The following is a 112,111-nucleotide window of genomic DNA, read 5'->3' as shown; positions in this document are numbered from 1 at the left end:
GGAGAATTCCGGGCCCGGCTTGCTGGTGGTGAACGTCGGCAGCACCAGGGTGAGGCCCGCCAGCGTGGCCACCGTGGCGAGCGCCGCGCCGGCGCCTTCCGGATTGAAGGTGGCCGTGCCGTGACGCAGCGAGCCGACCAGCAGACTCAGGCCGAGGATGCCGTTACAGGTGATCATCACGGCCGCGAAAACGGTGTCCCTGGCCAGGGACGCGGTATCGGGCCCGCCGTCGATCATCAGGGTGACGATCAGCGCGACCTCGATGATCGTGACGGCGACCGCGAGGACCAGTGAGCCGAAGGGTTCACCGACCCGGTGGGCCACCACCTCCGCATGGTGCACCGCGGCCAGCACGGCTGCCGCCAGTACCACGACCGCCACGGCGATGAGCGCGCCGGACAGCTTGCTTCCCCAGGTCAGAGCCAGGAGAACCACCGCGAGCACGGGCACGAGGATCGTCCACCGCTCGCCGATCGTTCTGATCCAACCGATCATGCGCGGCTCTCAGACGGGAAGGAACCCTGGCCTTCGGTCACTCGACGCCCTGTGGACTCACTTGTCATACCGATCGCTTTCACATCCACGCCATCACCAGATACCAGTTCGTGCGAGCGGTCCCGCCGATGTCCGGCGACCCCGATTCCTTGCATGATCCTTGTCGTTCCGAGGTTGTCGTTGTCGCGCATGATCTCCTCTACTGGCTGGAGGGACGGTCCTCGACGGACGGCAGTGAGCGTGACCGACATCCCTTCCGCCGGTTGTTGTGTTGTGCTCCGGCACGAGACAGGCAGATGCCGGGAGCGGTGCGCGACTCCGCGTCGCGTCCGCTCCCGGGCATTGCCTGTCCGTTTCCGGACGGACGGGTCAGACGTCGGACGGGTCAGACGTCGATGCTGTCCTTGTCGGCGCCTTAGCCCCGGCCCGCCTCGGCCTGGTCCTTCAGCGCCTGCTTCTTGGAGGCCCTGAGGCTGGTGATCGTGGTGACGATGAGGACGCCGCAGATCACGCCCAGCGACACCGGGATGCTGATCTCCGGAACAGGAACGCCGGACTCGTGCAGTGCGTGCAGCACCAGCTTCACACCGATGAAGCCGAGAACGATCGACAGGCCGTAGGACAGGTGGACCAGCTTGCTGAGCAGGCCACCGATGAGGAAGTACAGCTGCCGCAGGCCCATCAGGGCGAACGCGTTCGCCGTGAACACGATGTACGGGTCCTGGGTCAGGCCGAAGATCGCGGGAATCGAGTCGAGTGCGAAGAGCACGTCCGTGGTGCCGATGGCGAGCATCACGACCAGCATCGGGGTCATGACCCGCTTGCCGTTCTGCTCGATCCACAGCTTGGTGCCGTGGTACCGGTCGGCCACACCGAACCTGCGCTCGGCGGCCTTGAGGAGCTTGTTCTCCTCGAACCCCTCTTCCTCCTCGTCGGACCGGGCCTCCTGGATGAGCTTCCAGGCCGTGTAGATCAGGAAGGCGCCGAAGATGTAGAAGACCCACGAGAAGTTGGCGATGATCGCGGCGCCCGCGGCGATGAAGACGGTCCGTAGCACCAGGGCGATGAGCACACCGACGAGGAGCACCCGCTGCTGGTACTGCGACGGCACCGCGAACTTCGTCATGATCAGGACGAAGACGAACAGGTTGTCGACGCTCAGCGATTTCTCGGTGATGTAGCCGGCGAAGAACTCACCTGCGGGTTGTCCCCCTCCGAAGACCAGCAGACCGAGTCCGAAGAGCACGGCCAGAACGACCCAGACGATGGTCCAGATCCCGGCTTCCTTGATGGAAACGTCGTGCGGCTTGCGCCCGATGAAGAAGTCGATGGAGATGAGGGCGACAAGGCCCAGGACAGTAAGGACCCATAGGGTCGAGGTAACTTCCACTGCGCCTCCGGCAGATACGTCTCACGGAAAATGTCAGCGTCATCGCTGCCGGAGGTCTCTTCCACCCCGGCCCCCCGGTGCTCGACAGCACCCGAGAAAGACCGATGGGCCGACGCCCCGGGATCAGGAATGATCCGTATTGACGAGGTCGCCGCACAGACAGGGAGTACTCCCCTCCGTGTGCAAAACTTTACCTCCATCACCAAGGTTTGGTAAAGAGCGAGGTAAAAGAAATCCCAAAGCGCCAGGTGGGAGGCGGTCGTACGAGGACATGGTCCAGGAGGTGGGACGCCACCGCGGCGTTTACGGACGCACGGTCACGGGTTCCGGGTCAGGGGCGCCATGCCCGGCGGGCCTCGGCGATCCGGGTGAGCACCTGCTGGAGGACCTGGCTGCCTGGGGGCACGAGTGGGGGCTCGTACGTCCAGGCGTGTCCGACCCACGGGTCGGCCAGATGGCTGTCGGCCACCGGGGTCAGCCGCAGCAGGGAACGCCACAGGGGGTCGAGCAGCGGACCGTATCCGGCGGACTCCTCGCGGTCGGCGACCATCATCAGGTGGACGCCGACGGACGGGCCCTCGTCGGCGAGGTAGCGCAGCTGGTTCACGGCACGGTCGTCGAAACCGTGCGGGAAGTCGTTGACGATCAGCAGTTGCTGGGAGGTGTCGAAGCCGGGCGGCAGCGCGTCGGCGGCTCCGCCGCTCAGCGCCATCTGCACCAGGTCGACCCGCTGGGTGAGCCGGCCCAGGACATCCGCGACGCCCGCGGCGCCCTGGGCGGGCGGGGCCGCCAGCACACCGCTCCGCGTCAGCGGTACCAGCGACTGCGCGCCCGATCCGGCCGGGTCGACGACGTGCACGGTGAACTCGCCCGCCGGGTAGACGGCGAGCAGGCGTGCCGCGTGTGTCACCGCCGTCTCCATCGCGAGGCGCCGCATGTCATGGGCATCGGTGAACGACTCGTCCAGGGCGTCGGTGCGGCCGCTGTCGATCCACAGGCCGCGCTCCAGCGGCAGCCGGAGCAGCATGGGGATGCGGATCCGGTCGGCCTCGGGCAGCCGGAGGTCACCCAGCCGCAGCGCCATGGGAATCTCCATCGGCACCCGGTAGGCGTGCCAGACGGGGTTGTCCCAGCGGGCGTACGCCGGGGGCAGGGCGGGTTCGACGACCTCGGCCTCGGCGACGAGCTGGGCGAGGTCACGGTCGAAGGCCTCCCTCGCCCGGTCGACGAGCTGGGCCTGCCGGGCCCTGGCCGCCTCGCGCGCGGCGTCGCTCTGGCCGCCGATCCGGCCGCGCGGGTCGGACAGGACCTGCTCCAGCTCCTTGTCCATGCGGGACTCGGCGAAGTCGACGGCACTGCGGTAGGCGGCGGTGGTGCGGGCCAGGTCCTCGAACATGCCCCAGACCTGGTTGTAGAGCCGCTCCTCCATGGACCAGCCGGTCGCGTCGCCCGCGACGGGCTGCGCGGGCTGTCCCGGCGGGGCCGGGGGCGCGGTCGGCGGGGGAGGCGGCGGGGCGGCATTCTGCCGGCGGGGGTGGCTGTAGTCGATCGGGCCGCCGGCCGCCGCCGCGGACGGATCCGCGACTCCCCCGGGGTGCGCCGGCTGCGGTCCGCCCTGGCCCGGCGATCCGGCCGGCTGACCGCCGTACGTGGGCGGCACGGGGCCGGGGGCACCCTGGGGTGCGGTGCCGGCGCTCTGGTCGGGGTGACGGGCCGGGGTGGCCGTCCGGCGAGAACGGTCGCTTTCGGAGGGGCGGGCCGGTGGCGCCTGCACGGAGCGGGCGAGGCCCCGGGTGACCGCTTCCTCGATGTGGCCCGCGAGCTGCTGCGCCTGGGGCAGTGCCTGGTCGGTGAACAGTTCGGCCAGGCCGCCGGCGTACCCCTGGCCGACCGCGCGCACCTTCCAGGCTCCCTGGCGCCGGTAGAGCTCCAGGGCGATGACGGCCGTTTCGGCTTCCAGACCGGTGATGGTGTAGCTGGCCACTTCGGTGCCGTCCAGCCCGGTGACCGCGACGAAGGGTGCGGCGACGGCGCCGAAGCGGGTGGGGCCCTGGCCGCCGGCGAGGGCCGGCAGGGCGAGCAGCACGCTGACGCGGTGGATCGCGTCGGCCAGGGCGTCCAGGTCGACCGCGAGCCGGTGGTCGGCCGAGGCCTGCCGCGACACCTCCAGGCCGGGCTGGATGGGCGCGCCCGGGTGGGCCACCCACTCCACCCCGTGGATCCTGCCGTCCTCGTCGCCGAGCGCGGCCACGGTCACGACCGGTGTGCCGGCCGAGACCCGGATCTCGAGACGGGACTGGGAGAGGGGGTGGTTCTGTCCCCGCACCAGCTCAGCCGTCATCGCCCTCGTCCCCCTGTGTCGCGTGCTTCGCGTGTGTCGCTCGTGTTCTGTCGTGTGTGACGCGCCGCTGGTGACGTGCCGCTCGCTGCGTCACATGTGAGGGTCCGGGCGCCGCTCACCGGCCCCGACGGGGCCGGCCGGCGCTTCGGGTACTGCGGGTGCTTCGGGTACTGCGGGTGCTCGACCGGGTGCCGCTGCGGATGCTCAGAGCACCGGCAGGATCGCCGGCATGAGGTCCTGGAAGGTGCGGCCGTTGGCCGGGTCGCCGAGGGCCGTCATCCTCCAGCCCGTGCCCGAGCGGTGCACCTTCGCCATGAGCTGGGCCGTGTAGGCACCGCCGCCGGCCAGCGTGTAGCGGGCGAGCTCCTGCCCGTTGGTCTCGTCGACGAGACGGCAGAACGCGTTCTGCACCTCCTGGAAGGTCTGGCCCGTGAAGGAGTTCACGGTGAAGACGATCTGGTCGATGTGGACCGGGACGCGGGACAGGTCGACGAGGATGGCCTCGTCGTCGCCGCCCTGGCCGACGCCGCCGACGAGGTTGTCGCCGGTGTGGCGCACGGAGCCGTCGTCGCTCACCAGGTGGCGGAAGAAGACGACGTCGACCGGCTGCTTGTCCGCGAACAGGACGGCGGAGGCGTCCAGGTCGATCTCCCGGGTACGCGAGCCGAACAGGCCGCGGCGGGGGGCCGCCTGCCAGCCGAGACCCATACGGACCGCGGTCAGGCTGCCGCCGTCGTTCTTCTGCAGACTGATGGCCTGACCCTTGGTCATGTTGACGGTCACGCGCTGATTCCCCTCTCGGACTTTCCCCTGTTGCCGCGAAACCGCGGATGCCCAGAACCCTACGCAGGAGCACCGACGGTGACGCACCCCGGTTCGCACTTTGTGTCGGTCTTGCAACACAGCCCGTGCCGGACGGGCGCCGGGCCGGAACACGGCGCCGTCAGGACAGACCCACCTCCCGCATCTGCCGCAACTCCTTCTTCATCTCGGAGACCTCGTCGCGCAGCCGGGCCGCGATCTCGAACTGGAGGTCCGCGGCGGCGACCCGCATCCGCGCGGTGAGTTCCTCGATCTGCTCGGCGAGCTCCGCCGCGGGCCGATCGGTGGGCACCGGCTCGGCGCCCTTGGCCCTGCCCTTCCCTCCCTTGGCCGCCTTGGTACCGAGTGCGGGCACGGGGGCCTTGGCCCCGCCGCCGTCCTTCTTGGCCTGGCGGTAGCCGGAGCTCAGCAGCTGCTCGGTGTCGATGTCCTCGCGAGCGATCCGGGAGACGATGTCGTTGATCTTCTTGCGGAGCGGCTGGGGGTCGATGCCCTTCGCCCGGTTGTAGGCGACCTGCTTCTCCCGGCGGCGGTTGGTCTCGTCGATGGCCTTCTCCATCGCCGGGGTGATCTTGTCCGCGTACATGTGGACCTGGCCGGAGACATTGCGCGCGGCACGGCCGATGGTCTGGATCAGGGAGGTGCCGGAGCGCAGGAAGCCCTCCTTGTCGGCGTCGAGGATCGCGACCAGGGACACCTCGGGCAGGTCGAGTCCCTCACGCAGCAGGTTGATGCCGACGAGGACGTCGTACTCGCCGCTGCGCAGCTCCCGGAGCAGTTCGACGCGGCGCAGGGTGTCGACGTCACTGTGGAGGTAGCGCACCTGGATGCCGAGTTCGAGGAAGTAGTCGGTGAGGTCCTCGGCCATCTTCTTGGTGAGCGTGGTCACCAGGACGCGCTCGTCCTTCTCGACGCGCGAGCGGATCTCGTGCACCAGGTCGTCGATCTGGCCCTCGGTGGGCTTGACGACGACCTCGGGGTCGACCAGGCCGGTGGGACGGATGATCTGCTCGACGACGCCGTCCGAGCGGGAGAGCTCGTACTGGCCGGGGGTGGCCGACAGATACACGGCCTGGTCGATGCGCTCCTGGAACTCCTCCCACTTCAGTGGGCGGTTGTCCAGGGCGGAGGGGAGCCGGAAGCCGTGGTCGACGAGGGTGCGCTTGCGGGAGGCGTCGCCCTCGTACATGGCGCCGATCTGCGGCACGGTGACGTGCGACTCGTCGATGACGAGGAGGAAGTCCTCCGGGAAGTAGTCCATCAGGGTGTTCGGCGGGGAGCCGGGCAGGCGGCCGTCGAAGTGCATCGAGTAGTTCTCGACGCCGGAGCAGCTGCCGATCTGGCGGAGCATCTCGAGGTCGTAGGTGGTGCGCATCCGCAAACGCTGGGCCTCCAGGAGCTTGCCCTGCTTCTCCAGTTCGGCGAGGCGCCCGGTGAGCTCCTTCTCGATGTCGTTGACCGCCCGCTCCATGCGTTCGGGGCCGGCGACGTAGTGGGAGGCCGGGAAGACGTACAGCTGCTGGTCGTCGCTGATGATCTCGCCGGTGACCGGGTGGAGCGTGGAGAGCGCCTCGATCTCGTCGCCGAACATCTCGATGCGGACGGCGAGCTCCTCGTAGACCGGGAAGATCTCGATGGTGTCGCCGCGGACGCGGAAGGTGCCCCGGGTGAAGGCCAGGTCGTTGCGCGTGTACTGGATGTCCACGAAGCGGCGCAGCAGCTCGTCCCGGTCGAATTCCTCGCCGACGCGCAGCGGCACCATGCGGTCCACGTACTCCTGCGGGGTACCGAGGCCGTAGATGCAGGAGACGGAGGCGACCACGACGACGTCGCGGCGGGTGAGCAGGGAGTTGGTCGCGGAGTGACGCAGCCGCTCGACCTCTTCGTTGACCGAGGAGTCCTTCTCGATGTAGGTGTCCGACTGCGGGACGTACGCCTCGGGCTGGTAGTAGTCGTAGTACGAGACGAAGTATTCGACCGCGTTGTTCGGCAGCAGCTCGCGGAACTCGTTGGCCAGCTGGGCGGCCAGAGTCTTGTTCGGCGCCATGACCAGGGTGGGGCGCTGGAGCTTCTCGATCATCCACGCGGTGGTGGCGGACTTGCCGGTGCCGGTCGCGCCCAGGAGGACGACGTCCTTCTCACCGGCTTCGATGCGCCGGGCAAGGTCGGCGATGGCCGCCGGCTGGTCGCCGCTGGGCTGGTAGGGGCTGACGACCTCGAAGGGCGCCACCGTGCGTTCGATCTGGGAAACGGGCCGCATGTCACCCACCGTACGACCCCCCACTGACAACGGGTCCCGGTCAGTGTTTCTGCGGGGTGCGGGTGCGGTGCTCGACGGGGCCACGGGCGCGCGGCCGCAGGCGTGTCGGGTGCGGCGGGGAGGAGCGGTGCCGGGGGTGGGCGGGGATGCCGGGCTTGTGCTCGACGGGTGCCGGGCCGGGCCGGCCCGTGACCATCAGCGGGTCGAAGATCACCACGATGCCGGCCAGGACCAGGAGGACGAGCGGGCCGAGCATCATGGGCGCGAGCAGGGCGGCCGCGGATTCTCCCGTGGTGGGGTCGGCCGTCCCGTGGACATGGACCTCCAGGGCGGCCATGCCGGTGTAGTGCATGCCGGTGACCGCGAGACCCATGACGACGCTCGCGCCCACGCTCCACAGGAAACCCTTGGCCTGCGCGGCCGCCCACAGGGCGGCGGTCGCGGCGGCCATGGCGATGGCGACGGACGCGGCGACAGTGAGGGTGTTGTACTCCAGCTGTCCGTCGAGGCTCATGCTGGCCATGCCCAGGTAGTGCATGGAGGCGATGCCGAGGCCGGTGATGGTGCCGCTGGTGAACAGGGCCGTTCCGGTGGCACCCCGGTAGCCGACGATGAAGATCCCGATACCCACCATGACTACGGCGACGGCCAGGCTGGCGAACGTCATCACGCGGTCGTAGTGGATCGGTGTGCTTTCGATCGTGAAGCCCATCATCGCGATGAAGTGCATCGTCCATATGCCGGATCCGATGGCCGCCGAGCCCAGGGCGAGCCAGCCGGGGCGCCACGACCCGGCCACGACGAGCGGCCGGGTGGCGCATCTCAGCCCCAGGGCGCCACCGAGGCAGGCCATGAGGAAGGCCACCATCGGTGTGACCAGACCGTAACCGAATCCGTCGACCGTGCTCTGCATGCGCGGCTGCCCTTCCCACCCTTTGCGTCCCGGAATTCCCGGTTGTAAACCCCCTCCCAGGACCGTGCCGGCGGTCAGGGTTGACGCAGAGAGTATGACCTCACCGGAATGGTCGAACGACCATCCGGCAAAAAAACACGTCCTCGCCCCACTTGTGCGGCACCAGTGTGCGCAGTTGGGACGGGCCTGTTCAAACCGTGGTCATCCTGCGCCCACCCCCCGTCAACTCTCTGCTGTCACAGTTGAACCGTCCGTGATGTTCCGACCGGACGATGATCCGACCGACGCCGACCGACCACCCGGCGATGATCCGCCTTCCCGCCGATGGCCCGACCCGCTCGACGCGAGGAGTACGCATGCACGCGCGCACCGTTGTCGCCTCGACCACCGCACTCCTGGGAACCGCCGCCCTCCTGCTGCCCCTCTCCCCCGCACGTGCCACCGGCGGTGACACGCTCCCCCTGGTCGTCGCCCACCGGGGTGCCTCCGGATACGCGCCCGAGAACACTCTCCCGGCCGCCGACAAAGCGGCGGAGCTCGGCGTCGACTGGGTGGAGAGCGACGTCCAGCGCACCAACGACGGCGAACTCGTCGTCCTGCACGACGACAGTCTGGCGCGCACCACTGACGTCGAGGAGGTCTTCCCCGGCCGGTCCCCCTGGAAGGTGAGGGACTTCACCGCCGCGGAGATCTCCCAGCTCGACGCGGGCAGCTGGTTCGGTCCCGCGTTCGCGGGCACGCGCGTGCCGACGCTGGAGCAGTTTGTCCAGCGGCTCGAGCGGCACGACCAGAAGCTGCTCCTGGAGATCAAGAGCCCTCAGCTGTACCCCGGCATCGAGGGCGAGACCCTGAAGGTCCTGAGCAACAAGGGGTGGCTCGACGGCGCGCATCTGAGGAACCGGCTGGTCGTGCAGAGCTTCAGCGCGGACAGCGTGCGGACGGTTCACGAGCTGAAGCCCGGGGTGAAGACCGGCTTCCTCGGTGCGCCTCCCGTGAAGGACCTGCCCGCGTACGCGGACTTCGTCGACCAGATCAACCCCTCGCACGCCTCTCTGTCCATCGGTTACGTCGCCGCCGTCCAGGGCTTCCGGGGACCTCACAGCAAGCCTCTGGAGGTCCTCACCTGGACGGTGGACGACGCGGCCGCGGCCCGGCGGGCCGCCGGGTTCGGGGTCGACGGGATCATCAGCAACAAGCCCGACGTGGTGCGGGACGCGGTGGGCGGCTGATCCCTCCTCGCCCCCTCATCCCCCTCGCCCCTTCATGTCCCTCGTACCTGATCGCCTCCGGCCCGTCGCTCTTCGCGTCCGGCGTTGTCAGTGGCGGGTCGTACGGTGGGGCGCATGGACAGCCATGGGCAGTACGAGCAGCGGGTCGTGTGGGCCGTCGTCAACACCGGCATCGGCCCGCTGCTGCTGGCCGCGACCCGTGAGGGCCTGGTCAACGTCGTGTTCCACGCCAGGGACGAGGTGCGCGACAGCGCATTGGAACGGCTGGCGTCCCGGCTCGGCACCGAGCCCGCCGAGGAGCCCGGCTCCCCGCTGCTCACCGAGGCGATACGCCAGGTCGAGGCGTACTTCGCGGGTGAGCGGCGCGATTTCGACCTGCCCCTGGACTGGTCGCTGATCTCCGGCTTCAACCGGGAGATCCTGAGCGAACTGGCCTCCGGCGTGCCGTACGGCACGGTCGTGGGGTACGGCGATCTGGCCGGCCGGGTCGGCCGGCCGGAAGGCGCCCAGGCCGTCGGCGCTGCGATGGGCGCGAATCCCCTGCCGGTGGTCGTGCCCTGTCACCGGGTCGTGGAGAGCGACGGCGGCCTCGGGGGGTTCGGGGGCGGGCTGGAGGCCAAGCGCCGGCTGCTCGCCCTGGAGGGCGTGCTGCCGGAGCCCTTGTTCTGACGCGTGGGTCAGTCGTAGTGCCGTGCCTCGAACACATTTCCGTCGGGGTCGCGGAAGTAGAAACTGCGCCTGGCGAGGCCGCGGGCGCCGAAGGAGTCGTGCGAGAGGTCCGTCATGGGTACGGACTGTTCCTCGAGGCGGCTGCGGAGAGCGGCGAAGTCGTCGGCGGGCAGCGACAGACAGACGTGGTTGACGGGGTGGCCGGAGGCTTCGGCGGCGCCGGGCAGCATCGTCATGCGTTCCGCCATGGCGAACGGCATGAGGTCGAGGATGGTCTCCTCGTTGACCCGTACCGAGGGGAAGGGCGCCTCGCCCGCGGAGAAGTCGGCGAGTCTGACCGGTTCCAGACCGACCGCCTTCTCGTAGAAGCCGGCGGCCGCGATCGGATCGCGTACCCAGAGGACGACGTGGTCGAGACGTGCTGTGTTCTCCGTCATGTGTCCCAGGCTCCGCGAGATCCGCGGCGGATCGCAAGGGCCTGTCCGGCGGATCGAGTCCGAGGAAACCGACGGTGCCTGGTCAACACGGGTGAGCCGGGTCTGGTGCGTGCAGTTGCAAGGCGGAGGAGGGAGTCGACGCGATGGGGGTCCCTCCCGCTCGAGCTCGGTCGAGCGGGAGGGACTCGGCGAGTGACGACAACGCGGCTGGGGGCACCCCCTGCTCGAAAAGCTGGGGGGAGTGCGTGCCGGACCCAGCGTCTCCGGCACGGTCCGCCGGACAGGCCCTGGGGGTTTGACCGGCCACCTGGCCCGCCAGGGATGAGGGAGGAACGACAGACGGGAGACGGCACGTGATCCTGACGGTGTCCGAAGAAGTACGGGAGGCGATCGCCGCCCGTCGGCCGGTGGTGGCCCTGGAGTCCACGATCATCGCGCACGGGCTGCCCCGGCCGCGCAATCTCCGGGTGGCGACGGAGCTGGAGGCGGTGGTGCGGCAGGAGGGCGCCGTTCCCGCCACGGTCGCCGTGCTGGACGGGCGGCCCCGGGTCGGCCTGGACAAGGAGCAGCTGGAGCGAGTGGCCCATGAGGACGGCGTCCGCAAGCTCGGCCATCGCGACCTGCCGCTCGCGGTGGCGTCCGGGGCGAGCGGTGCCACCACGGTGTCGGCCACCGCCCTGTTGGCCGCGCTCGCGGGCGTACGGGTGTTCGCGACCGGCGGACTCGGCGGGGTGCACCGCGAGTGGACGGTGACCCAGGACGAGTCGGCCGACCTCGGGCTGCTGGCGCGGACCAGGATCACGGTGGTGTGCGCGGGCGTGAAGTCGATCCTGGACGTGCCGGCAACGCTGCAGCGGCTGGAGACCCTGGGGGTCGCGGTCGCCGGGTACGGCACGGACCGCTTCCCCGGCTTCTATCTGTCGGACTCGGGGCACCCCGTGGACTGGCGGCTGGACGCGCCGGAGCAGGTGGCAGAGGTGATGCGGGCGCAGGACGCCCTCGGCGGGCCCGAGTCGGCGCTGATCGTGGCCAACCCCGTGCCCGCGAAGGAGCAGTTGGATCCCGGGCTGCACGCCCGTGTGCTCGACGAGGCGCTGCGGGCGTGCGAGGAGGAGGGCGTCACCGGTCAGGCGGTCACTCCGTTCCTGCTCGATCACCTGGTGCGGCACACCGACGGCGCCTCCCTCGCCGCCAACCTGGCGGCGGTCCGGGGCAACGTACGGCTGGCGGCCCGCATCGCGACGGCCTGGACCGGGGCGTGAGGTGGCGTGACGGCGGCAATCCCGGGTGACAGAGGCGGCAGCGCTGCCGGGGCGGGCCGTGCGGCGGGGGCGGCCGGCGCTCGCTCCGGCGGGGGTGCCCGTGCGCGGCCCGGTGCGCTGCTGGTCATCGGTGACGTCATCACCGATGTGGTCGCCCGGCATCGGGGGCCGCTCGCCCCGGGTACGGACACCGCGGCGGCGATCCGGACGGTGCCCGGCGGCGCGGGGGCCAATGTCGCCTGCTGGGCGGCATGCTGGGGCGACACGGAGGTGCGGCTGCTCGGGCGAGTGGGCGAGGACGCGGCGGCGTGGCACACCCGGGAGCTGGCCGCCTGCGGAGTACGTCCCCTGCTGGTGGTCGATCCACAGGCGCCGACCGGGACCGTGATCTGCCTGGTCGACGAGGGCGCGGCGGCCGAGCGGACCTTCCTCACCGACAGTGGCGCCTCACTGCGGCTCGAACCCGGTGACTGGTCGGACGCGCTGCTGGACGGGGTGGCCCGGCTGCATCTGTCGGGCTATCTGCTGTTCAGCGAACCGGGCCGGGCGTTCGTGGCGGTGGCTCTGAAGGCGGCACGAGTGCGTGGAGTGCCGGTGAGCCTGGATCCGGCGTCGGCCGGTTTCCTCACACAGCTGGGTGCCGACCGATTCCTGTCCCTCGTCGAGGACGTCGACATCCTGCTGCCCAGTCGTGACGAGGCATGCCTGCTCACGGGGTTGTCGGGGGCGGCCGACGCGGCGGCGCGGCTGAGCCGGCGGGTCCCGTTGGTCGTGGCCAAGCAGGGGGCCGAGGGCGCGCTGCTGGCCCGGTCCGGCCAGGTGTGCGCCCGCGTTCCCGCCGTAACGGCGACACCCCGGGACAGCACGGGCGCCGGCGACGCCTTCACGGGCGCTTTCCTCACCACCCTCATGGCGGGCGCCGATCCACGACACGCGGCGGCGGAGGGATGCAGGGCGGGTGCGCTGGCGGTGCGCCAGGCGGGAGGCCGCCCGCCACCACCGACCTGACGGCCTCGGCCGACGTCGCCGCCCGCCGCCGCCGCACGCCGCCGCACGCCGCCGCACGCCGCCGCACGGCACGGCGCGCGGCACGGCCCACGTTCAGCCGGACGGAACCCTGGCATAGACGCTCTCGGCCCAGGTGGCGAGCTGGTCGTCCGTCAGGTGCTGGGCGAGATCGGCCTCGCTGATCATGCCGACCAGGCGCTTGTCGTCGACGACGGGGAGTCGGCGGATGCGGTGTGTCTGCATCTCCTGGAGGACCTCGCCGACGTCGGCGTCCGCCGCGATCCAGCGCGGTGTGCCCTTGGCCATCTCGCCTGCGGTGACCCTGGCCGGATCGTGGCCCATGGCGACACAGTCGACGACGATGTCGCGGTCCGTGAGGATGCCGCAGAGGCGCTCGTTCTCGTCGCTGATGGGCAGCGCGCCGACGTTCAGCTCGCGCATCAGCTGGGCGGCGCGGTCGAGCGTCTCGTGAGCGGGGATCCACTGGGCGCCGCGGTGCATGATGTCTCCGGCGGTGGTCATGAGGTACCTCCCGGTGCCGGACGGCCGGCGCGGCGCGGGGCGCACCGCGAGTACCGGTGCTCTTCATTGTCGCCGTGCCACCAGGGCCCCGCACCTTCGCCCGGCCTCAGCCGTGCCACGCCGGGTGGCGGGGGTCGTCGGCGCGTACCAGGACGTCGGCGGTGCCGGCCGGGCCGGTCTCCCGCTCGTAGCGCTCGAAGGCGGGCAGGGTCCAGTGCCCGGACTCGGGGGTGCGGCGGCGCAGGGCGCCCGGGGAGAGCGAGACGTGGACGCTCAGGTCGAAGGGGAACCAGTGCCGCAGGAGGAGCGGGCCGTGCAGCAGCAGTACCCCGCCGGGTGGGAGCGGGACGTAGGGACTGCGGGTGGCTCGGTCGGTGACGGGGTCCCACAGGTCGGGCAGGACCCGTCCGTTCCCGCCCGGTTCGAGGGGGCCGAACACCTCGCGCCAGAGGGCGCCGGTGTCGTACCAGCCGTCGTAGTACGACTCCACGTCCTGGTGGCCGTACTCCAGCCGGACCGAGGCCGGGCGCAGGAAGCCCTCCGTGCTCACGACGAGGGAGGGGCGCCCGCGGACGCGCAGGGCCTCGGCGACCCGTTCGGCGAGGTCTTCGGGGCGGGCGGCCGGGGCACCGTCGAAGGCGACGCGCGGCCAGGGACCGCCGTCGGACGTCTCCAGTGTCGCCACACGCTCGGCGAGGAGGTCGCCGAGCCGGTCCCAGGTGATCGCTTCGCATCGCACACCGCCATGATGCGCGGGCCGGCTGGACGCCCGCGTATGGCCCCGCGACGCTCGGCCATGGGCGCCGGGCCCGGGTCCGGCTTCACTGGTGGCGACAGTGGCCGCCGGAAGGATTTCCGGCCGGGACGGGCGGGAGCCGACAACGTGATGGATGGACCGTACGTCGTGCTGACAGTGCTGGGCGTACTCGGGGCCGGGCTGGTGGCGGGAGCCTTCTGCGCCTTCTCGACATTCGTGATGAGAGGGCTCGCGGCGCTGCCGCCCGCGCAGGGGGTGGCGGCGATGCAGTCGGTCAACGTGGCCGCGGTGCGGGCGCCCTTCATGCTGGTGTTCCTCGGCTCGGCGCTGCTGTGCGCGGCGATCGCCGTGGTGACCCTGGTGACAGGGCCGGACGAGGGCGCGGCGTGGCTGCTGGCCGGCAGCACGCTGTACCTGTTCGGCGGATTCGGGGTCACCGTGGTCGCGAACGTGCCGCGCAACAACGCGCTGGCCGGGCTCGATCCCGGCACCGCAAAGGCCGCCGCATACTGGACCGCGTACGTGCGCGAGTGGACGCGGTGGAACCACATGCGCACGGTCGCCTCGGCGGGTGCCGCGGTGGCGTACGTACTGGCTCTCACCTGACGGCACGCGGAAGGCGCCGTCGGCGGCCTGCGGGTGGGCGTGAGCAGTCGTATCGTGGCCGGAGAACACCGGAGCCCAAAGAGAGCGCCAGGGTCGAAGAGACAGGTCCGGAAAGACAGGTCCGGAGAGACAAGAAACGCCGGTGGCGAAAGCCTCCCGGCCCCCGAGGAGTGCCGTCCGACCACGAACGGCCTGTCACTCGCGCACACAGGGAAGAACGCAAGGAAGACGGCCATGGCCGATCCCAAGGGGTTCCTGACCACGCCGCGCCAGGACTGGCCGCGCAGGCCCATCGGGGAACGGGTCCGGGACTGGGACGAGGTCTACGTCCCCGGCGCGCTGCTGCCCATCGTCGGTCCGCAGGCCGACCGCTGCATGGACTGCGGCGTCCCCTTCTGCCACGAGGCCTGCCCACTGGGCAATCTGATTCCCGAGTGGAACGACCTGGTCGCGCGCGACGACTGGTGGGCCGCGGCGGAGCGGCTGCACGCGACCAACAACTTCCCCGAGTTCACCGGCAGGCTGTGCCCGGCGCCCTGCGAGGCGGGATGTGTGCTCGCCATCAACCAGCCCGCCGTGACGATCAAGAACGTCGAGTGCGCCATAGCCGACCGGGCCTGGGAGGAGGGCTTCGCCGGGCCGGCCCCGCCGGACCGGCTCTCCGGCCGGACGGTCGCCGTGATCGGCTCGGGTCCCGCCGGACTGGCCGCGGCCCAGCAGCTGACCAGGGTGGGGCACACGGTCGCCGTGTACGAGCGGGACGACCGGATCGGCGGGCTGATGCGGTACGGCATCCCCGAGTTCAAGATGGAGAAGCGTCATCTGGAGCGGCGCATCGAGCAGATGCGGGCCGAGGGGACGAAGTTCCGTACGTCCACGACGGTCGGGCGCGATGTCGGCGCCGACGAGCTGCGAGCGCGTTACGACGCCGTGGTGATCGCCACCGGGGCGACCGCGTGGCGGGAACTGGACGTTCCTGGAAGGGAACTGATCGGTGTTCACCAGGCCATGGAGTATCTTCCGCTGGCCAACCGGGTGTGCGAGGGGGACCTGGAGACGTCCCCGCTGTCCGCCGCGGGCCGGGATGTCGTCATCGTCGGGGGTGGTGACACGGGCGCCGACTGTCTGGGCACGGCCGTGCGGGAGAGGGCCACGTCCGTGACGCAGCTGGACATCTACGACCGGCCGGGCGGCGAGCGCGACGAGGGCACCGAGCCCTGGCCGACGTACCCGAAGCTGTACCGGCTGTCCGGCGCGCACGAGGAGGCCGGCGCGCTGAGGATGGCACCGGAGGCGGCCGAGGAATCGGACGTACGGCTGTTCGCGGCGTCCACACTGCGCCTCACCGGCGGCACGGACGGGCGGGTCCGGGCGTTGCACCTGGTCGGGGTGGACGCGGAGCGCCGCGCTCGGCCCGGCACCGAGCGGGTCCTGCCCGCCGGTCTCGTCCTCCTCGCGCTCGGCTTCTCCGGACCCGACCAGGAGGACGGGCTCGTCGCCGGGCTCGGTCTGGAACTGGAGCCGCGCGGCACGATCGCGCGCGACGCCGGCTTCGCCACGAACGTGCCGGGTGTGTTCGCGGCCGGGGACGCCGCCCGCGGGCAGTCGCTGATCGTGTGGGCGATCGCCGAGGGCCGGGCGGTGGCGGCGGCCGTCGACCGTCACCTGACCGACGGCACCACCCGGCTCCCGGCCCCCATCGGCCCGTACGACCGCCCGATGACGGCGTGACGCACACCGACGGGCAACGCCCGCCCCTCGGACTGCCCGGGGCCTACGCCTTGCGCCCCACCGCCCCGTACCCCGGGATCACCCCGTCGTCCTGGCCGGGTACGGGCTCGCCCAGTTCGGGGTGCCACAGGTGGGGCACCTGGACACCGGGTTCGACCAGCTCGAGGCCGGCGAAGAGGCGGGTGAACTCCTCGCGGGAGCGCAGGGCCAGCGTGACGCCCGCGGCCTTGAGCTTCTCGGTGGCCGCCTTCGATTCCTCGGGGGTGAAGTCGGACGTCGCGTGGGAGACCACCAGGTAGCTGCCGGAGGGCAGATCGGCGAGCAGCCGGCCGACCAGCTCGTGGGCGCCGTCCTCGTCGGAGATGAAGTGCAGCAGCGCGATGAGGGAGAGCGCGACCGGTTGGTCGAAGTCGAGGATCTTCCGCGCACCCTCCAGGATGCTCTCCGGATCGCGCACATCGGCCTGGAGGTACTCGGTCACTCCCTCGTCGGTGCCGCGCAGCAGCGCGCCCGCGTGGGCCAGCACGATGGGGTCGTTGTCGCAGTAGACGACGCGCGCGTCGGGTGCGATCTCCTGGGCGACCTGATGGAGGTTCGGCTCGGTGGGGATGCCGGTGCCGATGTCGAGGAACTGACGTACGCCCTGGCCGGCGAGCCAGCGCGTGGCGCGCTGCATGAAGGCGCGGTTCACCCGCGCCATCACGGGCACCCTCGGGTCGAGGGTGAGCATCTGCCGGCCCATGGCCTCGTCGACGGGATAGTTGTCCTTGCCGCCGAGGTACCAGTCATACATCCGCGCGGTGTGCGGCTTGCTCGTGTCGATCTCGACGGGGTGCTGCTGCCCGGTCATGACGAACTCCGTAAGTGTCTGCAACTGTTAGTGATCAATTTCAGTGCCGAGCCAGTGTGGTGAGTGGAGCGGGCGGGGATACCCGGAACAGAGTGCTGCGCGGGGACGAGGGTGCGTACTCAGCGGGGAGAAGGGGGAAGGTAGGGGGAACAAGCAACATCGGGGGTATGGCGGGAAGAGCAACGGTAGGACGGTCGACAAGGGTCAGGACAGCAGGAAATCCGCCTCTCCCGCTTTGGCTCCTTCGATGAAGGCCGTCATCTCGGCCGAGGTGTAGATGAGCGCCGGTCCGTCCGGGTCGGTGGACTGCCGTACGGCGATCCGGCCGTCGTCGAGTTTCATCGCCTCCAGGCAGTTGCCACCGTTGCCACCGCTCCACGGCTTGTGCCAGCCCTCGCTGCCCAGCTCGTGCGCGGGCATGCCGTTGTAGATCCGCCTGGTGCGGACCCGCGGCGGGGGCACCGACAGGGGGGAGGACAAGGACAGGGACAGAGGTTTGATGTGGTTCATTCACAGCTCCTTGCGGAGATCCCTGAGGATCACCTTCGTGCGATGTGCTGTAGCGGCCTGCGCCGCCATGCGGTCCATGACCTCGAGGTGGGTCGCCACCTCGGCACGCGCGTCCAGGTAGACGGCGCCGGTCAGGTACTCGCTGTAGACCATGTCCGGCAGTTCGGGCATGGCAAATCGGAACAGCACGAACGGCCCGTACGTGCCGGGGTGCGGCCCGCTGGCGAACGGGGCGACCTGCAACGTCACGTTGGGCAGCTTCGTGGCCTCGAGGAGTCTGTCGACCTGGGTACGCATCACCTCCGGGCCGCCGACCGGGCGGCGCAGCGCCGTCTCGTCCATCACGACCCACAGCCGGGGCGCGTCGTCACGGGTGAGCAGATCCTGCCGTTGCATGCGCAGGGCGACGTGCCCCTCGATGTCCTCGGGCCGGGTCTGCCCGATGGCACCCGAGCGCAGCACGCCCCGTGCGTAGTCCTCGGTCTGCAGCAGACCGGGGACGAAGTGGGGCTCGTAGCTGCGGATGAGCGTAGCCGCGCCCTCGAGGCTGACGTACATCGAGAACCAGCCGGGCAGGATCTCGTGGAAGCGCTGCCACCAGCCGGGCCGGTTGGCGTCCTCCGCCAGCTGTACGAAGGCGTCGGCCTCGCTGTCGGAGACCCCGTAGGCCTTCAGCAGAAGCTGGAGGTACGGAATCTTGAGCGCGACCTCGGCCATCTCCATGCGCCGGACCGTGGCGGGGGCGACGTGCAGGACGCGTGCGGCCTCTTCACGCTTGAGGCCGGCGCTTTCCCGCAGATCCAGCAGGCGCCGGCCGAGGACGACCTGGCCGACCGTCGGCGCGGACCGCGGTTCACTCACGCTCCACCTCCACGAAAAGGATTTCCTGACGTTCCTGAAGCTGACAGCCCTGACAGCCCAGCGGCGCCAACCCGAGACCACTCGAACATCTCTTCGGTGATCTCAACTGGCGCCGCGCGGGGTGCTGTTGCGAGCAGTGTGCCACGGCCGTCCAGACCGTCACACGGCACTCTGGATTTTTCAGAGTGACACTTGCCAAGTGTGCACGGCGGGGCGATAGTGGCAAGCGTGATTCCGTCCGTGCCCTTAGGAACAGACGCCGCTGCGCGCCCCTTCGGTCTCGGCCCCGCCCCGGGAGCCGCCGACCCCGCAGGGGCTGTTGTCCAGCGCCGGTTCCGCTTCGAACTGGCCGCCCATCCGGGTTCTCCCGCGCAGGCCAGACGCCTGACGAGGGCCCGGCTGACCGGCTGGTCGGTGTGCGAGGACACCTGCGACACAGCGGCTCTGGTCGTCTCCGAACTCGTCACCAACGCCATCGTGCACACAGCGAGCAGCCACATAGTCTGCGAGCTGCACGACGGCGACGAACTGGTGCGCATCGCCGTGCGGGACGAGGGCTGCGCCCCCGGCCGGCCCCGTGCGAACACCCGGCAACAGCCGGAGGAGGAGCACGGGAGGGGACTGCTTCTCGTCGACGCCATGTGTCACGCCTGGGGCGCCCACGAGCAGGGTCCCGGGCTGCTGGTCTGGGCCGAACTGCCCCGCAAGGCCGACACACCGCGCCCGTCCGACGGGCCGCAGAACGACCTCGGCTGGGGCGAGCGCCCCAAGCCGGGCCCGGCCGGCGGCCAGGACGAGGGCGAGGAGCCCGAGCAGCGGCACCACCGCGGAGCGGCCCCCACCACTTCGCACACACCTCCTCATCAGCATCAGCACACGACCCCGCGCCAGCACCGCCGGGACGGGGGGCGGACGTGACGGGCGCTCGGACCCTGAGCATGAACACGCTGGTACGCCTCCAGCGCGGGCTGCACACTCCGGCCGCACCGCTCCTGCGCCTGCCCGTCCCCGAGGGGATGACGGCGCCGATGGGCTGCGACGCGGTGGCGGTACCGGCCCGTTTCGGACCGCTGCTCATGCCCCGGCTGCCACGGGTAGGGTGCGTGTACGCCGATGAGGCGCACTGGTGGTGGCTGGTTCCGTCCGATTCGGACTACGCCCTGGAGTGGCCCGCCCCCGCGCGGTACGACACGGGGGCCGTCGTGCCGGACGCCCCGGACCTCCCCGGTCTGATCCACCGCCCTGACGGCACGCTTCCCTACACTCCGCCGATACCGCTCTACCTGGCGGTGTGCCGCCTGACGGACACGACCCCGAGCTGGTCCCGCCCGGTCACCGCATAGGGCTCCCGGGCCTCACTCGGTGCGCTGCGCACCGCCCCGCCGTGCCCCGTGCGGGCTCACGCGGCCGCGTCGGCGCTGCCGTCGCCACCGCGGACGATCACCAGGAACGTGTCGGTCGCGAGGTCCATGACGACCTCGGCGGGCAGGCCCTCCATGCGCCGCGCCCGCGCGAACTCCTCTGCGGGCCAGGACCCCCGCGGTCCACCCGCGGGAAAGCGTTCAAGCACCGTTCGCCCGTTCACCCGCAGCCTCCCGTCCGGCGTTGTCCTCATAGAGTTGAACGCCGACGACGAGGTGAACGCCTCTCTCGGAGACCGTACTGAGACGTAGTTGACACGCGTTCACCGTCAGGTGTGAGCGGGCTCTCCGATCTTCCGGACATTCAGTCGCTTTCCGCGTCGAAACTCCTACGCGCCGCAATCCCCTACTCGTCGTATTCGTCGTGGTAGCGGACACGCTCGCTTCCCGCGGGGGCGCCGAAGGCCGACGCGCGTCCCGTGGGTTCCTCCCACTCCTCCTGCCTGCCGAGCGCCGTGAGGTCCAGCAGGGTGGTGGTCGAGCCAAGTCCGTCGAGGCCGCGTTCGTAGGTCGAGTACGTGTGGAAGACGCGGTCCCCGTCCCGCAGGAAGCAGCTGAGGCCCGGCCGCTCGACCAGCTCTCCGTCACGCTCGAGGGTGACCTCGAAGTCCTCGTTGAAATCGTCGGCGCAGGAGGAGTACCAGGGCAGCGTCCAGCCCATCCGCGCCTTGAACGGAAGGATCTTCGGGTACGGCGCCCGGGAGACGGCCGCGAAGGTGGTGTCGCGGGCCTTCAGGTGGGCGAGGTGTCCGATCTGGTCCAGGAACCCGGAGCAGCTGCGGCACCCGGTGTCCCACTCGGGCGCGAACATGAAGTGGTACACGACGAGCTGCCGCCGCCCCTCGAACAGATCGGACAGCGCGGCCTTGCCGTCGCCGCCCTCGAACACATACTCCCGGTCGATCCCGACCATGGGCAGCCGGCGCCGCTCGGCGTTGAGCGCGTCCTTCGCGCGGGTGACGACCTTTTCCTTGACCAGCAGTTCCGCACGCGCCGCGCGCCAGTCCCCGCGCGAGACGATCTCCGGAAGCGACATGGTTCCTCCTGTGCAACGGTCCCGTTGCAAGGAGTGACCGGCGCCGTCACCGGAACTCATCGCAACTCGCCCGCCCGGTTCCAAGATTTTTCGCACCGGTCGTGCGGGCGCGGGTGCGTCGGGGGTTACCGGCCGCTCACGGCCGCACGGACCGCGCCCCATCATCGGCTCGCCCGGCGACGGGCAGCTCCGGCAGCCGGACCCCGACGCGCTCGCGGCGCCGGTCGAGGGCGTCCCGGAGTTCGGCGAGCTGCTCGGCGTGACGGGCGTCGAGCCGTCCCGTGTCGTCGAGGTGGACAGCGCAGGCGGTGGTGGTGTCGACGAGCCGTTCGAGGAGGGCGGCGAACTCGTCCGCGCCGTCGGCGTGCCGGGCGAGCGCGGGGAGTTCGGCGGAGGCGAGCGCGATGGCGCCGCGGGCCTCGGCGAGGGCGCGGTAGGCCTCGCGGCGCAGGACCCAGCGGGCTGCGCGGTCGCCGGACCCGTCCAGCACATGGGCGAGGTACGCGTGCGCGGCGTCCCCCGCTTCCGTGAGCCGGACCCGGATGGCGCCGCCGCGCCGCACGGGCATCGGCAGGTGTCCGACGACGAGCACGATGGCGCAGGCCAGCAGTGTCTCGCCGATCCGTGCCACGGAGGCCTGCGGTTCACCGCCCACCATCACCAGGGCGAGCACGAGCACGGTGATGACGGTGGTCTGCGCGGCGAAGTGCCGGGCGGCGACCGGGATGAGCGCCCCGCTGACCGCCACCAGCGCGATGAGCCCTTCCGGCCGGGGCAGCACGGCGGCGAACCCGGCGAACAGGAGCGCCCCGAGCACGGTTCCGGCGGCCCGGTTCAGCACCCGCGAGGCGAGCGGTCCGAGGTCGGGCTTGACGAGGAAGACGGCGGTGACGGGCAGCCAGTACCAGTACTCGTGTTGCCCGTACCAGCGGGCGTGGTACAGGGCCTGGGCGACGGCGACGCTCGCTCCGAAGCAGAGGGCGACCCGCAGGCCGTACTCCTGTCCCCGGGTGCCGAGGAGGGTACGGGTGAGAGCGGCGCGGGACCGGCGGCGCGTGTGCAGGTCGCCACCGTCGGCCCGGTCGAAGGCCACGGCGGCGCGCAGGAGGGCGTCGTCGAGGGCGCGCAGCGCGGGGACGGACCGGGAGGGTGCGGGCAGCGGCCCGCTGGGGACGCCGCCGCGTACGGCGACGGCGAGCCGCCGGGGCCCTTCGGACGCGCGAGCCGGTACGGCCTCCCCTGCCCAGGCCAGCGCGGTCGCGGCCTCCGCCAGCGGCAGCGCGGCGGCGTACTGCGCGTGCAGTCGCCGTTCGGCCGCGGAACCGGCGTACCGCCGCAGCCGGGGTCCGGCGAGCACGTCCTGGGCGTGGTCGAGGGCGGCGGTGAGCGCGGCGCGCCGCGCGATGGCGGTGTCCGAGCCGGTGGCGTCGAGCAGTGCGGCGACGGCCTCGTACACGCGGGCGACGGCATGCCGCTCGCCGTCGAACCGGAAGTCCCCCGCGCGGGACCCCGGGGCGGGCAGCGCCAGCCGCAGCAGGAGCAGCCACGCGGCTCCGGCGAGGAAGGCGAGCACCCGCTGCCCTCCGGGTTCGGGCAGGGGCATCCCGGCGCCGACGGCGGCCCCGACGAGCAGCTGCGTCCCGGCGGAGGAGCCGACGGGGCCCAGGGCGCTGACCGCGCCGGCGACCAGCCCGCACCCGGTCAGCGTCAGCGTCAGCAGCACGGCCGGGAGGTGGTCCCCCGTGTACGTCCCGACGAGGAGCCCGGCCGCCCCGGCGAGCGCGGGCACTCCGATCCGGCTGACGGAGACGCGTCGGCTGCCCGGCCGGTCGTTGAGCCCGGCGAACATGGCGCCGATGGCGGCGACGACGCCGAGGGTGGGCCACCCGGCGAGCACGGCGGCGACCAGCAGGGGCCCGCCGCCCAGCACCCCCCGCGTGACCGCGCTCCACGGGACCGGTCCGCGCTGGGCCCGCAGGGCGTGGGCGAGCCACAGGGGTACGGCGGGCGCGGTGCGGGACACGGTGCTCCAGTCGTCTCGTCGGGGGCGGGGCGGGCTCGCGGGCGACGGTGACCGGGCTGGGGACGCGGTGTCCACCGTAGGCGGGGTTGCCGGAGGGAAGGGAACGGTCGCGTTTCCGGGGCGTGACGATGCGAGCAAAGGGTGCGTTCCTGAAGGAACGCGGTCCGTGATGCGCTTGTTCCGTGGGGTTCCCGCAGGACCGGGGTCGCTCGTCCCTCCCATGGGCCTGGTCCACCTCGAAAAGTCGCCGGACGGGAGGCCCGCGGCGGCGAAGGTCGTCAAGGCGTCGGTGGTCGACTCGGAGATCCGGCTGCGGTCGCCCGAGGCCGCGGTGCAGCGAGAAAAGGTGCGGCGGCCGCGCACGCTCGCTTCCAGGCCCGCCCGGACTCCGAGATCGCGGCCGGCTGCTGGTCGCCGTCGCAGTCCTCGTAGGCACGCCGGTGCCCCGTGACCCAGGTCGGCGGTCACGGGGCACTGCGACGCTCTTCGCTCTACGCGGTGTGCCCTGCGGCGAACCCGACGAACTCCGCCCACGCCTCCGGCGCGAGGCCGAGCATCGGGCCTGCCTTGTCCTTCGAGTCACGTACGCACAGGACACCGCTCCCGGCGGCTACCTCAACGCACTCTCCACCGTCCCCGGCGCTGTAACTGCTCTTGAACCACGTCAGGTTGTCGAAGTCTCGCCCGGTCGTTTCCCCGCTCATCCCTCTCCCAACAACTTCTCGATCAACGAGAGCGATTCAGCCGGTGTGAGCGCCTGCGCTCGGAGACTTCCGTACGCAGCCTCAAGCTCCCGGACCTTCCCGCGCTCGGTGTGGACGTGGCTGTCGCCTTGCACCTCTGTGTAGGCGATCCTCCGCTCATCCTTGGTCTCCATCAAGGTGAACGGGCCGGCCAGTCCTGCATGCTGCTTGCGGGAGAGGGGCATCGTCTGGATCTCGACGTTCCGCTGCTCCCCGGCCAGCATGAGATGTTCCATCTGGCCCCGCCAAACGGTCTCGCCGCCGAGTGGGCGGTGCAGCACCGCCTCATCGATCACGAAGGTCAGGTGCGGTGCCGGGCGTCGGGCGAAGATGTCCTTCCGCGCCATGCGGGCGGCCACGCGCTGCTCGATGATCACCTCGTCCAGCAAAGGGCGCCACATCGCGCACACGGCACGGGCGTACTCCTCGGTCTGCAACAGTCCAGGGACAGCCCTGGTGGCGTACACGTGGAGTTCGACCGCCTGTGCCTCCAACCGCGCCGCGTCCCGGAAGAACGCCGGATACTGCGCCCGAGCCACCTCCTCCTTCCCCGCCTTCAACAGCCCACCCGCGTCCAGCAGTTCATCCGCCTTGTCGATGAACCTCGGCGGCGGAATCCGCCTCCCCTGCTCAAAGCTGGCGATCGTCGACGCGGAGTACCCCGCCCTGCTCCCCAGCTCCGCGCGATCCAGCCCCGCCCGCTCCCTGCACAGCTTCAGTTGCCGTCCGAAGACGTGCAGGATGCCCGCACTGGCCTCCTGCTCCTGGCCGTCCACCTGCTGTCGCTGTTCCTCCACGCCCGGCACCTCCCGTACGTACTCACCGCCGAACACCCCGCACTGTCGTCACGCTCGCAACCAACCCGCCACGCGGAGGCCCGGTCACGCCCCACCCCGTGTACAGACCGGCGCCCGGAACCGGCCGCACCCACCCCGGGCCCGCCGCGGACGCGAGGTCCCGCCCCCACGCCCCGGCGGGACCCGGCCGGCCGGGAGGCGTGAAGAGGGCCGCGGGCCCCGGACGGAGCAGCTCGCCCGGCGGACCTCGGCGTGGTCCGGGGCCGTCGTGCGTGTGCGACCTCAGCGCCGTTCGTATCCCCGCAGGAACGCGCGCACCCCGGAGGCGATCAGCTCGTCCCGCTCCTCGTCCGGCATGGACAGGATCCCCTGGTAGGTGCGGTCACTGATCACGCCGACGGTCAACTGCAGGAAGTGGACCGCGGCACGATCCGGGTCCGGGGCGTCGAGCAGCCCGTCCTCGGCCAGCTCGCGGAAACGGGCAGCCACCTCCCCGAGGGCACGGTCGGGACCGGCGGCACGCCACGCGTCCAGGAACTCCCGCGGGACGTGGCCGACCTCGGCCCGCAGCTGCCGCACGACGGCGAAGTGGTCCTGGTACCGGTACATCGGCGACATCCAGGCGTGCGCGAAGCCGATGAGGTCGGCCTCCAGGTCCGTGACCTTGTGGAGCCGTCGGTCGACGGCGTCGATGTGGGCCCGTACGACCTCCTCCGAACCCTCCACGACCACGACGCGGAAGAGCTGCGCCTTCCCCTCCGGGAAGTGGTTGTAGATCGTGCGGGTGGAGACTCCGGCCTCCTTGGCGATGGAGTCCATGCCGGCGCGGGTGTAGCCGTCGCGCCCGAAGACGCGGCGCGCTCCCCGCACGATCGCCTGCCGCTTCTCCGCCAGCCCTTGTCTCACGCGTCCTGCCCCTTTCTGTCGACCGCCACGGTATCCGGCCGGAAAAGTACAACGACCGTTGCATTGATTGCCACGCTCGTTGTACTTTCTCGGCATGACGAACTCCTCGGCCTCCTCCCCCCGTTCGAACGCTTCCCCCACGACCGGTGCCCTCCCGGGCGATCCTCCGGCGAACGCCCCCCTGCGCGTCGTCGTTCTGACCGGCTCGACCCGCGAGGGCCGTTTCGCCCCTGTCGTCGCCGACTGGTTCCTGCGGTTCGCCGCCCAGCGCGGCGACCTCGAACTGGACCCCGTCGACCTGGCCGAGCACCCCCTGCCCGACGTCGTCTCCGCCGTGCCCCACCCGGAGGCCGCCGGGCTCACGGAGCGCCTGACGGCGGCCGACGCCTTCGTTGTGATCACCCCCGAGTACAACCACAGTTTCCCCGCGCCCCTGAAGAACGCCATCGACCTGCACTTCACGCAGTGGCAGGCCAAGCCTGTCGGCTTCGTGTCCTACGGAGGCCTGGCCGGCGGCCTGCGCGCGGTCGAGCAGCTGCGACTGGTCTTCGCCGAACTGCACGGCGTCACGATGCGGGACACGGTGAGCTTCCACAACGCGTGGGAGAACTTCGACGAGGACGGCTCACTGCTGCGGCCCGAGATCCCCGAGGGAGCGGGCAAGGCGATGCTGGACCAGCTGACCTGGTGGGGGCGGACGCTGCGAGCCGGGCGCGCCCACGCCGCGTACGGAGCGCGATGAGCACCGCCCTCCCGGCGCGGACCGGGGGGAGAGGCGGGAACGGGGGGCCGCCCCTGCCCGCCGTCCCCCGGCACGCCCTGGCCCTCGCGGGCGTCGTGGTGCTCGGCTCGTTCATGACGGTGCTCGACATGACCATCGTCAATGTCGCCCTGCGCCACCTCTCGCGCGCCTTCGACGCGCCCCTGTCCGTCGTCCAGTGGACGGTGACCGGCTACTCGCTGGCGCTGGCGACCGTCATCCCGGTCACCGCGTGGGCGGTGGGACGGTACGGCGCCAAGCGGGTCTTCCTCACCGCCGTCGCGCTCTTCACCCTCGGCTCGGGGCTCACCGGCCTCGCCTGGAACGTCGGTTCGCTGATCGCGTTCCGCGTGGTGCAGGGACTCGGCGGCGGCATGATCGTGCCCGTCGCCATGACGGTCGTCCTGCGCGCCGCCCCGCCGGAACGCAAGGGCACGATGATGGGCGTCCTCGGCATCCCCGTCCTCGTCGGCCCGATGGCGGGTCCGGTCCTCGGCGGCGTCCTCACCGACGCGCTGTCCTGGCGCTGGATCTTCTTCGTCAACGTCCCGGTCGGCGCCCTCGCCCTGCTGCTCGGAGCCCGGGTCATGCGCGACGACGGCGAGCGGACCGGCCGCCCGCTGGACCTGGCCGGACTGCTGACGCTCCCCCCGGGCCTGGCCCTCCTGCTGTACGGGCTGACCCTGGGCGGCGAGCGCGGCGGTTTCGGCACCCCCGGGGCCGTCGTCCCGGTCGTCGCCGGTGCGGTGCTGGTGACCGCCTTCGCGGTGCGGGCGCTGCGGGCGGCCCACCCCCTGCTCGACCTGCGGCTGCTGCGGAGGGCGTCGGTCGGCCGTGCGGTGGCGACCATGGTGCCGTTCTCGGCCGCGTACTTCGGTTCGATGATCCTCGTACCGCTGTACTGGCAGCAGGAACGCGGTCTGTCCGCCACGCAGGCCGGACTGCTGATGGTGCCCCAGTTCCTGTGCAGCGGCACGGTGATGCAGATCTCCAGCCGGATCTCGGACCGTGTGGCGCCGCGCGCGATCATCGTACCGGGCGTCCTGGTCGCCGTCACGGGCTTCCTTGCCTTCGCCGTCCAGGCCGGATCCGACGTCCCGTACTGGCGCCTGGTCGCCTCCCTCGCCGTCATGGGCACCGGGGTCGGCATGACGAACATGCCCGTCATGGCCTCCGCCACGCGCGGTCTCGCGGACACCGAGGTCGCCGCCGGCAGCACGGCACTGAACATCGTCTCCCAGGTGGCCGCGTCCATCGGCACGGCACTGACGGCTTCGCTGCTGACGGCGACGGACGGATTCCGTACGACGCTGCTGTGCGGGGCGGGCCTGATGGCGCTGGCGCTGCCGATGGCCGTGCGCCTGCCGAAGCACCGGCCGTGAACACGAACGCCGGGCCGTCGGGAAGACCGAGTCGTTCCTGGTTCCGGTGCTGGACCACTGCCGACGGGAGAAGGCGCGGGGTCAAGGCCGTGCTGTTGCATCCGGTGAACGCGCTCGCCACCGACCAGGCGGGGCGGAACGGCGAGTACCTCGCGGAGCCGGGCCTCGCCCAGGTCACGGCGAGGCTGTACATCGGCGACCGGCCGGACACCGACTTCCGGCGGGTGCTGACCCGGCGCGAGGAGATGCGCGTCTCGCCGCCGGACGTGCTGATCACCGGCTACAAGGTGCTCGCCCTGCTGCTCCGGCGCGGCGGGGACCGGCCGTTGTGGCAGGACGCGGGGCTCGCGTACGGGGTGCTGGACGAGTTCCACACCTACGACGGCGCGCAGGGCACGGCCCGGCGCAGCAGTGCTTCGGCGTCCGCGACCGTCCGGACGAGAGCGTCCGGGCTCCGCGTCAGGCCTTCCGCCAGCGCGTCCACGTCGGTCAGCCCCGCCCGCCCGACCAGCCCCTTCTCATTCGTCACCCACTCCCCGCGCGCCGCCATCACCGCGTGCGCGGTCTGGGTCGCGGCGACGGCGATGGCTCCCGCGACCTGGGTGACGGCGCCCTTGGGGGCGTGGCCGGCCTTGGCGTAGGCGAGGGTGGCGGCGGCCGTGCCGTACCAGCGGGGCGGGGCGGTCTTGCGCAGGGCCGGTGGGTAGGCAGCGGGGCGGGACAGTTCGCCGCGCAGGGTGCGGTTGATCGCCAGTTCGGCGACCAGGAGGTACGTCGGGATGCCCGCGAGGTGGAACATCAGCGGCTCGACGCGGAAGCGGCCCTGCTCCGCCTCGGCCAGTTCGTGTTCGACGACGTCGAGGTCGCGGTAGTGGACGTCGACCCGGCGGCCGTCGATGGTCAGCCAGGCGCCGCCGTTGAACACACCGCCGCCCCAGCCTCCGATGTCGGACATCTCGCCCTCCCAGCCGACGGCGCGCAGGTCGTCGGGGTCGAAGGCGTCCCGGTAGTACACGGCCAGGTCCCAGTCGCTGTCGGGCCGTTCGGTGCCCTGGGCGCGTGAGCCGCCGAGGGTGACGGCGCGGACGCCGGGGAGGGCGGCGAGCCGGTCGGCGGTCATCTCGAGGAAGGCCTGGTCCGGGAGGGAGGGCAGGGGCACGGGCACGGGCACTGCTGGGTCTCCTGACAGTCAGGGGTGCGCGGGTGGCCGGTGGGGACGGTACCGGTGCGGCTCGGCTCGGGCGAAGGGAAATTCGGGTGCGGCAGCGGGTTCGGCGCCTGCATGATCGGGAGTTCGCCCGCCGTGCCTCGATTCGGAGATCCCTCGTGATCCAGCGCGTCACCGTCCCCGGTCTCTTTCCGCCTCCCCTCTACTCACATGCCTCCGTCGTCGAGGCGGGCACCAAGCTGGCGTTTCTCGCCGGGTCGGTTCCGCTCGACGCCGACGGGAAGCTCGTCGGGGAGGGGGATCCGGTGCGGCAGGCCGAGCAGGTGCTGGCCAACCTCGAGGAGCAGTTGCGTGCGGTGGGAAGCGACCTGTCACAGGTCGTGTCGACGGACGTGTACGTCGTGAGCGGTGAGCCCGCCGCGCTCTCCGCCGTGTGGGACGTCGTCGAAGCGTCCGGGCTGAGTACCGGGCCGCACTCGTCGACCCTGCTCGGTGTGGCCTGCCTCGGTTACCCCGGGCAGCTCGTCGAGATCACCGCGACGGCCGTCGTGCCGGACGCGGCGGCGGAGTCGTGATCATCGAAGACCGGGCGGTGGACCTGCGCCGGGCCCTGCCCGCCGACTCCGCCCCCGCGGCCGGCGTCTGGCTGCGGTCGTTCGCCGCGGCCCTGCCGGGCGTGGTCCGGCCCCGGTCCGACGACGAGGTGCACGGCTACTTCCGTCATGTCCTCGTGCCGCTGCGCGAGACATGGGTGGCGGAGACGGAGGGCGGGGGCCTCGTCGGTGTGATGGTGCTGGAGGACGAGGAGCTGGCGCAGCTGTACCTCGCCCCCGAGTGGCGCGGGCGCGGACTGGGCGACCGGTTCGTCGCCCTGGCCAAGGAGCACCGCCCCGAGGGCCTTTTCCTGTGGACCTTCCAGGTCAACGGGCCCGCGCACCGCTTCTACGAGCGGCACGGTTTCGAGGCCGTCGAGTGGACCGACGGGAGCCGGAACGAGGAGCGGGAGCCGGACGTGCGGTTCGTGTGGCGGCCGTAGGGCAAGTACAGGTGCGGGCGGGCGTGCGGCAGGTGTGGGGCGGCTGACCGTGGGAGACCGCCGCCGCGCTTACTCGTCAAGCGTCGGCGCGCGCGTACGTGTCCGTCGCCGCCACCAGTACGTCGTCCCCGACGGCCCCGGCGTCGTGGCCGGCCTCGTCGACGACCGTCAGCTCGGCGTCCGGCCAGGCGAGCTGGAGCCGCCAGACGATGCCGAGCAGATTGCCGAGGTCGAGGCTGCCCTGGACCAGGGTGCCGGGGATGCCCTTCAGCAGATGCGCGTCGCGGAGGACCACGCCCTCGTCGTTGCCCTCTCCGAGGAAGTGGTCGTTGCCCCAGTAGTGGGTGACGGTGCGGGCGAAGCCCCTGCGGAACACCGGGTCCTGGAAGCGCGCGACCGAGCCCGGCGGCGCGGGGATGATCGCCGTCTCCCAGTCGGTCCAGGCCCGTGCGGCCCGTTCCCGGACCTCCGGATCGGGGGACTCCAGCAGCCTGTTGCAGGCGGCGGCGAGGTTGTCGTCACGTTCGTCGGCGGGAAGTTCGCCGACGAAGCGTTCGAAGGCCTCCGGGAAGATCTTCCCCAGCCCACGGGTCAAAAGGGCCACCTCGGGGTTGGAGCCGGTGGCCACCCCGGTCAGCACCAGCTCGGTCACCACCCCGGGGTGCGTCTGCGCGTACCGCAGTCCCAGCGCCGATCCCCAGGAGATGCCCCATACCAGCCACCGCTCGATGCCCAGGTGGGCGCGCAGCCGCTCCAGGTCGGCCATGAGATGGGCGGTCGTGTTCACGCTCATGTCGGTGGCGTGGTCGGCCGCGCTCGGTGTCGACCGTCCGGCGCCTCGCTGGTCGAGGAGCACGACGCGGTACGCGGCGGGATCGAAGAAGCGGCGGAGACCGGGGCTCGCGCGACTGCCCGGGCCGCCGTGCAGCACCACCGCGGGCTTGCCGTGCGGGTTCCCGCAGGTCTCCCAGTACACATGGTTGCCGTTGCCGACGTCGAGCATGCCGCGGTCGTACGGTTCGATGTGCGGATAGAGGCCCATCGGGGCACCGTAGTGCTCATGTCGCGAGGGCTCCTCTCATTTCCGGGTGGGTGCTCCCGCCGCTTCGGCCGCCGTGCGCAGCACCTCACGCAGCATGGCGGGGGTGAGCTTGCCGGTGAAGGTGTTGCGCTGGCTGACGTGGTAGCAGCCGAAGAGGTGCAGGTCATCATCCCCGTCCGGGGCGGGGAGCGTGACACGGGTGCCGTGGGCGAAGGCCGGGCGGGGGCGGGGCACGGTCCAGCCCGCCTCGGCGAACGCGGGCAGGGCGGCCTGCCATCCGAAGGCGCCGAGGACGAGCGCGGCCCGCACCGTCGGCCGCAGGAGCCGCAGCTCCTGGAGCAGCCAGGGCCGGCAGGTGTTCCGTTCGGCGGGGGTCGGTTTGTTGGCGGGCGGGGCGCAGTGCACGGGTGAGGTGACGCGTACGCCGTACAGTTCCAAGCCGTCCCCGGTGTGCGTGGAGGTGGGCTGCGAGGCGAGCCCGACGTCGTACAGCGCCTCGTACAGCACATCTCCGGAACGGTCTCCGGTGAACATCCGCCCGGTGCGGTTGCCGCCGTGCGCGGCGGGCGCCAGCCCGACGATCAGCAGCCGGGCGTCCGGCGGCCCGAATCCCGGCACCGGCCGTCCCCAGTACGTCCAGTCGGCGAACGCGGCGCGCTTGGTACGGGCGACCTCCTCCCGCCAGTCCACCAGTCGCGGGCAGGCACGGCAGCCGGCGACGCGCCGGTCGAGAGCGGAGAGGCTCGGCACGTCATGTACGCCGGAGGGGTCAGGGGGATCGGGGAGGCCGCTGGGGTCCATGGCTCCACGGTAGGACGGGCCGCCCGGCCGGCCCATGACTCATGGCACCAGGGAGCGCCCGCGGGTGTCAGCACCGGGCGACGTTGACGGCTCCCCGGCCCGCTCGGCCGGCTCACTGGCGGCGGGCCAAAATCCTTTCTCACCGGGCCGCCCCGGAGGGCTAAAGTCGGGACCATGGCTTCTGAGGGTGCGGAGTACGGCAGGACGCGTAGCGGCGGGGACACCGCGAAGAAGGCGGCCCCCGCAGGGGAAACCGCTTCCGCGCCGCCATCCGCGCGCGCTGCCGAGGCCTCCCCCGACTCGGGCGGGACAGCCGCCCCGGCCCCGGAGACCGCCGCCGCTGTGGCGGCCGCCGAGGCCGCCGGACCGAAGAGCGGCGAGACCGTCCGGACCGACAGCTGGATCTGGGCCGTACGTCTGGTCAAGACCCGTTCCCTCGGCGGTGCCGCCTGCCGGGGCGGTCATGTGCGCGTGAACGGCGAGCGGGTGAAGCCCGCGCACTCGCTGCGCGTCGGCGACGAGGTGCGCCTGCGGCACGAGGGCCGGGAACGGGTCGTCGTCGTCAAGCGCCTGATCCGCAAGCGGGTGGGCGCCCCGGTCGCGGTCCAGTGCTACATCGACAACTCCCCGCCGCCCCCGCCCCGCGACGCCGTCGCCCCGGCCGGCATCCGGGACCGCGGCACGGGCCGCCCGACCAAGCGCGACCGCCGCGAACTGGAACGCCTCCGCGGCTTGGGCGGCCTGAGCGGCCCTGACCTCCCCGGTGACCTCGAACGACCCGACGCACCGGCCGAGCCCGGTGGCCGCGGCCGGCAACCGGGCTCGAAGAAACGACGGCGGCCCTGAACGACCGGCGACGCACGGTACCGGGGACGGTCCCTGAGCCCAGGCCGAACCTGAGGGTGCCCCGGAGACCACCCCGGCGGGCACTCCCGCCATGCCGGGGCCCAGCCGCACCGCTCTCCCTCATCCCTCGCGGCGCAGCAGCCGCAGCAGCCGCAGCAGATCAGCGTTGTGCTCCCGTCGTGCCCAGGCGATGAGCACGAGCGGCACCATCAGAAGGAGCGGGGTCACCGCGTACTGACCGTCGAAGACGACGATCTGCACCACGCACGCCCCCACCATCAGCGCGCTCAGCCCGACCGCGGCCGCCGACTGCAGCACCGGGACCAGCAGGCCGATCGCACCTGCGAGTTCCAGCATGCCGATGGCGTACATTCCCGCGCTGCCCCAGCCCATGTCGTCGAAGGGCTCGACGGCCGACGCGTGCGCGATGAGCTTCGGCAGGGCACTCGCGAAGGCGAAGAAGAGCGCGAGCACCACCTGTACGACGCGCAGCGCGACACCGGCCCACCGCCCACCGGCGGACGCGGAGGGGGACGCGGGCGGGGTGGAAGCGGCGGATACGGCAGGGGTGGTGTGCTCGGACATGGTGTCTCCTGTGGGAAGCGGTCGGTGTCGCTGTCGTAGAGGTAGACCACCCCTCGCCCCCGAACTCATCGCCGCCCAGGCAAAATTCCGGGGTTTCCACTCAGTCCGCGGTCGCCGCCACCGCCCTCACCCACATCCCGTCCTGCGTCAGGTACCGGTCCACGCGCAGGCCCTCCTCCCCCAGTGCCTCCTCGAACTGCTCCTTCGTCAGCGGCCGTGACCGGAATGTCTGTGTCCACACCGCGTCCGGGAACACGTACTCCGCGTGCACCGCGTCGACCCCGTCGCCGACCGGCTCGGCCGACACGATCCGCGCGGTGAAGCCCGCCGGGTCCACCCGCTCGCGCGGCACGTTGGTGTGGTAGTCCTCGCCCTCCCGCTGGATCAGTACGCGCCCTCCCTTCGCCAGATGCCGCACGCAGGTGCGCAGCAGTCCCCGCCGCACCTCCGCGTCGCCCGCGTGCACCAGGAACGAGGCGAGCAGCACCACGTCGAACGTCTCGTCCAGCCGCAGCTTCTCTATGGGGCCGCATATGGTTCGCGCCCCGCGCACGCGCTCCAGCATCTCGGCGGACTCGTCCACGGCCGTGACCGTGAATCCGCGCTCCAGCAGTGCGTGGGTCATCCTGCCCACGCCGCTGCCCAGTTCCAGGATCCTCGCGCCCGCCGGCACGGCGTCGGCGATGATGTCCGGCTCGTCCCCGAGGGGCAGCCGCGAGTACAGCTCCACCGCGCAGCCGTCCGGGGTGATCGCCCCGGGGCCCGTCCCCTCGTACCCTTCACGCATTTTCAGCTTCATGCCCGTCCAACGGACCGGATCCGCAAGCCCGTTCCCACTGCCCCCCGGTTCACTCGACCGAGTGACGGCCGGCCTTCGGGGGACGCGCGGGCCGTCCCCGGCAGCCCGGAGTACCGTGAGGAGGGGAGTGGTGGTGATGCGATGCGTACGGGCAGTGAGCCGAGGACCGCGCGCAGTGCGCTGCGCATGCGGTTCTGGCTGAGCGTGTGGGGCGAGGTCTGGACGGTCTTCGGGACGGTGGCGTTCGCGCTCACCGGGTATCCGGGCTGGGCGCTCGTCTGCGCGCTGCTGTGGCTGGTCGTCACCATCGACCTGATCGTGATCGTCCGGCACCTCCGTCAGGGGGCTCACTACCAGCCGGGCCGCGACGTGCCCCCGTACGAACCGCCGAGGGACACGCTGTGACCGGCGGACCAGGACCTGTGACCCGGCAGACGCCGTGACCGGGACCGGGATCGTGATCGGGGAGCGGCGCGGACCCGCTCGGATGCCGTCCCTGCTGCCCGCCCGGCTGCCGTCCCGGCCGCCCGCTCAGCTGTCGTCGAAGCGCGCGGCCTTCAGGTACTCCGGGTTCGGGTCCAGGGCGGCGGCCAGTCGGAAGTGGCGCCTGGCGGGGTCGGGCCGGCTCTGCCGCTGGTAGGTGCGGGCGAGCGCGAAGTGCGCGAAGGCGTTGTCCGGTTCGCGCTCCAGGACGATGGAGAACTCGAGCTCCGCGGGGCGCAGCTGGGCCGCCGCGAAGAACGCACGCGCGCGCAGCAACCGCGCGGCCGTGTTCTCCGGATACGCGTCGATGACCCCGTCGAGCAGCTTCACCGCACCCCGCGGGTCCCGCGAGGCGAGCAGTTGCTCAGCGGCACGGAAGTCGATGACATGCGTCTCCGGCGTACGTCCGGTCGAACCACTGCTCTCGGGCACAGCTGCATCCTTCCCTTGCCGAACCGGTTCAACGCCCCGGGTGAGGGCCCCTATTCCTGCGCGGGCCGCCGGTCCGCCCCCGCCCGGCGCACGAGCTCGGCCCATACGTCCTTCACTCGCCGTGCCAGCTCGTCCAGGGGCACATCGTTGTCGATGACGATGTCCGCGATCTCCCGGCGCTGCTCGCGCGTCGCCTGGGCGGCCATCCGCGCGCGGGCGTCCTCCTCGCTCATGCCGCGCCGGCCGACGAGTCGCTCGAGCCGGGTCTCGGCGCTCGCGTCGACCACGATCACGAGGTCGTAGAGGGACGCGAGGCCGTTCTCCGTGAGGAGGGGTACGTCGTGGACGACGACGGCGTCCTCGGCGGCGGCTTCCTCCAGCTCTCGGGAGCGGGCGCCCACCAGGGGGTGGACGATCGAGTTGAGGAGGGCGAGCTTCCCCGCGTCGGCGAAGACGACCGCGCCGAGCCTCGGCCGGTCCAGGATGCCGTCCTCGGTGAGGATCTCCTCACCGAAGGCCGCCACAACCGCCGTGAGACCGGGTGTCCCCGGTGCGACGACCTCGCGCGCGATGCGATCCGCGTCGATCAGTACGGCGCCGCACTCGACGAGCAGCCGGGACACCTCGCTCTTGCCGGCACCGATCCCACCAGTCAGTCCCACCGTCAGCATGTCCGAAAGCTTAGGGCCTGGCGCCGGCAGCACGCCGGGCGGACCGGTACGTGGCGCCGGACCGACGGGGCCGGCGCCCCAGCCGCCTCAGATGTCGCCTTCGCGCTCCGCCAGGAACCGCTCGAACTCGAGCCCGATCTCGTCCGCCGACGGGATCTCCACCGGCTCGGCGAGCATGTTGCCCCGGGTTTCGGCACCCGCGGCGGCGTCGTACTGGTGCTCGAGGCCCTGGATGAGGGCCGTGAGTTCCTCGTCGCCCTCCTGCACCTGGCGGTCGATCTCGGTCTGGGTGCGGTGGGCGTCGGTCCGCAGGGAGTGCGCCACACCGGGCAGGACCAGGCCGGTGGCGGCCGTGATGGTCTCCAGGACGGTCAGCGCCGCGTCCGGGTACGTGGAGCGGGCGATGTAGTGCGGCACGTGCGCGGCGACTCCGAGCACGTCGTGTCCGGCCTGCATGAGCCGGTACTCGATGAGGGCCTCGACGCTGCCGGGCACCTGCGCCTCCTCGAAGGGGCTGCTGTGGGCCGGGACGAGGTCGGTGCGGTTTCCATGCGGGGTGATGCCCACGGGGCGGGTGTGCGGGACGCCCATGGGGATGCCGTGGAAGTTCACCGCCAGGCGGACGCCGAGCCGCTCCACGATCTGCCGCACCGCGGCGGCGAACCTCTCCCACTCCACATCCGGCTCCGGCCCGGACAGCAGGAGGAACGGCGCTCCGGTGGCGTCCTGGACCAGCCGCACCTCGAGCGTGGGCACCTCGTAGTCGGTCCAGCGGTCGCGGGTGAAGGTCAGCAGAGGGCGACGGGCCCGGTAGTCGACGAGCCGGTCGTGGTCGAACCGGGCGACGACCTGGTGGGGCAGCGAGTCGAGCAGCCGCTCGGCGATCTGGTCTCCGGTCTCGCCCGCGTCGATGTATCCGTCGAAGTGGTAGAGCATGACAAGACCGGCCGATTCCTGGGCGAGCGCCATGTCGACGACAGCCAGCCCCTTCGGCTCCCATGCGTACAAACCCTGCGGATCAAGCACAGTGACCGCCCCTCCTCGTGTTTCCTAGTGGACAACGTGACGCGCGGCACCGGCATTCCCGGAGTTCACCTTCGAACGCCCTTGTTCTCACGGGACTTCACGTGGAGCACCGCCCTCCGACGCCGGCCCGGGCACCGTCACCGGCCGGCTGAACAGCCGGAACCGGGTCGGGACGTGCCGAGGGCCCGCACCCCGGTGGGGTGCGGGCCCTCGGCCCAAGAGCTCGCGCTCAGTGGTTACCGCTCAGCATGCTGCGGTTCAGCTCTGGCCGCCGGCCAGCTTCTCGCGCAGCGCGGCCAGCGCCTCGTCCGAGGCCAGGGCGCCGGAGTTGTCGGCGCCCTCGGAGGAGTACGAACCGCCGCCACCACCGGACGCGGCCGGAGCCGCACCCGCGGTGTCGACACCCTCGGCAGCAGCCTTCTCGTCCGCCTCGCGGGACTTGATGACCTGCGCCTGGTGCTGCTCGAAGCGGGTCTGCGCCTCGGCGTACTGGGTCTCCCACACCTCGCGCTGGGTCTCGTAGCCCTCGAGCCAGTCGTTGGTCTCGGGGTCGAAGCCCTCGGGGTAGATGTAGTTGCCCTGGTCGTCGTAGGACGCGGCCATGCCGTACAGGGTCGGGTCGAACTCGACCGCCGACGGGTCGGCACCGAAGGCCTCGTTGGCCTGCTTCAGCGAGAGGCTGATGCGGCGGCGCTCGAGGTCGATGTCGATGACCTTGACGAAGATCTCGTCGTTGACCTGGACGACCTGCTCCGGGATCTCCACGTGGCGCTCGGCCAGCTCGGAGATGTGGACCAGACCCTCGATGCCCTCGTCCACGCGGACGAACGCACCGAACGGAACCAGCTTCGTGACCTTGCCGGGCACGACCTGGCCGATCTGGTGGGTGCGGGCGAACTGCTGCCACGGGTCTTCCTGGGTCGCCTTCAGCGACAGGGAGACACGCTCGCGGTCCATGTCGACGTCGAGGACCTCGACGGTGACTTCCTGACCGACCTCGACGACCTCGGAGGGGTGGTCGATGTGCTTCCAGGACAGCTCGGACACGTGCACCAGGCCGTCGACGCCACCCAGGTCCACGAAGGCACCGAAGTTGACGATCGAGGAGACGACGCCGGAACGCACCTGACCCTTCTGGAGGGTGGTGAGGAACGTCTGGCGGACCTCGGACTGGGTCTGCTCCAGCCAGGCACGGCGGGACAGGACCACGTTGTTGCGGTTCTTGTCCAGCTCGATGATCTTCGCCTCGAGCTCCTTGCCCACGTAGGGCTGAAGGTCGCGGACGCGGCGCATCTCGACCAGGGAGGCCGGGAGGAAGCCGCGGAGGCCGATGTCGAGGATGAGACCACCCTTGACGACCTCGATGACGGTACCGGTGACGATGCCGTCCTCTTCCTTGATCTTCTCGATGGTGCCCCAGGCGCGCTCGTACTGGGCGCGCTTCTTCGAGAGGATCAGGCGGCCTTCCTTGTCCTCCTTCTGGAGAACAAGGGCTTCGATCTCGTCACCGACGGCGACGACCTCGTTGGGGTCGACGTCGTGCTTGATCGAGAGCTCGCGGCTCGGGATGACACCTTCGGTCTTGTAACCGATGTCGAGCAGGACCTCGTCCCGGTCGACCTTCACGATGACGCCGTCGACGATGTCGCCGTCGTTGAAGTACTTGATCGTCTCGTCGATCGCGGCGAGGAAGGCTTCCTCGTTACCGATGTCGTTGACCGCAACCTGCGGGGTGGTGGCGGTGGTCTCGGTGCTGCTCGTCATGTGGGAAAGGGCTCCGGTACGGACAGTGAGTCGTAGATACTGCTACGCCGGAGCCCGTTTCGCTCTGCAGAAGCCGGACAGCCTAGGAAGCGCCGTTCCAGACACCGGGTGCCCGGTGGCGCCTCGACAACCGAGGGGACATACAACAGATGCGAGCGCAGCCTGCTACGTCTGAGGTGCGCAGGCTCGCAGCGCAACTTGTAGCATACGGGTGCAGCCGGGCAGGGTCAATGCGCGAAGCCCCCCACCCGGGGTGGATCGCCGCATAACCGGCACAATTCCCCCGTTCGGGGGTAGAGCCGCACGTCAGATGCCACCGTGAGGCCACGCGGAAACCCGCCATTGCAGGACACCGCGCCCCTGTGGCGACAGCCGGGGCGACTGGACGGAAGAGTACGACGATGGAGCCGATCATCCAAGAGCCCGAAGGTCCCGAACCCGAGGCGACCCGACGGGACGCCGGCATCACCGAGAGCGCCCGCGCCAACCGGGGCTGGTGGGACCGCAACGCGGACGAGTACCAGGTCGAGCACGGCACGTTCCTCGGCGACGACCGCTTCGTGTGGTGCCCCGAGGGCCTGGACGAGGTGGAGGCCGAGCTGCTCGGCCCGCCGGAGGAGCTGAAGGACCGCGCCGTCCTGGAGCTCGGCGCCGGCGCGGCCCAGTGCTCGCGCTGGCTGGCCGCGCAGGGCGCGCGCCCGGTGGCCCTGGACATCTCGCACCGGCAGCTGCAGCACGCGCTGCGCATCGGGGGCGCGTTCCCGCTGGTGTGCGCGGACGCGGGCGTGCTGCCGTTCGCGAACGGTTCCTTCGACCTGGCCTGCTCGGCGTACGGGGCGCTGCCCTTCGTCGCCGACCCGCGGCTCGTGCTGCGCGAGGTGCACCGGGTGCTGCGGCCCGGCGGCCGGTTCGTCTTCTCCGTTACGCATCCCATCCGTTGGGCGTTCCCGGACGAGCCCGGTCCGGAAGGGCTGAGCGTCTCCGGGTCGTACTTCGACCGCACGCCCTATGTGGAGGAGGACGAGCAGGGCCGCGCGGTGTACGTCGAGCACCACAGGACGCTGGGCGACCGGGTCCGCGACGTCGCCGCCTCGGGCTTCCGGCTGGTGGACCTGGTGGAGCCTCAGTGGCCGGAGTGGAACAGCTCCGAGTGGGGCGGCTGGTCCCCGCTGCGCGGCCGTCTGATCCCGGGAACGGCGATCTTCGTGTGCGTACGGGACTGAGTGCGTGATCCGTCACGACGCCCTGGACGCCCTCCCCGTACGCGAGGCGCTTCCCCCGCTGGCCGACGCCCTTCAGGAGCGTGGCACCGCCGTCCTCGTCGCGCCGCCCGGCACCGGAAAGACGACCCTGGTGCCGCTGGTGCTGGCGGGGCTGACCGGCGACGGCCCCGCGCGGCGGGTCGTGGTCGCCGAGCCGCGGCGGATCGCGGCGCGCGCGGCGGCCCGGCGGATGGCCTGGCTGCTGGGCGAGAAGCCCGGCGAGTCGGTCGGCTTCACGGTGCGCGGGGAGCGGGTGACCGGCCGGCACACGCGCGTGGAGGTCGTCACGACCGGCGTGCTCCTTCAGCGGCTGCAACGCGACCAGGAGCTGACCGGTGTGGACGTCGTGGTGCTCGACGAGTGCCACGAGCGGCATCTGGACGCGGACACGGCTGCGGCGTTCCTGTGGGACGTGCGCGAGACGTTGCGGCCGGAGCTGCGTCTGGTGGCCGCGTCGGCGACGACCGACGCGGCGGGCTGGGCACGGCTGCTGGGCGACGCGCCCGTCGTCGAGGCGCGCGGCACGGCGCACCCGGTGGAGGTGGTGTGGACGCCGCCCCCGCGTCCGGTGCGGCCGCCGCACGGTATGCGGGTCGACCCGGCGCTGCTGACGCATGTGGCGTCGGTGGTGCGGCGGGCGCTGGCCGAGCGGGACGGGGACGTCCTGGTGTTCCTGCCGGGCGTGGGCGAGATCGCCCGGGTCGCCGCGCAGCTGGGGACGCTCCCGGACGTCGAGGTGCTCCAGGTGCACGGGCGGGCGCCGGCCGCGGTGCAGGACGCGGTGCTGGCGCCCGGCCGGCGGCGCCGCGTGGTGCTGGCGACCTCGGTGGCGGAGTCGTCGCTGACGGTGCCGGGGGTGCGGGTGGTCGTGGACGCGGGCCTCGCGCGTGAGCCCCGCGTCGACCACGCGCGCGGGCTGAGCGCTCTGACGACGGTACGGGCCTCGCAGGCGGCGGGCCGGCAGCGGGCGGGTCGGGCCGGGCGTGAGGCGCCGGGTGCGGTGTACCGGTGCTGGGCGGAGGCGGAGGACGCCCGGCTGCCGCGGTTCCCCTCCCCCGAGATCAAGGTGGCCGACCTGACGGCGTTCGCGCTCCAGGCGGCCTGCTGGGGCGATCCGGACGCCTCCGGGCTCGCCCTGCTCGATCCGCCCCCGGCCGGGGCGATGGCGGCGGCCAGGGCCGTCCTGACCGCGATCGGGGCCGTCGGCGCCGACGGGCGGGCCACGGAGCGGGGCACACGGCTCGCCCGGCTGGGCCTGCATCCCCGGCTCGGGCGTGCCCTGCTGGACGCGGCGGCGGCCGTGGGCCCCGCGCTCGCCGCCGAGGTGGTCGCGCTGATCGGCGAGGAGGCGCCGCGGAGCTACGGGGACGATCTCGCCGGCGCGTTGCGCACCGCGCGGCGCGGGGACGACGCCTACGCACAGCGGTGGCGCACCGAGGTGCGCCGGCTGCGCGCGCTCGCCCAGGACGTCTCCGCACGGGGCTCCTCGCGGGGCTCCTCACAGACGGGCGGCGGCCTGCCGCGCGTGGACGAGGTGGACGCGCGGGTGGGGCTGGTGGCCGCGCTCGCGTTCCCCGAGCGGATCGCCCGCGCGGACGGCGGTTCGTATCTGATGGTGTCCGGGACGCGGGCCGAGGCCGGGGCGGGCACCGGGCTGCGCGGCGCGCCCTGGATCGCGGTCGCCGCGGCCGACCGGCCCGTGGGACGGGGGCACGCGCGTGTGCAGCTCGGCGCGGTCGTCGACGAGGGCACCGCGCGGTGGGCGGCCGGCGCCCTGCTGGAGACACGCGAGGAGGTCCACTGGGCCGACGGGGAAGTCATCGCCCGGCGGGTCGAGCGGCTGGGGGCCGTCGAACTGGCCGTACGGCCCCGTACCGACGCGGAGCCCGCGCTCGTACGGGCCGCGCTGCTGGACGGGCTGCGGCGGGAGGGGTTCGGGCTGCTGCGGTGGCCGGCCGGGGCGGCCGTGCTGCGGCAGCGACTCGCGTTCGTGCACCGACAGGCCGGCGAACCCTGGCCCGACGTGTCCGACGACGCGCTGCACGCGCGCGTGCAGGAGTGGCTGGAGCCTGAGCTGAGCCGCGCCCGGCGCCGGGCCGACCTGGCCCGGATCGACGCCGGGCAGGCCCTGGGCCGGTTGCTGCCGTGGGCGTCCGGGGAGGCTGCCCGCCTGGACGAACTCGCCCCCGAGCGGATCACCGTGCCCAGCGGGTCCGCGATCCGGATCGACTACTCCGACCCCGGACAGCCGGTGCTCGCGGTGAAACTCCAGGAGATGTTCGGGCTCCAGGAGTCGCCACGGGTGGCCGGGGTGCCCCTGCTGGTGCATCTGCTGTCCCCGGCCGGCCGGCCCGCCGCCGTCACCGCCGACCTCGCCTCCTTCTGGAAGGACGGCTACAAGGGCGTACGGGCCGAGCTGCGCGGCCGGTATCCCAAGCATCCGTGGCCCGAGGACCCCGCTGCGGCCGAGCCGACCCGGCACACCAACGCGCGGCTCGGGCGGTGACCTGCTCCCGCTCCGCCGCCGGGACGGGGCCGGACCTCGCGGAGCGGCGGCCACGGGCCTCCAGGTGCAGCGCCAGGCCCAGCAGGACGACGGCGTACACGGGCGGCGAGCCCCGCGACGGCGGCGACGAGGGCGCGCATACGGACCTCCGGCGGACGGCACAGCGGCGCGGGACGGTGGCGGGTTCGGTTCCGTGACCCCACTCGAACCGATGAGGCGTCGGATCGTGGGGGAGTCGGTGCCGTAGGAACGGGCGGGCGAGATGAGAACACGTCGCGCACACGGGAGGGCGCCCCCTCCGTCAGCGATGGAGGGGGCGCCCTGTTGTCCGCGCGGGGTGCGGGCGCGCGTGCGGCTACGCGCCGGCGGTGGGGCCGGGGGACGCGGTCCCGGCCTCGGCCTCGGCCTCGGCCACGGTGAGTTCGACCGTGAGAGTGGCGCCGCCCGCGGTGGTGATGCGGAGCAGGAAGGTGCCGGTGGTGTCGTCCGCGTACAGCCGGGGCAGCTTCAGCCGGCCGTCCGCGTCCGTCCGGAGGTCGCTCAGAGTGCGTACGGCCTTGTCGTCGGCGTCCTTGAAGTAGGGGCCCTTGTCGTTGACGGTGGGATCGTCGGCCGATGTGATCAGCGTGGCGGTGGCGGCGACCTTGCCGGCGGCGGAGCCGTCGTGAGTGGCCCGCACCTCGACGCGATGGGCGAACTCGCCGCCCGGCGTGCAGGTCAGCGCCTCGTCGTCGGTACGGACGACGGTGTCGGCGACGCGCTCGGTGACGGTGGCCCGGTAGTCGAGGCCCGGCACCACGCGGCCGACGACGGTGGCGCGGACGGTGACGTCGCCGGTCTTCTCACCTGCCTGGAGTGCGGGCGCGACGGCGACGCCGGAGCTGTTGGTGAGGACGGTGGCCACGCTCTCGCCGCCGGTGAAGGTGGTGTCGGTGTCGCCGACGACGGTGAAGCGGATCCGCACCTTCGCGACGCTCTTGCCCTCGTCCGTCTCCGCGCGGGTGCGGATCCGCTCGGTGAACGCCTCACCCGCCGTCGCGGTGAGCTTGCCGGTGCCGGCGTTCTCCAAGTGGTTCACCGTATCGGTGGGCGTGGAGGGCGTGGTGGGCGGCGGGGTGCTCGGCGGCGGAGTTGTCGATGGCGGCGGGGTCGTGGACGGCGGGGTGCTCGGTGTGCCGGGCGAGGACGGCGGCGTGGTGCTGCCGCTGCCCTGCTTGCCGGGCGCGGTGCCGGGCTTCGACGGCCGCGTGTCCGGGGCGGACGGGCTGGTGCCCGGCGTCGACGGGGTGGGGCTCGTGGCGCGGTCGTCGCTGCGGTTGTCGGGCACAGTGCCGGTGCCGTCCGGGATCTCGTGCGTGCCCTTGCGGTAGTACTCCAGCCACGACAGGACGGTGTTCAGGTACTCCGTCGAGTTGTTGTAGCTGAGGATCGCCCTGCCGAGGTCCGCCCGGTCGGACAGGTCCCAGCCGAAGCGGCACAGGTAGTGGCCGGCCGCCAGCGCGGCGTCGTAGATGTTGTTGGGGTCCTCGCGGCCGTCGTCGTTGCCGTCACGGCCGGCCCACGCCCAGGTGGACGGGATGAACTGCATGGGGCCGACGGCGTTGTCGTAGGCGCTGTTGCCGTCGTACTCGCCGTCGTCGGTGTCCTTGATGAGCGCGAAGCCGTTGCCGTCGAGCTGCGGGCCGATGATCGGGGAGGTCGTGGTGCCGTCGGCGTCGACGCGTCCGCCGCGGGCCTGGCCGGACTCCACCTTGCCGATGGCGGCGAGCAGTTGCCAGGGCAGGTTGCAGGCGGGCTTGGCCTCGCGCAGCGCGGCTTCGGCCTTCTTGTAGGCGTCGAGGACGGTCGCGGGTATGCCCGCCTCGGCGGCGCCCCGCGTGACCGGGTCGGAGCTCGCGGACGGCGAGGGGTTGGGGCTGTTCAGCGGCGGCAGGTCCGTGTAGTACGGCGAGTTGCCGGTCGCGCCGGGGTCGTCGGTGCTCTCCTCGGACTCCGAGGTTGCGCCCGAGGAGGTCCGGCCGTCCTGACCGCCGATCGTCACACCCGGAGCCTGGGACGCGGACAGGGCCGCCACCGCGGCCGCCGCCACGGCGGTGGTTGCCGCTCCCTTGCGCAGCCTCCTGCCGAAATGCGCCGCCATAGAGTGAACCCCTCCCCATGGACGCCAAAGCGTCCGTCAACGTCTGTCACGCTCGCCTGTTGTGACGATCAGCCGCAACCATCAGTTGTACTGATCTGTTGTAACGATGCGGCCCGCCCCGCCTGTTGCACCGGGCATGGCAACTCTCGCGACCCTACGGCACCATCCTTTGCTCGGACACCCGTTCATGCCCGGTATTCACCGGTTGGCCACAGCTTTTCCCTCACCGGTCGTGGACGGCCGCGTCGCGCATACTGGGGCCCACCGAGCACCCGGGCCGACCGATCGGGTCAACTACCCTCCCAAGGATCTGAGTTGCCTTTCACGCTGAGCCATGCGGTGGCGGTCCTGCCCGCCGTACGCACCGACGGGACCGGCCGGGGGCCGCTGGTGCCGGCCGTACTCGTGGCAGGCAGTCTCGCTCCGGACCTGACCTACTACGCGGCCGGTGTCCTGTCCGGGGCGATGGAGTTCGGGGACTTCACGCACTCCTTCCCGGGCGTTCTCACCATCGATGTGGGCATCGCCTGGGCGCTGGTGGGTCTCTGGCTCCTGGTCCGCGAACCGCTCGTCGCGCTGCTGCCTCGGTCCCGGCAGGGGCGGACGGCCGCCCTGCTGCGTTGCGGCACGCCCCGCGCGCGCGTGCGCGCCTCCTTGGTGGCGCGCTGGTACGTCTCGGCCGTGCTCGGTGCGCTGACGCACGTGGTCTGGGACGAGTTCACACACCTCGACCGGTGGGGGATGCGGGTCTTCCCCGTCCTGGGACAGGAGATCGCGGGCTCACCGCTGTACTGGTACCTGCAGTACGGCGGTTCGGCGGTGGCCGCGGTGGTGATCACCGTGTTCCTGGCGCGGGCGCTGCGCCGGGCGACGCCCCGCCCGGGGCCGGCGGGGGTCCCGGCGCTGTCCACGGCCGACCGGTGGGCGGCCGCCGCGCTGCTCGGCGGCTGCGCGCTGGCGGGGGCCGTGCAGCGGGCCTCACGCTGGTGGGACTACTGGGGTGCGACCGCGAAGCCCTGGGAGCTGATCCCCACGGTGTGTTTCGGGGCGGGCGCCGGGCTCGTCCTCGCGCTGCCGGTGTACGCCGTGGCGGTCAGGGCGTGGCGTCCGGCCCCGGCCACCGCGGGCCCCGGGGAGGCGGATACGCGGCGGCCGAGCCGTACGGCCGCACGCTGAGGGTCTCGCCGGCCGCCACGAACACGGTGACGGTACGGACCGGGTGGGGCCGGGGCAGCAGGGTGAGGGCGAGCGTCAGACAGCCGCGGGCCAGCTCGGCCCACAGCCGCCACGCAGGCGGCTCGCCGACGCCGGGGCCCGGGAGTCCGGGCCCTTCGCAAAGACCGGGGTGCCAGGGACCGTCGGCGATGCGGCGGCCGAGGTCCGCGGCGGCACGGCGCAGCGCGCCGGCGAGGGGGACGGGGGTACGGGCGGTACTCGCGCCGGCCGCGAAGACCGGAACCGGCGACAGCGCCTCGGGGGTGGGTCCGTCGGCGGCAGCCCTCGGGGATGTCGCTCTGCGGTGAAGCATGCGTATACCCATGCCCCGCATCCTGGCGCCGCGTCCACCCGGCGGCTTGCCCGCGCGGTCCACGCGAGTGAAGCGCCCTCCGGGGGCGGGCGCTTGCAAGGCGGACGGGCAGGGGCGGAAGGCGGATGGGCAGGCGCCTTCCGCCCCTGCCCGTCCGTCGCCCGTCGGTCTCGGCCGTGCCCGGCGCCGTCAGTGTGCCGCCGACTCCCAGTCCGGGCCCGCGCCGACCGAGACGCCCAGGGGGACGCGGAGCCGGACCGCGTCGGCCATCTCCCGGCGGATCAGTTCCTCCGCCGCCGGACGCTCGCCGGGGGCGATCTCCAGGACGATTTCGTCGTGGACCTGGAGGAGCATGCGGGACGTGAGGTCCGCCTCGCGCAGCGCGCGGTCCACATTCAGCATGGCGATCTTGACGATGTCCGCCGCCGTGCCCTGGATCGGCGCGTTCAGCGCCATGCGCTCGGCCGCCTCGCGGCGCTGACGGTTGTCGCTGTTGAGGTCGGGCAGGTAGCGCCGGCGGCCGAAGAGGGTCGCCGTGTACCCCGTCGCCCGGGCTTCGTCGACCACTCGGCGCAGATAGTCCCGTACCCCGCCGAACCGCTCGAAGTACGCGTCCATCAGGGCGCGGGCCTCGGCCGCCTCGATGTTCAGCTGCTGCGAGAGCCCGAAGGCGGACAGGCCGTACGCGAGGCCGTACGACATCGCCTTGATCTTACGGCGCATCTCCGCGTCCACCGCGGACTGCTCGACCGCGAACACCTGCGCGGCGGCCGTGGTGTGCAGGTCCTCACCGGAGGTGAACGCCTCGATGAGACCGGCGTCCTCGGAGAGGTGTGCCATCACCCGCAGTTCGATCTGGCTGTAGTCGGCGGTGAGGAGGGATTCGAAGCCCTCGCCGACGACGAAGCCCCGGCGGATCGCGCGTCCCTCGTCGGTACGGACCGGGATGTTCTGCAGGTTCGGGTCGGTCGACGACAGGCGGCCGGTGGCGGCGACCGTCTGGTTGAACGTGGTGTGGATACGGCCGTCAGCGGCGATCGTCTTGATCAGGCCCTCGACGGTGACGCGCAGCTTCGCCTGCTCACGGTGGCGCAGCATGATCACCGGCAGCTCGTTGTCGGTCCGGCCGGCCAGCCAGGCCAGGGCGTCGGCATCGGTCGTGTACCCGGTCTTGGTCTTCTTCGTCTTCGGCAGGCCGAGTTCGCCGAAGAGGACCTCCTGGAGCTGCTTGGGCGAGCCCAGGTTGAACTCGTGTCCCGCCGCCGCGTGCGCCTCCTTCACGGCCTGCTGCACGGCGCCCGCGAACATCTGCTCCATGGACTCCAGATGGGCCCGGTCCGCCGCGATGCCGTGCCGCTCCATGCGGGCCAGCAGGATGGACGTCGGCAGCTCCATGTCCCGCAGCAGATCCGCGGCACCCACCTCCTGGAGGCGGCCCTCGAAGGCCTCGCCCAGGTCGAGCACCGCACGGGCCTGCACCATCAGCGTCTCGGCCTCGGCGGCGTCGTCCGCACCGAAGGCCAGCTGGCCGTCGGCCGCGGCGGCGGGCGCCAGTTCGCGGTGCAGGTACTCCAGGGACAGCGCGTCCAGGGCGAAGGAGCGGCGGCCCGGCTTGACCAGATAGGCGGCGAGGGCCGTGTCCATCCAGACGCCCTCGACGCTCCAACCATGCTCGGCGAAGACCCGCATCGCGCCCTTGGCGTTGTGGAACACCTTGGGACGGTCCGCGTCCGAGAGCCAGGCGGCGAACGCCTGCTCGTCGCTCTCGTCCAGCTCGGCCGGGTCGAACCAGGCGGCCGGTCCGGCGGTCGCGGCCAGGGCGATCTCGGCGACCGAGCCGGCCCCCAGCGCCCAGGTGTCGACGGTGGCGACGCCGAGGGTCCCGATGGCGTGCTCGGCGAGCCAGCCGGCCAGCTCGCCCGCGCCCAGGACGGTCCCGTCCAGCTCCACGCCCTCCGCGACGACCGGGGCGGCCTCGGCCTCCTGCGCTCCGGGGTCGACGGCGAAGAGCCGCTCGCGCAGTGACGGGTTCCTGATCTCCAGGGTGTCCAGGATCATCGCGACGGCCTTGCGGTCGTAGGCGGTCCGCTCCAGGTCGGTGACGCCCTTGGCCAGCTCGACCTGCCGCTCCAGCTCGGTGAGGCGGCGGTTGAGCTTGACCGACTCCAGATGGTCGCGCAGATTCTGCCCGGCCTTGCCCTTGACCTCGTCGACCCGCTCGACGAGCTGCGCGAAGGAGCCGAACTGATTGATCCACTTCGCGGCCGTCTTCTCACCGACACCGGGAATGCCGGGCAGATTGTCGGACGGGTCGCCGCGCAGCGCCGCGAAGTCGGGGTACTGCGCGGGCGTCAGCCCGTACTTCTCGAGCACCTTCTCGGGGGTGAACCGGGTCAGCTCGGAGACGCCCTTGGTCGGATACAGCACCGTGGTGCGCTCGGAGACCAACTGGAAGGAGTCCCGGTCGCCGGTGACGATCAGCACGTCGAAGCCCTCGGCCTCGGCGCGGGTGGCGAGCGTGGCGATGACGTCGTCCGCCTCGAACCCGTCGACGGCGAAGCGCGGGGCGTGCATCGCGTCGAGCAGCTCACCGATCAGCTCGACCTGGCCCTTGAACTCGTCCGGGGTCTTGGAGCGGTTCGCCTTGTACTCGGCGAACTCCGCCGAGCGCCAGGTCTTGCGGGAGACGTCGAAGGCCACCGCGAAGTGCGTGGGCGCCTCGTCGCGCAGCGTGTTCGCCAGCATCGACGCGAAGCCGTAGATCGCGTTCGTCGGCTGGCCCGTCGCGGTGGTGAAGTTCTCCACGGGCAGCGCGAAGAACGCGCGGTAGGCCAGCGAATGCCCGTCCATGAGCATCAGTCGCGGTCGGGCCTCGCCGGAGGTCTGGTCGGTCTTCTTCGCTGCTGTCTCTGCCACGTCCCCGATCCTGCCACGCGCCACCGACACTCGGCCCCGCCCCCGCGTCACCGGACCCCATGACCGCCGCCCTGCACCGGACGATTCGCGGCCCCGACCCCCATCACTCGAAATTGCTCAAAGCAGCTCAAAGCTACTTACATCCGTTCGTAATCGCTCATCTCGAATATCCCCGCCCCCACCCCCGCCCGAGGCTCGCCCGGCCCCCCTCGTTGTCACCGCCACGTGCGAGGATCGGCGGCATACGTCACACGTGTACGCGAAGAGGAGTGCGCGATGGCCAGCAAGCCGCCCAAGGGTGACCCGGTCCAGGACGCGCCGAAGGTCGCCGCGCCGAAACACTCGGCAGCGGGCCTCACGGCGATCGGCCACAGTCTGCGCATGGCCCACCAGCAGATGGGCGTGAAACGCACGGCGCTGACCCTGCTCAGTGTCAACCAGAAGAACGGTTTCGACTGTCCGGGCTGCGCCTGGCCCGAGCCCGAGCACCGGCACACGGCGGAGTTCTGCGAGAACGGCGCGAAGGCCGTGGCCGAGGAGGCCACCCTGAGACGGGTCACCCCCGAGTTCTTCGCCGAGCACCCCGTCGCCGACCTGGCCGGCCGCAGCGGCTACTGGCTGGGCCAGCAGGGCCGCCTGACCCACCCCGTGTACCTCCCGGAGGGCGGCGACCGCTACGAGCCGGTCACCTGGGAGCGCGCCTTCGACATCGTCGCCGAGGAGATCAACGCCCTCGACTCCCCCGACGAGGCCCTCTTCTACACCTCCGGACGCACCAGCAACGAGGCCGCGTTCCTCTACCAGCTGTTCGCGCGCGAGCTCGGCACCAACAACCTGCCCGACTGCTCGAACATGTGCCACGAGTCCTCCGGCTCCGCCCTGTCCGAGACGATCGGTGTCGGCAAGGGCAGCGTCCTGCTGGAGGACCTCTACAAGTCCGACCTGATCATCGTCGCAGGCCAGAACCCGGGCACCAACCACCCGCGCATGCTGTCAGCCCTGGAGAAGGCCAAGGCGAACGGCGCGCGGATCATCAGCGTCAACCCGCTGCCCGAGGCCGGCCTGGAGCGCTTCAAGAACCCGCAGACCCCCAAGGGCCTCACCACCGGCACTGCCCTCACCGACCTGTTCCTGCAGATCCGCCTCGGCGGCGACCAGGCCCTCTTCCGCATCCTCAACAAGCTGATCCTCGACACGCCCGGCGCCGTCGACGAGGTCTTCGTCCGTGAACACACCCACGGCTACGAGAACTTCGCCGAGGCCGCCCGCGCCGCCGACTGGGACGCCACCCTCACCGCGACCGGCCTCACGCGCGAGGACATCGAGGAATGCCTGCGCATGGTCCTCGCATCGAAGCGCGTCATCGTGTGCTGGGCGATGGGCCTGACCCAGCACAAGCACTCCGTGCCCATGATCCGCGAGATCGTCAACTTCCTGCTGCTGCGCGGCAACATCGGCCGCCCCGGCGCGGGCGTCTGCCCGGTGCGCGGCCACTCCAACGTGCAGGGCGACCGCACCATGGGCATCTTCGAGCGGCCCGCACCGGAGTTCCTGGAAGCCCTGGAGAAGGAGTTCGGCTTCACCCCGCCGCGCGAACACGGCTACGACGTCGTACGGGCCATCCGCGCACTGCGCGACGGACAGGCGAAGGTCTTCTTCGCCATGGGCGGCAACTTCGTCTCCGCCTCCCCCGACACCGAGGTCACCGAGGCCGCGATGCGCCGGGCCCGGCTGACCGTGCACGTGTCGACCAAGCTGAACCGCTCGCACGCCGTCACGGGCGCGCGCGCCCTCATCCTGCCGACCCTGGGGCGCACCGAACGCGATCTGCAGGGCAGCGGCGAGCAGTTCGTGACGGTCGAGGACTCCATGGGCATGGTGCACGCCTCCCGCGGCCGCCTCGAACCGGCGAGCGGGCAGCTGCTGTCCGAACCGGCCATCGTCTGCCGGCTGGCCCGCCGCGTCCTCGGCTCCGACAGCAAGGTGCCGTGGGAGGAGTTCGAGAAGGACTACGCGACGATCCGAGACCGCATCGCACGCGTGATCCCCGGCTTCGAGGACTTCAACGCGCGCGTGGCGAACCCCTCGGGCTTCGCACTCCCCCACGCCCCGCGCGACGAGCGGCGCTTCCCCACGGCCACCGGCAAGGCCAACTTCACCGCCGCCCCGGTCGAGTACCCCGAACTGCCGGAGGGGCGGCTCCTGCTGCAGACACTGCGCTCGCACGACCAGTACAACACCACGATCTACGGCCTCGACGACCGCTACCGCGGCATCAAGAACGGCCGCCGCGTGGTGCTCGTCAACCCCGAGGACGCGCGCGAACTGCGGCTCGCGGACGGCTCGTACGTCGACCTGGTCAGCGAGTGGAAGGACGGCGTGCAGCGCAAGGCCCCCGGATTCCGCGTCGTGCACTACCCGACGGCCCGCGGCTGCGCCGCCGCGTACTACCCGGAGACCAACGTCCTGGTGCCGCTGGACGCTACCGCCGACACCAGCAACACCCCGGCCAGCAAGTCCGTCGTGGTCCGTCTGGAACAATCCGCGACCGACTGAGCGTTTGCTCAGTGATGTCGGCGGCACTGCCGTGGACGCGACGCAAAGCGTCCACGGCAGTGCCGTACCGCCGCAGTGATCACGACGGACGAAACACGACGCACGACGAACGGAGCCCGGCCCCATGGGAGAGCAGCAGCACGTGAAGTTCCCGCAAGAGGTCATCGACGAGTACGCCGCGCTCGGCGTGGACCTGCGGGCACTGTTCTCCGCCGGCCACCTCGGCACCCGCATGGGCGTGCAGATCCTGGATGCCTCGGCCGAGCGGGTCGTCGGAACGATGCCCGTGGAAGGCAACACCCAGCCCTACGGGCTGCTGCACGGCGGCGCCTCCGCCGTCCTGGCCGAAACCCTCGGGTCGGTGGGGTCGATGCTGCACGGCGGCGCCACCAAGATCGCCGTGGGCGTCGACCTCAACTGCACCCACCACCGCGGCGCACGCTCCGGCCTGGTCACCGGGGTCGCCACCCCGGTGCACCGGGGGCGGTCCACGGCCACCTACGAGATCGTCATCAGCGACGAGGCCGGCAAGCGGGTGTGCACCGCGCGTCTGACCTGCCTGCTGCGGGACGTCGGCCCGAAGGACGCGGAGCGGGCTTCCGGCGCCGTGACGCGCTGACCGACACGGGAGGGTGCGGGGCGCGCGACTGCCCCCGCACCCCCCATTGCCCGTCCCTTGCCCGGGAACCGTGGGCGCCCTACCGTTCGAGCATGGATCGGGGAGGCGCCATCCGGCCCGCCGCGCGGGGCCCCGGCCGCCCCCTGCGCACCACGATGCCACTCCCGGCACCCCTCCCGACGGTCTTCACGACAGCGTTCCCCGCCGCCCTCCCTGCCACCCTCGTGACCGTCCTCCTGGCAGCCGGATGCGGCCCGTCCGGACACACCGGCACCCCGGCACCATCCCTGTCGTCGCCGCCCCCGTCGCCCTCACCGTCAACAACCGCACCCGAGGACGTGTGCGCACGGATCGTCGCCCACTGGGCCCGCGAGGTGCTCGACGGCACCGCCTACGGCGACTACCAGTCAATGGGCCTGTCCAACGGCCAGTACGACATCCTGCGCGACGCCGTGCACGCCGCCCGCCCCGTCCGTGAGCGCCAAGGCACCGCGGCCGCCCACAACGTGATCGTCCGTCACGTCCGCGGGGCCTGCGCCGAACGGCACCGCACCGGCGGACCGGACGAAGGCGCCTGGCGATGAACGCCATCGGCCCCGTGGAACCCGGCGACGAAACCCTCCCCTTGGCCACCCCGCCGCTCTCCCACGGACCCCGCGGCCGGCGCGGCCCCCTCGGCTCTCGCCTCGAGCGCCTCACGCGGTTGTACGGGCGTCACCGCCGGACCGTACTCGCCACTCTCACCGCGGCGACCGTCCTCGCGGCCGGCGTCCTCCTGCACGCCACCCGCCCCCGGCAACCCCCTCCGCCCGCACCGCCGTTCCCGGCCCACGTGACGACCATCACCTACGTGAAACCGCAGGCCACAGGTCCAGAAACAGACAAACGGAATTTCAGCTTCATCGTCGAACTCACCGTGAGATCAGGCCCTCCGGTCACCGTCACCCGCATATCCCGGCCGTACCCGAGTCTCTCCATGACGTCCAGCCCGCACATCCCTTTCCGGACAAAATCAGGATCCCCCCGCAAGATCGCCATCACCCTGCGCACCACGAAATGCGGAGAATTGTCAGGGAGCATCGGAATCTCCTTCCTGGACGTAACTCTACGTAATAAGCGCGAAATACAGACACGCTCCTTCCACCTCGGACCGCGCTACGCACAGGACCTCTCCACAGCCCTACAGGTCGCCTGCGGCAACGATTTTCGGTAATCACCAAAACCGCCGACACACCTGAACGCACCCCGCCCGGTCCTGCGGTTTCTCACCATGCGGACAGGTCAAAACGGCTTGAATTCCTCCGTTCCCCCCACTCAGTACCGCTCTGCATTACCTCGTGTCATAACAAGAGAGTCACAGCATTGGCCAGACCCTCCTCCCCGTTCCCCCCACCCGCTTAGAGTCACGGCCAGTCACCGCGCCTCCCGATTCTTACTTCGGCCCAGCGCTCGACTCGGCCGTTTCCACCGGGAAACAGCCGTCAGGGGAAAGGACTGGATCGTGCGTCAACGTTCACTCATCGCCGTCACCGCTGCTTTGGCTGCGGGAGCACTCACCCTCACCGCCTGCGGTTCGCGCGACGAGGGCGGCAGCGGCGGCTCGGATTCCGGCAACGGCGGCACCACCGTCGTCATCGGCGTCGACGCACCACTGACCGGCGACCTGTCCGCCCTGGGCCTCGGCATCAAGAACTCCGTGGACCTCGCCGCCAAGATCGCCAACAAGCAGAAGACCGTCGAAGGCGTCACCTTCAAGGTCGAAGCCCTCGACGACCAGGGTCAGCCCTCCGTCGGCCAGCAGAACGCCACCAAGCTCGTCGCCAACGACGAAGTCCTCGGCGTCGTCGGCCCGCTGAACTCCTCCGTCGGCGAATCCATGCAGAAGGTCTTCGACGCCGCCCAGCTCGTCGAGGTCTCCCCCGCCAACACCAACCCCTCCCTCACCCAGGGCCTTGACTGGCAGAACAAGCAGGTCCGCACCTACAAGTCGTACTTCCGCACCTCGACCACGGACGCCATCCAGGGCCCGTTCGCCGCCGAGTACCTCTACAACGACTCCAAGAAGCGCAAGGTCTTCGTCATCGACGACAAGAAGACCTACGGCGCCGGCCTCGCCGGAACCTTCACCGCGGCCTTCAAGGAGCTCGGCGGCGACGTCGTCGGCACCGAGCACATCGACCCGGACACCAAGGACTTCAACGCCGTCGCCGCCAAGGTCAAGAAGTCCGGCGCCGACGTCGTCTACTACGGCGGCGAATACCCGCAGGCCGGCCCGCTCAGCAAGCAGATCAAGGCCGCCGGAGCCAAGATCCCGCTCGTCGGCGGCGACGGCATCTACAGCGCCGACTTCATCAAGCTCGCCGGCGCCACCGGTACCGGCGACCTCGCCACCTCCGTCGGCGCCCCCGTCGAAGACCTCCCCTCCGCCAAGGAGTTCGTCGCCAACTACAAGGACGCGAACTACAAGGACGACTACGAGGCCTACGGCGGCTACAGCTACGACTCCGCCTGGTCCATCATCGAAGCCGTCAAGAAGGTCGTCGAGGACAACGACGGCAAGCTCCCCGACGACGCCCGCGCCAAGGTCACCGCCGCCATGCAGAACGTCTCCTTCGACGGAGTCACCGGCAAGGTCTCCTTCGACGAGTTCGGCGACGCCACCAACAAGCAGCTCACCGTCTACGCCGTCGAGAACGGCGACTGGAAGGCCGTCGACTCCGGCACCTACACCGGCTGACCCAGCCCGCACCACACGAGCCGCGCGGGGCGCCGCACCACAGGCGCCCCGCGCGGCTCGCATCCTGCCCCATTCGTCTATTTTTCCGAACGTCTCGGAGGACATGCGGTGAACGAACTGCCGCAGCAGCTGGTCAACGGCCTGCTACTGGGATCCATGTACGGGCTGGTCGCCATCGGCTACACAATGGTCTACGGCATCATCCAGCTCATCAACTTCGCCCACGGCGAGATCTTCATGACCGGCGCCTTCGGCGCACTCACGGTCTACCTCTACATCCTGCCCGACGGCACATCCATGCTCATCGCCCTCCCCCTCATGCTCCTCGGGGCGATCATCATCTCCACCACCGTCGCCGTCGGAGCGGAACGATTCGCCTACCGGCCCCTCCGAGGCTCACCCCGCCTCGCCCCCCTCATCACCGCCATCGGCCTCTCCCTCGCCCTCCAGCAAGCCGTATGGGCCTGGTACCCCGAAGCCAAATCGGCCCGCACCTTCCCCCAGATCGACGGCGGACCCTTCCACATCGGCAGCGTCACCCTCCAGACCGGCGACATCTTCCTCTTCATCGCCGCCCCCGTCAGCATGGGCATCCTCGCCTACTTCGTCATGCGCACCCGCACCGGACGCGGCATGCAGGCCACCGCCCAGGACCCCGACACCGCCAAACTCATGGGCGTCAACACCGACCGCATCATCGTGGTCGCCTTCGCCCTCGGCGCCGTCTTCGCCGCCGTCGGATCCGTCGCCTATGGACTCAAGTACGGCCAGATCGAATTCAAGATGGGCTTCATCCTCGGCCTCAAAGCCTTCACCGCAGCGGTCCTCGGCGGCATCGGCAACATCTACGGCGCCATGATCGGCGGCCTCGTCCTCGGCCTCGCCGAAACCCTCGCCACCGCCTACATCTCCGACATCCCCGGCCTCGACCAGTTCGGCAGCCAGTCCTGGGCCAACGTCTGGGCCTTCATCCTCCTCATCCTCGTACTGCTGTTCAGACCCCAAGGCCTGCTCGGCGAACGCGTTGCGGACAGGGCGTGACACCGATGACCACACAGACCAGCACACCGAACACCCCCGCCACCTCCGCGGCGAACACCACCACCGGCCTCATCGGCATCCCCCCGCACACCGGCCGCGCCCTCGCCACCGCCGGCGGCGCCCTCACCATCATCTCCACCTTCCTCGCCTGGACCTGGACCTCCGAATTCCCCGGCGACCTCACCTACTACGGCTACCCCGGCGGACTCCAGGTCCTCGTCCTCATCGCCGGCACCCTCACCACCCTCCTCGCCCTTTCCTCCTACGGCGTCCGAGGCCTGCGCTGGCTCGCCCCCGCCGGCGCCGACGCCGCCATCAAACTCGCCGCACTCGCCGCCTTCACCACCACCTGGTACACCATCCTCGCCATCAGCCTCGAGCTCGGCGGCGTCGTCAACCTCGAACCCGGCGGCTACCTCGCAGCCGCAGCCACCCTCCTCGCCCTCCTCGGCGCGCTCGCCCTCCCCTTCGAACGCCCCGAACCCGACCCCATCGACCCCGACGAAACCGGCTGGGCACACTTCAGGCACAACGCCGGCCACACCTGGCAGACCATCAAGGCAGCCTTCACCTCCGGCGCCCCACGTCCCGTACCCCCCCTGCCCTCCTACGCCGAAATCCTCATCATCGTCGGCGTCCTCGCCCTCGCCCTCGTCGTCTTCACCTACGGCATCGGCACCGGATACGACGAACTCTTCGTCGGCTTCCTCATCACCGCCGGCTTCGGCTTCGCCGCACTCAACAAGTCCGGACTCATCGCCCAGGCCTCCTACATCACCGCCCGGCACCAGAACATCACCGTCTGCGGCGCCTTCATCGCCGCAGCCTGCTTCCCCTTCACCCAGACCGACGACCAGTACGCCACCCTCGGCGTCTACATCCTCATCTTCGCCACCGTCGCCCTCGGCCTGAACATCGTCGTCGGCCTCGCCGGCCTCCTCGACCTCGGCTACGTCGCCTTCCTCGGCGTCGGCGCCTACGCCGCCTCACTCGTCTCCGGCTCCCCCAGCTCACCCTTCGGCGTCCACTTCCCCTTCTGGGCAGCTGTCCTCGTCGGAGCCATCGCCTCCCTCATCTTCGGCGTCCTCATCGGCGCCCCCACCCTCCGCCTCCGCGGCGACTACCTCGCCATCGTCACCCTCGGCTTCGGCGAGATCTTCCGCATCGCCGTCAACAACCTCGACGGCACCTCAGGACCCGACCTCACCAACGGCTCCAACGGCATCTCCTCCATCCCCGACCTCACCATCCTCGGCTTCGACCTCGGCACCCCCCACGACATCGCCGGCTTCACCATCGGCCGATTCGCCAACTACTTCTTCCTGATGCTCGCCATCACCGCGGTCGTCGTCCTCGTCTTCCGACGCAGCAGCGACTCCCGCATCGGCCGCGCCTGGGTCGCCATCCGCGAAGACGAAACCGCCGCCCTCGCCATGGGCATCAACGGCTTCCGCGTCAAACTCATCGCCTTCGCCCTCGGCGCCACCCTCGCCGGCCTCGCCGGCACCGTCCAAGCCCACGTCACCTACACCGTCACACCCGAGCAATACCTCTTCGCCGGCACCACCCCACCCAACTCCGCCTTCCTCCTCGCCGCAGTCGTCCTCGGCGGCATGGGCACCATCGCCGGACCCCTCATCGGCGCCGCACTCCTCTTCCTCATCCCCAACAAACTCCAGTTCCTCGGCGACTACCAACTCCTCGCCTTCGGCCTCGCACTCGTACTCATCATGCGATTCCGCCCCGAAGGACTCATCCCCAACCGCCGCCGCAAACTGGAATTCCACACAGAGGACGACGCGCCCGCAGTCCTGAGCAAGACAGGGGCCTGACCACATGACCACCCACACCACCACCAAGGACACCACCCCAGGTACCCCCGCCCCCGGCGACACCGTCCTCGACGCCCGCGGCGTCACCATGCGCTTCGGCGGCCTCACCGCCGTCCGCGACGTCGACCTCACCGTCAACAGCGGCGAAATCGTCGGCCTCATCGGCCCCAACGGAGCCGGCAAGACCACTTTCTTCAACTGCCTCACCGGCCTCTACATCCCCACCGAAGGCGAAGTCCGCTACAAGGACCGCGTCCTCCCACCCAAGTCCTTCAAGGTCACCGCCGCCGGCATCGCCCGCACCTTCCAGAACATCCGCCTCTTCGGCAACATGACCGTCCTGGAAAACGTCCTCGTCGGCCGCCACACCCGCACCAAAGAAGGACTCTGGTCCGCCCTCCTCCGCGGCCCCGGCTTCCACAAAGCAGAAGCCAAATCCCGCGAACGCGCCATGGAACTGCTTGAGTTCATCGGCCTCGCCGACAAGGCCGAACACCTCTCCCGCAACCTCCCCTACGGCGAACAACGCAAACTCGAAATCGCCCGCGCCCTCGCCAGCGAACCCGGCCTCCTGCTCCTCGACGAACCCACCGCCGGCATGAACCCCCAGGAAACCCGCGCCACCGAAGAACTCATCTTCGCCATCCGGGACATGGGCATCGCCATCCTCGTCATCGAGCACGACATGCGGTTCATCATGAACCTCTGCGACCGCGTAGCCGTCCTCGTCCAGGGAGAAAAACTCATCGAGGGCGACGCCGCCACCGTCCAGAACGACGAACGCGTCATCGCCGCCTACCTCGGAGAACCCCTCGACAACGACCCCGGCGCCGAAGAAGTAGCCGAAGTGGAAGCCGCCGAAGCCTCAGCAGCCGACACCACTGCCGGAACCACCGGGACCACCACGGACACAACCCCCGGCAAGGACGCAGCACCCGGCAAGGAGAACGACCGATGACCGCACTCCTCGAAGTCGAAGACCTCAAAGTCGCCTACGGCAAAATCGAAGCCGTCAAAGGCATCTCCTTCAAGGTCGAAGCCGGCGAAATCGTCACCCTCATCGGCACCAACGGCGCAGGCAAAACCACCACCCTCCGCACCCTCTCCGGCCTCCTCAAGCCCGTCGGCGGCCACATCAAATTCAACGGCAAATCCCTCAAGAAAACCCCCGCCCACCAAATCGTCGCCCACGGCCTCGCCCACTCCCCCGAAGGCCGCCACATCTTCCCCCGCATGACCATCGAGGACAACCTCCGCCTCGGCGCCTTCCTCCGCAACGACAAAGCAGGCATCGAAAAGGACATCCAGCGCGCCTACGACCGTTTCCCCATCCTCGGAGAACGCCGCAAGCAGGCAGCCGGAACCCTCTCCGGCGGAGAACAGCAAATGCTCGCCATGGGCAGAGCCCTCATGTCCCAGCCCAAACTCCTCATGCTCGACGAACCCTCCATGGGCCTCTCACCGATCATGATGCAGAAAATCATGGCCACCATCTCCGAACTCAAGGCCCAAGGCACCACCATTCTCCTCGTCGAGCAGAACGCCCAGGCCGCCCTCTCCCTCGCCGACCAGGCCCACGTCATGGAAATCGGCAAAATCGTCCTCTCCGGAACCGGACAGAACCTCCTCCACGACGAATCCGTCCGCAACGCCTACCTCGGCGTCGACTGACCCGCCCACAGCACAGCACTGAGGCCCGGCTCCCCTCAGGGGAACCGGGCCTCAACAGCACGACCGAAAACTACCCCTTCGACGCCTTCTTCTCCTCCGCGTCGTCAATAACCGCCTGCGCCACCTGCTGCATCGACATCCGCCGATCCATCGACGTCTTCTGAATCCACCGGAACGCCGCCGGCTCCGACAACCCGTACCCCGTCTGCAACACCGACTTCGCCCGGTCCACCAGCTTCCGCGTCTCCAACCGCAGACTCAGATCCGCGACCTCACGCTCCAACTCCCGCAACTCCGTGAACCGCGACACCGCCATCTCGATCGCCGGCACCACATCACTCTTCGAGAACGGCTTCACCAGATACGCCATCGCGCCCGCGTCCCGCGCCCGCTCCACCAGATCACGCTGCGAGAACGCCGTCAGCATCAACACCGGCGCGATACTCTCCTCAGCGATCTTCTCCGCCGCCGAGATACCGTCCAGCTTCGGCATCTTCACATCGAGAATCACCAGGTCAGGCCGGTGCTCCCGCGCAAGCTCCACCGCCCGCTCACCATCACCGGCCTCCCCGACGACGGTGTACCCCTCCTCCTCCAGCATCTCCTTGAGATCGAGCCGGATCAGCGCCTCGTCCTCGGCGATCACGACACGCGTCGTCATCGGAGGCACGTGCGACTTGTCGTCATCGGACGCGTCTACTGGCTGGGGCGACTCGGGGGCACTCACGTGGGCTCCTTGGTGCGGGGCAGGCTGGTACTGCTGACAAGAGCGTACCCAGCTGCGGTAAGGTGGGGGCGCACGGGGATACCGTTCCCCTTGCTTTCCAAGGCCCCAGTACTCCAACTGGTCAGAGAGGCCGCTCTCAAACAGCGGACAGTGTGGGTTCGAATCCCACCTGGGGCACTTTTCCTTGGATTCCGAGGCAGAAGCCAGCGCACTCTCGTCCACGTTCTCGTGAACCTCCGCCGATTGCTGCGTGTCGCGACGATCATTCACGCACCGTTTGCGTATGTACAACCTCAGTACGCGCAAGCGGGCACTCGCTATGGTGAGCCAGGGCCGCAGTCTCAACTCGGTGAGTCACGAGACAGGAATCTCACGCGCCGCGATCAGGTCCTGGCAACAGGCTCTGGCCGACGAGTACCCCTGGGAGTTCGTCCGTGGACTCATCCACTCCGATGGATGCCGGATCACCAACTGGACGACTCGCATGGTTCGCGGTGAGCGGAAGCGCTATGAGTACCCGCGGTACTTCTTCACCAATCTCTCAGCCGACATCATCCGCCTCTTCACAACACCCCTGGACCAAGTGGGTGTCGAATGGCGGCAGCCCAGCCCCCGCAACGTTTCCGTTGCCAAGAAGGCCTCCGTCGCCCTGATGGACCTTCACGTGGGCCCCAAGTACTGAACCGGGGCCCTGGCAGCAGGACTACTTGGGGCTGTCGTCCTCGCCGATGTGGTGGACGCGGACGAGGTTGGTCGAGCCGGAGACGCCGGGCGGGGAGCCGGCGGTGATGACGACGATGTCGCCCTTCTTGCAGCGGCCGTAAGTGAGGAGGAGTTCATCGACCTGGTCGACCATGGCGTCGGTGGAGTCGGCGTGGGGGCCGAGGAAGGTTTCGACGCCCCAGGTGAGGCTGAGTTGGGAGCGGGTGGCGGGGTCGGGGGTGAAGGCGAGGAGGGGAATGGGTGAGCGGTAGCGGGAGAGGCGGCGGGCGGTGTCGCCGGACTGGGTGAAGGCGATGAGGTGGGTGGCGTTGAGGAAGTCGCCGATTTCGGCGGCGGCTCGGGCGACGGCGCCGCCCTGGGTGCGGGGTTTGTTGGTGTCGGTGAGGGGTGGGAGGCCTTTGGCGAGGAGGTCTTCTTCGGCTGCTTCGACGATGCGTGCCATGGTGCGGACGGTGTTGATGGCGTGTTTGCCGACGCTGGTTTCGCCGGAGAGCATGACGGCGTCGGTGCCGTCGATGATGGCGTTGGCGACGTCGGAGGCTTCGGCGCGGGTGGGGCGGGCGTTGTCGATCATCGAGTCGAGCATTTGGGTGGCGACGATGACCGGTTTGGCGTTGCGTTTGGCAAGTTTGATGGCGCGCTTTTGAACGATGGGGACTTGTTCGAGTGGCATTTCGACGCCGAGGTCTCCGCGGGCGACCATGATGCCGTCGAAGGCGGCGACGATGTCGCCGATGTTCTGGACGGCTTGGGGTTTTTCGATTTTGGCGATGACGGGGAGGAGGCGGCCTTCTTCCTCCATGATGCGGTGGACGTCCTTGATGTCGTGTCCGCTACGTACGAAGGAGAGGGCGATGGTGTCGAAGCCGGTGCGCAGGGCCCAGCGGAGGTCGTCCTCGTCCTTTTTGGAGAGGGCGGGGACGGAGACGGCGACGCCGGGGAGGTTGAGGCCTTTGTGATCGGAGACCATGCCGCCTTCGATGACGGTGGTGTGGACGCGGGGGCCGTCGACTGCGGTGACGTGGAGGGTGACTTTGCCATCGTCGATGAGGATGCGTTCGCCGGGGGTGACATCGTCGGCGAGGCCTGCGTGGGTGGTGCCGCAAGTGTGGCGGTCGCCTTGGATGCCGTCTTCCACGGTGATGGTGAAGGTGTCGCCGCGTTCAAGGAGTACGGGGCCTTCGGTGAAGTGGCCGAGTCTGATTTTCGGGCCTTGAAGGTCGGCGAGGAGGCCGACGCTGTGGCCGGTTTTGTCGGCGGCTTTTCGGACCCGGTGGTAGCGCTCCTCGTGTTCGGCGTGGGTGCCGTGGCTGAGGTTGAATCGGGCTACGTCCATTCCGGCGTCGACCAGGTCTTTGATCTGGTCGTATGTATGGGTGGCGGGCCCTAGCGTGCAGACGATTTTTGCTCGGCGCATGGTCTGACCCTAGGGCTTACCGACGGGTAGGGATTAGGTCACATGTGACCATCCGACGGACCGCGTATGAATGGTTATTGACGAGTGTTGAATTGTGCGGCCGGATGCTCCGATGAGCACACCGGACCCCCGGCCGCGCTGTGGCTCGCCTTGCCGGTCACGGCTGCCGCTGCCACTGCCGGATCGCGGTCCGTGGAGGCTGGTCAGACTCGACGTGTTCAGGTCAGAATCGTCGCGCGCGAATCTACGCGCGTCGTTGCCTGGATGAGGAGAGCCCCGGATGCCGTTGAACCGCCGGAAGTTTCTGACGAGGTCCGCTGTGACGGGGGCGGGGGTGGCGCTGGCGGGTGCGGCGGCTCCCGCCGCTCAGGCCGTCGGGTCCGCTCAGGCCACAGGGTCCGCCGCGGCGGCGGGTGCGGGGCAAGGGGGGAAGGGGAAGCCGGTGCGGCGGTACGCGCTGACCGTGATGGGGACGACGGACCTGCACGGCCATGTCTTCAACTGGGACTACTTCAAGGACGCGGAGTACGAGGACGGGGCGGGCAACGCGCAGGGTCTGGCGCGGGTGTCGACGCTGGTGGAGCAGGTCCGCAGGGAAAAGGGCCGGCACAACACAATGCTGCTGGACGCGGGGGACACGATCCAGGGCACGCCGTTGACGTACTACTACGCGAAGGTGGATCCGATCACCGCGAAGGGCGGTCCGGTTCATCCGATGGCGCAGGCGATGAACGCGATCGGGTACGACGCGGTGGCGCTCGGCAATCATGAGTTCAACTACGGGATCGAGACGCTGCGGAAGTTCGAGGAGCAGTGCCGTTTCCCGTTGCTGGGGGCGAACGCGCTGGACGCGAAGACGCTGAAGCCCGCGTTCCCGCCGTACTTCATCAAGAAGTTCCAGGTGAAGGGTGCTCCGCCGGTGCGGGTGGCGGTGCTGGGGCTGACGAATCCGGGGATCGCGATCTGGGACAAGGCGTATGTGCAGGGGAAGCTGACGTTCTCGGGACTCGAGGAGCAGGCGGCGAAGTGGGTGCCGAAGCTGCGGTCGATGGGTGCGGACGTGGTGGTGGTGTCGGCGCATTCGGGGTCGTCGGGGACGTCGTCGTACGGGGATCAGTTGCCGTATGTGGAGAACGCGGCGGCGAATGTGGCGCGGCTGGTGCCGGGGATCGACGCGATTCTGGTCGGTCACGCGCATGTGGAGATCGAGGAGTTGCGGGTCGTCAATGAGGAGACGGGCCGGGAGGTCGTGCTGTCGGAGCCGCTGTGTTACGCGGAGCGGCTGACGTTGTTCGACTTCGAGTTGGTTCTGGAGCGGGGCCGGTGGCGGGTGGAGTCGGTGGGGGCGTCGCTGCGGGATGCGGCGACGGTGGAGGACGATCCGCGGATCACGCGTCTGTTGTCGGACGAGCATGCGGAGGTGGTGGCGTACGTCAATCAGGTGGTGGGTTCGGCGACGGTGGCGTTGACGACGGTGGAGGCGCGTTACAAGGATGCGCCGATCATCGATCTGATCACCAAGGTGCAGGAGGACGTGGTCCGGGCCGCGTTGGCCGGGTCGGGATATGCGTCGTTGCCGGTGTTGTCGCAGGGGTCGCCGTTCTCACGGACGTCGGAGATTCCGGCGGGTGAGGTGACGATCCGGGATCTGTCGGGTCTGTATGTGTATGACAACACGCTGGTGGCGAAGTTGATGACGGGTGCGCAGGTGCGGGCGTATCTGGAGTGTTCGGCGGAGTATTTCGTGCGGACGGCGGTGGGTGCGCCGGTGGATGTGGCGGTGTTGACGAATGCGGGTGGGCGTCCGGACTACAACTACGACTATGTGTCGGGGTTGCGGTACGACATTGATATCGCGCAGCCGGCGGGGTCGCGGATCCGGAATGTGAGTTTCGGGGGTGCTCCGTTGGATGACGCGCAGGAGTTCGTGTTCGCGGTGAACAATTACCGGGCGAACGGGGGTGGGGCGTTTCCGCATGTGGCGTCGGCGAAGGAGTTGTGGTCGGAGTCGACGGAGATCCGTACGCGGATCGCGGAGTGGGTGACGGCGAAGGGTGTGCTGGATCCGGTGCAGTTCGCGTCGGTGGACTGGCGGCTGACGCGGGAGGGCACGCCGGTGTTCTGAAGGGCTGTGCGGGAGGGCGTGCCGATGGTGTGAGGGTCGGCGCTCCTTGAGGTCGCCCGAGGTCGCCAAGGTCGCCGAGGTCGCCTTGAAGTGGTGCCGGGGGGTGCCGCGTGGTGGTGCGGCGCCCCCCATGGTGTGGTGTGCCTGCCGGTTTATGCCTGCTGCTGGATGCGCAGTGCGCGGGCCAGGTCGTCGAGCTGGTCGACGAGTTTGCGGCGCAGGGCGGGGGTCGGGTCGGCCTTGCGGAGGCATTTCTGGCCGAGGCGGAGGGTCTCGGGGTCGACGGCGTGGACGGGGAAGGCCCAGTGGCCGGCGGCTTCGGCGATGGCGGGGCCGCGGCGGGCGGCGAGGGCGACGGCGTCCTTGTAGTAGCGGGTGACGTAGGGGCGCACGAGGTCGGCTTGTTCGGGTTGCCAGAAGCCTTGGGCGGTGGCGGTGAACAGATAGTTGGACAGGTCGTCGGTGTGGAACATGGCGTCCCAGGCGCGGGCCTTGGCGTCTTCGTGGGGCAGGGCGGCGCGGCAGCGGGCGGCGCCTTCCTGGCCGGTGGCGCTGGGGTCGTTGGCGAGTTCTGCGGTGATGGTGGCTTCGTCGGTGGCGTCGAGGACGGCGAGGCGGGTGAGGATGCGCCAGCGCAGTTCGGGGTCGAGTTCGGGGCCGCCGGGGACGGTGCCGTCGGTGAGCCAGGCGGCGATGGCGTCGGGGTGGGCGGCGGTGTCGATGCGGTGGCGTACGGCGATGAGGCGCAGGCCGGGGTTGTCGCCGTCCTCGGTGCGGCGGATGAGATCGCGGCACAGGTCGGTGAGGGTGGCGAGGGCGGTGGGCCGCCCGCCGGGGGTGACGTAGCGGTCGGTGATGTGGGTGGTGGCGAAGGCGAGGACGCCGCCGACGAGGGCGAGGTCGGTTTCGTGGGGGAGGTGGGTGCGGGCGATGTCCAGGTAGGTGGTGGGGGGGAGTTCGCTGTCGCGGACGGCGTCGCGCAGGGCGTTCCAGACGACGGCGCGGGTGAGGGGGTCGGGGAGTCCGGAGAGGCGGGCGCGGAGGGTGTGGGTGGATTCGTTGTCGAAGCGGATCTTGGCGTAGGTGAGGTCGCCGTCGTTGAGGACGAGGAGGGCGGGGCGGGGGCCGGGTGCGCTGATGGTGGTGGTGCCGGTGGTGGAGAGGTCGGCTTCGAGGTGGGTGCGGGGGGTGAGGCCGTGGGGGGTGTGGAGGTCGTGGTCGTAGAGGCCGAGGGTGATGCGGTGCGGGCGGCCGGTGTCGCCTGTGGGGGGCGGGTTCTGGATGGTGAGGTGCCAGTGGCCGTTGTCGGTGTGGAGTGTGGGGGTGAGGGTGTCGACTCCGGTGGTGGTGAGCCAGGCGTTGGCCCAGGCGTGGACGTCCCGGTCGGTGGCGGAGGCGAGGGAGTCGATGAAGTCGGTGAGGGTGGCGTTGGCGAATTTATGCCGGTCGATGTGGGTGTTGATGCCGGCGAGGAAGTCGTCTTCGCCGAGCCAGGCGACGAGCTGGCGCAGGGCGGAGGCGCCCTTGGCGTAGGAGATGCCGTCGAAGTTGAGGAGGGCGGAGGCGGTGTCCTGGACGTCTTCGGGGGCGACGGGGTGGGTGGAGGGGCGTTGGTCGGCGTCGTAGCCCCAGGGTTTGCGGGTGATGCCGAAGTCGGTCCAGGTGTCGGTGAAGCGGGTGGCTTCGGCGGTGATCTGGTAGCCCATGTATTCGGCGAAGGACTCGTTGAGCCAGATGTCGTCCCACCATGTGAGGGTGACGAGGTCACCGAACCACATGTGGGCCATTTCGTGGGCGATGACCATGGCGCGGGTCTGTCGTTGGGTGTCGGTGACGGCGGACCGGAAGACGAATTCGTCGCGGAAGGTGACGAGGCCGGGGTTTTCCATGGCGCCGGCGTTGAATTCGGGGACGAAGGCCTGGTCGTAGGAGTCGAAGGGGTAAGGCTGGGTGAATGTGTCGTGGTAGCGGTCGAAGCAGGCGCGGGTGATGTCGAGGAGTTCGTCGGCGTCGGCGTCGAGGTGGGGGGCGAGGGAGCGGCGGCAGTGGATGCCGAAGGGGAGGCCGCGGTGTTCGGTGCGTACGGAGTGCCAGGGTCCGGCGGCGACGGCGACGAGGTAGGTGGAGATGAGGGGGGTGGTTGCTGCTTTCCAGCGGCCGTTGCCGAGGGGTTCGGTGATGCCGTTGGCGAGGACGGTCCAGTCGCGGGGGGCGGTGACGGTGAGGTCGAAGACGGCCTTGAGGTCGGGTTGGTCGAAGGCCGCGAAGACGCGTTGGACGTCGTCGAGGAAGAGCTGGGTGTAGGTGTAGGTCTCGCCGTCGGCGGGGTCGGTGAAGCGGTGCATGCCTTCGCCGGTGCGGGAGTAGTGCATGGCGGCGTCGATGTGGAGTTCGTGTTCGCCGGGGGTGAGGTCCTTGAGTGGCAGTCGGTTGCCGTCGAGGGTCTCGGGATCCAGGGGGTGTCCGTCGAGGGTGACGGAGCGCAGCTCGGCGGGCTTGACTTCGACGAAGGTGTCCGTGTCGTCCTGGTCCGTGAGGATGGTGAAGCGGATCAGGGTGCGGGAGTCGAAGGTGTCGTCACCGGTGGTGAGATCGAGTTCGATCGTGTAGCGGTGGACATCGAGGAGCTGTGCTCGGTTCTGCGCTTCGTCGCGCGTCAGTACGGACATGCAGGCCATGCTGCCTGATGCCGTTGGTGAGGCACAGGGGCGGATCGGTACATGGCTTATGTCCGATCCGGTGCGGGCTCCCGGGCGTGCGCCCCTTTGTGGAGGTTCCGGGGTGTGCGTGCCGTCGCGTGGGGGGCGGGGCCGGCGGGGCGGGGCCGACCGGGCCGTGTGGGGGTACGCGCGTGTGGGGTGGAGGGGTGCGGCGGCGCCGGCGGGGCCCGGCCCCCGGCAGGTCATGGTCGTGGTCGGTCGTGGGTGTTCGTGTCACCGTTCCTCTGGACTGAGCAGGAGTGGGTCTGCCCAGCCGCACGCCCCGAACGGTCCTGGGCTCCCCCACTGCCTCAAGGGCGTGGGAGGTACCCCCAGGTCCCCGGCGTACTCAACCCCGGGGCGGCGACACGCATCCTGTGCGTGGTCCGGGCCCGGGAGGCCAGTTCCCTGCGCGACCTGGCCAATGAGTACGGCCAGAGGCGACGGGGAGGCCCCGAACCATCACTCCGGCGGAGCAGGGCCCCGCTCACCGGCGCCGTACCCGGCGTCCCAGATCGCACGATCACGTTAACCCGGACGGCCCACGACACCGCAAGCCCGGAAGCCGACCACTACACGATCGAGTTAAACCACCCTCGTACACACTCCACAGCAAGCAGCTGCCGACCCCTGGAGTGGGGGCGGGGGTCAGTCCGTGGTGGGTGCGGGGGTGCCGGTGGGGCTGTTGCCGGAGCTCTTGGTGGTGTCGTCGGCGATGCGTTCGTGGTGCCTGATGACCTCAGCGATGATGAAGTTCAGGAATTTCTCGGCGAAGGCCGGGTCGAGTTTGGCGTTCTCGGCGAGGGTGCGCAGTCGGGTGATCTGGCGGGCTTCGCGGGCCGGGTCGGCGGGGGGCAGCCGGTGTTCGGCTTTGAGGCGGCCGACCTGCTGGGTGCATTTGAAGCGTTCGGCGAGCATGTGGACGACGGCCGCGTCGATGTTGTCGATGCTGTCGCGCAACCTGGCGAGTTCCTCGCGGACTGCGGGGTCGACGTCTTCGGTACCGGTGCTGCTGCTGGTCATGGGAAGTCAGCCTACGGGGCGGAGGGGGCGGTGGCCGGGGCGTGCCCGTACAGTGGAACCGGGTTCAGGGCGTCCGGGGGTGAGACGTGGCGAACGACGGACCGGTTGAGCACGGCTACCCACATCTGGAGACGGTGCGGGTGGCCATCACGGCGGTGTACAGGCGTTTGTCGTACGACACGATCCGTATGTTCTCGACCAGCGTGGCGCCGGCCGACGTGGCGTTCTGCGACACGGACGATCTTCATCTGGGGGCGCAGCGGGTGGCCCGCGAGCTGGTGCGGCATTATCGGCTGCCGGACGCGCGGCTGATCGTCGGGTTCCGGGAGATGGAGCACGCGGCGAACGTCGAGCTCGAGGCCGGCCCGGAGTACTTCGTCGAGCTGAACGACCGGTTCCGTAAGCATCGGCAGGACATCGGGGCGGCCCTGGCGCACGAGGTGGCACATGTGTACCTGCACCGTCTGGGGCTGTCGTTCCCCGGTACGCGGGACAACGAGATCCTGACGGACACGGCGGCGACGTATCTGGGGGCGGGGTGGCTGCTGCTGGATGCGTTCCGCCAGGACGGGGTGTCGTCGCAGAAGCTGGGGTATCTCACGCCGGAGGAGTTCGGGTATGTGCTGGCGAAGCGGTCGCTGGTGTTCGGGGAGGATCCGTCGGTGTGGTTCACCAGCGAGCAGGCTTACAGCGCGTATGTGAGGGGGAGGGAGTTGGCCCGGCTCGACGGGCGGCAGCCGCCGCTGACGGCTGCCGGTTGGACGGGGCGCCGGCGGTACGCGTGGGAGCGTCGGCATGCTCAGGGGCAGCGTGGGGTTCCCTCTTTCCCGTCGGCCCGCCCGGATGTGCCGTACAGCTTCACGCAGGGTGATGGTCGGGAGGAGCCGCTGCGGGTGTCGTTCCCGTGTCCTACGTGTCATCAGCGGATCAGGATGCCGGTGCGGGGGCGGGTACGAGCGCGGTGTGCGTTGTGCCGGACGGTGCTGGAGTGCGACACGTAGGGGGGTGGGGCCGGGGGATCGGTGGTGGGTGATCCCCTCGGGACCATGGCGCGCGCCCTGGGCACCGCCTGGGCAGCCCGCACGAGTGCCGGCCGGGCCGCGGTCCTGGGATTTTCCTGACGCTCCCGGAGCCAGGAATCCACCGCGACCGCGTCCGGGGGCCGCACCAGGGATCGCCGAGGCTGCACGGTCCCCTTTCCCCGTGTCTTTGGCGTGATCCGCGACTCTGCCGCACAATTCCTCGGGGCCGCAGCAGGACCGCACTCCTCGACCTGCGGCGACGCGGCCATGCCCGGCGCTCCGAGCGGCTGTTCCTACGGGGCCGGCGAATTGCGCAGCAGAGTCATCCGCCGGACAGGCCCTAAGGCTGTACGATCCCCCGTGCCCGCGCGTCCACCAGCCACGTGGGGAACTCGTCCAGCAGTCGGTCGTACAGTTCGGCGTCCGGCACCGTGCGGGGATCGGCACCCGCGTGGAAGAACCCTGCGTTGTCGACGATCCGCTTGTCCGGAACGGCCAGGTCGTCCAGCTTGCGCAGGTAGTCGAACTGCCGGCTGCCCGGGTCGCCGAAGCCGATGAACTGCCAGAACAGCGGCAGCTTCGCCGCCTTGCACAAGTAGCGTTCTGCGGCGAGCCGGTTGATGGGGCCGCCGTCGGTCTGGAAGACGACGAGGGCCGGTTCGGTCGATCCGCTGTCGAGGTAGTGGTCGATGACGGCGTCCATGGCCAGGTGGTAGCTGGTCCTGCCCATGTGCCCGAGTCCGGCCGCGATCCGCTCGACGCGTCCTTCGTGGTCGGCGAGGGCGATGTCGGTGACGGCGTCGATGTCCGTGGAGAAGAACACCACCGGCACGATGCCGTCGTCGTCGAGGTGGGCGGACAGGCCCAGCACCCGGTCGGCGAGCGCCTGCACGCTGCCGTCCTTGTAGTACGGCTTCATCGAGCCCGAGTAGTCGACCACGAGGTAGACCGCGGCGCGCAGGCCGTCCAGCCCGTGCCCGGACACCGCGTGCCCTGCGGTCTTGTACAGGCTGACCAGCTTGGGCGCGGTCTCCTCGATCTTGGTCAGGCTGATCGCGGCCATGCGCACTCCCCCTCGGTCACCGGAACTGGCCCCGAGGGTACGGCACCTCCACCCCGCCTCCGCGACTGTCCCCCACTGTTCGATATTTTGTTCGCTGCCGCCCTCACCGGCTCGTCCGTCCCGTCCCTCACAAGGAGCCGGCTCGTGGATTCCGAGTCCACCGTCACCACCTGCTACCGCCATACCAAAGTGGAGTGCCATGTCCGCTGCGTGCGCTGCGACCGGTACATCTGCCCGGACTGCATGCGGGAGGCGGCCGTGGGCCACCAGTGCCCCGACTGTGTGAAAGAGGGCATGCGGTCGATGCGGCAGGCCCGCACCATGGTCGGCGGCCGCGTCTCGGCGGTGCCGGTGGTGACGTACGTCCTGATCGCCGTCAGCGTTCTGGCGTATCTGGCGGAGCTGGCGCTGCCGGAGATCGTGGACCGGTTCGCGATGCTGGGCGCGGGGCTGGTCGGGCCGGACGGTGGTCACTATCTGTGGGTCGAGGGCCCGTACTTCGGGGACTTCCGTCCGGAAGGTGTGGTGAACGGGGAGTGGTACCGGCTGCTGACCGGTGCCTTCCTGCATCTGCCGCCCACCGAAGGCACGTTCGGGATTCTGCACATCGTGATGAACATGGTGGCGCTGTGGAACCTGGGCCGGGCCGTCGAGCCGATGCTGGGCCGCTTCCACTATCTCGCCCTGTACCTGCTGTCGGCGCTGGGCGGTTCGGTGCTGGTGCTGCTGCTGGCGCCGCAGGACGCCGTGGTCGGCGCGTCCGGGGCGATCTTCGGGCTGGGCGCCGCGTACTACGTGCTGGCCCGTCGGATCGGTGCCGACATGCGGGGGGTCAACCGGTTCATGACCGGGCTGCTGCTGTGGCTGGTGATCTCCGCGGTGGTGACGTCCTGGGAGGGGCATCTGGGCGGGCTGCTGGCGGGCGGTGCGGTGGCGGTGGCGTTCGCGTACGTGCCCAGGGGCAAGCGCCGGACGTTGCTGCAGGCGGGGGCCTGCCTGGCGCTGCTCGCGCTGCTCGTCGTCCTGGCGGTGGCCAAGGTGTCGGAACTGACCGGTGGAGGAGTTCCCCAGTGAAACGTTCAGCCCTGCTGCTCGCGGCCGTGCCCGTGGTGGCAACGGCCGTGTACATGCTGATGCCCGCCGGGCCCGACGGCGCGACCGCCGGCAACGGGCCGTCCGTGTCCGCCTCACCGGACGCGCGCGAGCAGGCCAAGGAGCGCGCCGAGTCGGAGTCGGCCGAGGACGACGCGCTGGTGGCGAGCCGGCCGCCGGGCCTGGCCGACCCGGCGAAGAAGGAGCTCGCCCAGCAGATCCTGGCGAGCGCCGAGAACGTGACGCTGCGCTGGCGCGAGACCTACGGCTCCATCGAGGACGCCGGGGACGGCGACGGCTACACGGCCGGCATCGTCGGCTTCACCACCGGCACCCACGACCTGCTCACCCTCGTCGAACGCTATACGCGCGGGCACCCGGACAACGGCCTGGCGGGGTATCTGCCGGCGCTGCGCGAGGTCGACGGCACGGACTCGCACGAGGGCCTGGACCCGGGCTTCACGGCCGCCTGGCAGGTCGAGGCGAGGACACCGGAGTTCCGTGCGGCACAGGAGGCCGAGCGCGACCGGGTCTACTTCGACCCGGCGGTGCGCGTGGCCAAGCTCGACGGCCTCGGCACGCTCGGCCAGTTCGTGTACTACGACGCGATGGTCCGGCGTGGTCCCGACACCGGCCCCGACGGCTTCTACGGCATGCGGGAGCAGGCCATGCGCAAGGCGAGGACGCCGGGCCAGGGCGGCAGCGAGAAGGCGTTCCTGGAGGCGTTCCTCGATGTGCGCCGCGCGGCCATGCTGGCGAAGGAGCCGGGCGCCGACACGTCCCGGGTCGACACCGCCCAGCGCCGGTTCCTGCGGGAGGGGAACCTGGAACTGACCACGCCGCTGACGTGGCAGGTGCACGGGGAGACCTTCCGCGTTCCCTGAGTGGGTGAGCACAGGTGGCAGCGCCTGCCCGGTTCGTCCGGTCGGGGACTGGAGGGCAGGCGCCACCTGTTGTTCCGTACGCCGTTGTACGGGACCTCTGCGGGGGACCGTCAGGTCCCGGTGTGCGATGCGGTCCGGGCCGGCGGAGTCCGGGCCGCGTGGTGGTTCCCGGGGCGGCCGGTCGGCGAGCGGTCGGTCACACCGTCAGTGAGCGGTCGGTCGGGCGGATCGGTGCGGGCAGGTCGCTCGCCCCGGTGAGGTGGCGGTCGCAGCCGCGCGCCGCGGAGCGGCCTTCGGCGATCGCCCACACGATGAGCGACTGGCCGCGTCCGGCGTCTCCGGCGACGAAGACGCCGGGCACGCTGGTGTGGAAGTCGGCGTCGCGGGCGATGTTGCCGCGTGCGTCGAGTTCCAGGCCGAACTGCTCGACCAGGCCGTTGTCCCGGTCGGTGCCGGTGAAGCCCATGGCGAGGGTGACCAGCTGGGCCGGGATCCTGCGCTCGGTGCCGGGCTTCTGGGTGAGCTTGCCTTCGACGAACTCGACCTCGGCCAGGTGCAGCCACTGTACGTTGCCGTCCTCGTCGCCCTCGAAGTGGGTGGTGGAGACGGAGTAGACCCGCTCGCCGCCCTCCTCGTGCGCGGAGGTGACCTTGTAGAGCATGGGGAAGGTCGGCCACGGCTGGGTGGCCGCGTCCCGCTCCTCGCCCGGCCGGGGCATGATCTCGAGCTGGGTGACGGAGGCGGCGCCCTGGCGGTGGGCGGTGCCGACGCAGTCGGCGCCGGTGTCGCCGCCGCCGATCACGACGACGTGCTTGCCCTCGGCGGAGATCGGCGGGGCGACGTAGTCGCCCTCCTGCACCTTGTTGGCCAGCGGCAGGTATTCCATGGCCTGGTGGATGCCGCCCAGTTCGCTGCCCGGTACCGGCAGGTCGCGTGCGGTCGTCGCGCCGACGGCGAGGACGACGGCGTCGTAGCGCTTGCGCAGCGCGGTGGCCGGCATGTCCCGGCCGATCTCGATGCCGGTGCGGAATTTGGTGCCTTCCGCGCGCATCTGCTCGATACGGCGGTTGATGTGCCGCTTCTCCATCTTGAACTCGGGGATGCCGTACCGCAGGAGGCCGCCGATACGGTCCGCCCGTTCGTAGACGGCGACGGTGTGGCCGGCGCGGGTGAGCTGCTGGGCGGTGGCGAGGCCGGCCGGTCCTGAGCCGACGACCGCGACGGTCTTGCCGGACAGGCGCTCGGGGATCCGCGGGGCGACGTCGCCGGTCGCCCACGCCTTGTCGATGATGGAGACCTCGACGTTCTTGATGGTGACGGGCGGCTGGTTGATGCCGAGCACGCACGCCGACTCGCACGGAGCGGGGCACAGCCGGCCCGTGAACTCCGGGAAGTTGTTGGTGGCGTGCAGCCGCTCGCTCGCCGCCGGCCAGTTCTCGCGGTAGGCGTAGTCGTTCCACTCGGGGATGAGGTTTCCCAGCGGGCAGCCGTTGTGGCAGAACGGGATGCCGCAGTCCATGCACCGGCCGGCCTGCTTGCTGATGATCGGCAGCAGCGAGCCGGGGACGTGGACCTCGTTCCAGTCCTTGACGCGTTCGGGGACCGGGCGGGAGGTGGCGACCTCGCGGCCGTGGTTCAGGAAGCCCTTCGGATCAGCCATTGGTCGCCGCCTCCATCATCTTCCGGTGGGTGTCGGACTCGGAGAGCCCGGCTCGCTCGGCGGCGTCCTTGGCGGCGAGCACTGCCTGGTACGTGCTGGGGGTGATCTTGCTGAAGCGGGCGGCGCCCCCGTCGGGGCTGTCCCACTCGGCCAGCAGCTTGGCGGCGACGGTGGATCCCGTCTCCTCCTGGTGCCGGCGCACCACGTCGTGCAGCCAGGCGCGGTCGGTGTCGTCGAGTTCGTGGACGGCGTCCAGGTGGCCGGGGTTGACGTTGTCCCGGTCGAGGTCGATGACGTAGGCGGTGCCGCCGGACATGCCGGCCGCGAAGTTGCGGCCGGTTTCGCCGAGGACGACCGCGTGACCGCCGGTCATGTATTCGCAGCCGTGGTCGCCGACGCCCTCGGAGACGACCAGTGCGCCGGAGTTGCGGACGCAGAACCGTTCGCCGACCTTGCCGCGCAGGAACATCTCGCCGCCGGTGGCGCCGTAGGCGAGGGTGTTGCCGGCGATGACGCTGTACTCGGCGAGGTGGTCGGCGCCCCGGTCGGGGCGGACGACGATCCGGCCGCCGGAGAGGCCCTTGCCGACGTAGTCGTTGGCGTCGCCCTCCAGGCGCAGCGTGACGCCGCGCGGGGCGAAGGCGCCGAAGGACTGGCCGGCGGAGCCGGTGAAGGTGATGTCGATGGTGTCGTCGGGCAGGCCCGCGCCGCCGAACTTCTTCGTCACCTCGTGGCCGAGCATGGTGCCGACCGTGCGGTTGATGTTGCGGATGGCGACCTGGGCGCGTACGGGCTGGGCCTCGGTCGCGCCGTCGGCGGCGAGCGCGTCGGCGGCGAGCTTGATCAGCTCGTTGTCGAGGGCCTTCGCCAGGCCGTGGTCCTGGGTGACGGTCTGGTGGCGGACGGCGCCCTCGGACAGTTCGGGCACGTGGAAGAGGGGGGCCAGTTCGAGCCCCTGTGCCTTCCAGTGGTTCACCGCGCGGGTGACGTCGAGGACCTCGGCGTGGCCGACGGCCTCCTCGATGGAGCGGAAGCCGAGTTCGGCGAGGAGTTCGCGGACCTCTTCGGCGATGAACCGGAAGAAGTTCACGACGTGCTCGGCCTTGCCGGTGAACCGGTCGCGCAGGACCGGGTTCTGCGTGGCGATGCCGACGGGGCAGGTGTCCAGGTGGCAGACGCGCATCATGACGCAGCCGGAGACGACCAGCGGGGCGGTGGCGAAGCCGAACTCCTCGGCACCCAGGAGGGCGGCGACGACGACGTCGCGGCCGGTCTTGAGCTGGCCGTCGGTCTGGACGACGATCCGGTCGCGCAGACCGTTGAGCAGCAGGGTCTGCTGGGTCTCGGCGAGGCCGAGTTCCCAGGGGCCGCCGGCGTGCTTGAGCGAGGTCAGCGGGGAGGCGCCGGTGCCGCCGTCGTGGCCGGAGATGAGCACGACGTCGGCGTGGGCCTTGGAGACGCCCGCGGCGACGGTTCCGACGCCGACCTCGGAGACCAGCTTGACGTGAATGCGCGCCTCGGGGTTGGCGTTCTTCAGGTCGTGGATGAGCTGGGCGAGGTCCTCGATGGAGTAGATGTCGTGGTGCGGCGGCGGGGAGATGAGGCCCACGCCGGGCGTCGAGTGACGCGTCCTGGCGATCCACGGGTAGACCTTGTGGCCGGGCAGCTGGCCGCCCTCGCCGGGCTTGGCGCCCTGGGCCATCTTGATCTGGATGTCGTCCGCGTTGACCAGGTACTCGGAGGTCACGCCGAAGCGGCCGGAGGCGACCTGCTTGATGGAGGAGCGGCGGGCCGGGTCGTACAGGCGCTCGGGGTCCTCGCCGCCCTCGCCGGTGTTCGACTTGCCGCCGAGTTGGTTCATGGCGATGGCGAGGGTCTCGTGCGCCTCCTGGGAGATGGAGCCGTACGACATGGCGCCGGTGGAGAAGCGCTTGACGATCGCGGAGACCGGCTCGACCTCGTCGAGGGGGATGGGTCCCCGGTCGGAGGTGAAGCCGAAGAGCCCGCGCAGCGTCATCAGGCGCTCGGACTGCTCGTTGACACGGTCGGTGTACTGCTTGAAGACGTCGTAGCGGCCGGAGCGCGTGGAGTGCTGGAGGCGGAAGACCGTCTCGGGGTCGAACAGGTGCGGTTCGCCCTCGCGGCGCCACTGGTACTCGCCGCCGATGTCGAGTGCGCGGTGCGCGGGGGCGATGCCGGTGGCGGGATACGCCTTGGCGTGGCGGGCGGCGACCTCCTTCGCGATGACGTCGAGGCCGACGCCGCCGATCTTGGTGGCGGTGCCGTGGAAGTACTTCTCGACGAAGGCCGCGTCGAGGCCGACGGCTTCGAAGACCTGGGCGCCGCGGTAGGAGGCGACGGTGGAGATGCCCATCTTGGACATGACCTTCAGGACGCCCTTGCCGAGGGCGTGAATCAGGTTGCTGATGGCCTTCTCGGACTCGATGCCGGGCAGGAAGGTGCCCGCGCGGACGAGGTCCTCGACGGACTCCATCGCCAGGTAGGGGTTGACGGCGGCGGCGCCGAAACCGATGAGGAGGGCCACGTGGTGGACCTCGCGGACGTCTCCGGCCTCGACGAGGAGGCCCACCCGGGTGCGCTGCTTGGTGCGGATGAGGTGGTGGTGGACGGCCGCGGTGAGCAGCAGCGACGGGATCGGCGCGTGCTCGGCGTCGGAGTGCCGGTCGGACAGGACGATCAGGCGGGCGCCGTTGCCGATGGCGGCGTCGGCCTCGGCGCAGATCTCCTCGATGCGGGCGGCGAGGCTGTAGCCGCCTCCGGAGACGCGGTAGAGACCGGAGAGGGTGGCGGCCTTGAAGCCGGGCAGGTCGCCGTCGGCGTTGACGTGGATGAGCTTGGCCAGCTCGTCGTTGTCGATGACGGGGAAGGGCAGGACGACGGTGCGACAGGACGCGGCGCTCGGTTCGAGCAGGTTGCCCTGGGGGCCGAGCGTGCTGCGCAGGGAGGTGACGAGCTCTTCGCGGATCGCGTCCAGGGGCGGGTTGGTGACCTGGGCGAACAGCTGGGTGAAGTAGTCGAAGAGGAGCCGGGGGCGTTCCGACAGGGCGGCGATCGGCGAGTCGGTGCCCATGGAGCCGATCGGCTCGGCGGCGGACCCTGCCATCGGGGCGAGCAGGACGCGCAGCTCCTCCTCGGTGTAGCCGAAGGTCTGCTGGCGGCGGGTGACCGAGGCGTGGGTGTGCACGATGTGCTCGCGCTCGGGGAGGTCGGACAGCTCGATCTCGCCGGCTTCCAGCCACTGGGCGTAGGGGTGCTCGGCGGCGAGCTGGGCCTTGATCTCGTCGTCCTCGATGATGCGGTGCTCGGCGGTGTCGACGAGGAACATGCGGCCGGGCTGCAGGCGGCCCTTGCGGACGACCTTCGCGGGGTCGATGTCGAGGACGCCGACCTCGGAACCGAGGACGACGAGGCCGTCGTCGGTGACCCAGTAGCGGCCGGGGCGCAGGCCGTTGCGGTCGAGTACGGCGCCGACCTGGGTGCCGTCGGTGAAGGTGACGCAGGCGGGGCCGTCCCAGGGCTCCATCATCGTGGAGTGGTACTGGTAGAAGGCGCGGCGGTCGGGGTCCATCGAGCCGTGGTTCTCCCACGCCTCGGGGATCATCATGAGCACCGAGTGCGGCAGGGAGCGGCCGCCGAGGTGCAGCAGTTCGAGGACCTCGTCGAAGGACGCCGAGTCGGAGGCGTCGGGGGTGCAGACGGGGAAGATCCGCTCGAGGCCGGCGGCGGAGCCACTGTGCCCACGGTCGGCGGAGCCACTGTGCCCACGGTCGGCGGAGCCGAACAGATCCGAGGCCAGCTGGGACTCGCGGGCGCGCATCCAGTTGCGGTTGCCCTTGACGGTGTTGATCTCACCGTTGTGGGCGACGAAGCGGTAGGGGTGCGCGAGGGGCCACGACGGGAAGGTGTTCGTGGAGAACCGGGAGTGCACCAGAGCGATCGCGGAGCCGAAGCGGCGGTCGGACAGGTCCGGGAAGAAGGGCTCGAGCTGACCGGTGGTGAGCATGCCCTTGTAGACGATGGTCCGCGCGGACAGCGACGGGAAGTAGACGCCCGCCTCGCGCTCGGCGCGCTTACGCAGCGCGAAGGCCGTGCGGTCGAGGTCGATGCCCTTGGAGGCGTGGTCCGTGACGAAGATCTGGCGGAAGGCCGGCATCGTGGAGCGGGCGGTGGCGCCGAGCAGTTCGGGCGCGACGGGCACCTCGCGCCAGCCGAGGACGGTCAGGCCCTCGGCGGCGGCGATCTCCTCGATGCGGGCGACGGCCTCGTCGGTGGCGTCCACGGGGAGGAAGGCGGTGCCGACGGCGTAGGCGCCGGCCTCGGGCAGTTCGAATCCGGCCACCTCGCGGAAGAAAGCGTCGGGGACCTGGGAGAGGATGCCCGCGCCGTCACCGGAGTCCGGCTCGGAACCGGTGGCACCGCGGTGTTCCACATTGCGCAGGACGGTGAGTGCCTGCTCGACCAGGGTGTGGGACGCCTCGCCGGTAAGGGTGGCGACAAAGCCGACGCCGCAGGCGTCGTGCTCGTCGCGGGGGTCGTACATGCCCTGCGGGGCAGGGCGAGCATCCATGAAGGACCAGTTCTGGCCATGCGCGGAATGCTGGGACGGCTGGCGCGGCGTACGCATCGGCTCTCCCGTCGTCGTCATGTGGCATGTGCGAAGTGCCGAGGGACGACGTTGGCCCTCTGCGTGACTGCAAAATTTCGTGCAGATTACACGATGAAGCGGATCCCGATGAGCGGGAAATTCCGTTCCGCCATGTGGACACCATGCAGGTCACGGCAGGGGTTCCGCACCTGGCAGGAGAAGCTGTGGGGACCGTGGCGGGCAGATCGGTGTCCGCCGGTCCGAGGGCGGGGGCGGACGCCTTGGCCCACTCCCGCGACTGCGTCGCGGGCCTCATTGCCCACAGTGCTTTCGGCTCATGCCCCGTCGTCACGCGGTCGAAACCAACAAGTAACAGCTACTTGCGCGGCCCCTCACACGGGAGCCGGCCGGGGCATCGGTGCCGCTCGTCCGGGCGGGGCACCGACCTGGTCGCCCCGATCCGGTCGCCCGGGTCCGGGCCAGCCGTACGGGGTCGTACGGGGCGAGCCGTCCGAGCCGGGTCATCCTACGGCGGTTCCGAACCATGTGCCCAGGGCGTAGGTGAGACCGGCCGCCGCGCCGCCGAGGGCGAGCTGCCGCAGACCGCTGTACCACCAGGTCCGCGCGGTCACCTTGGCCACCAGGGCGCCGCACAGGAAGAGTCCCAGGAGCGCCAGCAGCACGGCGGGCCACAGACTGCTCGCGCCGAGCAGGTACGGCAGGACGGGCAGCAGCGCGCCCAGGGCGAAGGCGCCGAAGCTGGAGACCGCGGCCACGGTGGGTGAGGGCAGGTCGCCGGGGTCGATGCCCAGTTCCTCTCGGGCGTGGATCTCCAGTGCCTGCTCGGGGTCCTTCGACAGCTGCCGGGCCACCTCGGCGGCGAGCTCCGGCTCGACGCCGCGGGCCTCGTAGAGGGCGGCGAGTTCGGCCTCCTCGTCCTGGGGGTGCTTGTGCAGTTCGCGTCGCTCGACGTCCAGCTCGGCCTCGACGAGCTCGCGCTGGGAGGCGACGGAGGTGTACTCGCCGGCGGCCATGGAGAAGGCGCCGGCCGCCAGGCCCGCGAGGCCGGTGATGACGAGGGTCTGCTGTCCGACCGAGCCGCCGGCGACGCCGGTCATCAGCGCGAGGTTGGAAACCAGGCCGTCCATCGCGCCGAAGACGGCGGGGCGCAGCCAGCCGCCGTTCACGTCGCGGTGGGTGTGGTTGTCGCGGTGCGCCTCGTGCAGCGTCGCCTCGGTCTCGATGATCGCCATGCCGTCCCCCAGGGAGTTCGCGGAAGCGCCTGCGAAGCCGACGCCGCCGGCGGCTGATGCAGACCTCGATTTAGACGTGTTCTATTTTTGAACAACACCCAACGTACGCCTCCCCATCCCCTCCCGCCAGCAAGGAAAGGCTGGGCTAACCTGCGGTTTTGTCGATTCCGCCGCTCGCCCGCGGGAAGGCCCGCACAGATGTCGACCGGGTGACACCGTGGCCTGTGAGGCTGTGTCGGACCTCACATCGGGGACAGTTCCGCAAAGGGCTTCGCGCCTCTCGGGGCGCCCCTGAGAGGAGAGCCGCGTATGGCATCGATCGCCTGCATCCCCTCGGCCCCGGCGCCCGGGGACTCCCTCGGGCTCCGCGAACGGGCACGCGGCGCGCTGCTCGGCCTGGCCGTCGGCGACGCGCTGGGCGCCCCGGCCGAGAACTTGAAACCCTCCGAGATCCGCGCGCGGTGGGGCCGCATCACGGGATACGTGGCGGAGCACCCCGCCGGCACGGACGACACCGAGTACGCGATCCTGTCCGGCCTGCTACTGGCCCGGCACGGGTCGGCGCTCACCCCGGCGCAGGTCGGGGCGGCCTGGCACGAATGGATCGCGGACCGCGCCGAGGGGCGGTTGCGCGGTGCCGGATTCAGCGAGCGCGGCACCCTGGAGAACCTCCGCCGGGGACTGGCCGCCCCCGTCTCCGCCCAGCACCGCCACGCCTGGAGCGACGGGCTGGCGATGCGGGCGGCACCGCACGGCGTCTTCGCGGCCGGCCGTCCCGCCGAGGCGGCCCGGCTGGCAGCGATCGACGGCTCGGTCAGCCACGACGGCGAGGGCATCTACGGAGGCCAGGCGGTCGCGGCAGGCGTGGCTGCGGCGATGGCCGGGGCACCGGTGGTCACCGTCGTGGCCACCGCGCTGGCCCTGGTGCCGGAGGACTCCTGGACCGCCCGTTCCCTGCGCCGCGCCGTCACCGCCGCCCACCGGGGCGAACGCGCGGTCCGCTCCGCGGTCGTGATCGGCGGCTACCCCTGGACCGACCTGGCCCCCGAAGCCGTCGCCCTCGCCTTCGGCGCGTACGCGGCGGCGGACGGGGACTTCGAACAGACGGTGCTGACGGCCGTCAACATGGGCCGCGACGCGGACACCACGGCGGCGGTGGCGGGCGCCCTCGCGGGCGCGACGCGGGGCGCCGCCGCGATCCCGGAGGCCTGGGCGGCCGCGATCGGCCCGGCCCGCGGCAGCTGCCTCCCGGCGATGGCGGGCCACCACGTCCTGGACATCGCGGACCTGCTCACCCCGACACCGGCCGCCGACACAACGGAGACCCCGTCATGACCCTCTCCCCGCCGGCAACGACACCCACATCCACACCACCGGAACCACCATCCGCACCCCCCACCGAAAACCCCCCGCCGAGGCCGCCCCCGCCCGATCACGAAACCCGCACCTCCGATACCCGCCACCCCGAGGACGACCCCGAGGCCGCCGACGGCGCGACAGTCCCACCGGGGCCACCCGCACCCGGTCCCGCATCCGCATCCCGCACGAGTGGTGCGGACGGGAAACACCAGGCCGAAGGCGAAGTCGAGGCCTCCGGAGACCACCGGACCAGGACAGCACCCCCCGCCCCGCCGCCGCAGGCACCCCGCGTCGAGGGCCTCCTCCTCGGCCTCGCCGCCGGAGACGCCGCCGGCTGGCCCGCGGCCCGGCACCGTGCCGCCCGGATGCCCGAGTGGACCCGGCGCCTCACCCGGGAGCTGGACACCTTCGCCGAGCAGAACGCGATCACCACCCTCCCCGTACCCATCGCCCTCAACCAACCCCCGGAACCCCTGCGCCTCGGCCCCTCCGACGACGCCGAGTGGGCGGTGTTCGCCGCCGAGGCGGTCCTGCGGGCCGGCGACGACGGCGCGCTCGGCGACCTGAGCCGCGAACGCCGCACCCGGGCCGCCATCGACCTCTCCTGGAACGCCGTGGCCGGCGAGGTCGCCGCGGCAGCGGAACGCGCGCCCGAGGTCGAGTCGGCCGTCCTGCCCCTGCGCGCCCGCATCTCCGTACGAGCCGGACTCGGCAATCTCGCCACCGGTCTGCGCCCGCCCGCCACCGGTCACGACAACCCGCACTACTTCGATGACGCGGCCTGCGTACGGGCCTGTGTCCTGGCCGTGGCCCACCCCGGCGACCCCGAAGGCGCCGCCGCGCTCGCCGAGTTCGACGCCCGCTACACCCAGGACGGCGACGGGGTGCACGGCGCCCGCGCGATGGCCGCCGCCGTCGCCCTCGCGCTGGCCGGCGCGGACGTCGAGGCATGCGTGGCGGCCGCGGTGGCCGAGTTGCCCGAGGAGACGGAGATCGGCCGCAACGCCCGGCACGCGCTGCGGCTCGCCGCGGACGCCGACGGCGCCTTCGCCCTCGTACCGCCCCTGGAGCACCAGATCGTCGACCACGTCTACAGCTACGGCATCGCCGCCGCCGAGACCGTCCCCGTGGCCCTCGCGCTGGCCACCGCCTCGCACGGCCGGATCGTGGAGGCGGTGCCCGCGGCGGCCTGTCTGTCCCGGGTCGCGGACTCGGCCCCCGCCCTCGTCGGCGCGCTGACCGGCGCGCTCGGCGGCGGCGCGGCGATCCCGGAGTCCTGGCGGGAGAGCTGCCGCATCCTCTCCGGCTGCACGCTCCCCCGGCTCACCGGCACCGACCTGGTGGAACTCGCCGGACTCCTGGAAGCCGCACAACCACCTCCCCCCGGAGGATGATTCGGGCATGACGCTCAAAGAGCATGAAAAGCAGGTTCAGGGTGCCTCCCTTGACGAGCGGATCACCGGCGCGCTGGTGGGAGCCGCCGTCGGCGACGCGCTCGGCGGCCCCGTCGAGGGGTACTCCCCCGAGCAGATCGTCGAGCGCCACGGCGGCCGTGTCCACGGCGTCGTCGGCCCCTGGAACGGCGATGCCTGGCGCACCGCCCGTCCGATCGCCCCGTACCACAAGGGCGACGGCCACGTCACCGACGACACCCTCATGACGCACGCCCTGGTCCGGGTGTACGCGCGGGTCCGGAACCATCTGGACGCCCACGCCGTCGCCGACCACCTGGTCCCGGACCTGATGACGCAGCCGCGCTGGATCCCGGAGCTGGAGGCGGAGGCGCTCCCGTTGCAGCGGGTCTTCCTCGCGGAGAAGTGGCTGGTGACCCGGATCCACTACGGCCATGTCGACCCGCGCGAGGCGGGCGTCGGCAACATCGTCAACTGCGGTGCCGCGATGTACATGGCCCCGGTCGGCCTGGTCAACGCGGCCCACCCGGCGGGCGCCTACGCCGAGGCGCTGGACGTCGCGGGAGCCCACCAGTCGTCGTACGGCCGGGAGGCGGCCGGCATTCTCGCCGCGGCCGTGGCGTCGGCGTGCGCACCGGGGGCGACGCCGGACTCGGTCGTCACCGCCTGCCTGTCCCTGGCGAAGGACGGCACACGGACGGCGATCGAGCGGGTCTGCGACGTGGCGTCCCGCCATACGGACTTCGAGTCCGCGCTGCGCCCGCTGCGGGAGGCGGTGACCCCGTACGACACCGTGGGCCCCGACTACCGCACGCCCTCGCTGGGTGCCCGCCGTCCGTCGCGGCTGCACGCGATCGAGGAACTCCCGGTCGCGCTGGGCATGGTGGTGGTGGCCGGCGGCGACTTCCGGCACGCGGTGCTGGGCGCGGTGAACTACGGCCGGGACTGCGACTCCATCGCCACGATGGCCGGCGCTGTGACGGGTGCCCTCGGTTCGCCGGTTCCCGAGGACTGGGCGAAGACCGTGGCGGAGGCCAGTCGTCTCGACCTCCTGGAACCCGCGGCCGCGCTGACGGAGGTGGCCCGCGAGGTCTTCGCGCGCGACGTGTCCCGGCGCCGCGCGCACGAAAGGGCGTTCGCCGAGCTGGGGGGCCCGGAATGCTCCGACTGACCTGGGTCCAGCCGGAGGACCTGATCGGGCACGAGCTGCGCCAGGCGGCCCAGGACGGCCGGGCGGCCACGGCCGTCGCCGCCGTCGCGGCCCGGTGGCGCGCGGCGGGCGGCCCCGAGGCCCCGCCCCGCGCGGGCGCCTCCCCGCGACCGGTGTCCCGCTACCTCCGGCTGCTGGCCGGGGACCTCCTGGACGAACTCGCCGACCTGCCCAGCGGCCTGGCGGACGATGAACCGACGGACCTCGGCGCCATCAAGTCCCTCTGCCCCCACTGGCCTTCACCCGTCGAGGCCGCTCCCCCGGCCCCTGACCACCTCGAAGCCGACCGCCTCGAAGCCGCCTGGCTCGGCCGTGCCGTCGGCTGTCTGCTCGGCAAGCCGGTGGAGAAGCTCGCCCTCGACGGCATCCGCCAACTCGCCCGGGCCACCGGAAACTGGCCTCTGAACGGCTACTTCACCGCCCTCGGAGTCCCCGAGGAGCTGGCCGCGCGGTACCCCTGGAACCGTCGCTCGGCGGCCACCTCGCTCGCCGAGAACATCGACGGGATGCCCGAGGACGACGACCTCGACTACCCACTTCTCAACCTGCTGTTGCTCCAGCGGTACGGCAAGGCTTTCACCACCGCGGATGTGGCCCGGCTCTGGCTGGACGAACTCCCGGCGGGCCGTGCCTTCACCGCCGAACGCGTCGCCTACCGCAACCTCCTCGACGGCCTGGAGCCCCCGCGCACCGCCCGCCACCGCAATCCGTTCCGCGAGTGGATCGGCGCCCTGATCCGCGCCGACGTGCACGGCTGGACCCACCCCGGAGATCCGGCGGGCGCCGCCGAACAGGCCCACCGCGACGCGGTCCTCACGCACACCGCAGGCGGTGTCCACGCCGCGATGTTCAGTGCGGCCGTCATCGCCACCGCCGCAGGCGCGGGCGCAGGTGGCGACCGCCCGGACGTCCACGCCTGCCTGCGCGCCGGCCTCACCGTCGTACCGCCCCGCTCCCGGCTCGCCCGCGCCGTACGCGAGGCCGTCCAACTGGCGGACGAGCACGACGACTTCGTCACCGTCGTCGACCGGCTCCATACCCTGCACGCCGGGATCCACTGGGTGCACGCCGTCCCCAACACCGCCCTGATCGCCGCCGCCCTCACCCACGCGGACGGCGATTTCACCGGCGCCGTCTGCCGTGCCGTGTCCGGCGGCTGGGACACGGATTCGAACGGCGCGACGGTCGGCGGTATCACCGCCCTGCTCGCCGGTTCCCCCGCCGCGCTTCCCGAGCGCTGGACAGCCCCGTTGAAGAACCGGCTGGCCACCTCCGTCGGCGACTTCAACGGCGTCGGCTTCGACACCCTGGCCCGTCTGACCTGTCTGGAGGCCTCCCGCCCATGACCCGGCCCACCACACCCACCTCCCACTCCCCCGTCCCCTCCGCTCCCCCGCCCCCGCCCCCGCCCCCGCTGTCCGGCCTGCGTGTCCTGGACCTCGCCACTCTCTTCGCCGGACCCCTCGCCGCGACCCTGCTCGGCGACTTCGGCGCGGAGGTCGTCAAGGTCGAGCACCCGAGGAAGCCCGACCCCTCCCGCGGCCACGGCCCGTCGAAGAACGGCGTGGGGCTGTGGTGGAAGATGCTCGGCCGCAACAAGCGGACCATCACCCTCGACCTGTCCACCCGCGGCGGCCGGGCGACCCTGCTGCGCCTCGCCGGGACCGCCGACGTGATCATCGAGAACTTCCGGCCCGGCACCCTGGAGAAGTGGGACCTGGGCTGGTCCGAACTGTCCGCCGCCAACCCCCGTCTCGTCCTGGTCCGAGTCACCGGCTTCGGCCAGTTCGGCCCGTACGCGCATCGCCCCGGCTTCGGCACGCTCGCCGAGGCGATGAGCGGTTTCGCCGCCATCACCGGTGAGCCGGACTCGCCCCCGACGCTGCCGCCGTTCGGCCTGGCCGACTCCATCGCGGGCCTGACCACGGCGTACGCGGTGCTGACCGCACTCGCCGGGCGGGACCGCACCGGCGAGGGCCAGGTCGTCGACATGGCCCTCATCGAACCGATCCTCACCGCGCTCGGACCCCAGCCGACCTGGTACGACCAGCTCGGCCACGTCCAGCCGCGCACCGGCAACCGCTCCCAGAACAACGCCCCGCGCGGCACCTACCTCACCGCCGACGGCACCTGGGTCGCCGTCTCCACCTCGGCCCAGTCGGTCGCCGAGCGGGTGATGCGGCTGGTGGGGCGGCCCGAGCTGATCGACGAACCGTGGTTCGCCACCGGCGCCGGCCGCGCTCAGCACGCGGACGTCCTGGACGAGGCGGTGGGCGGCTGGATCGCCTGCCGCACCCGTACCGACGTGCTCGCCGCCTTCGAGAAGGCCGAGGCCGCGGTGGCGCCCGTCCAGGACGTACGGGACGTGATGGCCGACCCGCAGTACCAGGCCCTGAACACCATCACCACGGTCGACGACCCCGAGCTGGGCCCGCTGCGCATGCAGAACGTTCTCTTCCGGCTCTCCCACACTCCCGGCGCGATCCGCTGGGCGGGCCGCCCGCACGGCGCCGACACCAACGAGGTCCTGACCGAACTGGGCCTCACCCCGGCCGAGCTGACGGCCCTGCGCGCGGAAGGCGCACTGTGACGGGGGCATCCCCGCTGACCTGGCTGTACGCGCCGGGCGACCGGCCGCGTGTGGTGGCGAAGGCGCTCATCTCCGGGGCCGACGTGGTGGTGATCGACCTGGAGGACGCCGTCGCTCCCGACCGCAAGGCGTACGCCCGTGCCGCCTCCGCCGAGCTGCTGTGCGACCCGCAGCCGGTCCCGGTCCACGTCCGCGTCAATGCCCTGACCGGCCCCTGGGGCGAGGCCGACCTCGCCGCCGTCGCCCCCGCCGGGGGCCTGGCGGGCCTGTCCGGCCTGCGGCTGCCCAAGGTGTCCTCGCCCGCCGACGTCGTCCGGGTCGCCCGGCGGGCCGTGTCCGCCCACGGCGGCGCGCTCGGTCTGTACGCGCTGCTGGAGACGGCCGTCGGCATCGAGCGGGCGCACGACGTGGCCACCGCCCACCCGTCCCTGCGCGGTATCTCGATCGGCGAGGAGGACCTACGGACCGATCTGGGCGTACGCGACGACGCGGGCCTCGACTGGTCCCGCTCCCGCGTGGTCGTCGCCGCGCGGGCGGCGGGGCTGGCCCCGCCCACCCAGTCCGTCCATCCGGACATCCGCGACCTGGACGGTCTCCTCGTCTCCTGCGTCCGTGGCCGCACCCTGGGTTTCCTGGGCCGCGCCGCCATCCACCCGCGTCAGCTGCCGGTCATCGAGCGCGCCTATCTGCCCACGGAGAAGGAGATCGAGCAGGCGGAGACGGTCGTCAAGGCGGCGGCCGGCGAGCAGGGCGCCCAGGCACTTCCCGACGGCCGCTTCATCGACGCGGCGGTGGTGACGGCCGCCCAGCGGGTCCTGTCCCTGGCCCGCCGCACCTAGGGCCTCTCGTGTGGATCGGGCCGGGCTCGCGGGGTCCGGCACCGCACCCCGCCGCGTTGCCGTCGGTCCCCGGGGCTCTTTCCCCAAGCTCTCGACTTCTCTCCCCCGCTCGGCTTCGCTCGAGCGGGGGAGACCCCATGAGCAGGGGAGACCTCAACGGCTCCCTCCTCCGCCTTGCGGGGCACGGCACCGGACCCCACTCCGGTCCGATCCACACGAAAGACCCCAGGCCCCACGCACACGCCCGTGGGGCGCCCGGAGATCCCGGGCGCCCCACGGCGTCGTTCCCGTACAACGGGCCGCCGGTCAGCGGCGGACCGGCGGACCGTCAGCTCTTCTTCGCCGACCCGGCCTCGTCCTTGGATCGCACGTCCCCGGAGTCCGCCGTCCCGGAGTCCGCGTCCTCGGAATCCGCCCGGGCCGTCTCCGTCTTGACGTCCTCGGCCTTCGCGTCACCCGGCTCGGTGGCGTCCTTGTCCGCCGTGCCGTCGTTCTCCTTCGGGCTCGCGTCAGCCTTCGACCCGGCGTCCGGCTTCTTCGGCCCGGCTTCTTCCTTCGCCTCCGGCGGGTCCGCCTTGTCGTCCTTGCCGGCGGTCTCCGGCTCGGCCGCCTCGGACCCGGAACCGCTCCCGGCCTCGCCCGGGGCGTCGTCGCCCCCGGCGGAACCGTCTGTCGCTCCACCTGCCGCACCGCTGGCGGCAGCCGCGCCCGGTTCCACCACGGTCTCGCGTCCCGGACGCAGCTTCGCCGACGCCACGAAGTACACGATCGCGAGCACGAACACGATCATCGCGGTCCAGTTGTTCAGCCGCAGGCCCAGGATCTCGCGGGCCTCGTCGACGCGCATGTACTCGATCCAGAACCGGCCCGCGCAGTACGCGGCGACGTACAGCGCGAACGCCCGCCCGTGCCCGAGCTTGAAGCGGCGGTCCGCCCAGATGACCAGCAGGGCGACGCCCACGCACCACAGCGACTCGTACAGGAACGTCGGGTGGTAGTACCCCGGTACCCGGCCGCCCGCCGTGGACGTGATGTGCAGGGCCCACGGAAGGTCCGTCTCCCGCCCGTACAGTTCCTGGTTGAACCAGTTGCCCCAGCGTCCGATCGCCTGCGCCAGCGCCAGAGCGGGGGCCAGGGCATCGGCATACGGCGGAAGGGCGATGCCCCGGCGCCGGCAGCCGATCCAGGCACCCACCGCGCCCAGCGCGACGGCGCCCCAGATACCGAGGCCACCCTCCCAGATCTTGAAGGCGTCGACCCAGTTGCGGCCCTCACCGAAGTAGAGCTGGTAATCGGTGATCACGTGGTAGAGGCGGCCACCGATCAGGCCGAACGGGACGGCCCAGAACGCGATGTCCCAGGCGGTTCCCTTCTGGCCGCCGCGCGCCACCCACCGGCGGTCGACGATCCAGAGGGCGACGAAGAGGCCGGCGAGGATACTGAAGGCATAGCCGCGGAGCGGAACGGGGCCGAGGTACAGCACCCCGCTCGACGGGCTGGGAATGTAGGCAAGTTCCATGGCAGGGTCGACGCTACCGCGCCGGACCGGTCCCACGGTGGGCGGCCCGGCTACGGGTCCATAACGGGAAGGCTCGCATCCCTACTGCTGATTGGCCTCCTCCACCATCTTCTTGAGCTTCGCCGGGGTCATCGTCCGGTCCTGGTAGATGTTCTTGTCGCCGAGCAGGACGGTCGGTGTGCCGGAGAAGCGGCCCTTCTGGAAGGCCTCGTTGGACTTCGCGACCCAGCTGTTGTGCGTGCCGTCCTCCACGCAGCCGCGGAAGGCGGGGGTGTCGAGGCCCCCGACCTTGCTGGCCAGCTCGATGAGCTTGGCGTTGTCGGCGAAGGCGTCGTCCCTCTCCGGGGGCTGGTTGTCGAACAGCACGTCGTGGTACTCGGCGAACTTGCCGACGTCCTGGGCACAGGCCGCCGCGTTGGCGGAGTTGCGGGAGCCGGTGCCGCCCAGGTTCCCGTCGATCAGCGTGACGAGGTGGTACTCGATCTTCAACTGGCCGGACTTGGTCAGCTCATGGAGGGTCGGCCGGTACGCCAGCTCGAAGGACTTGCAGGCGGGGCAGCGGAAGTCCTCCCACACGGTGAGGGTGGACCTGGCACTCTCCTTGCCGACCGGGATGGCGAGGCCGTCCTTGCCGAGCGCCCCCGAGGGCGCCACCACCGGGCCCGCCTTCTTGCTCCCGTCGTCCTTGCCCGCATTGGCGGCGACGATGCCGATCACCGCCGCGAGCGCCAGGACACAGACCACGCTCGCACCCACGATCAGGGTGCGGCGCCGCCTGTCCGCCGCTTTCTGCTTCTCACGCTCGTCCGCCAGCCGCTCACGGGCGGTGCGCTTTCCCTCACGGTTCTTCTCGCTCACACCCCGCAGAACGAACCGGGGAGGCGCAACGCGCCTCCCCGGCCCCAGGTCCACCCGTACGAGGGACCCGTATGACTAACTACGGAGCGTCTGCCGACGACGGGGCACCAGCGCCGCCGTCCTGGATCCGGCGCGGCCGGGCTCGGCCACCCACGCCGTCACCGGCCCCGCACGCCGTCAGGACCGGCCGCGTACGCCCTTGGCCAGTTCGCCCGCGAGCGCCCGCACGGCCTGGAGGCCCGCGGCCGGGTCGGGGGCGTCCAGCAGCCGCTTGACGAACGCCGATCCGACGATCACGCCGTCGGCGAAGCGGGCGACCTCGGCGGCCTGGGCGGCGTCGGAGACGCCGATCCCGACGCACACCGGCAGGTCGCCACGGCTCGCGCGGGCGCGTGCCACGAGGTTCTCGGCCTGCGCGCCGACCGACTGACGGGTGCCGGTGACGCCCATGAGGGAGGCCGCGTAGACGAAGCCGCTGCCCGCCGCGGTGATCTCGGCGAGCCGCTCGTCCTTACTGCTGGGCGCGACGACGAAGACGGTGGCGAGACCGTGCTTGTCGGCGTGCTCCCGCCACAGCGCCGACTCCTGGACGGGCAGGTCGGGCAGGATGCAGCCGGCGCCGCCCGCCTCGGCGAGTTCGGCGGTGAACCGCTCGACGCCGTAGCGGTCGATGGGGTTCCAGTACGTCATGACGAGGATCGGCTTCCCGGTGGCCCGGTGGGCCTCCCGGACCGTGCGCAGCACGTCGGCGATCCGCACGCCGCCGCGCAGGGCGATGTCGTCGGCGGTCTGGATGACGGGCCCGTCGAGGACGGGGTCGCTGTGCGGCAGGCCCACCTCCACGACGTCGGCGCCGCCGTCGATGACGGCCTTCACGGCGTCGATGCCTCCGTCGACGGTCGGGAACCCGGCCGGGAGGTAGGCGATCAGCGCGGCGCGGCCCTCGGACTTCGCCGTGGCGAGGGTGTCGTTCAGCAGCTTCACGTTCCCGCTCACTTGGCGTCCCCCTCGATCTCGGCGGTGTCGGTGCCCGCGTCGGCCGCGACGGTCCTGTCGGTGATATCGGTGTCGTACAGGCCGAAGTAGCGGGCGGCGGTGTCCATGTCCTTGTCGCCCCGGCCGGACAGGTTGACGACGATCAGCCCGTCCTTGCCCAGTTCCCGGCCGACCTCCAGGGCGCCGGCCAGCGCGTGGGCGCTCTCGATGGCCGGGATGATGCCCTCGGTGCGCGACAGCAGCCGCAGGGCCTGCATGGCGGCGTCGTCGGTGACCGCGCGGTACTCGCCGCGGCCGGAGTCCTTGAGGTAGGCGTGCTCGGGGCCGATGCCCGGGTAGTCGAGCCCCGCCGAGATGGAGTACGGCTCGGTGATCTGGCCCTCGTCGTCCTGGAGGACGTAGGAACGCGAGCCGTGCAGGATGCCGGGCTCGCCCGCGGTGAGGGTGGCCGCGTGCTCGCCGCTCTCGATGCCGTGTCCGGCGGGTTCGCAGCCGATGAGCCGGACCGAGGTGTCCGGGATGAAGGCGTGGAAGAGGCCGATGGCGTTGGAGCCGCCGCCGACGCAGGCGATCGCGGCGTCGGGCAGCCGTCCGGCCCGCTCCAGCAGCTGGCGGCGGGTCTCGACGCCGATAACGCGGTGGAAGTCGCGGACCATGCCGGGGAAAGGGTGGGGTCCGGCGACGGTGCCGAAGAGGTAGTGCGTGCGGTCGACGTTGGCGACCCAGTCGCGGAACGCCTCGTTGATGGCGTCCTTGAGGGTGCGGCTGCCGGACTTCACGGCGATGACCTCGGCGCCGAGCATGCGCATCCGGGCCACGTTGAGGGCCTGGCGCTCGGTGTCGATCTCGCCCATGTAGATGGTGCAGTCGAGGCCGAACAGGGCGCAGGCGGTGGCGGTGGCGACGCCGTGCTGGCCGGCGCCGGTCTCGGCGATGACCCGGGTCTTGCCCATGCGCCGGGTGAGCAGGGCCTGGCCGAGCACGTTGTTGATCTTGTGGGAGCCGGTGTGGTTGAGGTCCTCGCGCTTGAGGAAGACCCGGGCACCGCCGGCGTGTTCGGCGAACCGGGGCACCTCGGTGAGGGCGCTCGGGCGGCCGGTGTAGTTGACCATCAGGTCGTCGAGTTCGCGGGCGAACTCGGGGTCTGTCTTGGCCTTGTCGTACTCGACGGCGACCTCGTCCACGGCGGCGACGAGCGCCTCCGGGATGAACTTGCCGCCGAACGCGCCGAAGTAGCCCTCGGTGCTGGGGACCCGGCCCTCGGGATCGGGAATGAAGAACTGGCTGGGCATGCGGAAACCTCACGGTGAGTGTGCGGACACGTTGCGCCGTGGGGGCAGGGTGCGCCGACCGGCTTCAGGCCGAGTGCGGCTGGTCGCGCCGACGCGGCCGAGCGGCCTGTCGGCACAGCCCCGCGCCCCTTGTCAGGGGCGGTGCCATCGCAGTCCGTTGACCTGGCCGGGCTCGTCACCGATGTGGTAACGCACTCTGCGGCCGAGCACACGGCGAGCAGGGGCCCGGCAGCCTCGCGGGCGGCAGCCGCGAGCGAGGCGCGCGTACGGGTCCCTGGTCGTCAGGGTGATCGGGAGGGTCATCGGTGCCAGCCTAGCGGGGCTCAGCCGCGCCCGTGGCGCAGGGCAGGGTGCTCACCGGCCGCCACCAGGTCGGCGACCGCGGTCTTCGGGTCGCGGCCGGTGACCAGGGACTCTCCGACCAGGACGGCGTCGGCGCCGGCGTTGGCGTAGGCGATGAGGTCGTGCGGGCCGCGGACGCCGGACTCGGCGACCTTGACGAGGTGGTCCGGGATCTCGGGGGCGACCCGCTCGAAGGTGCCGCGGTCGACCTCGAGGGACTTGAGGTTGCGCGCGTTGACCCCGATGACCTTGGCGCCGGCGTCGACCGCGCGCTCGACCTCGTCCTCGTCGTGCACCTCGACGAGCGGGGTGAGCCCGATGGACTCGGCGCGCTCGATCAGCGACTCCAGGGCCGGCTGGTCGAGGGCGGCGACGATGAGCAGCGCGAGGTCGGCGCCGTGCGCCCGGGCCTCCCAGAGCTGGTACGAGGTGACGATGAAGTCCTTGCGCAGGACGGGGATGTCCACCCGCGCGCGAACCGCCTCCAGGTCGGCGAGCGAGCCGCCGAAGCGGCGCTGCTCGGTGAGGACGGAGATGACGGCCGCGCCGCCCGCCTCGTAGTCGGCGGCGAGTCCGGCCGGGTCGGCGATCGCGGCGAGCGCGCCCTTGGACGGGCTGGAGCGCTTGACCTCGCAGATCACCTTGACACCTTCGCCGCGCAGGGCGGCCGCGCCGTCCTTGGCCGCGGGAGCCTTCGCCACGCGCTCCTTGAGCTCGTCGAGGCTGACCCGTGCCTGGCGCTCCGCGAGGTCGGCACGGACTCCGTCGATGATCTCGTCGAGCACACTCACGCGAGGGGCCCCCTTCCAGACGGTCCGTCTTCAGTGCGTTCGATTCCGTCCCAGGGGCGTTGCCCGTCCTTGCGGCCGGGCCGCCGGACGAAACCGGTGGTCACTCCGATGATATCCGCAGTAGGGGGTACGTCTCACATCCGGTTGACGCCGGTCCCACTACCTGGACATTCGTCATGTGATCAAGGATGTAGCCAGCCACCGAACGGCAGGTTCCGGACAACCGTGAAGACCAGGACGAACGCCCCCAGGGACCACAGGAGCACCGGTTGGGGGTCGATGCGCAGGGGTTTTCCGCGCACCGCGCGGACCACCCATACGGTCCAGAGGACGGCGAAGGCCGCGTAACCGAGGACGGCGGGCGCGTTGGCCTGGAGGGCGGCCAGGAGGTCGCCGTGGGCGACGGCGTGCGCGCTGCGCAGTCCGCCGCAGCCGGGGCAGTACAGGCCGGTGAGGCGCAGCAGCGGGCAGGCGGGGTAGTGGCCGGGCTCGTTGGGGTCCACCGCCCCGACGTAGACGAAGGCTCCGGCGACGGCGGCAAGCGCTCCGGCGGGAAGGGCCAGTCGGGCGGCAATGCCGCGGGGCACGCTGTGGCTGACGGCGTTCACAGGGCGATTGTGCCCCGCGCTCGCGCGTCAGGGGCGGTTCCGGCACCCGTGTGCCGGCCGCCCCTGTCCGGAGTGCTCCCGGGATCAGCCCTCGGCGCGGACTGCCTTGCGGTCCGCGGCCGGCGGGTTGAGGGGGTGGAAGTGCGGCTTCTGGCCCATGCCCATCTTGCTCATGATTCCGCCGACGACACCGCCGAGCAGCACGACGCCCATGCCGGCCCAGAAACCCACCGGCGAGTCCGCCACCATGAACATGCTCGAGACGCAGAAACCGATGAACGAGATGATGACACCGGTCCAGGCGGCCGGGGTGTGACCGTGGCTGCTGCCCGCCATTGCTTGCTCCTCAGTGCTGTGTACGTGTCTGAGCAGGACGCTCGGATCGATTGTCCCGCACCCGCGCGTGCGCCGTGATCGGGGGTACTCCTCCGTGCGGCGAACGCCCCTCGCCGGCTGCTCGACAAAGCTCGACAAAGGGGGGACGGCGGTCCGGTGGTTCAGGCTCCGGTCGGGTCCTCGCCGCGGTCGAGGGCCTTCCACAGCTCCTCCGGCCGGTCGGGATCGCCGGCGGCGGCCGAACGGCGTGGTCGCGGGGCGCCGCCGCGCTCGTAGCGGCCGGACATCGCGGGCCACAGCCTGCCGTAGCGCAGGGCGAGCGCGCCGGCCAGCAGGAGCAGCAGGCCGCCCACGGCCGCGACGTAGGGCCAGGCCGTGTGACTGAGGGCTGCCACGGCGGCCGACGTGTCGCCGGAGACCTCGGCGGCCTTGTCGTCGAGCGCGGAGCTGTCGGAGGCGCCGAGCAGGGCGGCCGCGACGGTGCCCGCCCCGGACAGGGCGAGCAGGGCGGCGACGGCGAACCGGCCGGCCCGGCGGACGGCGAAGACGGCGACGAGCGCGGCCAGGCCCACCACGGCGAGGGCGGCGGGGACGCCGGTGACGTCGCTGCCGTTCGCGGTCAGGGGGAAGGAGCCGCCGGCCACGGTCGCGGTGCCCTGGGACCACTGCTGCCGGGTGGCGAGCAGGGCCACGGCCGCGCCCAGGGCACCGCACAGCAGGGCGACGGCGAGGCTGAGGCGGCCGGTCCGGGCGGAGCCGGCGGCCTCGGAACGGGGGTGAGGTACGGCAGTCACGTACTCCACTATCGCGTGAACCACGCGCGAGCGGTCACCCGGGGCTCGTGCCGGTCGTATCTCACACGGCTCCGGGCACGTCCCCCACGGCCCCGGGTGGGTGTCACACCGTGCCCAGCCGGTTCGCCATGTGGACGGCGCGCAGCACGGCGGCCGCCTTGTTGCGGCACTCGGTGTCCTCGGCGACCGGGTCGGAGTCGGCCACGATTCCGGCGCCCGCCTGGACGTACGCGGTGCCGTCGCGCAGCAGCGCGGTGCGGATGGCGATGGCGGTGTCGGAGTCACCGGCGAAGTCCAGGTAGCCGACGCAGCCGCCGTACAGTCCGCGCCGGGACGGCTCGAGTTCGTCGATGATCTGCATGGCACGGGGCTTGGGCGCGCCGGAGAGGGTGCCGGCCGGGAAGCAGGCGGTGAGCACGTCGAAGGCGGAGTGGCCGGGCGCGACCCGGCCGGTGACCGTCGAGACGATGTGCATGACGTGCGAGTACCGCTCGACGGACATGAAGTCGACGACCTCGACGGAGCCGGGCTCGCAGACCCGCCCGAGGTCGTTGCGGCCCAGGTCGACGAGCATGAGGTGCTCGGCGCGCTCCTTGGGGTCGGCGAGCAGTTCCTCGGCGAGGGCCTGGTCCTGCTGTGGGGTGGCGCCGCGCGGCCGGGTGCCGGCGATGGGGTGGACCATCGCCTGCCCGTCGTCGACCTTCACGAGTGCTTCGGGGGACGATCCGACGACGTCGAAGTCGTCGAAGCGGAACAGGTACATGTAGGGCGACGGGTTGGTGGCCCGCAGCACCCGGTAGACGTCCAGGGCGCTCGCCGTGACCGGGGTCTCGAACCGCTGGGAGGGGACGACCTGGAAGGCCTCTCCCGCGCGGATGCGTTCCTTGATGTCCTCGACGGCGGCCCGGAAGTCGGGGCCGCCCCACAGGGCGGTGTGGTCGGGGAGTTCGGAGGGCGGGAGGACGGCCGGGGGCTGGGCCACCGCGCGGGTGAGGTCGGCCTCCATGGCGTCGAGGCGGGCCACGGCGTCGGCGTGGGCCTCGTCGACGCCGGTCTCCAGGTCGTTGTGGTTGATCGCGTTGGCGATCAGCCAGACGGAGCCCTCCCAGTGGTCCATCACGGCGAGGTCGCTGGTGAGCAGCATGGTCAGCTCGGGCAGGCGCAGATCGTCCCGCCCGCCGGGGCCGATCTTCTCGAGCCGGCGCACGATGTCGTAGCCGAGGTAGCCGACCATGCCGCCGGTGAAGGGCGGCAGGCCGAGGTCGTGGGCGAGGTCGCGCGGGGTGTGCAGTGCTTCGAGTGTGGCGCGCAGCGTGGCGAGCGGATCGCCGTCGGCCGGTACACCGACGGGCGGGGTGCCCTGCCAGTGCGTCTGCCCGCCCTGCTCGGTGAGGGTGGCGGCGCTGCGGACGCCGACGAAGGAGTAGCGGGACCAGGAACGCCCTCCCCCACTGCTGAACGCGTGGGCGGTGCCCCCGTCGGCGGACTCGAGCAGAAAGGTGCCGGGGCGGTCCGCGGCGAGCTTGCGGTAGAGCGCGACCGGGGTGTCGCCGTCGGCGAGCAGTTTGCGAGTGACCGGGATGACCCGGCGGTCGGTGGCGAGCTTGCGGAACGTCTCGAGGTCCATGGCCGCAGACCTTACTGACCGGGGGCGTGCGCCCCGCTTTTGGCGCGGTCCGCGGGGGTGTCCGTGAGCAGCACGTCGGCGTCGAAGCAGGTGCGGGCGCCCGTGTGGCAGGCGGCGCCGACCTGGTCGACCTTGACGAGGAGGGTGTCGGCGTCGCAGTCCAGGGCGACGGACTTCACGTGCTGGACGTGCCCGGAGGTGTCCCCCTTGACCCAGTACTCCTGGCGGCTGCGCGACCAGTAGGTGCAGCGGCCGGTGGTCAGGGTGCGATGCAGCGCCTCGTCGTCCATCCAGCCCAGCATCAGCACCTCATGGGTGTCGTACTGCTGGGCGATGGCGGGCAGGAGGCCGTCGGGGCTGCGCTTGAGCCGCGCGGCGATCTCCGGGTCGAGGCGGCTGGGCCGGGGCGTGCTGGTCATGGAAACCATTGTGCCGTGCGGGTGGGCGGCTCCCGTGTCGCGTCCACGGGTCGGAAGGGTGCGGGGACGGGCCGGGGCGGCGCGTACGCGTCTCGTTGGGGTGACGGCCGGGGGACGGGTGGGCGGACCGGGCGGGTCACCGTAGGCTGGCTGCATGTCGACCCATGCCAAGCGTGAACGACTTCTCCTGACCGACCTGCTGGAGACCGCGGGCCCGGAGGCTCCCACTCTGTGCGAGGGCTGGCGCACCCGCGACCTCGCCGCCCATGTGGTGGTGCGCGAGCGCCGCCCGGATGCCGCCGGCGGGATGGTGGTCAAGCAGCTCGCACAGCGTCTGGAGCGGGTGATGGCGGAGTTCACCGCCAAGCCGTACGAGGAGCTGATCCAGCTGATCCGTACCGGCCCGCCGCGCTTCTCGCCCTTCAACCTCAAGCAGCTCGACGAGCTGTCGAACGTCGTCGAGTTCTACGTCCACACGGAGGACGTGCGCCGCGCGCAGCCCGACTGGACGCCGCGTGAGCTCGACCCGGTGTTCCAGGACACCCTGTGGTCACGGCTCGAGTCCACCGCCCGGATGATGGGCCGCGGTGCCGCCACGGGCCTGGTGCTGCGCCGCCCGGACGGCCGGACGGTGGTGGCCCGCCGCGGCACGCCGGTGGTCACGGTGACCGGCGAGGCGTCGGAGCTGCTGCTGTTCCTCTACGGGCGGCGCGAGGTGGCCAAGGTCGATCTGGAAGGCGACGCGGACGCGATCGAGAAGCTGAACGCGTCCAAACAGCTCGGTATTTGAATCCGAACGATCTCGGGGACCGTCCAAGTACGGTCATGGGTACCGGTGCCGGTGACCGGCCCCGGAAAGACTGCAAGATCGGAAGAAGAATCCCCATGATCAAGGTCGCCATGACCAGCGTGTACGTCGACGACGTGGCGAAGGCGCACGCTTTCTACACCGGCGTCCTCGGCTTCGAGACCCGCACCCGGGCGGACCTGGGCGACGGCACCCTGTTCGTCACGGTCGGGGCGGGCGAGGGGGCGCAGCGGGATCTGGAGCTGCTGCTGGAGCCGGGGCAGGGTCCCATCGCGGAGCCGTACCGCAGGGCGGTGCGCGAGGCGGGGCTGCCCGTCATCGTGTTCTCGGTGACGGACCTGCGCGCGGAGTACGAGCGGCTGCGCGGCGAGGGCGTGAACTTCGTCCAGGAGCCGCAGGAGCAGGGCCCCATACTCACCGCCGTCCTGGACGACACGGTCGGCAATCTGGTCCAGCTCGCCCAGCCGAAGGACTGAGCGAGCCGGCCGGGCGCCGTACGTCGGCCGGGCGCCGGCACGACGGCCGGGCGACGCGCGGCGGGCCTCACCGCACCGGGTGGCCCGCTTCCCGCAGGGTCTGCTTGACCTGGCCGATGCGCAGGTCGCCGAAGTGGAAGACCGAGGCGGCGAGGACCGCGTCGGCGCCCGCGGCGACCGCGGGCGGGAAGTCGGCGAGCCGGCCCGCGCCGCCCGAGGCGATCACCGGGACGGTGACATGCCTCCGGACGGCGGTGATCATGCCGAGGTCGTAGCCGTCCTTGGTGCCGTCCGCGTCCATGGAGTTGAGCAGGATCTCGCCCGCGCCCAGCTCTGCGGCCCGGTGGGCCCACTCGACGGCGTCGATGCCGGTGCCCCGGCGGCCGCCGTGCGTGGTGACCTCGAAGGAGTCGCCGGACTCGGTGCGGCGGGCGTCGACCGACAGGACGAGGACCTGGCGGCCGAAGCGCTCGGCGATCTCCCGGATGAGGTCCGGGCGGGCGATCGCGGCGGTGTTGACGCCGACCTTGTCGGCGCCCGCCCGCAGCAGCTTGTCCACGTCCTCGGTGGTGCGGACGCCGCCCCCCACGGTCAGCGGGATGAACACCTGTTCGGCGGTGCGGCGCACCACGTCGTAGGTCGTCTCGCGGTTGCCCGACGAGGCGGTGATGTCCAGGAACGTCAGCTCGTCGGCGCCCTCGGTGTCGTACACCTTGGCCATCTCGACGGGGTCGCCCGCGTCACGCAGGTTCTGGAAGTTGACGCCCTTGACGACCCGGCCGTTGTCCACGTCCAGGCAGGGGATGACTCGGATCGCCAGGGTCATGAATCGTGCTCCTCTGGTGTCTGCTCAGTGTCCGCTGATTGATCTCGGTCCCTGCTGACCGGCCTCGGTGTCCGCCGGCGGTCTCAGTGCCGGTGGGCCGGCCCGGTGGCGCCGAATGCTTCGACTTCCACCGCCACCAGTACGCGCGAGTCCATGAAGCCCTCCACCACCAGGAGGGTCGTGACCGGGCGCACCGGCTCGAACAGCTCTTTGTGGGCGCGACCCGCCGCGTCGATGTCCCGCGAGTGCGCGAGGTACACGCGCGTGCGGATCACGGAGTCGACGCCGAGCCCGAACTCGGCGATCGCCTCCAGGGCGCTGCCGAAGGCGGCCTTGGCCTGTTCGTACGGGTCGCCCTCCCCGTGCAGGACGTCGCCCTTGAACGCGGTCGTGCCGGCCACCAGGACGCGGTCGCCCGCCGCCACGGCGCGTGCGGACCCGAAGGACTCTTCCCAGGGGCTGTCGCCCCGCACGCGCCGTACGGCTTCGGATGTCATCGCACTGTGTCCTTTTTCAAGATGTAGCCTCCAGGGCCTCTTCCAGGGTGAACGCCTTCGCGTACAGGGCCTTCCCGACGATGGAGCCCTCGACGCCGAGCGGGACGAGCTCGGCGATGGCCCGCAGGTCGTCGAGCGACGACACGCCGCCGGAGGCGACCACGGGGCGGTCGGTGGCGGCGCAGACGTTCTTCAGCAGTTCCAGGTTGGGGCCCTGGAGGGTGCCGTCCTTGGCGATGTCGGTGACGACGTACCGCGCGCAGCCCTCCTGGTCCAGGCGCGCGAGCGTCTCGTAGAGGTCGCCGCCGTCGCGGGTCCAGCCGCGGCCGCGGAGGGTGGTGCCGCGTACGTCGAGTCCGACGGCGATCTTGTCACCGTGCTCGGCGATGATCCCGGCGACCCACTCGGGGGTCTCCAGGGCGGCCGTGCCGAGGTTCACGCGCGTGCAGCCGGTGGCCAGGGCGGCGGCCAGGGAGGCGTCGTCACGGATGCCGCCGGACAGCTCCACCTTGATGTCCATCGCCCCTGCGACCTCGGCGATCAGCGCGCGGTTGTCACCGGTGCCGAACGCGGCGTCCAGGTCGACCAGGTGCAGCCACTCGGCGCCCGAGCGCTGCCAGGCGAGCGCGGCCTCCAGGGGGGAGCCGTAGGAGGTCTCGGTGCCGGACTCGCCGTGCACGAGGCGGACGGCCTGGCCGTCGCGGACGTCGACGGCGGGGAGGAGTTCGAGCTTGGCCATGTCGCTACAGGGTTCCGATCCAGTTGGTGAGGAGCTGGGCTCCGGCGTCGCCGGACTTCTCGGGGTGGAACTGCGTCGCCCACAGGGCGCCGTTCTCCACGGCGGCGACGAACGGTTTGCCGTGGGTGGACCAGGTGACCTTGGGGGCCCGCATCACCGGGTTGTCCACCTGGAGGGACCAGTCGTGGACGGCGTAGGAGTGCACGAAGTAGAAGCGGGCGTCCGCGTCCAGGCCGGCGAAGAGTTCGGAGCCGGCCGCCGCGGCCACGGTGTTCCAGCCCATGTGGGGCACGATGTCGGCCTGGAGCGGCTCGACCGAGCCGGGCCATTCGTCCATGCCCTCGGTCTCGATGCCGTGCTCGATGCCACGGGCGAACAGGATCTGCATGCCGACGCAGATGCCCATGACGGGCCGGCCGCCGGACAGCCTGCGATCGATGATCCAGTCGCCGCGCGCCTCCTTGAGGCCCTTCATGCAGGCCGCGAAGGCGCCGACGCCGGGGACCAGCAGCCCGTCGGCGTTCATGGCGGTGTCGAAGTCGCGGGTTATCTCCACGTCGGCGCCCGCGCGCGCGAGGGCGCGCTCGGCGGAGCGGACGTTGCCGAAGCCGTAGTCGAAGACCACGACGCGCTTGGTGGCGCTCACGGTCACACCTCCAGCCGGAGAATGCCCGCGGTGAGACACATCGCGGCACCGACGGCGAGCACCACGACGACACCCTTGGGCAGCTTCTGCTTCGTGAACGAGACGACCCCGCCGACGAAGAACAGGCCGACGACGATCAGTGCGGTGGACAGCCCGTTCATGTTTACAGGGCGCCCTTCGTGGAGGGCAGGATGCCCGCCGCGCGGGGGTCGCGCTCGGACGCGTACCGCAGAGCCCGGGCCAGCGCCTTGAACTGGCACTCCACGATGTGGTGCGCGTTGCGCCCGTACGGCACGTGCACGTGCAGCGCGACCTGGGCCTGGGCGACGAAGGACTCCAGGATGTGCCGGGTCATCGTGGTGTCGTACTCGCCGATCATCGGCGCCATCTTCTCGGGCTCGGTGTGCACGAGGTAGGGGCGGCCGGACAGGTCGACGGTGACCTGGGCGAGGGACTCGTCCAGCGGGACCGTGCAGTTGCCGAAGCGGTAGATGCCCACCTTGTCGCCGAGGGCCTGCTTGAAGGCGGCGCCGAGGGCGAGGGCGGTGTCCTCAATGGTGTGGTGGGAGTCGATGTGCAGGTCTCCCTCGGTCTTCACCGTCAGGTCGAACAGACCGTGCCGGCCGATCTGGTCGAGCATGTGGTCGTAGAAGCCGACCCCGGTGGAGATCTCCGTCTTTCCGGTGCCGTCGAGGTCGATCTCGACGAGGACCGACGTCTCCTTCGTCGTCCGCTGGACGCGTCCTACGCGGCTCATGTGCTCTGCTCCTTCGGGGGTGTGGGGGTGGCCCCCACATAGCTGACCAGTTCACCGACCGCGTCGAGGAACGCGTCGTTCTCGGCCGGGGTGCCCGCGGTGACCCGCAGCCGTCCCGGTACGCCGTTGTCCCGCACCAGGACGCCCCGGTCGAGGATCTTCTGCCAGACCACGTGGGAGTCCGCGAACGTGCCGAACTGGACGAAGTTCGCGTCGGACTCGGTCACGTCGTAGCCGAGGGCGCGCAGTTCGGCGACCAGCCGGTCCCGCTCCCGCTTCAGCTGCTCGACGTACTTCAGCAGCGTGTCCGTGTGTTCCAGAGCGGCCAGCGCGGTCGCCTGGGTGACGGCGGACAGGTGGTAGGGCAGGCGGACGAGCTGCACGGCGTCCACGACGGCCGGGTGCGCGGCGAGGTAGCCGAGGCGCAGTCCCGCCGCGCCGAACGCCTTCGACATGGTGCGGGAGACGACGAGGTTCGGGCGGCCCTCGATCAGCGGCAGCAGGGAGTCGCCGTGGCTGAACTCTATGTACGCCTCGTCCACGACCACCATCGACGGCCTGGCCGCCTGCGCGGCCTCGTACAGGGCGAGAACGGTCTCGGCGGGGACCGCGGTGCCGGTGGGATTGTTGGGGGTGGTGACGAAGACGACGTCCGGGCGGTGCTCGGCGATCGCCTTCTCGGCGGCGGGCAGGTCGATGGTGAAGTCCTCGCCCCGGGGGCCGGAGAACCAGCCGGTGCCGGTGCCGCGCGCGATGAGTCCGTGCATCGAGTACGACGGCTCGAAGCCGATGGCCGTGCGGCCGGGGCCGCCGAAGGTCTGCAGCAGTTGCTGAATGACCTCGTTGGAGCCGTTGGCGGCCCAGACGTTCTCGACTCCGACGGGGTGTCCGCCGGTCTTCGTCAGGTATGCGGCCAGCCCGGCGCGCAGCTCGACAGCGTCCCGGTCGGGGTAGCGGTTGAGGTGGCGGGCGGCCTCCCGGACCCGCTCGGCGATCCGCTCGACCAGCGGTTCGGGCAGCGGGTAGGGGTTCTCGTTGGTGTTCAGCCGTACGGGGACGTCGAGTTGGGGCGCGCCATAGGGGGACTTGCCGCGCAGCTCGTCCCGTACGGGGAGATCGTCGATGGTGACGTTCGTGTCGTTCACTTGCTCTCGGGCACCTTCCAGCCGAACCTCGCCTTGATCGCCGCGCCGTGCGCGGGCAGGTCCTCCGCCTCGGCGAGCGTGACCACGTGGTGGGCGACGTCGGCGAGCGCGTCCTTGGTGTAGTCCACGATGTGGATGCCGCGCAGGAAGGACTGGACGGACAGGCCCGAGGAGTGGCAGGCGCAGCCGCCGGTGGGCAGGACGTGGTTGGAGCCGGCCGCGTAGTCGCCCAGGGAGACCGGGGACCAGGGTCCGACGAAGATCGCGCCGGCGTTGCGTACCCGGTCGGCGAGCGCTGCGGCGTCGGCGGTCTGGATCTCCAGGTGCTCGGCGCCGTAGGCGTCGACCACGCGCAGGCCCTCGTCGAGGCCGTCGACCAGGACGATCGCGGACTGCCGGCCGGCGAGCGCGGGGGCGATCCGGTCCTCGACGTGCCGGGAGGCGGCGACCTGGGGGGCCAGCTCCTTCTCCACGGCGTCCGCGAGAGTGGCGGAGTCGGTGACCAGGACGGCGGCGGCCAGCGGGTCGTGCTCGGCCTGGCTGATCAGGTCGGAGGCGACGTGCACCGGGTCGGCCGTGTCGTCGGCGAGGATCGCGATCTCGGTCGGCCCCGCCTCGGCGTCGATGCCGATGCGGCCGGTGAAGTAGCGCTTGGCGGCGGCGACCCAGATGTTGCCGGGGCCGGTGACCATGGTGGCGGGCGGGCAGGACTCGGTGCCGTACGCGAACATGGCGACGGCGGTGGCGCCGCCCGCGGCGTACACCTCGTCGACACCGAGCAGGGCGCACGCGGCGAGGATCGTCGGGTGCGGCAGTCCGCCGAACTCCTTCTGCGGCGGGGAGGCGAGCGCGATCGACTCGACGTCGGCCTCCTGGGCCGGGACCGCGTTCATGATCACGGAGGACGGGTACACGGACCGACCGCCGGGCGCGTACAGGCCCACGCGGTCGACGGGCACCCACTTCTCGGTGACGGTGCCACCGGGGACGACCTGGGTGACGTGGGTCTCGCGGCGCTGGGCGCGGTGCACGAGCCGGGCGCGGCGGATGGACTCCTCCAGGGCCGCGCGCACGGCCGGGTCCAACTGCTCCAGCGCGTCGGTGAGCGCCTGCGCCGGGACGCGGACGGATTCCAGACGCACGCCGTCGAACCGCTCGGCGAAGTCGATCAGCGCCGCGTCGCCCCGATGGTGCACGTCCTCGCAGATGGGCCGCACCTTCTCCAGGGCGGCCGCGACGTCGAAGTCGGCTCGGGGCAGCAGGTCGCGCAGGGCGGGGCCCTCGGGGAGGGCGTCGCCGCGCAGATCGATTCGGGAGATCACGTACCCAATTCTCTCAGACCCGCGTCGAGCGCCGTGCGGGCGTTCCAATGGCTGATACGCGGCCCTTTCGGTAACCCATTGTGCACACCGGAAAGATCCTTCTTACTTTCTGTGTTCGACGTGTCACCCGGTGGGCATGAACCGTTGTACGCGTACGAGTTGTACGAAGTGATGAACCCACGCGTAGCCGGGGAAGGCACGAGTACCTGGGGAGGAAGGGGAGGACCGTGACCGAGGGGGAGGGACGACGCGCCGGGGAACTGCCGGACGACCTGACGGCGACGGAGGCCGGCATGTGGCAGGCCTTCCGCAACGGCAGCGTGTACGACCTGAGCAGCGGGGACACCGTCGTCGACGATCCGCACGGAGGGCATCCGTGGGGACCCGAGCGGACGGTCCGGGCCCGCATCGTGTGCCGGCTCCTGCTGGACGGCCCGCCGGCCCTGGCGGGCCGGGTCTCCTCGCTGAAGCTGGTCGGGGTGCTGATCAGCGGTGCGCTGGACCTCGCGGGCGGCACGGTGGCGCCGTACGTGGAAATGCGCGGCTGCCGCTTCGGGGGGGACGTGCTGCTGCCGGAGGCCCGCTTCACGACGGTGCGGCTGGTGGACTGCTCGGTGCCGCGGCTGGAGGCGGCCCGGGTGCAGACCGAGGGCGATCTGCATCTGCCGCGCTGCCGGTTCCTGGGGGGCATACGGCTGACCGACGCCCGGATCGGTACGGATCTGCTGCTCAACCAGGCGGTCGTGCACCGCGACCGCAGGGGCTGGTCGATAGCCGCGGACGGCATGATGGTCGGCCAGGACCTCCAGGCCGAGCTGCTGGAGTCGCACGGCGAGCTGAGCCTGCGCAGCGCGACGATAGGAGTCTCGGTGAATCTGCGCGGGGCCCGGCTGGTCAACCCGTCCGCCCGGCTCGCGTTGAACGCGCCGCAGCTGACGGTCGAGCGGTCGCTGTACATGACTCCCGCGGGGGTCGGCGCCCAGGCGCGGAGCGGGATGACACCGGCGCGCGGGACGCGGATCCAGCGGTTCGAGTGCCAGGGCGGGGTGCGGCTGGACGACGGGCGGTTCGGGGACGCGGTCGACTTCGAGCGGGCCCGGTTCACTCTGGCCGACGATCAGGAGCTGTCGCTGCGCCGGGTGCAGACGCCGGAGCTGCGGTTCCTCGGGGAGCGGCCGGCCCGCGGCAGGGTGGCACTGTCGGGAGCGCGGGTGGTCAACCTGGTGGACCGGGCGGACAGCTGGCCGGGGCCGGGCCGGCTGCAGATGGGCGGCTTCGCCTACGAGAACCTCGTGCCGCGCGGGCCGTTCCCACTGGCGGAGCGGCTGGAGTGGGTGGCCGCGGCGAGCGCCGAGTACGCCCCGGAGCCGTACGAGCGGCTGGCCGCCGTGCTGCGGGCGGGCGGCGAGGAGGAGGACGCCCGCGAGGTGCTGCTCGCCAAGCAGCGCCGGCGCCGCGAGGGCCTGCCCCTGGCGGCCAAGCTGTGGGGCTACGCGCAGGACTGGACGGTCGCCTACGGCTACCGGCCGGGGCGGGCCGCGGTGTGGATGGCGGTGCTGTGGGCGGGCGGTTCGCTGGCGTTCGCACACGCGCACCATCCGCCGCTCAAGAGTGGCGAGCATCCGGCATGGAACGCGCCCCTCTTCGCCCTGGACCTGCTGCTGCCGGTGATCGACCTGGGCCAGGTGGGGTTCTGGCAGCTGCGTGGCTGCTGGCAGTGGCTCGCGGCCGCTTTCATCCTGCTCGGCTGGATCCTCGCCACGACGGTGGCGGCGGGGGCGACCCGGACCCTGCGCCGCGGCTGACCCCCCTCCCCTCCCCGCCCCGCCCCCCTGACCAGCGGTGACCGGTACCTTCCCGGCCCCGGAGGGCTCGCCTCCTTTTTGCCCGGCCTTGACCGAATGGCATACAACCTTCCGCCACTTCAGTGAAGGGTCTGGCGCCGCTGTGACCTGCGGTCTTTCAATGGTCGACACCATGGCTCTGCTGCACGCGTTCACCCGTGCGTCCCGGGTGCAAGGAAAGTCGGGCACCGCCCGGCCCGTCGTCCTCGTGCTGCCCGCGGACGCCGAGGTCCTGCTCGATGCCCCCGACGAAATGCTGGGTCCGGTCCTGGTCGGGGCCGCGGCCGGCGACCCCGCGCCCGCCGTCGGCCTGCTCGCCGCCACCCGGCACCGCGGGGCATGGGAGCACCGCGACCGGTACGTGCGGCAGTTGGCCGTCTTCGCCCGCTCGCGCCCCGAGTGGCTGGACACCTGGCGCGCCCATGACCCGCACAACCCCGACGGACTGCTCGTGGACGCCCAGCGGGCGGTGCACCGCGCCTGGGACTCACCGGCCCGTGCCGAACTGCTGCGTGAGGTGAGCCCCTTGATCACGGCCGCCGCGCGGGCCGACCACCGCGACCCGGTGCCGTGGCGGCTCGCCCTGGACCACGCCCGCGGCGCCCGAGCCGGGCACCGGTACTTCCAGGAGCTGTGGGAGGCCGCGGTCCGCCGCGCCCCGCACCACTACGGCTGCCATGTGGCGGCCCTGCGCTACCTGTCGTCCTCCTGGCACGGCGCGCACCTCGCGTGCTTCGACTTCGCCGACCAGGCCGCGCAGGACGCGCCGGACGGCTCGCTCACGCAGGCCCTGCCGCTGCGGGCGGCCTTCGGGTATCTCAGCGACGGAGGCGGCCCCGAGGTGCCGCGCGAGCGGCTCGACGCGGCGGCCGACCGCGCTCTGGCCCTGTCCGCCCGGCTCCCGGCGGCCCACCCCCGGCCGGCCGGCCTGCGCAACCTTCTGGCGTACGTCCTGCTGCGCCTGGAGCGTCGGCCGGACGCCCTGGAGCAGCTACGACTCACCGGCCCGTACGCCACCTCCACACCCTGGGACCGGGAAGCGGAGGATCCCCTCGGCCGGTTCCTGGAGGTGCGCCGGGGCCTGTACGAGACGGTGACCGCCGGTCCCGCCGCGGACTCCCCCGCGGGCTCCCGGCATCCACAAAGTGAACGGGGCCGCCGGGTCCGGTCCGGCGACCATTAGGCTTTTACGTCGTGACCACCGCCCGGCTCCCGCTCTTTCCCCTGAACTCGGTGCTGTTCCCCGGGCTCGTACTTCCGCTGAACATCTTCGAGGAGCGCTATCGCGCCATGATGCGTGAGCTTCTGAAGACACCGGAGGACAAGCCGCGCCGGTTCGCCGTCGTGACGATCCGCGACGGCCACGAGGTCGCCCCGAGCGCCCCCGGCATACCGGACCCGACGGCCGTACCCGAGCTGGGTCCCGCGGCGGGCTTCGGCGCCGACCCGCTCCGGTCCTTCCACAAGGTGGGCTGTGTGGCCGACGCGGCGACGATCCGGGAGCGGGCCGACGGCACCTTCGAGGTGCTGGCGACGGGGACGACGCGGGCGCGGCTGCTGTCGGTCGACGCCTCGGGTCCGTTCCTGACGGCCGAGCTGGAGCCGGTGCTCGAGGCGCCCGGCGAGGAGGCGGGGGCGCTCGCCGAGGGGGTGCTGCGGGCGTTCCGCCAGTACCAGAAGCGGCTGGCGGGGGCGCGGGAGCGGTCGCTGGCGACCGGCGCGGAACTGCCGGACGAGCCAGGGGTCGTGTCCTATCTGGTCGCCGCCGCGATGATGCTCGACACGCCGACGAAGCAGCGTCTGCTCCAGGCGCCGGACACAGCGTCCCGGCTCCGCGACGAGCTGAAACTCCTTCGCACGGAGACGGCCATCATCCGTAACCTGCCGTCGCTGCCGGCGTCGGAGCTGACCCGCGGGCCGACGCACCTCAACTGACGTACGCCCGTACGGTTTCCCGGAGCGACACAGGAACGGGACCGAGCGCAGGGACAGGAACAGGGCCGGGATGGCGAAGAAGCCGAAGAAGAAGCAGCAGCAGTCGGGCGGTACGCCCGCGACGGTGGCACTCACCGCGGCCGGGGTGCCGTTCACGGTCCACTCCTACGACCACGATCCCTCCCACCCGTCCTACGGCGAGGAGGCGGCCGAGGCGATGGGTGTCTCCCCCGACCGGGTCTTCAAGACGCTGGTGGCGGACATCGACGGCGCGCTGACGGTGGCGGTGGTCCCGGTGGCGGGACAGCTGGATCTGAAGGGCCTGGCGGCGGCGGTCGGCGGCAAACGGGCCGCTATGGCCGACCCCGCCCTGGCGGAACGCACCACGGGCTACGTCCGGGGCGGCATCTCACCCCTCGGCCAGCGCAAGCGGCTGCGTACGGTGCTGGACGACTCGGCCGGCCTGCACGAGACGATCTGCGTCTCGGCCGGCCGCCGCGGTCTGGAGGTCGAGCTCTCCCCCGTCGACCTGGCCGAGCTGACCTCGGCGGTACTCGCCCCGATCGGGCGCGCCTGACCGTTTCTCCGGACCGGGCAGGAGTGGGTCCGCTCAGCCGCACGCCCCGGACGGTCTTGGACGCTCCCCCACTGCCTCAAGGGCGTGGGAGGCATCTCCAGGCCCCGCCCCCCGGCGTACTCGACCCCAGGGGCCCCCACCCCCTGCTCACTCGACCCCGGGGCGGCGACACGCATCCTGTACGTGGTCCGGGCCCGGGCAGCCGGTTCCCCGCACGACCCGGCCGCACGACCCGGCCGCATGAGTACGGCCGGAGGCGACGGGGAGGCACTGGGCCGTCACTCCGGTGGAGCAGGGGCCCCGCTCGCCGACGCCGTACCCGGCGTCCCGGATCACACGATCACGTCACCCCGGACGTCCCACGACACCGCAAGCCCGCAAGCCCGCAAGCCCGCAAGCCCGCAAGCCGACCATCGCACGACCGAGTCGAACCACCCTCGCGCACACTCCGGCAAGCAGCTGACGCCCCCTGGACGGTAGACGGGCCCCGCTTCTTCGGTTAAGCAGAAGAGGCATGTCGAAGAGAACACGCAAACGCAAGTGGCGCACCAGGAAGGGCCGCGCGAACCATGGCAGGCGCCCGGCCTGACACCGCGACCGGGCCGGAGCCGTAGGGTCTGCCCGGCGGGCAGACCCTACGGCTTCGGGAATCCGTCGTGCGGCGGCTGCGGGACGTACGGGTCGGCCTGCGGGTAGAAGTAGGGGCCGGGGTGGGGGTCGGGGTCGCGGGGGCCGAACAGCGCGGTCAGGCCCAGGTGGACGACCAGCCCGGCGAACGGCCAGGCCAGCAGCGCCCCCTTGGCACTCAGCTTCAGCGGCGCGTCGAACGTCACGCCCTTGCCGACGTCCCTCGCCTGGGCGATGACGTCCTGTGCGGGCCCGAGCCACACCCCGAGCCGCCACGCCAGCAGCGAGCCGAGCAGTCCGCCGACCCCGAGCGCCACCACCAGCGGCACACCCCCGCGCCGCCGCACGAGGAACACGGCGAGCGCGCTCACCGCGCCGAACGCCAGCGCGAGCAGCGTGAACGTCCCGTCCACGCCGATGGCCTGCTCGCCCTCGGTGTCCTTGAGGTAGACGACCCAGTTGTCGCCGACGACGTCGCCCACCAGCGGAACGCGCGGCGCCAGCCACCACCACAGCACCCCGAACAGCACCCCGCCGAGCGTCACCGCCACCGCGGTCACGGTGGCCTCACGTAGTTCCGTCTTCATCCCGGGGCCGTCCTGTTCGTACCAGCCGTACCCTGCCCGGTCACCATGCCCGGCGGACCCGGTGTCCGCGGTGTCCGAGGCGGGCCCGTCGGCGGAGGCTGCGGCCACCTGCCCGGCGGACGGTGACTGCCACCCGCCGTGCGGGGAGTGTTCGTGCGGAGGCGGTGGTGGTGTCAGAGGTGCGCTCACCCTGACATCGTGCCAGGCCCGGCTGTGCGGCGTGACACGGACAGGTCACCGACGGGTCACCGACGGATCAGCGGACGGCGGCCCTGCGGTACGCCCAGGTCGCCACGGCCAGTGAGAGCACGCCGACCACCCCGCACACGGCGAGGTCGCCGAGGACCAGCGCCCAGTCGGGATGCGGCGCGAAGGTCCGTGCGAAGGCCTCGACCCCGTACGTCGACGGCAGCAGGCCCCGGACGACGCGTACCGCCTCCGGCAGCCGCTCCGCCGGCAGCACGCCCAGCAGCAGCGCCGCCGACATGCCGAGCTGGCCGAGCAGTGTGGCGAACTCGGGCCGCGGCGCGAGCAGCCCCAGGGCGGCCCCCAGCCCGGCGAGCGCGGCACCCGACAGCGGGATCACGGCGGCCAGCACCCACAGATGCGCCAGCGGCAGTCCGAACAGTACGCATCCGAAGGCCGCGGTCACCACGGTCCCCGGCACGGTGAACGAGGCGTAGGCGCCGGCCGCGCCCAGCACCACCGCGGCCGGCGGGACCGGCAGCGTCGCGTAGTGGTCGAGTCCGCCGCTGGCCCGTAGCTGTCCGAAGTACTGCGCGAGCAGGTTGAGCGCGACGAAGGCGACGACCAGGACGGCCGATCCGGCCACCACCGCCCGCGCCTCCGAGCCGCCGTCCACGACCCCGCGCATCAGGATCATGATCCCGACGGACTGGAAGGTCGCCACGAACAGCAGCGGGATCCGCGCCACCCGCGCCCGGGAGAGCTGCGCCCGGTACACGGCCGCCAGCGACGGCCACAACCGCGCCCGGGGACCGAGCACGGCCGGCTGCGGCACGGTCTCCTCCGCGGCCAGGACGGCGCCCGGCAGGACATCGGCGGGTACGACACTCACGTCGCGCTGCTCCCCTTCGCTCGGAGGTTCGCCCGGATCCACTCCGGCAGTCGTCCTGTTCCGTACGGGTACGGCGCCCGGTGCACTCAGGGGCCCGCTCATGCCTTCACCAGCCCCTGCCGCACGGCACCGCCCAGCGCCAGGTACACGTCCTCCAGACTGGGCGTGGTGAGCGTGAAGTCGTCCAGGGCGGCGAAGGCGGCGCCGCCGGTGACGGTGGCGACGACAGCACGGGCCTCCTCCGGCCCGAGCCGCAGCGTCCAGCGGCGGCCGGACTCGACGGCGCGGTCCTGGAGCGCGGCGACCTCCGGTACGTGCAGCGGGGCCGTCTCGCGCCACACCAGGTCGACCCGGACCTCGCCCGCGACCTGCTCCTTCAGCCCGGACGGGCTGTCGCAGGCGATCACCCGGCCCCGGTCGAGCACGGCGACCCGGTCGAGCACGGTCTCGGCCTCGATGACGTTGTGGGTGACCAGCAGCACGGTGGTGCCCTGCTCGGCCCGGCGCCGGTCGACGGCGGACCACACGGCGCGCCGCGCGATCGGGTCCATGCCGGCGGTGGGTTCGTCGAGCACCAGCAGGGGCCGCTCACCGACCAGTGAGGCGGCGAAGCAGGCGAGCCGGCGCTGGCCGCCGGACAGCTTCTTCAGGGGGCGCGCGGCGATCGGGGTGAGCCCGAGTTCGTCGAGGACGTCGTCCCGCTCCGCGCACGCCCGCTTCGCGTCGAGGCCGCGCAGTCGCGCGGTGGTCTCGACGGCGAGCGACACGGTCAGCTCGTCGAGGGCGGTGGACTCCTGCCCGAGGTAGGCGAGGATCCGCGCGGCCCGCTCGGGGTGGCGCACGATGTCGTGACCGAGGATCCGGACGCTGCCGCGGTCGGGTCGCATCAGTCCGGTGAGCTGGCGTACGAGGGTGGACTTGCCGGCGCCGTTCGGCCCGAGCAGTCCGAAGATCTCACCGCGCCGGACGTCGAGCGCGACGTCGTCGGTGGCCCGGACCTCGGGGGTCGCCGGCACTCCGCGGCGCCCGCGGGCCGCCGGATAGGTCTTGGTCAGCCCGCGCACCACGCACACGATGTCACTGTCGTGCCGGAATGCCTGTACCGCGCGCGTACTCACAAAGAACGAGACTACGGGGTCCGCGGCCTTCTTCCACTCCCGGGGCCACCGACCACCGCGAATCCACCTGGCCATGGCGTGACGTCCCGCACGGGTTGCGCTGCGCCGCGATCGGCGCGCCGAGGTGCGGTGCCGGGGCCCGCGAGCCCGGCCTGATCCACACGTCAGGCCCTAGCCCGCCGCAAGGCACCGGCCCGTCCCGGCGCGGGGCCGCACGGGCGCGGCACCGCGCTGTGCGTGCCCGGCCCGGGTGCCGAGGTCAGTCCCCGACCGGGGCGCGGTCCGTCCCCGTGCGTACGTCCAGCTCGCGCCAGAAGCCCGCACGGATGGCGTACCGGTCGCGTTCGTCGATCTGGTCGTCCTTGTGGGCGAGCAGGCCGAAGCGGGCGGCGTAGCGCAGCAGTTCGCCGTCGACGCGGTGCGGGATGCGGGGGTACATGCCGGACAGCTTCTGGATGCCGCTCTGGTCCCCCAGCCGCTCCACCCAGCGGCGGGCGAAGACCTGCCCCACCTCGAAGGGGTCCCCGCCGACCGTGGTGATGTCCTCCTCACGGTCGGCCCACCGCTGCTCCGCCGTGGTCAGCTGGGCGAGCGTCGGCATCGAGGCGGCCTCGAGGGGTTCGGCGACGGGCCGGTCGACCCAGCCCTTGT

106 protein-coding genes and 1 tRNA gene (2 of these 107 only partly in view) are annotated in these 112,111 nt (G+C 71.3%); 44 read left to right on the top strand and 63 right to left on the bottom strand.

Features of this window, described 5'->3' with window-relative positions; translation table 11 throughout:
* From ACFPZI_RS12940 to ACFPZI_RS12910, 7 genes are all read right to left on the bottom strand, one after another.
* Positions 1-495 carry the start of a calcium:cation antiporter gene (locus ACFPZI_RS12940; protein ID WP_381362471.1) on the bottom strand. The gene continues 618 nt to the left of window position 1, outside the view, so only the first 495 of its 1,113 coding nucleotides appear in the window; the start codon lies at positions 493-495; its stop codon lies off the left edge, out of view.
* On the bottom strand, positions 492-686 hold the full coding sequence (locus tag ACFPZI_RS12935; RefSeq protein ID WP_381362468.1) for a hypothetical protein: 195 nt from the start codon (positions 684-686) through the stop codon (positions 492-494). Before ACFPZI_RS12935 ends, ACFPZI_RS12940 begins: the two co-directional genes overlap by 4 nt.
* 224 nt (positions 687-910) lie before the next feature.
* On the bottom strand, positions 911-1,885 hold the full coding sequence (locus ACFPZI_RS12930; protein ID WP_381362465.1) for a TerC family protein: 975 nt from the start codon (positions 1,883-1,885) through the stop codon (positions 911-913).
* Positions 1,886-2,216: 331 nt separating this feature from the next.
* Entirely contained in the window at positions 2,217-4,226 is a 2,010-nt protein-coding gene (locus ACFPZI_RS12925; protein WP_381362462.1) for a TerD family protein, read from the bottom strand.
* A 204-nt stretch (positions 4,227-4,430) separates the two neighbouring features.
* Positions 4,431-5,009 carry a TerD family protein gene (locus tag ACFPZI_RS12920; protein WP_381362459.1) on the bottom strand — a complete coding sequence of 193 codons (579 nt, stop codon included), beginning with the start codon at positions 5,007-5,009 and terminating at the stop codon, positions 4,431-4,433.
* A gap of 160 nt (positions 5,010-5,169) precedes the next feature.
* The gene (gene uvrB, locus ACFPZI_RS12915; RefSeq protein WP_381362457.1) at positions 5,170-7,308 is read right to left on the bottom strand and encodes an excinuclease ABC subunit UvrB; all 2,139 of its coding nucleotides are present in this window, start codon (positions 7,306-7,308) and stop codon (positions 5,170-5,172) included.
* Between the two features lie 40 nt (positions 7,309-7,348).
* Positions 7,349-8,221: an MHYT domain-containing protein gene (locus tag ACFPZI_RS12910; protein ID WP_381362455.1), complete on the bottom strand. Its 873-nt coding sequence runs from the start codon at positions 8,219-8,221 to the stop codon at positions 7,349-7,351.
* 356 nt (positions 8,222-8,577) lie between these two features.
* On the opposite strand from ACFPZI_RS12910, the gene ACFPZI_RS12905 reads away from it, so the two are divergent.
* Both ACFPZI_RS12905 and ACFPZI_RS12900 read left to right on the top strand, forming a co-directional pair.
* Positions 8,578-9,450: a glycerophosphodiester phosphodiesterase gene (locus ACFPZI_RS12905; protein ID WP_381362452.1), complete on the top strand. Its 873-nt coding sequence runs from the start codon at positions 8,578-8,580 to the stop codon at positions 9,448-9,450.
* A 114-nt stretch (positions 9,451-9,564) separates the two neighbouring features.
* Complete coding sequence (locus ACFPZI_RS12900) at positions 9,565-10,119, top strand: methylated-DNA--[protein]-cysteine S-methyltransferase (protein ID WP_381362449.1); 555 nt, start codon at positions 9,565-9,567, stop codon at positions 10,117-10,119.
* 8 nt (positions 10,120-10,127) lie between these two features.
* On the opposite strand, the gene ACFPZI_RS12895 is transcribed toward ACFPZI_RS12900, so the two are convergent.
* Positions 10,128-10,556: a VOC family protein gene (locus ACFPZI_RS12895; RefSeq protein WP_381362446.1), complete on the bottom strand. Its 429-nt coding sequence runs from the start codon at positions 10,554-10,556 to the stop codon at positions 10,128-10,130.
* A 353-nt stretch (positions 10,557-10,909) separates the two neighbouring features.
* Between ACFPZI_RS12895 and ACFPZI_RS12890 the strand changes: the two genes are divergently transcribed.
* On the top strand, positions 10,910-11,818 hold the full coding sequence (locus ACFPZI_RS12890) for a pseudouridine-5'-phosphate glycosidase (RefSeq protein ID WP_381362444.1): 909 nt from the start codon (positions 10,910-10,912) through the stop codon (positions 11,816-11,818).
* A gap of 117 nt (positions 11,819-11,935) precedes the next feature.
* Positions 11,936-12,826, top strand: a complete 891-nt coding sequence (locus tag ACFPZI_RS12885) for a carbohydrate kinase family protein (protein ID WP_381362940.1) — start codon at positions 11,936-11,938, stop codon at positions 12,824-12,826.
* Positions 12,827-12,919: 93 nt separating this feature from the next.
* Here ACFPZI_RS12885 and ACFPZI_RS12880 read toward each other — a convergent pair whose 3' ends face one another.
* Positions 12,920-13,348, bottom strand: a complete 429-nt coding sequence (locus tag ACFPZI_RS12880; protein ID WP_381362441.1) for a CBS domain-containing protein — start codon at positions 13,346-13,348, stop codon at positions 12,920-12,922.
* A gap of 106 nt (positions 13,349-13,454) precedes the next feature.
* Positions 13,455-14,087 (bottom strand): nucleoside/nucleotide kinase family protein, encoded by a 633-nt coding sequence (locus tag ACFPZI_RS12875; RefSeq protein WP_381362438.1) that lies wholly within the window; start codon positions 14,085-14,087, stop codon positions 13,455-13,457.
* A gap of 144 nt (positions 14,088-14,231) precedes the next feature.
* On the opposite strand from ACFPZI_RS12875, the gene ACFPZI_RS12870 reads away from it, so the two are divergent.
* Both ACFPZI_RS12870 and ACFPZI_RS12865 read left to right on the top strand, forming a co-directional pair.
* Positions 14,232-14,711, top strand: coding sequence for an anthrone oxygenase family protein (locus ACFPZI_RS12870; RefSeq protein ID WP_381362436.1), 480 nt, complete (start codon positions 14,232-14,234; stop codon positions 14,709-14,711).
* Positions 14,712-14,945: 234 nt separating this feature from the next.
* Positions 14,946-16,442, top strand: coding sequence for a glutamate synthase subunit beta (locus tag ACFPZI_RS12865; RefSeq protein ID WP_381362434.1), 1,497 nt, complete (start codon positions 14,946-14,948; stop codon positions 16,440-16,442).
* A 43-nt stretch (positions 16,443-16,485) separates the two neighbouring features.
* Here the strand turns inward: ACFPZI_RS12865 and ACFPZI_RS12860 are convergent, their stop codons facing one another.
* The 3 genes from ACFPZI_RS12860 to ACFPZI_RS12850 form a co-directional block, all read right to left on the bottom strand.
* The gene (locus tag ACFPZI_RS12860) at positions 16,486-17,292 is read right to left on the bottom strand and encodes an SAM-dependent methyltransferase (RefSeq protein ID WP_381362431.1); all 807 of its coding nucleotides are present in this window, start codon (positions 17,290-17,292) and stop codon (positions 16,486-16,488) included.
* A 204-nt stretch (positions 17,293-17,496) separates the two neighbouring features.
* A complete protein-coding gene (locus tag ACFPZI_RS12855; RefSeq protein ID WP_381362428.1) occupies positions 17,497-17,802 on the bottom strand; it encodes a DUF397 domain-containing protein in 306 nt (101 codons plus the stop codon).
* Positions 17,803-18,663, bottom strand: coding sequence for a helix-turn-helix domain-containing protein (locus ACFPZI_RS12850; protein WP_381362425.1), 861 nt, complete (start codon positions 18,661-18,663; stop codon positions 17,803-17,805).
* Positions 18,664-18,855: 192 nt separating this feature from the next.
* On the opposite strand from ACFPZI_RS12850, the gene ACFPZI_RS12845 reads away from it, so the two are divergent.
* Complete coding sequence (locus ACFPZI_RS12845) at positions 18,856-19,581, top strand: ATP-binding protein (protein ID WP_381362423.1); 726 nt, start codon at positions 18,856-18,858, stop codon at positions 19,579-19,581.
* Between the two features lie 20 nt (positions 19,582-19,601).
* Positions 19,602-20,006 carry a hypothetical protein gene (locus ACFPZI_RS12840; RefSeq protein ID WP_381362420.1) on the top strand — a complete coding sequence of 135 codons (405 nt, stop codon included), beginning with the start codon at positions 19,602-19,604 and terminating at the stop codon, positions 20,004-20,006.
* A 56-nt stretch (positions 20,007-20,062) separates the two neighbouring features.
* On the opposite strand, the gene ACFPZI_RS12835 is transcribed toward ACFPZI_RS12840, so the two are convergent.
* The 6 genes from ACFPZI_RS12835 to ACFPZI_RS12810 form a co-directional block, all read right to left on the bottom strand.
* Positions 20,063-20,248 (bottom strand): hypothetical protein, encoded by a 186-nt coding sequence (locus ACFPZI_RS12835; RefSeq protein WP_381362417.1) that lies wholly within the window; start codon positions 20,246-20,248, stop codon positions 20,063-20,065.
* Between the two features lie 182 nt (positions 20,249-20,430).
* Positions 20,431-21,120 carry a DUF899 domain-containing protein gene (locus tag ACFPZI_RS12830; RefSeq protein WP_381362415.1) on the bottom strand — a complete coding sequence of 230 codons (690 nt, stop codon included), beginning with the start codon at positions 21,118-21,120 and terminating at the stop codon, positions 20,431-20,433.
* 136 nt (positions 21,121-21,256) lie between these two features.
* Positions 21,257-23,143, bottom strand: coding sequence for an FUSC family protein (locus tag ACFPZI_RS12825; RefSeq protein WP_381362412.1), 1,887 nt, complete (start codon positions 23,141-23,143; stop codon positions 21,257-21,259).
* A 491-nt stretch (positions 23,144-23,634) separates the two neighbouring features.
* Complete coding sequence (locus tag ACFPZI_RS12820; RefSeq protein ID WP_381362409.1) at positions 23,635-23,847, bottom strand: DUF397 domain-containing protein; 213 nt, start codon at positions 23,845-23,847, stop codon at positions 23,635-23,637.
* Complete coding sequence (locus ACFPZI_RS12815) at positions 23,844-24,662, bottom strand: helix-turn-helix domain-containing protein (RefSeq protein WP_381362408.1); 819 nt, start codon at positions 24,660-24,662, stop codon at positions 23,844-23,846. The genes ACFPZI_RS12820 and ACFPZI_RS12815 overlap by 4 nt, the downstream gene beginning before the upstream one ends.
* A gap of 303 nt (positions 24,663-24,965) precedes the next feature.
* Positions 24,966-25,589: a TetR/AcrR family transcriptional regulator gene (locus ACFPZI_RS12810; protein WP_381362405.1), complete on the bottom strand. Its 624-nt coding sequence runs from the start codon at positions 25,587-25,589 to the stop codon at positions 24,966-24,968.
* A 94-nt stretch (positions 25,590-25,683) separates the two neighbouring features.
* Between ACFPZI_RS12810 and ACFPZI_RS12805 the strand changes: the two genes are divergently transcribed.
* Together ACFPZI_RS12805 and ACFPZI_RS12800 are read left to right on the top strand one after the other, a co-directional pair.
* Positions 25,684-26,331, top strand: a complete 648-nt coding sequence (locus tag ACFPZI_RS12805) for an NADPH-dependent FMN reductase (protein ID WP_381362404.1) — start codon at positions 25,684-25,686, stop codon at positions 26,329-26,331.
* A complete protein-coding gene (locus ACFPZI_RS12800; RefSeq protein ID WP_381362401.1) occupies positions 26,328-27,731 on the top strand; it encodes a DHA2 family efflux MFS transporter permease subunit in 1,404 nt (467 codons plus the stop codon). Before ACFPZI_RS12805 ends, ACFPZI_RS12800 begins: the two co-directional genes overlap by 4 nt.
* A gap of 376 nt (positions 27,732-28,107) precedes the next feature.
* Here ACFPZI_RS12800 and ACFPZI_RS12795 read toward each other — a convergent pair whose 3' ends face one another.
* Positions 28,108-28,851 (bottom strand): nucleotidyltransferase domain-containing protein, encoded by a 744-nt coding sequence (locus ACFPZI_RS12795; protein ID WP_381362938.1) that lies wholly within the window; start codon positions 28,849-28,851, stop codon positions 28,108-28,110.
* Positions 28,852-29,057: 206 nt separating this feature from the next.
* On the opposite strand from ACFPZI_RS12795, the gene ACFPZI_RS12790 reads away from it, so the two are divergent.
* The gene (locus ACFPZI_RS12790; protein ID WP_381362400.1) at positions 29,058-29,474 is read left to right on the top strand and encodes a RidA family protein; all 417 of its coding nucleotides are present in this window, start codon (positions 29,058-29,060) and stop codon (positions 29,472-29,474) included.
* Positions 29,471-29,935: a GNAT family N-acetyltransferase gene (locus ACFPZI_RS12785; protein ID WP_381362397.1), complete on the top strand. Its 465-nt coding sequence runs from the start codon at positions 29,471-29,473 to the stop codon at positions 29,933-29,935. The genes ACFPZI_RS12790 and ACFPZI_RS12785 overlap by 4 nt, the downstream gene beginning before the upstream one ends.
* 76 nt (positions 29,936-30,011) lie before the next feature.
* Here ACFPZI_RS12785 and pip read toward each other — a convergent pair whose 3' ends face one another.
* Positions 30,012-30,977 carry a prolyl aminopeptidase gene (gene pip / locus ACFPZI_RS12780; RefSeq protein WP_381362394.1) on the bottom strand — a complete coding sequence of 322 codons (966 nt, stop codon included), beginning with the start codon at positions 30,975-30,977 and terminating at the stop codon, positions 30,012-30,014.
* A 36-nt stretch (positions 30,978-31,013) separates the two neighbouring features.
* Positions 31,014-31,778 carry a uracil-DNA glycosylase gene (locus ACFPZI_RS12775; RefSeq protein WP_381362391.1) on the bottom strand — a complete coding sequence of 255 codons (765 nt, stop codon included), beginning with the start codon at positions 31,776-31,778 and terminating at the stop codon, positions 31,014-31,016.
* Between the two features lie 174 nt (positions 31,779-31,952).
* On the opposite strand from ACFPZI_RS12775, the gene ACFPZI_RS12770 reads away from it, so the two are divergent.
* Positions 31,953-32,624 (top strand): RNA-binding S4 domain-containing protein, encoded by a 672-nt coding sequence (locus ACFPZI_RS12770; protein ID WP_381362388.1) that lies wholly within the window; start codon positions 31,953-31,955, stop codon positions 32,622-32,624.
* Positions 32,625-32,744: 120 nt separating this feature from the next.
* Here the strand turns inward: ACFPZI_RS12770 and ACFPZI_RS12765 are convergent, their stop codons facing one another.
* On the bottom strand, positions 32,745-33,209 hold the full coding sequence (locus ACFPZI_RS12765; RefSeq protein WP_381362385.1) for a DoxX family protein: 465 nt from the start codon (positions 33,207-33,209) through the stop codon (positions 32,745-32,747).
* 100 nt (positions 33,210-33,309) lie between these two features.
* The gene (locus tag ACFPZI_RS12760; protein WP_381362382.1) at positions 33,310-34,008 is read right to left on the bottom strand and encodes a class I SAM-dependent methyltransferase; all 699 of its coding nucleotides are present in this window, start codon (positions 34,006-34,008) and stop codon (positions 33,310-33,312) included.
* Positions 34,009-34,149: 141 nt separating this feature from the next.
* Here ACFPZI_RS12760 and ACFPZI_RS12755 point away from each other — a divergent pair, with 141 nt between their 5' ends.
* Positions 34,150-34,413, top strand: coding sequence for a DUF6343 family protein (locus tag ACFPZI_RS12755; RefSeq protein WP_381362381.1), 264 nt, complete (start codon positions 34,150-34,152; stop codon positions 34,411-34,413).
* Positions 34,414-34,539: 126 nt separating this feature from the next.
* Here the strand turns inward: ACFPZI_RS12755 and ACFPZI_RS12750 are convergent, their stop codons facing one another.
* From ACFPZI_RS12750 to rpsA, 4 genes are all read right to left on the bottom strand, one after another.
* Positions 34,540-34,923 carry a tetratricopeptide repeat protein gene (locus ACFPZI_RS12750; RefSeq protein WP_381362378.1) on the bottom strand — a complete coding sequence of 128 codons (384 nt, stop codon included), beginning with the start codon at positions 34,921-34,923 and terminating at the stop codon, positions 34,540-34,542.
* Between the two features lie 50 nt (positions 34,924-34,973).
* Positions 34,974-35,594 carry a dephospho-CoA kinase gene (coaE, locus tag ACFPZI_RS12745; RefSeq protein WP_381362375.1) on the bottom strand — a complete coding sequence of 207 codons (621 nt, stop codon included), beginning with the start codon at positions 35,592-35,594 and terminating at the stop codon, positions 34,974-34,976.
* 87 nt (positions 35,595-35,681) lie between these two features.
* Complete coding sequence (locus ACFPZI_RS12740; RefSeq protein ID WP_381362373.1) at positions 35,682-36,620, bottom strand: PAC2 family protein; 939 nt, start codon at positions 36,618-36,620, stop codon at positions 35,682-35,684.
* A 258-nt stretch (positions 36,621-36,878) separates the two neighbouring features.
* Entirely contained in the window at positions 36,879-38,384 is a 1,506-nt protein-coding gene (gene rpsA, locus ACFPZI_RS12735; RefSeq protein WP_381362370.1) for a 30S ribosomal protein S1, read from the bottom strand.
* Between the two features lie 401 nt (positions 38,385-38,785).
* Between rpsA and ACFPZI_RS12730 the strand changes: the two genes are divergently transcribed.
* Both ACFPZI_RS12730 and hrpB read left to right on the top strand, forming a co-directional pair.
* On the top strand, positions 38,786-39,607 hold the full coding sequence (locus tag ACFPZI_RS12730) for a class I SAM-dependent methyltransferase (protein ID WP_381362367.1): 822 nt from the start codon (positions 38,786-38,788) through the stop codon (positions 39,605-39,607).
* 4 nt (positions 39,608-39,611) lie between these two features.
* On the top strand, positions 39,612-42,152 hold the full coding sequence (hrpB, locus tag ACFPZI_RS12725; protein WP_381362366.1) for an ATP-dependent helicase HrpB: 2,541 nt from the start codon (positions 39,612-39,614) through the stop codon (positions 42,150-42,152).
* A gap of 355 nt (positions 42,153-42,507) precedes the next feature.
* Here the strand turns inward: hrpB and ACFPZI_RS12720 are convergent, their stop codons facing one another.
* Positions 42,508-44,292: a lytic transglycosylase domain-containing protein gene (locus tag ACFPZI_RS12720; protein WP_381362363.1), complete on the bottom strand. Its 1,785-nt coding sequence runs from the start codon at positions 44,290-44,292 to the stop codon at positions 42,508-42,510.
* A 315-nt stretch (positions 44,293-44,607) separates the two neighbouring features.
* Here ACFPZI_RS12720 and ACFPZI_RS12715 point away from each other — a divergent pair, with 315 nt between their 5' ends.
* A complete protein-coding gene (locus ACFPZI_RS12715) occupies positions 44,608-45,468 on the top strand; it encodes a DUF4184 family protein (protein WP_381362361.1) in 861 nt (286 codons plus the stop codon).
* On the opposite strand, the gene ACFPZI_RS12710 is transcribed toward ACFPZI_RS12715, so the two are convergent.
* Together ACFPZI_RS12710 and polA are read right to left on the bottom strand one after the other, a co-directional pair.
* A complete protein-coding gene (locus tag ACFPZI_RS12710) occupies positions 45,386-45,832 on the bottom strand; it encodes a hypothetical protein (RefSeq protein WP_381362358.1) in 447 nt (148 codons plus the stop codon). The two genes, ACFPZI_RS12715 and ACFPZI_RS12710, sit on opposite strands and share 83 nt — an antisense overlap.
* 177 nt (positions 45,833-46,009) lie before the next feature.
* Positions 46,010-48,736: a DNA polymerase I gene (gene polA, locus ACFPZI_RS12705; protein ID WP_381362355.1), complete on the bottom strand. Its 2,727-nt coding sequence runs from the start codon at positions 48,734-48,736 to the stop codon at positions 46,010-46,012.
* 276 nt (positions 48,737-49,012) lie between these two features.
* Here polA and ACFPZI_RS12700 point away from each other — a divergent pair, with 276 nt between their 5' ends.
* The 3 genes from ACFPZI_RS12700 to ACFPZI_RS12690 all read left to right on the top strand — a co-directional run bounded on the left by ACFPZI_RS12700 (position 49,013) and on the right by ACFPZI_RS12690 (position 52,495).
* Positions 49,013-51,292: an FdhF/YdeP family oxidoreductase gene (locus ACFPZI_RS12700; protein ID WP_381362352.1), complete on the top strand. Its 2,280-nt coding sequence runs from the start codon at positions 49,013-49,015 to the stop codon at positions 51,290-51,292.
* Between the two features lie 124 nt (positions 51,293-51,416).
* Positions 51,417-51,911: a PaaI family thioesterase gene (locus ACFPZI_RS12695; protein WP_381362349.1), complete on the top strand. Its 495-nt coding sequence runs from the start codon at positions 51,417-51,419 to the stop codon at positions 51,909-51,911.
* 92 nt (positions 51,912-52,003) lie between these two features.
* Complete coding sequence (locus tag ACFPZI_RS12690; protein WP_381362347.1) at positions 52,004-52,495, top strand: hypothetical protein; 492 nt, start codon at positions 52,004-52,006, stop codon at positions 52,493-52,495.
* A 262-nt stretch (positions 52,496-52,757) separates the two neighbouring features.
* On the opposite strand, the gene ACFPZI_RS12685 is transcribed toward ACFPZI_RS12690, so the two are convergent.
* The gene (locus ACFPZI_RS12685) at positions 52,758-52,991 is read right to left on the bottom strand and encodes a hypothetical protein (protein ID WP_381362344.1); all 234 of its coding nucleotides are present in this window, start codon (positions 52,989-52,991) and stop codon (positions 52,758-52,760) included.
* 421 nt (positions 52,992-53,412) lie between these two features.
* Between ACFPZI_RS12685 and ACFPZI_RS12680 the strand changes: the two genes are divergently transcribed.
* The 5 genes from ACFPZI_RS12680 to ACFPZI_RS12660 all read left to right on the top strand — a co-directional run bounded on the left by ACFPZI_RS12680 (position 53,413) and on the right by ACFPZI_RS12660 (position 59,192).
* Positions 53,413-54,648: a branched-chain amino acid ABC transporter substrate-binding protein gene (locus ACFPZI_RS12680; protein WP_381362341.1), complete on the top strand. Its 1,236-nt coding sequence runs from the start codon at positions 53,413-53,415 to the stop codon at positions 54,646-54,648.
* Between the two features lie 108 nt (positions 54,649-54,756).
* Positions 54,757-55,689 carry a branched-chain amino acid ABC transporter permease gene (locus ACFPZI_RS12675; RefSeq protein WP_381362338.1) on the top strand — a complete coding sequence of 311 codons (933 nt, stop codon included), beginning with the start codon at positions 54,757-54,759 and terminating at the stop codon, positions 55,687-55,689.
* 5 nt (positions 55,690-55,694) lie between these two features.
* The gene (locus ACFPZI_RS12670) at positions 55,695-57,521 is read left to right on the top strand and encodes a branched-chain amino acid ABC transporter permease (RefSeq protein WP_381362335.1); all 1,827 of its coding nucleotides are present in this window, start codon (positions 55,695-55,697) and stop codon (positions 57,519-57,521) included.
* Positions 57,522-57,525: 4 nt separating this feature from the next.
* The gene (locus tag ACFPZI_RS12665) at positions 57,526-58,479 is read left to right on the top strand and encodes an ABC transporter ATP-binding protein (protein WP_381362332.1); all 954 of its coding nucleotides are present in this window, start codon (positions 57,526-57,528) and stop codon (positions 58,477-58,479) included.
* On the top strand, positions 58,476-59,192 hold the full coding sequence (locus ACFPZI_RS12660; RefSeq protein WP_381362329.1) for an ABC transporter ATP-binding protein: 717 nt from the start codon (positions 58,476-58,478) through the stop codon (positions 59,190-59,192). Before ACFPZI_RS12665 ends, ACFPZI_RS12660 begins: the two co-directional genes overlap by 4 nt.
* Positions 59,193-59,262: 70 nt before the next feature.
* Here the strand turns inward: ACFPZI_RS12660 and ACFPZI_RS12655 are convergent, their stop codons facing one another.
* Complete coding sequence (locus ACFPZI_RS12655) at positions 59,263-59,919, bottom strand: ANTAR domain-containing response regulator (RefSeq protein ID WP_381362327.1); 657 nt, start codon at positions 59,917-59,919, stop codon at positions 59,263-59,265.
* 102 nt (positions 59,920-60,021) lie between these two features.
* Here ACFPZI_RS12655 and ACFPZI_RS12650 point away from each other — a divergent pair.
* Positions 60,022-60,096: transfer RNA gene (locus tag ACFPZI_RS12650), tRNA-Leu, on the top strand.
* A 106-nt stretch (positions 60,097-60,202) separates the two neighbouring features.
* Positions 60,203-60,601 (top strand): hypothetical protein, encoded by a 399-nt coding sequence (locus ACFPZI_RS12645; RefSeq protein ID WP_381362324.1) that lies wholly within the window; start codon positions 60,203-60,205, stop codon positions 60,599-60,601.
* 21 nt (positions 60,602-60,622) lie between these two features.
* Here the strand turns inward: ACFPZI_RS12645 and pyk are convergent, their stop codons facing one another.
* Positions 60,623-62,059, bottom strand: a complete 1,437-nt coding sequence (gene pyk, locus ACFPZI_RS12640) for a pyruvate kinase (RefSeq protein ID WP_381362321.1) — start codon at positions 62,057-62,059, stop codon at positions 60,623-60,625.
* A 280-nt stretch (positions 62,060-62,339) separates the two neighbouring features.
* Here pyk and ACFPZI_RS12635 point away from each other — a divergent pair, with 280 nt between their 5' ends.
* Positions 62,340-64,184 carry a bifunctional metallophosphatase/5'-nucleotidase gene (locus tag ACFPZI_RS12635; protein WP_381362318.1) on the top strand — a complete coding sequence of 615 codons (1,845 nt, stop codon included), beginning with the start codon at positions 62,340-62,342 and terminating at the stop codon, positions 64,182-64,184.
* A 152-nt stretch (positions 64,185-64,336) separates the two neighbouring features.
* Here the strand turns inward: ACFPZI_RS12635 and pepN are convergent, their stop codons facing one another.
* Positions 64,337-66,862, bottom strand: coding sequence for an aminopeptidase N (gene pepN / locus ACFPZI_RS12630; protein WP_381362315.1), 2,526 nt, complete (start codon positions 66,860-66,862; stop codon positions 64,337-64,339).
* A gap of 669 nt (positions 66,863-67,531) precedes the next feature.
* Positions 67,532-67,906: a chorismate mutase gene (locus tag ACFPZI_RS12625; RefSeq protein ID WP_381362312.1), complete on the bottom strand. Its 375-nt coding sequence runs from the start codon at positions 67,904-67,906 to the stop codon at positions 67,532-67,534.
* Positions 67,907-67,992: 86 nt separating this feature from the next.
* Between ACFPZI_RS12625 and ACFPZI_RS12620 the strand changes: the two genes are divergently transcribed.
* Entirely contained in the window at positions 67,993-68,907 is a 915-nt protein-coding gene (locus ACFPZI_RS12620) for a hypothetical protein (protein ID WP_381362310.1), read from the top strand.
* 361 nt (positions 68,908-69,268) lie between these two features.
* Here ACFPZI_RS12620 and ACFPZI_RS12615 read toward each other — a convergent pair whose 3' ends face one another.
* The gene (locus tag ACFPZI_RS12615; RefSeq protein WP_381362307.1) at positions 69,269-69,991 is read right to left on the bottom strand and encodes a vWA domain-containing protein; all 723 of its coding nucleotides are present in this window, start codon (positions 69,989-69,991) and stop codon (positions 69,269-69,271) included.
* A 144-nt stretch (positions 69,992-70,135) separates the two neighbouring features.
* Here ACFPZI_RS12615 and ACFPZI_RS12610 point away from each other — a divergent pair, with 144 nt between their 5' ends.
* On the top strand, positions 70,136-71,065 hold the full coding sequence (locus ACFPZI_RS12610) for a rhomboid family intramembrane serine protease (RefSeq protein WP_381362305.1): 930 nt from the start codon (positions 70,136-70,138) through the stop codon (positions 71,063-71,065).
* The gene (locus ACFPZI_RS12605; RefSeq protein WP_381362302.1) at positions 71,062-71,967 is read left to right on the top strand and encodes a chitosanase; all 906 of its coding nucleotides are present in this window, start codon (positions 71,062-71,064) and stop codon (positions 71,965-71,967) included. The genes ACFPZI_RS12610 and ACFPZI_RS12605 overlap by 4 nt, the downstream gene beginning before the upstream one ends.
* A 196-nt stretch (positions 71,968-72,163) precedes the next feature.
* Here ACFPZI_RS12605 and ACFPZI_RS12600 read toward each other — a convergent pair whose 3' ends face one another.
* From ACFPZI_RS12600 to ACFPZI_RS12590, 3 genes are all read right to left on the bottom strand, one after another.
* Positions 72,164-73,627: a glutamate synthase subunit beta gene (locus ACFPZI_RS12600; RefSeq protein ID WP_381362299.1), complete on the bottom strand. Its 1,464-nt coding sequence runs from the start codon at positions 73,625-73,627 to the stop codon at positions 72,164-72,166.
* Positions 73,620-78,215, bottom strand: a complete 4,596-nt coding sequence (gene gltB, locus ACFPZI_RS12595) for a glutamate synthase large subunit (RefSeq protein WP_381362296.1) — start codon at positions 78,213-78,215, stop codon at positions 73,620-73,622. Before gltB ends, ACFPZI_RS12600 begins: the two co-directional genes overlap by 8 nt.
* Before the next feature lie 539 nt (positions 78,216-78,754).
* The gene (locus ACFPZI_RS12590) at positions 78,755-79,486 is read right to left on the bottom strand and encodes a VIT1/CCC1 transporter family protein (protein ID WP_381362293.1); all 732 of its coding nucleotides are present in this window, start codon (positions 79,484-79,486) and stop codon (positions 78,755-78,757) included.
* A 309-nt stretch (positions 79,487-79,795) separates the two neighbouring features.
* On the opposite strand from ACFPZI_RS12590, the gene ACFPZI_RS12585 reads away from it, so the two are divergent.
* Genes ACFPZI_RS12585 through ACFPZI_RS12560 form a run of 6 tightly spaced genes read left to right on the top strand, consistent with a single transcriptional unit; the run spans position 79,796 to position 86,896 of the window.
* Positions 79,796-80,821, top strand: a complete 1,026-nt coding sequence (locus ACFPZI_RS12585; protein ID WP_381362291.1) for an ADP-ribosylglycohydrolase family protein — start codon at positions 79,796-79,798, stop codon at positions 80,819-80,821.
* Positions 80,818-82,239 (top strand): ADP-ribosylglycohydrolase family protein, encoded by a 1,422-nt coding sequence (locus ACFPZI_RS12580; protein WP_381362288.1) that lies wholly within the window; start codon positions 80,818-80,820, stop codon positions 82,237-82,239. The genes ACFPZI_RS12585 and ACFPZI_RS12580 overlap by 4 nt, the downstream gene beginning before the upstream one ends.
* A 7-nt stretch (positions 82,240-82,246) precedes the next feature.
* Entirely contained in the window at positions 82,247-83,428 is a 1,182-nt protein-coding gene (locus ACFPZI_RS12575) for an ADP-ribosylglycohydrolase family protein (RefSeq protein ID WP_381362285.1), read from the top strand.
* Positions 83,416-84,813, top strand: coding sequence for an ADP-ribosylglycohydrolase family protein (locus ACFPZI_RS12570; RefSeq protein WP_381362283.1), 1,398 nt, complete (start codon positions 83,416-83,418; stop codon positions 84,811-84,813). Before ACFPZI_RS12575 ends, ACFPZI_RS12570 begins: the two co-directional genes overlap by 13 nt.
* On the top strand, positions 84,810-86,057 hold the full coding sequence (locus tag ACFPZI_RS12565) for a CaiB/BaiF CoA transferase family protein (protein ID WP_381362280.1): 1,248 nt from the start codon (positions 84,810-84,812) through the stop codon (positions 86,055-86,057). Before ACFPZI_RS12570 ends, ACFPZI_RS12565 begins: the two co-directional genes overlap by 4 nt.
* Positions 86,054-86,896: an HpcH/HpaI aldolase/citrate lyase family protein gene (locus ACFPZI_RS12560; protein WP_381362277.1), complete on the top strand. Its 843-nt coding sequence runs from the start codon at positions 86,054-86,056 to the stop codon at positions 86,894-86,896. The genes ACFPZI_RS12565 and ACFPZI_RS12560 overlap by 4 nt, the downstream gene beginning before the upstream one ends.
* A gap of 328 nt (positions 86,897-87,224) precedes the next feature.
* On the opposite strand, the gene lgt is transcribed toward ACFPZI_RS12560, so the two are convergent.
* The 11 genes from lgt to hisI all read right to left on the bottom strand — a co-directional run bounded on the left by lgt (position 87,225) and on the right by hisI (position 96,487).
* The gene (gene lgt / locus ACFPZI_RS12555) at positions 87,225-88,415 is read right to left on the bottom strand and encodes a prolipoprotein diacylglyceryl transferase (RefSeq protein WP_465269180.1); all 1,191 of its coding nucleotides are present in this window, start codon (positions 88,413-88,415) and stop codon (positions 87,225-87,227) included.
* Between the two features lie 81 nt (positions 88,416-88,496).
* Positions 88,497-89,273, bottom strand: coding sequence for a thioredoxin domain-containing protein (locus ACFPZI_RS12550; RefSeq protein WP_381362274.1), 777 nt, complete (start codon positions 89,271-89,273; stop codon positions 88,497-88,499).
* A 177-nt stretch (positions 89,274-89,450) separates the two neighbouring features.
* On the bottom strand, positions 89,451-90,269 hold the full coding sequence (gene trpA / locus ACFPZI_RS12545) for a tryptophan synthase subunit alpha (RefSeq protein ID WP_381362271.1): 819 nt from the start codon (positions 90,267-90,269) through the stop codon (positions 89,451-89,453).
* Positions 90,266-91,561 carry a tryptophan synthase subunit beta gene (gene trpB / locus ACFPZI_RS12540; protein WP_381362268.1) on the bottom strand — a complete coding sequence of 432 codons (1,296 nt, stop codon included), beginning with the start codon at positions 91,559-91,561 and terminating at the stop codon, positions 90,266-90,268. Before trpB ends, trpA begins: the two co-directional genes overlap by 4 nt.
* 132 nt (positions 91,562-91,693) lie before the next feature.
* Positions 91,694-91,864: a tryptophan biosynthesis modulator TrpM gene (trpM, locus tag ACFPZI_RS12535; protein ID WP_381208855.1), complete on the bottom strand. Its 171-nt coding sequence runs from the start codon at positions 91,862-91,864 to the stop codon at positions 91,694-91,696.
* Positions 91,865-91,884: 20 nt separating this feature from the next.
* Entirely contained in the window at positions 91,885-92,694 is an 810-nt protein-coding gene (gene trpC, locus ACFPZI_RS12530) for an indole-3-glycerol phosphate synthase TrpC (protein WP_381362265.1), read from the bottom strand.
* Positions 92,695-92,876: 182 nt separating this feature from the next.
* Positions 92,877-93,302: a DUF2752 domain-containing protein gene (locus ACFPZI_RS12525; RefSeq protein WP_381362262.1), complete on the bottom strand. Its 426-nt coding sequence runs from the start codon at positions 93,300-93,302 to the stop codon at positions 92,877-92,879.
* An 84-nt stretch (positions 93,303-93,386) separates the two neighbouring features.
* Positions 93,387-93,638 carry an HGxxPAAW family protein gene (locus ACFPZI_RS12520; protein WP_381362259.1) on the bottom strand — a complete coding sequence of 84 codons (252 nt, stop codon included), beginning with the start codon at positions 93,636-93,638 and terminating at the stop codon, positions 93,387-93,389.
* 161 nt (positions 93,639-93,799) lie between these two features.
* On the bottom strand, positions 93,800-94,441 hold the full coding sequence (locus ACFPZI_RS12515; RefSeq protein ID WP_381362936.1) for a TIGR02234 family membrane protein: 642 nt from the start codon (positions 94,439-94,441) through the stop codon (positions 93,800-93,802).
* Positions 94,442-94,535: 94 nt separating this feature from the next.
* Positions 94,536-96,059, bottom strand: a complete 1,524-nt coding sequence (locus ACFPZI_RS12510) for an anthranilate synthase component I (RefSeq protein ID WP_381362256.1) — start codon at positions 96,057-96,059, stop codon at positions 94,536-94,538.
* A gap of 11 nt (positions 96,060-96,070) precedes the next feature.
* Complete coding sequence (gene hisI, locus ACFPZI_RS12505) at positions 96,071-96,487, bottom strand: phosphoribosyl-AMP cyclohydrolase (RefSeq protein WP_381362254.1); 417 nt, start codon at positions 96,485-96,487, stop codon at positions 96,071-96,073.
* Positions 96,488-96,632: 145 nt separating this feature from the next.
* Here hisI and ACFPZI_RS12500 point away from each other — a divergent pair, with 145 nt between their 5' ends.
* Together ACFPZI_RS12500 and ACFPZI_RS12495 are read left to right on the top strand one after the other, a co-directional pair.
* Positions 96,633-97,268 carry a TIGR03085 family metal-binding protein gene (locus tag ACFPZI_RS12500; protein ID WP_381362251.1) on the top strand — a complete coding sequence of 212 codons (636 nt, stop codon included), beginning with the start codon at positions 96,633-96,635 and terminating at the stop codon, positions 97,266-97,268.
* 95 nt (positions 97,269-97,363) lie between these two features.
* Positions 97,364-97,762, top strand: coding sequence for a VOC family protein (locus tag ACFPZI_RS12495; protein ID WP_381362248.1), 399 nt, complete (start codon positions 97,364-97,366; stop codon positions 97,760-97,762).
* A 67-nt stretch (positions 97,763-97,829) separates the two neighbouring features.
* Here ACFPZI_RS12495 and hisF read toward each other — a convergent pair whose 3' ends face one another.
* From hisF to hisD, 8 genes are all read right to left on the bottom strand, one after another.
* On the bottom strand, positions 97,830-98,588 hold the full coding sequence (hisF, locus tag ACFPZI_RS12490) for an imidazole glycerol phosphate synthase subunit HisF (protein ID WP_381362245.1): 759 nt from the start codon (positions 98,586-98,588) through the stop codon (positions 97,830-97,832).
* A gap of 83 nt (positions 98,589-98,671) precedes the next feature.
* The gene (locus tag ACFPZI_RS12485) at positions 98,672-99,085 is read right to left on the bottom strand and encodes a Rid family hydrolase (protein ID WP_381362242.1); all 414 of its coding nucleotides are present in this window, start codon (positions 99,083-99,085) and stop codon (positions 98,672-98,674) included.
* Positions 99,086-99,101: 16 nt separating this feature from the next.
* Positions 99,102-99,824 (bottom strand): bifunctional 1-(5-phosphoribosyl)-5-((5-phosphoribosylamino)methylideneamino)imidazole-4-carboxamide isomerase/phosphoribosylanthranilate isomerase PriA, encoded by a 723-nt coding sequence (priA, locus tag ACFPZI_RS12480; RefSeq protein WP_381362239.1) that lies wholly within the window; start codon positions 99,822-99,824, stop codon positions 99,102-99,104.
* 4 nt (positions 99,825-99,828) lie between these two features.
* Positions 99,829-100,470 (bottom strand): imidazole glycerol phosphate synthase subunit HisH, encoded by a 642-nt coding sequence (hisH, locus tag ACFPZI_RS12475; RefSeq protein WP_381362236.1) that lies wholly within the window; start codon positions 100,468-100,470, stop codon positions 99,829-99,831.
* Positions 100,471-100,472: 2 nt separating this feature from the next.
* The gene (locus tag ACFPZI_RS12470) at positions 100,473-100,631 is read right to left on the bottom strand and encodes a hypothetical protein (protein ID WP_381362233.1); all 159 of its coding nucleotides are present in this window, start codon (positions 100,629-100,631) and stop codon (positions 100,473-100,475) included.
* Between the two features lie 2 nt (positions 100,632-100,633).
* Entirely contained in the window at positions 100,634-101,227 is a 594-nt protein-coding gene (hisB, locus tag ACFPZI_RS12465; protein WP_055571490.1) for an imidazoleglycerol-phosphate dehydratase HisB, read from the bottom strand.
* Positions 101,224-102,372, bottom strand: a complete 1,149-nt coding sequence (locus ACFPZI_RS12460; protein WP_381362229.1) for a histidinol-phosphate transaminase — start codon at positions 102,370-102,372, stop codon at positions 101,224-101,226. Before ACFPZI_RS12460 ends, hisB begins: the two co-directional genes overlap by 4 nt.
* The gene (hisD, locus tag ACFPZI_RS12455) at positions 102,369-103,694 is read right to left on the bottom strand and encodes a histidinol dehydrogenase (RefSeq protein ID WP_381362226.1); all 1,326 of its coding nucleotides are present in this window, start codon (positions 103,692-103,694) and stop codon (positions 102,369-102,371) included. Before hisD ends, ACFPZI_RS12460 begins: the two co-directional genes overlap by 4 nt.
* Before the next feature lie 227 nt (positions 103,695-103,921).
* Between hisD and ACFPZI_RS12450 the strand changes: the two genes are divergently transcribed.
* From ACFPZI_RS12450 to ACFPZI_RS37290, 5 genes are all read left to right on the top strand, one after another.
* On the top strand, positions 103,922-105,499 hold the full coding sequence (locus ACFPZI_RS12450; RefSeq protein ID WP_381362223.1) for an oxidoreductase: 1,578 nt from the start codon (positions 103,922-103,924) through the stop codon (positions 105,497-105,499).
* A gap of 160 nt (positions 105,500-105,659) precedes the next feature.
* Complete coding sequence (locus tag ACFPZI_RS12445) at positions 105,660-106,721, top strand: hypothetical protein (protein ID WP_381362220.1); 1,062 nt, start codon at positions 105,660-105,662, stop codon at positions 106,719-106,721.
* Between the two features lie 11 nt (positions 106,722-106,732).
* Positions 106,733-107,473, top strand: coding sequence for an LON peptidase substrate-binding domain-containing protein (locus tag ACFPZI_RS12440; RefSeq protein ID WP_381362218.1), 741 nt, complete (start codon positions 106,733-106,735; stop codon positions 107,471-107,473).
* 70 nt (positions 107,474-107,543) lie between these two features.
* Positions 107,544-108,050, top strand: a complete 507-nt coding sequence (gene ybaK, locus ACFPZI_RS12435; RefSeq protein WP_381362215.1) for a Cys-tRNA(Pro) deacylase — start codon at positions 107,544-107,546, stop codon at positions 108,048-108,050.
* Between the two features lie 514 nt (positions 108,051-108,564).
* Positions 108,565-108,639 (top strand): hypothetical protein, encoded by a 75-nt coding sequence (locus ACFPZI_RS37290; protein WP_465269181.1) that lies wholly within the window; start codon positions 108,565-108,567, stop codon positions 108,637-108,639.
* A gap of 46 nt (positions 108,640-108,685) precedes the next feature.
* Here the strand turns inward: ACFPZI_RS37290 and ACFPZI_RS12430 are convergent, their stop codons facing one another.
* The 4 genes from ACFPZI_RS12430 to ACFPZI_RS12415 all read right to left on the bottom strand — a co-directional run.
* A complete protein-coding gene (locus ACFPZI_RS12430; protein WP_381362212.1) occupies positions 108,686-109,453 on the bottom strand; it encodes an AAA family ATPase in 768 nt (255 codons plus the stop codon).
* Positions 109,454-109,520: 67 nt separating this feature from the next.
* Entirely contained in the window at positions 109,521-110,342 is an 822-nt protein-coding gene (locus tag ACFPZI_RS12425) for an ABC transporter permease (RefSeq protein ID WP_381362209.1), read from the bottom strand.
* A gap of 98 nt (positions 110,343-110,440) precedes the next feature.
* Positions 110,441-111,415 carry an ABC transporter ATP-binding protein gene (locus ACFPZI_RS12420; RefSeq protein ID WP_381362934.1) on the bottom strand — a complete coding sequence of 325 codons (975 nt, stop codon included), beginning with the start codon at positions 111,413-111,415 and terminating at the stop codon, positions 110,441-110,443.
* Between the two features lie 304 nt (positions 111,416-111,719).
* On the bottom strand, positions 111,720-112,111 hold the end of the coding sequence (locus ACFPZI_RS12415) for an NYN domain-containing protein (RefSeq protein WP_381362207.1). Its footprint extends 820 nt past the window's final position; only the last 392 of its 1,212 coding nucleotides appear in the window; its start codon lies off the right edge, out of view — the gene reads right to left on this strand; it ends in the stop codon at positions 111,720-111,722.

Source organism: Streptomyces chlorus, from assembly GCF_042655885.1.
Taxonomy (GTDB): Bacteria; Actinomycetota; Actinomycetes; order Streptomycetales; family Streptomycetaceae; genus Streptomyces; species Streptomyces chlorus.
Note: the sequence above shows the minus strand (reverse complement) of the source record. Positions and strands in the feature narration are given on the sequence as shown.

Excerpts from the sequence above, each read along its gene's own strand:
- ACFPZI_RS12580 (WP_381362288.1), top strand. The coding sequence starts at position 80,818 with ATGACCCTCTCCCCGCCGGCAACGACACCCACATCCACACCACCGGAA.
- ACFPZI_RS12710 (WP_381362358.1), bottom strand. The coding sequence starts at position 45,832 with ATGGGTATACGCATGCTTCACCGCAGAGCGACATCCCCGAGGGCTGCC.
- ACFPZI_RS12905 (WP_381362452.1), top strand. The coding sequence starts at position 8,578 with ATGCACGCGCGCACCGTTGTCGCCTCGACCACCGCACTCCTGGGAACC.
- ACFPZI_RS12820 (WP_381362409.1), bottom strand. The coding sequence starts at position 23,847 with ATGAGCGGGGAAACGACCGGGCGAGACTTCGACAACCTGACGTGGTTC.
- ACFPZI_RS12700 (WP_381362352.1), top strand. The coding sequence starts at position 49,013 with ATGGCCAGCAAGCCGCCCAAGGGTGACCCGGTCCAGGACGCGCCGAAG.
- trpB (WP_381362268.1), bottom strand. The coding sequence starts at position 91,561 with ATGCCCAGCCAGTTCTTCATTCCCGATCCCGAGGGCCGGGTCCCCAGC.
- ACFPZI_RS12830 (WP_381362415.1), bottom strand. The coding sequence starts at position 21,120 with ATGTCGCTTCCGGAGATCGTCTCGCGCGGGGACTGGCGCGCGGCGCGT.
- ACFPZI_RS12645 (WP_381362324.1), top strand. The coding sequence starts at position 60,203 with ATGTACAACCTCAGTACGCGCAAGCGGGCACTCGCTATGGTGAGCCAG.
- ACFPZI_RS12775 (WP_381362391.1), bottom strand. The coding sequence starts at position 31,778 with ATGGACCCCAGCGGCCTCCCCGATCCCCCTGACCCCTCCGGCGTACAT.
- ACFPZI_RS12935 (WP_381362468.1), bottom strand. The coding sequence starts at position 686 with ATGCGCGACAACGACAACCTCGGAACGACAAGGATCATGCAAGGAATC.
- ACFPZI_RS12730 (WP_381362367.1), top strand. The coding sequence starts at position 38,786 with ATGGAGCCGATCATCCAAGAGCCCGAAGGTCCCGAACCCGAGGCGACC.
- ACFPZI_RS12900 (WP_381362449.1), top strand. The coding sequence starts at position 9,565 with ATGGACAGCCATGGGCAGTACGAGCAGCGGGTCGTGTGGGCCGTCGTC.
- ACFPZI_RS12500 (WP_381362251.1), top strand. The coding sequence starts at position 96,633 with ATGTCGACCCATGCCAAGCGTGAACGACTTCTCCTGACCGACCTGCTG.
- ACFPZI_RS12805 (WP_381362404.1), top strand. The coding sequence starts at position 25,684 with ATGACGAACTCCTCGGCCTCCTCCCCCCGTTCGAACGCTTCCCCCACG.
- ACFPZI_RS12690 (WP_381362347.1), top strand. The coding sequence starts at position 52,004 with ATGGATCGGGGAGGCGCCATCCGGCCCGCCGCGCGGGGCCCCGGCCGC.
- pip (WP_381362394.1), bottom strand. The coding sequence starts at position 30,977 with ATGGGCCTCTATCCGCACATCGAACCGTACGACCGCGGCATGCTCGAC.
- trpM (WP_381208855.1), bottom strand. The coding sequence starts at position 91,864 with ATGACCCTCCCGATCACCCTGACGACCAGGGACCCGTACGCGCGCCTC.
- coaE (WP_381362375.1), bottom strand. The coding sequence starts at position 35,594 with ATGCTGACGGTGGGACTGACTGGTGGGATCGGTGCCGGCAAGAGCGAG.
- rpsA (WP_381362370.1), bottom strand. The coding sequence starts at position 38,384 with ATGACGAGCAGCACCGAGACCACCGCCACCACCCCGCAGGTTGCGGTC.
- ACFPZI_RS12895 (WP_381362446.1), bottom strand. The coding sequence starts at position 10,556 with ATGACGGAGAACACAGCACGTCTCGACCACGTCGTCCTCTGGGTACGC.
- ACFPZI_RS12880 (WP_381362441.1), bottom strand. The coding sequence starts at position 13,348 with ATGACCACCGCCGGAGACATCATGCACCGCGGCGCCCAGTGGATCCCC.
- ACFPZI_RS12665 (WP_381362332.1), top strand. The coding sequence starts at position 57,526 with ATGACCACCCACACCACCACCAAGGACACCACCCCAGGTACCCCCGCC.
- ACFPZI_RS12910 (WP_381362455.1), bottom strand. The coding sequence starts at position 8,221 with ATGCAGAGCACGGTCGACGGATTCGGTTACGGTCTGGTCACACCGATG.
- ACFPZI_RS12570 (WP_381362283.1), top strand. The coding sequence starts at position 83,416 with ATGCTCCGACTGACCTGGGTCCAGCCGGAGGACCTGATCGGGCACGAG.
- ACFPZI_RS12685 (WP_381362344.1), bottom strand. The coding sequence starts at position 52,991 with ATGCTCCCTGACAATTCTCCGCATTTCGTGGTGCGCAGGGTGATGGCG.
- ACFPZI_RS12495 (WP_381362248.1), top strand. The coding sequence starts at position 97,364 with ATGATCAAGGTCGCCATGACCAGCGTGTACGTCGACGACGTGGCGAAG.
- ACFPZI_RS12855 (WP_381362428.1), bottom strand. The coding sequence starts at position 17,802 with ATGAACCACATCAAACCTCTGTCCCTGTCCTTGTCCTCCCCCCTGTCG.
- lgt (WP_465269180.1), bottom strand. The coding sequence starts at position 88,415 with ATGGAACTTGCCTACATTCCCAGCCCGTCGAGCGGGGTGCTGTACCTC.
- priA (WP_381362239.1), bottom strand. The coding sequence starts at position 99,824 with ATGGCCAAGCTCGAACTCCTCCCCGCCGTCGACGTCCGCGACGGCCAG.
- ACFPZI_RS12865 (WP_381362434.1), top strand. The coding sequence starts at position 14,946 with ATGGCCGATCCCAAGGGGTTCCTGACCACGCCGCGCCAGGACTGGCCG.
- hisB (WP_055571490.1), bottom strand. The coding sequence starts at position 101,227 with ATGAGCCGCGTAGGACGCGTCCAGCGGACGACGAAGGAGACGTCGGTC.
- ACFPZI_RS12925 (WP_381362462.1), bottom strand. The coding sequence starts at position 4,226 with ATGACGGCTGAGCTGGTGCGGGGACAGAACCACCCCCTCTCCCAGTCC.
- pepN (WP_381362315.1), bottom strand. The coding sequence starts at position 66,862 with ATGGCCTGCATGTCCGTACTGACGCGCGACGAAGCGCAGAACCGAGCA.
- ACFPZI_RS12695 (WP_381362349.1), top strand. The coding sequence starts at position 51,417 with ATGGGAGAGCAGCAGCACGTGAAGTTCCCGCAAGAGGTCATCGACGAG.
- ACFPZI_RS12760 (WP_381362382.1), bottom strand. The coding sequence starts at position 34,008 with ATGAAGCTGAAAATGCGTGAAGGGTACGAGGGGACGGGCCCCGGGGCG.
- ACFPZI_RS12800 (WP_381362401.1), top strand. The coding sequence starts at position 26,328 with ATGAGCACCGCCCTCCCGGCGCGGACCGGGGGGAGAGGCGGGAACGGG.
- ACFPZI_RS12755 (WP_381362381.1), top strand. The coding sequence starts at position 34,150 with ATGCGTACGGGCAGTGAGCCGAGGACCGCGCGCAGTGCGCTGCGCATG.
- ACFPZI_RS12720 (WP_381362363.1), bottom strand. The coding sequence starts at position 44,292 with ATGGCGGCGCATTTCGGCAGGAGGCTGCGCAAGGGAGCGGCAACCACC.
- ACFPZI_RS12445 (WP_381362220.1), top strand. The coding sequence starts at position 105,660 with ATGGTCGACACCATGGCTCTGCTGCACGCGTTCACCCGTGCGTCCCGG.
- ACFPZI_RS12565 (WP_381362280.1), top strand. The coding sequence starts at position 84,810 with ATGACCCGGCCCACCACACCCACCTCCCACTCCCCCGTCCCCTCCGCT.
- ACFPZI_RS12585 (WP_381362291.1), top strand. The coding sequence starts at position 79,796 with ATGGCATCGATCGCCTGCATCCCCTCGGCCCCGGCGCCCGGGGACTCC.
- ACFPZI_RS12635 (WP_381362318.1), top strand. The coding sequence starts at position 62,340 with ATGCCGTTGAACCGCCGGAAGTTTCTGACGAGGTCCGCTGTGACGGGG.
- hisF (WP_381362245.1), bottom strand. The coding sequence starts at position 98,588 with ATGACCCTGGCGATCCGAGTCATCCCCTGCCTGGACGTGGACAACGGC.
- ybaK (WP_381362215.1), top strand. The coding sequence starts at position 107,544 with ATGGCGAAGAAGCCGAAGAAGAAGCAGCAGCAGTCGGGCGGTACGCCC.
- ACFPZI_RS12625 (WP_381362312.1), bottom strand. The coding sequence starts at position 67,906 with ATGACCAGCAGCAGCACCGGTACCGAAGACGTCGACCCCGCAGTCCGC.
- ACFPZI_RS12860 (WP_381362431.1), bottom strand. The coding sequence starts at position 17,292 with ATGACCGGGCAGCAGCACCCCGTCGAGATCGACACGAGCAAGCCGCAC.
- ACFPZI_RS12590 (WP_381362293.1), bottom strand. The coding sequence starts at position 79,486 with ATGGCGATCATCGAGACCGAGGCGACGCTGCACGAGGCGCACCGCGAC.
- uvrB (WP_381362457.1), bottom strand. The coding sequence starts at position 7,308 with ATGCGGCCCGTTTCCCAGATCGAACGCACGGTGGCGCCCTTCGAGGTC.
- ACFPZI_RS12520 (WP_381362259.1), bottom strand. The coding sequence starts at position 93,638 with ATGGCGGGCAGCAGCCACGGTCACACCCCGGCCGCCTGGACCGGTGTC.
- ACFPZI_RS12615 (WP_381362307.1), bottom strand. The coding sequence starts at position 69,991 with ATGGCCGCGATCAGCCTGACCAAGATCGAGGAGACCGCGCCCAAGCTG.
- ACFPZI_RS12795 (WP_381362938.1), bottom strand. The coding sequence starts at position 28,851 with ATGACCGCCGACCGGCTCGCCGCCCTCCCCGGCGTCCGCGCCGTCACC.
- ACFPZI_RS12485 (WP_381362242.1), bottom strand. The coding sequence starts at position 99,085 with ATGACATCCGAAGCCGTACGGCGCGTGCGGGGCGACAGCCCCTGGGAA.
- ACFPZI_RS12575 (WP_381362285.1), top strand. The coding sequence starts at position 82,247 with ATGACGCTCAAAGAGCATGAAAAGCAGGTTCAGGGTGCCTCCCTTGAC.
- ACFPZI_RS12510 (WP_381362256.1), bottom strand. The coding sequence starts at position 96,059 with ATGGACCTCGAGACGTTCCGCAAGCTCGCCACCGACCGCCGGGTCATC.
- ACFPZI_RS12765 (WP_381362385.1), bottom strand. The coding sequence starts at position 33,209 with ATGTCCGAGCACACCACCCCTGCCGTATCCGCCGCTTCCACCCCGCCC.
- gltB (WP_381362296.1), bottom strand. The coding sequence starts at position 78,215 with ATGGATGCTCGCCCTGCCCCGCAGGGCATGTACGACCCCCGCGACGAG.
- ACFPZI_RS12470 (WP_381362233.1), bottom strand. The coding sequence starts at position 100,631 with ATGAACGGGCTGTCCACCGCACTGATCGTCGTCGGCCTGTTCTTCGTC.
- ACFPZI_RS12840 (WP_381362420.1), top strand. The coding sequence starts at position 19,602 with ATGAACACGCTGGTACGCCTCCAGCGCGGGCTGCACACTCCGGCCGCA.
- ACFPZI_RS12770 (WP_381362388.1), top strand. The coding sequence starts at position 31,953 with ATGGCTTCTGAGGGTGCGGAGTACGGCAGGACGCGTAGCGGCGGGGAC.
- hisI (WP_381362254.1), bottom strand. The coding sequence starts at position 96,487 with ATGGTTTCCATGACCAGCACGCCCCGGCCCAGCCGCCTCGACCCGGAG.
- ACFPZI_RS12660 (WP_381362329.1), top strand. The coding sequence starts at position 58,476 with ATGACCGCACTCCTCGAAGTCGAAGACCTCAAAGTCGCCTACGGCAAA.
- ACFPZI_RS12670 (WP_381362335.1), top strand. The coding sequence starts at position 55,695 with ATGACCACACAGACCAGCACACCGAACACCCCCGCCACCTCCGCGGCG.
- ACFPZI_RS12600 (WP_381362299.1), bottom strand. The coding sequence starts at position 73,627 with ATGGCTGATCCGAAGGGCTTCCTGAACCACGGCCGCGAGGTCGCCACC.
- pyk (WP_381362321.1), bottom strand. The coding sequence starts at position 62,059 with ATGCGCCGAGCAAAAATCGTCTGCACGCTAGGGCCCGCCACCCATACA.